96 protein-coding genes and 1 pseudogene (1 of these 97 running past the window's edge) are annotated in these 115,343 nt (G+C 65.6%); 39 read left to right on the plus strand and 58 right to left on the minus strand.

Annotation, left to right across the window (positions count from 1 at the left end; translation table 11 throughout):
- Window positions 1–152 precede the first annotated feature (152 nt).
- The 6 genes and pseudogenes from KF724_08010 to KF724_08035 all read right to left on the minus strand — a co-directional run bounded on the left by KF724_08010 (window position 153) and on the right by KF724_08035 (window position 6,650).
- Entirely contained in the window at window positions 153–1,376 is a 1,224-nt protein-coding gene (locus KF724_08010) for a hypothetical protein (GenBank protein MBX3355627.1), read from the minus strand.
- Between the two features lie 497 nt (window positions 1,377–1,873).
- Window positions 1,874–3,112 carry a hypothetical protein gene (locus tag KF724_08015; protein MBX3355628.1) on the minus strand — a complete coding sequence of 413 codons (1,239 nt, stop codon included), beginning with the start codon at window positions 3,110–3,112 and terminating at the stop codon, window positions 1,874–1,876.
- 25 nt (window positions 3,113–3,137) lie between these two features.
- Window positions 3,138–4,339: pseudogene (locus KF724_08020) on the minus strand (IS3 family transposase).
- Entirely contained in the window at window positions 4,291–5,508 is a 1,218-nt protein-coding gene (locus KF724_08025; protein ID MBX3355629.1) for a hypothetical protein, read from the minus strand. The pseudogene KF724_08020 and the gene KF724_08025 overlap by 49 nt, the downstream one beginning before the upstream one ends.
- 187 nt (window positions 5,509–5,695) lie before the next feature.
- Window positions 5,696–5,860, minus strand: a complete 165-nt coding sequence (locus tag KF724_08030) for a hypothetical protein (GenBank protein ID MBX3355630.1) — start codon at window positions 5,858–5,860, stop codon at window positions 5,696–5,698.
- Window positions 5,861–5,897: 37 nt separating this feature from the next.
- The gene (locus KF724_08035) at window positions 5,898–6,650 is read right to left on the minus strand and encodes an N-acetylmuramoyl-L-alanine amidase (GenBank protein MBX3355631.1); all 753 of its coding nucleotides are present in this window, start codon (window positions 6,648–6,650) and stop codon (window positions 5,898–5,900) included.
- Between the two features lie 222 nt (window positions 6,651–6,872).
- Between KF724_08035 and KF724_08040 the strand changes: the two genes are divergently transcribed.
- Window positions 6,873–9,509, plus strand: coding sequence for a DNA gyrase subunit B (locus KF724_08040; GenBank protein MBX3355632.1), 2,637 nt, complete (start codon window positions 6,873–6,875; stop codon window positions 9,507–9,509).
- A 58-nt stretch (window positions 9,510–9,567) separates the two neighbouring features.
- Here KF724_08040 and KF724_08045 read toward each other — a convergent pair whose 3' ends face one another.
- The 4 genes from KF724_08045 to queC all read right to left on the minus strand — a co-directional run bounded on the left by KF724_08045 (window position 9,568) and on the right by queC (window position 15,170).
- Window positions 9,568–11,013 carry a hypothetical protein gene (locus KF724_08045; protein MBX3355633.1) on the minus strand — a complete coding sequence of 482 codons (1,446 nt, stop codon included), beginning with the start codon at window positions 11,011–11,013 and terminating at the stop codon, window positions 9,568–9,570.
- 122 nt (window positions 11,014–11,135) lie between these two features.
- Entirely contained in the window at window positions 11,136–12,602 is a 1,467-nt protein-coding gene (locus KF724_08050; GenBank protein MBX3355634.1) for a phosphoribosylglycinamide formyltransferase 2, read from the minus strand.
- 138 nt (window positions 12,603–12,740) lie between these two features.
- Window positions 12,741–14,375, minus strand: coding sequence for a hypothetical protein (locus KF724_08055; protein MBX3355635.1), 1,635 nt, complete (start codon window positions 14,373–14,375; stop codon window positions 12,741–12,743).
- Between the two features lie 87 nt (window positions 14,376–14,462).
- Entirely contained in the window at window positions 14,463–15,170 is a 708-nt protein-coding gene (queC, locus tag KF724_08060; protein ID MBX3355636.1) for a 7-cyano-7-deazaguanine synthase QueC, read from the minus strand.
- A 60-nt stretch (window positions 15,171–15,230) separates the two neighbouring features.
- On the opposite strand from queC, the gene KF724_08065 reads away from it, so the two are divergent.
- From KF724_08065 to KF724_08075, 3 genes are all read left to right on the plus strand, one after another.
- Window positions 15,231–15,671, plus strand: a complete 441-nt coding sequence (locus KF724_08065) for a hypothetical protein (protein MBX3355637.1) — start codon at window positions 15,231–15,233, stop codon at window positions 15,669–15,671.
- A 152-nt stretch (window positions 15,672–15,823) separates the two neighbouring features.
- Window positions 15,824–16,300 (plus strand): heavy-metal-associated domain-containing protein, encoded by a 477-nt coding sequence (locus KF724_08070; protein MBX3355638.1) that lies wholly within the window; start codon window positions 15,824–15,826, stop codon window positions 16,298–16,300.
- A gap of 3 nt (window positions 16,301–16,303) precedes the next feature.
- Entirely contained in the window at window positions 16,304–17,179 is an 876-nt protein-coding gene (locus tag KF724_08075) for a transporter (protein MBX3355639.1), read from the plus strand.
- Between the two features lie 62 nt (window positions 17,180–17,241).
- Here the strand turns inward: KF724_08075 and KF724_08080 are convergent, their stop codons facing one another.
- A complete protein-coding gene (locus KF724_08080) occupies window positions 17,242–18,168 on the minus strand; it encodes an AAA family ATPase (protein ID MBX3355640.1) in 927 nt (308 codons plus the stop codon).
- A gap of 137 nt (window positions 18,169–18,305) precedes the next feature.
- Between KF724_08080 and KF724_08085 the strand changes: the two genes are divergently transcribed.
- The 9 genes from KF724_08085 (at window position 18,306) to KF724_08125 (ending at window position 29,781) form a co-directional block, all read left to right on the plus strand.
- Window positions 18,306–19,217: a hypothetical protein gene (locus tag KF724_08085; protein MBX3355641.1), complete on the plus strand. Its 912-nt coding sequence runs from the start codon at window positions 18,306–18,308 to the stop codon at window positions 19,215–19,217.
- 319 nt (window positions 19,218–19,536) lie between these two features.
- Entirely contained in the window at window positions 19,537–21,225 is a 1,689-nt protein-coding gene (gene groL / locus KF724_08090; GenBank protein MBX3355642.1) for a chaperonin GroEL, read from the plus strand.
- Window positions 21,226–21,353: 128 nt separating this feature from the next.
- Entirely contained in the window at window positions 21,354–21,647 is a 294-nt protein-coding gene (locus tag KF724_08095; GenBank protein ID MBX3355643.1) for a co-chaperone GroES, read from the plus strand.
- A gap of 102 nt (window positions 21,648–21,749) precedes the next feature.
- Entirely contained in the window at window positions 21,750–23,363 is a 1,614-nt protein-coding gene (gene groL / locus KF724_08100; GenBank protein MBX3355644.1) for a chaperonin GroEL, read from the plus strand.
- 118 nt (window positions 23,364–23,481) lie between these two features.
- Window positions 23,482–24,633 (plus strand): molecular chaperone DnaJ, encoded by a 1,152-nt coding sequence (gene dnaJ, locus KF724_08105; GenBank protein MBX3355645.1) that lies wholly within the window; start codon window positions 23,482–23,484, stop codon window positions 24,631–24,633.
- Between the two features lie 74 nt (window positions 24,634–24,707).
- Window positions 24,708–25,310, plus strand: coding sequence for a nucleotide exchange factor GrpE (grpE, locus tag KF724_08110; protein ID MBX3355646.1), 603 nt, complete (start codon window positions 24,708–24,710; stop codon window positions 25,308–25,310).
- An 86-nt stretch (window positions 25,311–25,396) separates the two neighbouring features.
- On the plus strand, window positions 25,397–26,140 hold the full coding sequence (locus KF724_08115) for a zinc ribbon domain-containing protein (protein MBX3355647.1): 744 nt from the start codon (window positions 25,397–25,399) through the stop codon (window positions 26,138–26,140).
- Between the two features lie 361 nt (window positions 26,141–26,501).
- On the plus strand, window positions 26,502–26,621 hold the full coding sequence (locus KF724_08120; GenBank protein ID MBX3355648.1) for a hypothetical protein: 120 nt from the start codon (window positions 26,502–26,504) through the stop codon (window positions 26,619–26,621).
- A 382-nt stretch (window positions 26,622–27,003) separates the two neighbouring features.
- The gene (locus KF724_08125; GenBank protein MBX3355649.1) at window positions 27,004–29,781 is read left to right on the plus strand and encodes a VacB/RNase II family 3'-5' exoribonuclease; all 2,778 of its coding nucleotides are present in this window, start codon (window positions 27,004–27,006) and stop codon (window positions 29,779–29,781) included.
- Window positions 29,782–29,786: 5 nt separating this feature from the next.
- Here the strand turns inward: KF724_08125 and KF724_08130 are convergent, their stop codons facing one another.
- Entirely contained in the window at window positions 29,787–30,308 is a 522-nt protein-coding gene (locus tag KF724_08130; protein MBX3355650.1) for an O-acetyl-ADP-ribose deacetylase, read from the minus strand.
- 100 nt (window positions 30,309–30,408) lie between these two features.
- Window positions 30,409–31,170 carry a dienelactone hydrolase family protein gene (locus tag KF724_08135; protein ID MBX3355651.1) on the minus strand — a complete coding sequence of 254 codons (762 nt, stop codon included), beginning with the start codon at window positions 31,168–31,170 and terminating at the stop codon, window positions 30,409–30,411.
- 397 nt (window positions 31,171–31,567) lie between these two features.
- Between KF724_08135 and KF724_08140 the strand changes: the two genes are divergently transcribed.
- Both KF724_08140 and KF724_08145 read left to right on the plus strand, forming a co-directional pair.
- The gene (locus KF724_08140) at window positions 31,568–32,968 is read left to right on the plus strand and encodes a hypothetical protein (GenBank protein MBX3355652.1); all 1,401 of its coding nucleotides are present in this window, start codon (window positions 31,568–31,570) and stop codon (window positions 32,966–32,968) included.
- Between the two features lie 1,297 nt (window positions 32,969–34,265).
- On the plus strand, window positions 34,266–34,817 hold the full coding sequence (locus KF724_08145) for a hypothetical protein (GenBank protein MBX3355653.1): 552 nt from the start codon (window positions 34,266–34,268) through the stop codon (window positions 34,815–34,817).
- A gap of 301 nt (window positions 34,818–35,118) precedes the next feature.
- On the opposite strand, the gene KF724_08150 is transcribed toward KF724_08145, so the two are convergent.
- The 4 genes from KF724_08150 to KF724_08165 all read right to left on the minus strand — a co-directional run bounded on the left by KF724_08150 (window position 35,119) and on the right by KF724_08165 (window position 38,233).
- Window positions 35,119–36,510: a Gfo/Idh/MocA family oxidoreductase gene (locus KF724_08150; GenBank protein ID MBX3355654.1), complete on the minus strand. Its 1,392-nt coding sequence runs from the start codon at window positions 36,508–36,510 to the stop codon at window positions 35,119–35,121.
- 329 nt (window positions 36,511–36,839) lie between these two features.
- A complete protein-coding gene (locus tag KF724_08155; protein ID MBX3355655.1) occupies window positions 36,840–37,328 on the minus strand; it encodes a hypothetical protein in 489 nt (162 codons plus the stop codon).
- A 55-nt stretch (window positions 37,329–37,383) separates the two neighbouring features.
- Window positions 37,384–37,788 carry an acyl carrier protein gene (locus KF724_08160; GenBank protein MBX3355656.1) on the minus strand — a complete coding sequence of 135 codons (405 nt, stop codon included), beginning with the start codon at window positions 37,786–37,788 and terminating at the stop codon, window positions 37,384–37,386.
- Between the two features lie 49 nt (window positions 37,789–37,837).
- On the minus strand, window positions 37,838–38,233 hold the full coding sequence (locus tag KF724_08165) for a polyketide synthase dehydratase domain-containing protein (GenBank protein MBX3355657.1): 396 nt from the start codon (window positions 38,231–38,233) through the stop codon (window positions 37,838–37,840).
- A 99-nt stretch (window positions 38,234–38,332) separates the two neighbouring features.
- Between KF724_08165 and KF724_08170 the strand changes: the two genes are divergently transcribed.
- Window positions 38,333–41,395 carry a DNA translocase FtsK 4TM domain-containing protein gene (locus tag KF724_08170; GenBank protein ID MBX3355658.1) on the plus strand — a complete coding sequence of 1,021 codons (3,063 nt, stop codon included), beginning with the start codon at window positions 38,333–38,335 and terminating at the stop codon, window positions 41,393–41,395.
- Window positions 41,396–41,444: 49 nt separating this feature from the next.
- Here the strand turns inward: KF724_08170 and KF724_08175 are convergent, their stop codons facing one another.
- Entirely contained in the window at window positions 41,445–43,052 is a 1,608-nt protein-coding gene (locus KF724_08175; GenBank protein MBX3355659.1) for a multicopper oxidase family protein, read from the minus strand.
- Between the two features lie 266 nt (window positions 43,053–43,318).
- On the opposite strand from KF724_08175, the gene KF724_08180 reads away from it, so the two are divergent.
- Window positions 43,319–44,647, plus strand: a complete 1,329-nt coding sequence (locus tag KF724_08180; GenBank protein ID MBX3355660.1) for a threonine/serine exporter family protein — start codon at window positions 43,319–43,321, stop codon at window positions 44,645–44,647.
- Between the two features lie 71 nt (window positions 44,648–44,718).
- On the opposite strand, the gene KF724_08185 is transcribed toward KF724_08180, so the two are convergent.
- From KF724_08185 to KF724_08195, 3 genes are all read right to left on the minus strand, one after another.
- Window positions 44,719–45,921 (minus strand): M20/M25/M40 family metallo-hydrolase, encoded by a 1,203-nt coding sequence (locus tag KF724_08185; protein ID MBX3355661.1) that lies wholly within the window; start codon window positions 45,919–45,921, stop codon window positions 44,719–44,721.
- Between the two features lie 138 nt (window positions 45,922–46,059).
- Complete coding sequence (locus KF724_08190; protein MBX3355662.1) at window positions 46,060–47,622, minus strand: AbgT family transporter; 1,563 nt, start codon at window positions 47,620–47,622, stop codon at window positions 46,060–46,062.
- Window positions 47,619–49,496 (minus strand): SLC13 family permease, encoded by a 1,878-nt coding sequence (locus tag KF724_08195; GenBank protein ID MBX3355663.1) that lies wholly within the window; start codon window positions 49,494–49,496, stop codon window positions 47,619–47,621. Before KF724_08195 ends, KF724_08190 begins: the two co-directional genes overlap by 4 nt.
- A 218-nt stretch (window positions 49,497–49,714) precedes the next feature.
- Here KF724_08195 and glsA point away from each other — a divergent pair, with 218 nt between their 5' ends.
- The 3 genes from glsA (at window position 49,715) to KF724_08210 (ending at window position 53,884) form a co-directional block, all read left to right on the plus strand.
- Window positions 49,715–50,725 (plus strand): glutaminase A, encoded by a 1,011-nt coding sequence (gene glsA, locus KF724_08200; GenBank protein MBX3355664.1) that lies wholly within the window; start codon window positions 49,715–49,717, stop codon window positions 50,723–50,725.
- A 64-nt stretch (window positions 50,726–50,789) separates the two neighbouring features.
- Window positions 50,790–52,442: an MFS transporter gene (locus KF724_08205; GenBank protein ID MBX3355665.1), complete on the plus strand. Its 1,653-nt coding sequence runs from the start codon at window positions 50,790–50,792 to the stop codon at window positions 52,440–52,442.
- A 53-nt stretch (window positions 52,443–52,495) separates the two neighbouring features.
- Entirely contained in the window at window positions 52,496–53,884 is a 1,389-nt protein-coding gene (locus KF724_08210; GenBank protein ID MBX3355666.1) for a carbohydrate porin, read from the plus strand.
- A gap of 115 nt (window positions 53,885–53,999) precedes the next feature.
- On the opposite strand, the gene KF724_08215 is transcribed toward KF724_08210, so the two are convergent.
- Both KF724_08215 and KF724_08220 read right to left on the minus strand, forming a co-directional pair.
- Window positions 54,000–54,539, minus strand: coding sequence for a hypothetical protein (locus tag KF724_08215; GenBank protein MBX3355667.1), 540 nt, complete (start codon window positions 54,537–54,539; stop codon window positions 54,000–54,002).
- An 842-nt stretch (window positions 54,540–55,381) separates the two neighbouring features.
- The gene (locus KF724_08220) at window positions 55,382–55,915 is read right to left on the minus strand and encodes an SRPBCC family protein (GenBank protein ID MBX3355668.1); all 534 of its coding nucleotides are present in this window, start codon (window positions 55,913–55,915) and stop codon (window positions 55,382–55,384) included.
- Window positions 55,916–56,085: 170 nt separating this feature from the next.
- Here KF724_08220 and KF724_08225 point away from each other — a divergent pair, with 170 nt between their 5' ends.
- Window positions 56,086–57,207 (plus strand): PA0069 family radical SAM protein, encoded by a 1,122-nt coding sequence (locus KF724_08225; GenBank protein MBX3355669.1) that lies wholly within the window; start codon window positions 56,086–56,088, stop codon window positions 57,205–57,207.
- Window positions 57,208–57,487: 280 nt separating this feature from the next.
- A complete protein-coding gene (locus KF724_08230; GenBank protein ID MBX3355670.1) occupies window positions 57,488–58,564 on the plus strand; it encodes a hypothetical protein in 1,077 nt (358 codons plus the stop codon).
- Here KF724_08230 and KF724_08235 read toward each other — a convergent pair.
- The 5 genes from KF724_08235 to tnpB all read right to left on the minus strand — a co-directional run bounded on the left by KF724_08235 (window position 58,519) and on the right by tnpB (window position 62,547).
- Complete coding sequence (locus KF724_08235; protein ID MBX3355671.1) at window positions 58,519–58,716, minus strand: hypothetical protein; 198 nt, start codon at window positions 58,714–58,716, stop codon at window positions 58,519–58,521. The two genes, KF724_08230 and KF724_08235, sit on opposite strands and share 46 nt — an antisense overlap.
- A gap of 35 nt (window positions 58,717–58,751) precedes the next feature.
- Window positions 58,752–59,420 (minus strand): hypothetical protein, encoded by a 669-nt coding sequence (locus KF724_08240; protein ID MBX3355672.1) that lies wholly within the window; start codon window positions 59,418–59,420, stop codon window positions 58,752–58,754.
- Between the two features lie 348 nt (window positions 59,421–59,768).
- Complete coding sequence (locus KF724_08245; protein ID MBX3355673.1) at window positions 59,769–60,137, minus strand: hypothetical protein; 369 nt, start codon at window positions 60,135–60,137, stop codon at window positions 59,769–59,771.
- 202 nt (window positions 60,138–60,339) lie between these two features.
- Window positions 60,340–61,938, minus strand: a complete 1,599-nt coding sequence (locus KF724_08250) for an IS66 family transposase (protein MBX3355674.1) — start codon at window positions 61,936–61,938, stop codon at window positions 60,340–60,342.
- A 45-nt stretch (window positions 61,939–61,983) separates the two neighbouring features.
- Window positions 61,984–62,547, minus strand: a complete 564-nt coding sequence (gene tnpB, locus KF724_08255) for an IS66 family insertion sequence element accessory protein TnpB (GenBank protein ID MBX3355675.1) — start codon at window positions 62,545–62,547, stop codon at window positions 61,984–61,986.
- Here tnpB and KF724_08260 point away from each other — a divergent pair.
- From KF724_08260 to KF724_08270, 3 genes are all read left to right on the plus strand, one after another.
- Window positions 62,536–62,757: a transposase gene (locus tag KF724_08260; protein ID MBX3355676.1), complete on the plus strand. Its 222-nt coding sequence runs from the start codon at window positions 62,536–62,538 to the stop codon at window positions 62,755–62,757. The genes tnpB and KF724_08260 overlap by 12 nt on opposite strands.
- A gap of 120 nt (window positions 62,758–62,877) precedes the next feature.
- A complete protein-coding gene (locus KF724_08265) occupies window positions 62,878–63,231 on the plus strand; it encodes a transposase (protein ID MBX3355677.1) in 354 nt (117 codons plus the stop codon).
- Window positions 63,232–63,365: 134 nt separating this feature from the next.
- Window positions 63,366–63,695, plus strand: a complete 330-nt coding sequence (locus KF724_08270; GenBank protein MBX3355678.1) for a transposase — start codon at window positions 63,366–63,368, stop codon at window positions 63,693–63,695.
- A gap of 121 nt (window positions 63,696–63,816) precedes the next feature.
- Here the strand turns inward: KF724_08270 and KF724_08275 are convergent, their stop codons facing one another.
- From KF724_08275 to KF724_08355, 17 genes are all read right to left on the minus strand, one after another.
- A complete protein-coding gene (locus KF724_08275; GenBank protein MBX3355679.1) occupies window positions 63,817–64,146 on the minus strand; it encodes a transposase in 330 nt (109 codons plus the stop codon).
- 27 nt (window positions 64,147–64,173) lie between these two features.
- Window positions 64,174–64,440: a nucleoside deaminase gene (locus KF724_08280; protein ID MBX3355680.1), complete on the minus strand. Its 267-nt coding sequence runs from the start codon at window positions 64,438–64,440 to the stop codon at window positions 64,174–64,176.
- A 116-nt stretch (window positions 64,441–64,556) separates the two neighbouring features.
- A complete protein-coding gene (locus KF724_08285; protein MBX3355681.1) occupies window positions 64,557–65,357 on the minus strand; it encodes a hypothetical protein in 801 nt (266 codons plus the stop codon).
- Window positions 65,357–67,228, minus strand: a complete 1,872-nt coding sequence (locus KF724_08290; protein ID MBX3355682.1) for a hypothetical protein — start codon at window positions 67,226–67,228, stop codon at window positions 65,357–65,359. Before KF724_08290 ends, KF724_08285 begins: the two co-directional genes overlap by 1 nt.
- A gap of 361 nt (window positions 67,229–67,589) precedes the next feature.
- Window positions 67,590–68,030 (minus strand): nucleoside deaminase, encoded by a 441-nt coding sequence (locus KF724_08295; GenBank protein ID MBX3355683.1) that lies wholly within the window; start codon window positions 68,028–68,030, stop codon window positions 67,590–67,592.
- 116 nt (window positions 68,031–68,146) lie between these two features.
- Entirely contained in the window at window positions 68,147–68,809 is a 663-nt protein-coding gene (locus KF724_08300; GenBank protein ID MBX3355684.1) for a hypothetical protein, read from the minus strand.
- On the minus strand, window positions 68,809–69,327 hold the full coding sequence (locus KF724_08305) for a hypothetical protein (GenBank protein ID MBX3355685.1): 519 nt from the start codon (window positions 69,325–69,327) through the stop codon (window positions 68,809–68,811). Before KF724_08305 ends, KF724_08300 begins: the two co-directional genes overlap by 1 nt.
- Window positions 69,328–71,001: 1,674 nt before the next feature.
- Window positions 71,002–71,358 carry a nucleoside deaminase gene (locus tag KF724_08310; protein ID MBX3355686.1) on the minus strand — a complete coding sequence of 119 codons (357 nt, stop codon included), beginning with the start codon at window positions 71,356–71,358 and terminating at the stop codon, window positions 71,002–71,004.
- A gap of 147 nt (window positions 71,359–71,505) precedes the next feature.
- Entirely contained in the window at window positions 71,506–72,564 is a 1,059-nt protein-coding gene (locus tag KF724_08315) for an NAD-dependent epimerase/dehydratase family protein (GenBank protein ID MBX3355687.1), read from the minus strand.
- Window positions 72,521–73,528 carry a fatty acid desaturase gene (locus KF724_08320; protein ID MBX3355688.1) on the minus strand — a complete coding sequence of 336 codons (1,008 nt, stop codon included), beginning with the start codon at window positions 73,526–73,528 and terminating at the stop codon, window positions 72,521–72,523. Before KF724_08320 ends, KF724_08315 begins: the two co-directional genes overlap by 44 nt.
- Window positions 73,525–75,075: a F0F1 ATP synthase subunit alpha gene (gene atpA, locus KF724_08325; protein ID MBX3355689.1), complete on the minus strand. Its 1,551-nt coding sequence runs from the start codon at window positions 75,073–75,075 to the stop codon at window positions 73,525–73,527. Before atpA ends, KF724_08320 begins: the two co-directional genes overlap by 4 nt.
- A 48-nt stretch (window positions 75,076–75,123) precedes the next feature.
- Window positions 75,124–75,726 (minus strand): ATP synthase F1 subunit delta, encoded by a 603-nt coding sequence (gene atpH, locus KF724_08330; protein ID MBX3355690.1) that lies wholly within the window; start codon window positions 75,724–75,726, stop codon window positions 75,124–75,126.
- A 36-nt stretch (window positions 75,727–75,762) separates the two neighbouring features.
- On the minus strand, window positions 75,763–76,290 hold the full coding sequence (gene atpF / locus KF724_08335; GenBank protein MBX3355691.1) for a F0F1 ATP synthase subunit B: 528 nt from the start codon (window positions 76,288–76,290) through the stop codon (window positions 75,763–75,765).
- Between the two features lie 111 nt (window positions 76,291–76,401).
- Complete coding sequence (atpE, locus tag KF724_08340; GenBank protein MBX3355692.1) at window positions 76,402–76,623, minus strand: ATP synthase F0 subunit C; 222 nt, start codon at window positions 76,621–76,623, stop codon at window positions 76,402–76,404.
- 223 nt (window positions 76,624–76,846) lie between these two features.
- Window positions 76,847–77,809 carry a F0F1 ATP synthase subunit A gene (gene atpB / locus KF724_08345; GenBank protein MBX3355693.1) on the minus strand — a complete coding sequence of 321 codons (963 nt, stop codon included), beginning with the start codon at window positions 77,807–77,809 and terminating at the stop codon, window positions 76,847–76,849.
- 14 nt (window positions 77,810–77,823) lie between these two features.
- A complete protein-coding gene (locus KF724_08350) occupies window positions 77,824–78,405 on the minus strand; it encodes a hypothetical protein (GenBank protein MBX3355694.1) in 582 nt (193 codons plus the stop codon).
- Window positions 78,398–78,667, minus strand: coding sequence for an AtpZ/AtpI family protein (locus KF724_08355; protein ID MBX3355695.1), 270 nt, complete (start codon window positions 78,665–78,667; stop codon window positions 78,398–78,400). The genes KF724_08350 and KF724_08355 overlap by 8 nt, the downstream gene beginning before the upstream one ends.
- 76 nt (window positions 78,668–78,743) lie before the next feature.
- Between KF724_08355 and KF724_08360 the strand changes: the two genes are divergently transcribed.
- The gene (locus KF724_08360; protein ID MBX3355696.1) at window positions 78,744–79,301 is read left to right on the plus strand and encodes an NADH-quinone oxidoreductase subunit I; all 558 of its coding nucleotides are present in this window, start codon (window positions 78,744–78,746) and stop codon (window positions 79,299–79,301) included.
- A 63-nt stretch (window positions 79,302–79,364) separates the two neighbouring features.
- Here the strand turns inward: KF724_08360 and KF724_08365 are convergent, their stop codons facing one another.
- From KF724_08365 to KF724_08375, 3 genes are all read right to left on the minus strand, one after another.
- The gene (locus KF724_08365) at window positions 79,365–80,561 is read right to left on the minus strand and encodes a hypothetical protein (GenBank protein ID MBX3355697.1); all 1,197 of its coding nucleotides are present in this window, start codon (window positions 80,559–80,561) and stop codon (window positions 79,365–79,367) included.
- 9 nt (window positions 80,562–80,570) lie between these two features.
- A complete protein-coding gene (locus KF724_08370) occupies window positions 80,571–81,968 on the minus strand; it encodes a hypothetical protein (GenBank protein MBX3355698.1) in 1,398 nt (465 codons plus the stop codon).
- Between the two features lie 251 nt (window positions 81,969–82,219).
- On the minus strand, window positions 82,220–84,976 hold the full coding sequence (locus tag KF724_08375; protein MBX3355699.1) for a hypothetical protein: 2,757 nt from the start codon (window positions 84,974–84,976) through the stop codon (window positions 82,220–82,222).
- Between the two features lie 241 nt (window positions 84,977–85,217).
- Between KF724_08375 and KF724_08380 the strand changes: the two genes are divergently transcribed.
- From KF724_08380 to KF724_08400, 5 genes are all read left to right on the plus strand, one after another.
- On the plus strand, window positions 85,218–86,507 hold the full coding sequence (locus KF724_08380; GenBank protein ID MBX3355700.1) for an NAD(P)-binding protein: 1,290 nt from the start codon (window positions 85,218–85,220) through the stop codon (window positions 86,505–86,507).
- 5 nt (window positions 86,508–86,512) lie between these two features.
- Complete coding sequence (locus KF724_08385) at window positions 86,513–86,908, plus strand: alkyl hydroperoxide reductase (GenBank protein ID MBX3355701.1); 396 nt, start codon at window positions 86,513–86,515, stop codon at window positions 86,906–86,908.
- A complete protein-coding gene (locus KF724_08390; GenBank protein MBX3355702.1) occupies window positions 86,901–87,338 on the plus strand; it encodes a hypothetical protein in 438 nt (145 codons plus the stop codon). Before KF724_08385 ends, KF724_08390 begins: the two co-directional genes overlap by 8 nt.
- Before the next feature lie 36 nt (window positions 87,339–87,374).
- Window positions 87,375–89,174 (plus strand): hypothetical protein, encoded by a 1,800-nt coding sequence (locus KF724_08395; protein MBX3355703.1) that lies wholly within the window; start codon window positions 87,375–87,377, stop codon window positions 89,172–89,174.
- Window positions 89,175–89,402: 228 nt separating this feature from the next.
- Complete coding sequence (locus tag KF724_08400; protein ID MBX3355704.1) at window positions 89,403–90,317, plus strand: fatty acid desaturase; 915 nt, start codon at window positions 89,403–89,405, stop codon at window positions 90,315–90,317.
- Window positions 90,318–90,371: 54 nt separating this feature from the next.
- Here the strand turns inward: KF724_08400 and KF724_08405 are convergent, their stop codons facing one another.
- Both KF724_08405 and KF724_08410 read right to left on the minus strand, forming a co-directional pair.
- Complete coding sequence (locus KF724_08405; protein ID MBX3355705.1) at window positions 90,372–94,796, minus strand: hypothetical protein; 4,425 nt, start codon at window positions 94,794–94,796, stop codon at window positions 90,372–90,374.
- A 197-nt stretch (window positions 94,797–94,993) separates the two neighbouring features.
- Window positions 94,994–96,268, minus strand: a complete 1,275-nt coding sequence (locus KF724_08410) for a quinolinate synthase NadA (protein MBX3355706.1) — start codon at window positions 96,266–96,268, stop codon at window positions 94,994–94,996.
- 133 nt (window positions 96,269–96,401) lie between these two features.
- On the opposite strand from KF724_08410, the gene ispE reads away from it, so the two are divergent.
- The 5 genes from ispE (at window position 96,402) to KF724_08435 (ending at window position 102,686) form a co-directional block, all read left to right on the plus strand.
- The gene (gene ispE, locus KF724_08415) at window positions 96,402–97,361 is read left to right on the plus strand and encodes a 4-(cytidine 5'-diphospho)-2-C-methyl-D-erythritol kinase (GenBank protein ID MBX3355707.1); all 960 of its coding nucleotides are present in this window, start codon (window positions 96,402–96,404) and stop codon (window positions 97,359–97,361) included.
- Window positions 97,362–97,413: 52 nt separating this feature from the next.
- Window positions 97,414–99,177, plus strand: a complete 1,764-nt coding sequence (locus KF724_08420; GenBank protein ID MBX3355708.1) for a M3 family oligoendopeptidase — start codon at window positions 97,414–97,416, stop codon at window positions 99,175–99,177.
- The gene (locus tag KF724_08425) at window positions 99,174–100,250 is read left to right on the plus strand and encodes a saccharopine dehydrogenase NADP-binding domain-containing protein (GenBank protein ID MBX3355709.1); all 1,077 of its coding nucleotides are present in this window, start codon (window positions 99,174–99,176) and stop codon (window positions 100,248–100,250) included. The genes KF724_08420 and KF724_08425 overlap by 4 nt, the downstream gene beginning before the upstream one ends.
- A gap of 102 nt (window positions 100,251–100,352) precedes the next feature.
- Window positions 100,353–101,933 (plus strand): aspartate aminotransferase family protein, encoded by a 1,581-nt coding sequence (locus tag KF724_08430; protein ID MBX3355710.1) that lies wholly within the window; start codon window positions 100,353–100,355, stop codon window positions 101,931–101,933.
- Between the two features lie 60 nt (window positions 101,934–101,993).
- A complete protein-coding gene (locus KF724_08435; GenBank protein MBX3355711.1) occupies window positions 101,994–102,686 on the plus strand; it encodes a nitroreductase family protein in 693 nt (230 codons plus the stop codon).
- Here the strand turns inward: KF724_08435 and KF724_08440 are convergent.
- Window positions 102,670–103,620 (minus strand): metallophosphoesterase, encoded by a 951-nt coding sequence (locus KF724_08440; protein MBX3355712.1) that lies wholly within the window; start codon window positions 103,618–103,620, stop codon window positions 102,670–102,672. The two genes, KF724_08435 and KF724_08440, sit on opposite strands and share 17 nt — an antisense overlap.
- Window positions 103,621–103,643: 23 nt before the next feature.
- Complete coding sequence (locus KF724_08445) at window positions 103,644–104,672, minus strand: hypothetical protein (protein ID MBX3355713.1); 1,029 nt, start codon at window positions 104,670–104,672, stop codon at window positions 103,644–103,646.
- Between the two features lie 24 nt (window positions 104,673–104,696).
- Between KF724_08445 and arfB the strand changes: the two genes are divergently transcribed.
- Complete coding sequence (arfB, locus tag KF724_08450; protein MBX3355714.1) at window positions 104,697–105,188, plus strand: aminoacyl-tRNA hydrolase; 492 nt, start codon at window positions 104,697–104,699, stop codon at window positions 105,186–105,188.
- Window positions 105,189–105,203: 15 nt separating this feature from the next.
- Here arfB and purM read toward each other — a convergent pair whose 3' ends face one another.
- Entirely contained in the window at window positions 105,204–106,343 is a 1,140-nt protein-coding gene (gene purM, locus KF724_08455; GenBank protein MBX3355715.1) for a phosphoribosylformylglycinamidine cyclo-ligase, read from the minus strand.
- 39 nt (window positions 106,344–106,382) lie between these two features.
- Between purM and sucD the strand changes: the two genes are divergently transcribed.
- Together sucD and KF724_08465 are read left to right on the plus strand one after the other, a co-directional pair.
- Window positions 106,383–107,363: a succinate--CoA ligase subunit alpha gene (gene sucD, locus KF724_08460; protein MBX3355716.1), complete on the plus strand. Its 981-nt coding sequence runs from the start codon at window positions 106,383–106,385 to the stop codon at window positions 107,361–107,363.
- A gap of 177 nt (window positions 107,364–107,540) precedes the next feature.
- Entirely contained in the window at window positions 107,541–108,767 is a 1,227-nt protein-coding gene (locus KF724_08465; GenBank protein MBX3355717.1) for a hypothetical protein, read from the plus strand.
- 70 nt (window positions 108,768–108,837) lie between these two features.
- On the opposite strand, the gene KF724_08470 is transcribed toward KF724_08465, so the two are convergent.
- The 5 genes from KF724_08470 to KF724_08490 form a co-directional block, all read right to left on the minus strand.
- Window positions 108,838–110,841, minus strand: coding sequence for a hypothetical protein (locus tag KF724_08470; protein ID MBX3355718.1), 2,004 nt, complete (start codon window positions 110,839–110,841; stop codon window positions 108,838–108,840).
- Window positions 110,842–110,933: 92 nt separating this feature from the next.
- Window positions 110,934–111,713, minus strand: coding sequence for an aquaporin family protein (locus KF724_08475; GenBank protein MBX3355719.1), 780 nt, complete (start codon window positions 111,711–111,713; stop codon window positions 110,934–110,936).
- A 9-nt stretch (window positions 111,714–111,722) separates the two neighbouring features.
- On the minus strand, window positions 111,723–113,378 hold the full coding sequence (locus KF724_08480) for a glycerol-3-phosphate dehydrogenase/oxidase (protein ID MBX3355720.1): 1,656 nt from the start codon (window positions 113,376–113,378) through the stop codon (window positions 111,723–111,725).
- Window positions 113,375–114,883 (minus strand): glycerol kinase GlpK, encoded by a 1,509-nt coding sequence (glpK, locus tag KF724_08485; protein MBX3355721.1) that lies wholly within the window; start codon window positions 114,881–114,883, stop codon window positions 113,375–113,377. The genes KF724_08480 and glpK overlap by 4 nt, the downstream gene beginning before the upstream one ends.
- An 89-nt stretch (window positions 114,884–114,972) precedes the next feature.
- Window positions 114,973–115,343, minus strand: partial view of a hypothetical protein gene (locus KF724_08490; GenBank protein MBX3355722.1) — the 3' portion only. 2,164 nt of this gene lie beyond the right edge of the window; 371 of the gene's 2,535 nt are visible here — the last part of the coding sequence; the start codon falls outside the window, past its right edge; it ends in the stop codon at window positions 114,973–114,975.

The raw sequence follows: 115,343 nt of genomic DNA on the forward strand, positions 1-115,343 counted from the left end.
GCCTACCCAGAACACGGGTGCTGCGAACACAATCGCAGGTTGCGACTCGGTGCTTTGGAGACAGCTGCCCCCAACCTTCAGTGCCGTGAAGCGATCGTCGTCGACATGCGAATGCAGGCAGCCGAGTCCTCGGCCTCGCTGTGGCACGGCCTCTATGGGCCCGCTGCTTCGGACGCGCGTGTTACTCCGATACTGTACCTGCTCAGCAAGTCCTTTCCGACGAGTTCCTCGCAGCGTCGTAAAGCGTCGCGTGAGATCCTCCTTCGCTCCGCCAGGAGCGGCTTGAGAGCATGTGGGAGGCCTTGTGGGGTGACTGCAGTGCTTCCGCCTTCCAGTTCGTCCTCCCACGCGTCACAGAAGAGCTCGAGCTTTGCACATTCCTTGGCGTACTCATGCTCGAGAACACTAATCACGCCATGAACGCTCTCCCGACGATCGGCGGGCAGCCCCTCGTCGCTGGCAACGGCCGTAAGAACTGCAATGGAAGCGTCTGGATCAGGGTATAATTCGGGATAGAGGGCCTCGCGAACTCTCTTCTTGAGTTCGGCTGTCTCGGTGGGGGGAAGCGCGTTCACGAGCGCGTCCCATGTCCGAAGATGCAGCGCACGAATACTCTTGACCGCCGACAGACGCGCGGCCCAAACGCGGTGTGGCTCGCCGTCCTCGCGTCCCTCTGCAATCCTCGATGAGAACTGCCGCGAAAGCTGTGGCGCACCGTCGAGCCAGACCTTTGACCACCGTGCTAGCAGTTTCGTGCGTTCCTGGTCATACGACTCCAGCAGTTCGTCGACTGCATCACACTGACGCCCGTCATTGAATGCCAATCGCGTCTGCTCAACAATCGGGCACAGGTCGATCGTCAGCCACCGACTGTACGCAGGAACGGCAAACGACTTCCTCCGAGACGCGGCCGCCCGCAGACGCGTGATCCACTTCTGCTGCTCCGGACTGAGCACTACTGCGCAAGCATCGATGAAGCGAAGCTCTAACCGCTCCGCCTCATTCATGATGACTCGAAGCTGGCGATACGACTCGCCTTCTGCCGCAGCGAACTCGCTTGATCCGTAGCCGTACTGTTGCATGGCCGCCGACAGGCTTGCTCCTGCCGCAAGAAACGGTGGCACGAGCCGATCCATCCTTTTGTCGTGCTCGAGCACGAACTCGTCGAAACGAGCCTCGATGAATTTGGCTTGGTCCGTCGTAGCACCGAAGCGCGACTGCCACTTCTCCAGCTCGACCCGAGTCAACGTCCGCTCGACGGGTATGGCGACGACGCTCACGGACGCGGTGCCCGGTGTGGCATAGCTTCGCAGCGTCTTTGGGTTGTCGCAGTTTGCAAACGCCGTTGCGATAGTGCAGATGATGAGGGCGATCATGGCGCTGGCTCATCCTCCGCATGGGTCGCCTATCGGCCCAGTCTGCACGATGTATACAGTTTGAATCACCGCCGTCATCACACAGCCGTGTGGAGGCGAGCACGCTGCGAGTTGCATTCGGCATGTGGATGCGGACTCATCGAGCGGCTCCCAGTCAGATAGGCCGCTGTTTGCCGGTACATGTCTTCTGTGCTGCTCATTTATCACGATTCTGTGCGGGCAGGAGTACGAACCGCAGTTCACGCCGGGCCCCCCATCCACAACTAAGCACGCCGCAGTGATCTCCTGGTCCCAGCAACAACAGGGAGTCACCTGCGCCGCGGTATCGCGCTCGATGGAGGCTCCGGCGAGAATGCACAAGATCGGAACGCACGACCGAAGTGCGCCCCTTGCATGGCGGTTGGAATAGCGGTTACCGCCACGACGAGGCGCGCTACTCATTACAGCGGGCTCCGTGCTCACCTGTTCAAATGAATCCATGATGTTCTACCCCGCAACTATGGCCCACGGTCGAACAGTTGCGTCGCTTCCCCACGGCGCGGCCCGGCGATCAAACCGGGATGCTTGGAAGATAACCCGACCGGCCTTGGTGTCAAGAGGAAATCCGCGCCGATTCTGGGCTGCCCAACAACAACGCCCGGCGAACCTTGCGGCTCAGCCGGGCGCTTCCGGGGGCGGGAGATGCTGCTCCAAGATTGTGGTTGGCGCGGCATGGTCAAGGCCCGACAGCGTTCCGGGGCTCGGGGCAGCACTTCGTCGGTCGGCCAGTGGGCCGCGCCGCTCGCATTCCCGGGGGCACTTTCGGGGGCCACCACCCTCGCGGGCACCTGGCCCACGGCAGGCGGCGCTTGATGGCCAGCACCGTTCGGCATCGTGAACATCCACAACTCTCCGAGTTCAGCGGGCATCGGCAGCTTCACGATGGGACCGACGAGCGTGCCTGTCGGAAGCCTGCGAAGGGAGACACTTCCGCCAGGCACCGACTCGGCGACCTGGTCCTGGAGATCGCTCGAGAGTTCGAACGAGTTCACGCAGGGGATCGTGGTGCCGCCTGCGGCGAAGAGGTCCACTGCGGCGTTCTGATGTCGCCTGACGATGTAGCCCAAAAATCCGAGCGTCGCTTCGTCTTCGGCCTCGGTGACGGCCACGATCTGCCCGCTTGCGACGATTCCCGGTGGTGCGCCGATGCCGAGAGCGACGAGGGCCTTCTTCGTGCCCGTTCCGCTCTCGCGCCAGAGGATCGAGGCCGGCCCGGCGACGGCGCTCGTGAGGTACGGTTCGCCGTTGGCCAGTCGCCCGGTCGTGTGTTCGTCGTCGGTGACGACGACGATCGCCTGGGTCACGCCGGAGAGGCAGACGCGCCCGAACTTGCCGGGCATGATCGGAGTGGTCGCGATCCCGGTCCAGACTGCTGGATCGTCGGTGTCTGACGGCTGCACATCGACGGCAAGGCGTGCGCCCGCCGACGGCGCGACGGCCAGCGAGCGCGCGATGGCGCAGGAGCGCGAGACGAAGCCGACGGCCAAGGCAACGCCCACGGCGGCCACCAGAGCCACCACGGGGGCGACGGCGGCCCCTGTTGCGAAGGGCAAGGCCAGCACCAAGCCGAAGGCCACGAAGGCCAAGTCCGCCACTGTCGCCAAACCCGCCAAGCCTGCCAAGGCGGCGAAGTCGAAGCGCCTGAGCGCGCTTGACGCGGCGGCGCAGGTTTGTAGCGGCCCTGGTGTCTTGGACAAGAGGATTGGGGTATTGGGTTGAGGATCAGGCGGCCTGAGCAAGCGGCAGGAGCTTGGCGCGGACCTGCGATGGCGTGAGGTAGTCGTGGCGCTGCAAGATCCATCGCTCGTTGAAGTTGCGGCGGAAGTCGTGGAGGGCTCGGACGAGTTGCTCGACCGAGTCGAAGCGTCTCAGCCAGAGCAGTTGCTCCTTGAGCGTGCGGATGAATCGTTCGGCGCAGCCGTTGCCCTCGGGGCTTCGCACGAAGGCGGGGCTCGATCTGATGCCGAGGAAGGTGATCTCCTCTTGGAATGCATTCAAGACGAACTGGCTGCCGTGATCGTGGCGGAGCTTGAGTCCGGCCGGTGCGGCGATGTCCTGCGCGAATGCTCCGAAGGAAGTGCGGACCGCCTGGCGGACGACCTCGAGGGCTTCGAAGCGCGTGCCGCGTCGCGCCGCGTGGATGCCCAGGCACTCGCCGGTGCAGTGATCGACGAGGATGAAGATGGTGGCCTGCCCTTCGAGCGTGAGTGTGCCGGTGGCGTCGATGCCCCACATCGAGTCGGGACGATCGGTGATGATCGAGCCGTCGTGAGTGCGCGGGCCGGGCGGCGCTCCTCGGCGCGACGGCGCGAGCAGATCGTGCTCGCGCATGATCCGGAGCACGCGCTCGCGTCGAGTGCGGATGCCTGCGTGGCGGAGATAGGCCCAGACCTTGCGGTGGCCTTCGCCGACCCAGAGCGAATCCTGAAGCGCGGTGCGGATGCCGGCGAGGATCTGTTCGTCGGTGAGCGCGCTGCGTGGCCCGCGGCGAGCTGGCGCGATGGGCGGCGTCTGTTGACTCTGCCGTCGGCGAATGAGCTGCGCGGTCGAGCGCGGGAGCTTCCAGACTCGGCAGACGCGAGCGAGGCCGTAGGGACGATTCGCGGAGGGAGAGCTGGCCTCGCTCATGACGAGAGCCTCCGCGGCGGAGGGCGGAGACCGTCCTCCAGGTGCTCGATCTTGCGCTCCAGGAGCTCGATCGTCATGGTCTGGTCGCCAAGCTTGGCCTTGAGATCGTGGATGAGCGTGTCGCGCTCGTCCGACTCTCGGCTCTGGAGACCGGACTGTCCGGCGGCGAGGAAGTCATCGCGCCATTGGGAGAGCCGTGCGGTCGAGACGCCGACTTCGCGTGAGAGCGTGTCGAGCGCTTCGCCCTTCAGCAGGCGCAGGACGAGCTCGGCCTTTCGACGCGAGCTCCATCGGCCCTTGTCGGCGCGCTCGCCTGACGCTGCGGTCGGGCTGCGCCCTCGCTTCGCGTCCGGTGAGGATCTGCGGTGGTGTCGTGGCATCGGGGCATTCTCCTTCGAAGCCCCAATCGTGTGTCCAAGGAGATCGAGCACCTACCCAGCTTCAGCTTCTTATCCATCGGATTGCTCGAGGAGTGATGCTGCACGATCATCCATGGCTGCCCGGGGGTGCGCTTGAAGACGAAGGTGAAGCGGGCGTGCTTGACCGTTGGAAGCCCGAACACCAGGTTGCCGCATCCATCGCCGAAGAAGAGGAAGGTGTAGAGGCCGTTGGCCGAGGCCATGTTGAAGTCGTTGCTGAAGGTGAAATGGACCGCACCCAGGTTCAGTGGCATCATGAGCGGTCGGCTCGGCAGAAACGCATGCCTGAAGTAGTTCCTGATGATCGGTGCATTGCGATTGGCCGGGTTGTAGGGAAGGTTTCGATAGAGCGCGTAGGTTCCGACCGTGGGAAGCAATGAGGCGTCTGGGGCGTAGAAGCCGGCCATCACATTGAAGTCGTTCAACGGAAGCGAGAAGCCCCACTCGTGAATCCGGTCGACGATGCCCCAGGCGGCGCCGAACGGAATGGCCGCGGCAATGGCCTGGAGCATCTCGCCGATCCTTGCCCCGTTGAGCGCCTTGATGATTCCGTCAGGTCCCATCGTCGCGACATGCATTGCGCCGCCAGCCGCGAAGAAGTCCGCCTTCACGAACTGAACGCCACCCGGAGCATTGAACTGCACGGTGAAGGTGTCACCTACGACGACGCCGGACCCGAACTTGACGGTGAATCCAGCCCCCGGGCCCTGGAGCACCGCCGTGGCGCCTGGAACGCTGCTGGACTCGGGGACGATTCCGAAGGGTCCCGAAGGTGATGCCGAGAGGGTGACGCGAATCTCATCAAAGAGCGCCAGATTCCGGTCGCCCGGAAACGGCTCGGGGCGATCGTCCTCCACATAGGTCCACCCGCTGTAGGTGTTCTGTGCGACGGCCGATTCGACATGAAGCGCGAGCGGCAGTGCCGCCGTGACGGCCATAAGCCAAGCCGCGCCACCGCGAGGCAGCGTGGCGAGTGCCCTGGCGACAAGGCATGAACAGAGTCCCTTGACCGACGGTTGAACGAGCCATGCAGGAAGACGAGTCATCACGAGCCTCCGTTGGGCTGAGGATTGGCAAGCGGCTTCGACCGCTGAGCACGGCGGATGAATCCCCACGCAGGGACCCCGCACCCACAGTAGCGGAGCGCCCCCGAGTTCCTGACAGGTCGTCTTCAGTCTTTGGCGATGGCCCTTCGGGGATCGCGTCACGCCCCCTGCCGATGCGTGAAGCCCCTCACGAATCCCGCGAGGTGCGCTCCCGCGCCGCCTTTGCCCGGCGGTCGTCGGCCTTGAATCGGCGTTGCAAGACCGTGTCACCCTCTTCCTGGCGGCGGAGAGCGCGCCACACCAGAATTCCCACCGCCACCATGCTGATCGCGATGAGGGTGGAAATGAACATCGAAGCGTCGGCGTGCTGACGCGCCCTCAGGCGAGGCTCACGCCAGGCGCGAGCCCTTTCGCATCGTCACCATCTGGGCCTGGAGCGTCCGACCTGGGCATGCCGTCTTCGCGCCAGCCCACTCCTGGTGGGTCATGACACGCGCCTTCGGCACGCCGTACATCTGCATGAGCACCTTGAGCTGGCGTTCAAGGGCGGCAAGCTGCGCAGGGCTCGGCGACTGCTGCTCGAAGTTCCCGAGGCAGCAGATGCCGAGGTTGCCTTCGTTCCAGTTCTTCACATGCGCGCCCTGCCAGTTGATGGCCCGACCCTCCCAGACGCGCCCTTCCCTGTCGATCACAAAGTGGTATCCGATGTCGCCCCACCCATTGCCGCGATGACCATTGCGGATCATCTCGATGCGGGCCTTGGTCGACGCGGGGTCCGTGGAGGTGAAGGGTGTGAGCCCATCATGATGCACAGTGATGTGCCTGACGGGCCGCATGGGATTCATGAGCGAGCAGATCGGTTCAGCGCGAGCCCACTGGCTTCGCGGAAGGACTCCGTTCGGCAAGGTCTGCACTGTTGGCGTGGGCGCGGGCTGGGCCAATGGCGGAGGCGGCGGCACATCGCACACCGTGTCGAGGTCGGGCCAGATGGGTCCCGGAAGATCGCCGGTCCGGCTGGTTGCACAGCCACTCAGCGCCAGCGCGCCCAAGCCTCCAAGGCCGAGGACTCCGCGCAGAAGCAGCGCGCGTCGCGTGAGTGGAACAGCAGGTTCGTTGGGCTGCGGTCGAGGGGGCTGATCCATGCAATTTCCCTGAAAACGAGACTATCGACCCCTCGGCGGGAGCCGCTCCAAGAATACGCCGTTCCTCTCGCTGAGTGTCACCTTCGGCTAGAATCCACGATCCGTTGACACACTGTCGCAGTTCGCTCGTGGTGATGCGTTTCGGGCCCTTGGCGGGGCCCGACAATACCCCCACGCCATGGACCATCGGCACCTCGAATGAACGCTTCCCGTCGCTCCCCCATGGCCGAAGCCGCCGCCCCCAAGCCTGACGCGAATCGGCCGGACACCTCGCCTCGCGATGCCACCTCGGCAGCGAGCGGAGAGGTCTATGACGCCGGGTCCATTCAGGTCCTCGAAGGCCTTGAGGCGATCCGCAAGCGACCCGGCATGTATGTCGGCGGCACGGGGATGGAGGGTCTCCACCACCTCGTCTACGAGTGCGTCGACAACGCGATCGACGAGGTGATGGCGGGCCATGCCTCGATGGTCACCGTCACGCTCGGTGTCGACGGCAGCTGCACGGTGATCGACGACGGCCGAGGCATGCCCGTCGATCCGATGAAGCACGAGAACCCGGCGATCGACGGCCGCCCCGCCGTCGAGGTGATCCTGACCGAGGTGCATGCGGGCGGCAAGTTCGGCGGCAGCGCGTACAAGGTCTCGGGCGGTCTCCACGGCGTCGGCGTCAAGTGCGTCAACGCCCTCTCCGAGTGGACCGAGGTCGAAGTCGTCAAGGAAGGTCGCACCTGGCGCATCGCGTTCCAGCGCGGCGCGGTGACCGAGCCGCTTCATGTCGTTGCCGAAAAGTCGGCGGCGACCCGCAACGGCACGAAGATCTCGTTCCGTCCCGACCCGGAGATCTTTCCGGATACGACGCTTCGCTTCGAGGTGCTTCAGCATCGCCTGCGCGAGCTGGCGTTCCTGAACCCGGGAGCACGCATTCGCCTGCTGGATGAGCGCGTCGACGCGCATGGTCATCAGCGCGAAGAAGTGTTCCACGCCGACGACGGGCTCGCCGGCTATGTCCGCTTCCTGAATGCATCGAAGTCGACCACCAGCCCCGTCATCGCCGTGCGCCGCGAGGACCCCGAGAGCGGAGTCCGCTGCGAGATCGCGCTGCAATACACGGACTCGATGGCGGAGACGCTCCTCCCCTTCGGCAACAACATCTACAACCGCGATGGCGGCACGCATGTCACAGGATTCCGCCGGGCGCTGACCGCGGCCATCAACGGCTACGCCAAGCGAGCCAATCTCTTCAAGGAGAAGGATCTCGTTCCGACCGGCGACGATCTTCGCGAGGGGCTGACCACGGTCATCAGCGTGAAGCTGCCGAACCCGACCTTCAACAACCAGACGAAGGAGAAGCTCCTCAACCCCGAGGTCGAAGGCTTCGTCGTCACGGTCGTGTCGGAGCAGCTCGGCGCGTGGCTCGAGGAGAACCCCTCGGAGGCCAAGGGCATCGTCAATCGCGCGAAGCTGGCTGCCGAGGCTCGCGAAGCAGCGCGGAAGGCGCGGGAGCTCATCAAGCGCAAGGGCGCCCTCGACTCCGGCGGCATGCCGCACAAGCTCGCCGACTGCTCATCAAACGAGGTCGACAAGACCGAGCTCTTCATCGTCGAGGGCGATTCCGCAGGCGGCAGCGCCAAGGGCGGCCGCGATCATGTGCATCAGGCCATCCTTCCCCTTCGCGGCAAGCTGCTCAATGTGGAGCGGGCGCGCCTCGACAAGGTGCTCGCCTTCGAGGAGATCCGAACGCTGATCCAGGCGCTGCAGTGCGGCATCGGCGAGGACTTCGACATTTCGAAGCTCCGCTACGGTCGGATCATCATCATGACCGACGCCGATGTCGATGGCAGCCACATCCGCACGCTGCTCCTGACCTTCTTCTTCCGGCAGATGCCCGAGCTGGTGCGACAGGGGCGGATCTACATCGCGCAGCCGCCGCTCTACCAGGTGGCCCGTGGCAAGAGCGTCGAATATGTGCTGAACGACGAGCGCTTCAACGAGGTGCTCATCGATCTGGCGCTCAAGAGCGCCGTCCTCGTCATGCGCGACGATCGAGGCGAAGTCGTCGACCGCGTCGAAGGCGAGGAGGTGCGCCGCGTGGTCCGGGTGCTCAAGCGACTGGAGGAGCTGGCGCATGTGGCGCAGCTTCGCGGGATTCCGTTTGCCCGGCTGCTTGACTCGCGCGAGAAGGACCCGACGGGCCAGCGCCGTCTTCCCACGCACCAGGTGGTCTGGCACGAGGGCGATGCTCTCTGCTTCAGTGAGGACCAGGCGCGCGAAATTCTTCAGGAGAAGGGCCTGCTTCTTGATGAGCTCGGCGGTGCGGCAGATGCTGCGGACGCATCGGGCGCGCCCTCCGCTGCGGGCTCGGATTCACATGCCGTCAACGGCGTGGCCCCCGCCGCACGCTCCGCCCAGATTCGCACGCTGCATGAGAACCGCGAGCTCGAGCGGCTCATGACGGAGCTCTCGAAGTCGGGTGTCTCCATTGACGACTACACCCTGGTGCAGGAGGAGGCCGTCACCGGCGAGAAGCTCCCCACGCGCTACGGGTGGATCGTGGAAGGCGAAAAGGGCAAGCCGTCGGAGCTCGTCGAGGCGGCGAATGTGCCCGGCATTCTGAAGACGCTCCTCGAAGTGGGGCGCCGCGGCATCGAGGTCAAGCGCTTCAAGGGCCTCGGTGAAATGGAGGCCGTGCAGCTCTGGGAGACCACGATGGACCCCGCGCGGCGCACGCTGCTCCGCGTGAACTGGGGGGCCGCGAGCCAGGCGGACTCGCTCTTTTCGATCCTGATGGGCGAGAATGTCGAGCAGCGCCGCAGCTACATCGAGCGCCATGCGCTCGATGTCAAGAACCTCGATGTCTGATCGATGATCGTCGGGCGTGCGCCGTCCACGGCGCCCCCCGCGACCCGTTCTTCCCCGGTCACCACGGGATCTCGATCTCCCGTCCATCGGCGAAGCCCGTCAGGCGTGACAGGCGGCGATCGGGCTCGAGCTTCAGCAAGGTCGGCTGTCCCGGGAATGCAGGCAAGGTCAGCGCCGCGTCGAGCTGAGCCTCGCCATCGGCGCAGGCGCGCTCGATGTCCTCGCGCCGCGGGTGATCGCCAAGCGCATGTCGCACGAACCCGATGAGATCGCGCGAAATCATGATCCTCTGAGACGCCAGGCGCGAGATGGTTCGAAGGTAGTTTGAGTATCCATCACCGGCCCCGTGCATGAGAGTGAAGTCCTCGACCTGCACCACATAGGCTTCCGCCATTCGGCGCGAGACAACGCCTCGCCGCGCCGCGGCATCCACGGCCATCGCCGTGAGCGGCACCTCCCACTCCGGCCCCGCCAGCACCTTGACGCGCTCGATGATCGTGGAGAGGTCCGTCGGGTCGGGATAGGCGGGCGGAAAGGCGACTCGCTCGAACTCGGCCATGAGCCGCGCACCCTCATCGCTGCCCAGAAGTTCCCCGATCTCGCGAACGGTGGCCATGTTGAGCGCATGAAGGCGGGCGTTGACCGAGTGCGACGCCAGTCCCGACTGTCTGATGGCGCTGGACCGTTCGGGCGATCCCGGGGGGTGCTCCGCGATGGCTTGCGCGTGTCGGAGGTTTCCAACCAGGTGCGCCTGCTCCCGCTCAGCCAGGATCGTCTTCGCGCGCCGGCGGTATTCAGCGAGGCGCTCCTCCGCGACAGCGCGGTGATCGCCCTTCAGTGACTCCAGCGATCGCTGCACGAACGCGTCGGCGTTGAAACTGGAGAGGTAGACGAAGTAGTCCGGGTAATCGGCCTGATCACCGGCTTCAAGCGCAAATCGGACGCGATCGACCGTCCACTGTTGTTCCCGCGATTCCGCATGCGCTTCCAGCGCCTTCACAAGGTGCTGCTCTCGAGATTGCCGGAACTTCCGGTTGATCGCGAACCCACTCGGCACCAACTCTTGCGCCTGAAGGACCTCCGCGAGCTCCCCGTCGGCGACTCCCGGTGCGAGCGGTCCCACCCGGGCCGTGAGCGGCATGAGATCCTGTTCGACGATGCGCTTGTACGCGGCGAGGTACGCGAGGTACGCCTCCGTCAATTTCGCTCGGTGCTCCGTGGCGATACCCATCGACCGAATGAGGTTGTCCCAGGCTTCCGGGGTGAGGACGCCGGGTTGGAACGCTCCGCACGGGAGCATTGAAGGCGCCCCGTGGGCCAGGGGCTCGCTGCCGATCCACCGCATGAGGTCCGTCCACGCCCGCACCTCGACAGGGTCGAGCTGCGCATACGACGCGAGCAGATGACCCTGCTCGGGGCCGGTCTCGACCGCTTCGCTCATCTGCTGAACCGCCAGTGCCACCACCGAGGCCAGCGCCGTTGACAGCATGATAAAGCCTCGCATGTTCACCCCTCAGGGGACGATCGGAGATGGTTGAACATCGAGGAACGCATCGTAGTTGGGGGGGGCGTGTCAACGGGTCTGGCGGCCATTCACCACCGCCTGCCGGCGAAGTTGACCCGCGCTCAGGATCCCTTCACTCGGATCATGCCCGCAGCGCGAGTGGCCAGGCGGCGCGCCGCCTCTGCCGTGCGCCCACGCGCCAGCACCACACCCATGCGTCGAAATCGCCGCGCGATGGGCTTGCCAAAGAGTCGCACTTCCACCCCTGGCAGCGCCAGGGCCTTCTCAACCCCGTGATAGCGCGGCGTGGCGCTCGACTCTGTCGCTGAGCCCGCGCGACGCCCTCGGAGGGAACGGCGCGACAGCTTTGCACCGTCGGCGGAAGCACCCGGAACCGAATCGAGCGTCGCAAGAATGACCGCGCTCGCGGTCGGCGGGCCGTACGCGATGCGCGGGATGGGCAGGCCGAGAATCGCGCGAAGGTGCAGATCGAACTCGCTCAGGTCCTGCGACGCGAGCGTAACCATGCCGGTGTCATGTGGTCGAGGCGAGAGTTCGCTGAAGATCACGCGATCGCCGGCGACGAAGAACTCCACGCCGAAGAGTCCCGCGCCTTGCGGGCCGGCAATGCGGTCGGTGATGCGCTTCGCCATGCGCTCGGCCGCTCGCACAAGTCGCGGAGGCATGGGACAGGGCATCCAGCTTTCCTGATAGTCGCCGCGCTCCTGTCGATGCCCGATCGGCCGAACGAAGAGCGTGCGCCCGCGCCGCTGCTTGATCGTGAGCAGCGTGATCTCGTAGTCGAAGTCAATGAACTCTTCCGCGATCACGACCGCCTTGTCACCGCGCATGCCCTCGATGGCGTACCGCCATGCCGCGTCGATCTCGCTTGCTCGTCGCACGACTGACTGCCCCTTGCCGGAACTCGACATGACCGGCTTGATCACGCATGGAAGGCCGATTGGACCGTGCCCCCGCGCTGTACGCCGAGTCTGGCCCGGCGGCACTCGTGCCGAAGCCACGGCGCCGGCAGCGCGTCGCGCCCGGCCCGGCATTCGCCCATCGCCGGGGCCGTCAGAGCCAAGAATGATCGACTCAAGTTCCTCTGCGCTCGTCGCATAGCCATATCGCGCCGTGGGGAGTCGAAGCTCGCGCGCCGCGACCTCGCGAATCGCATCTCGATTCATGGTCAGGTGCGCGGCCATGGCACTCGGGACAACCGCGACTCCGCGGCGCTCGAGGTCGAGGAGCGCCTCGGTTCGAATGGCCTCGATCTCGGGAACCACGAAGTCCGGCGCATGGGTCGCCACCACCCGCCGAATCTCGGCGCCGTCGAGCATGTCGACCACTTCGGATGCATCCGCCACCTGCATGGCCGGTGCTCCGGCATAGCGATCGACGGCGATCACCCGACACCCGAGGCGCTTCGCGCTGATGGCGAACTCCTTGCCGAGCTCGCCCGAGCCCAGCAGCAGCAGCGTGCGCGGCAGGGCGCTGGTGGTGGTCGAGGGATGTGCCGCCCGGCCCCTCACGCGGTCCCCGCGACTCGCGCCCCCCGATCGCCTTGATGTGGCCCGTTTGCCCTTCATGGACACTCCTCAAGTGATTGAAGCGCGATGCCGTTCTCCGCGGAACCGACATCCCCGCTTCCGCGCTCCTGGATACCGCGCGTTCGATGCACGCCCGACACCCTCACGCCGCGCGGGCGGGCTCCGCGTCGGACGCCATCAAGTCTTCGTGTTCGAGAGATGTCGACCACAGTAGCCGACGACCACTTGTCGCGTCTCCGGGTCGCGGAACCAGTGAATCGAGATGCAGGTGTTGGGGTTCCGCGATCCCAGCGTCCAGTGAAGCTCGAAGAGCCGCTTCTCACCCGCATAGTCGAACATGTACTCGCTTCCATAGCGGATCGCGGCGGTCTGTGAGATCGGCTTCTCGCCATAGCCCTTCTCCTCAAGCAGCGAGGCGAAGGAGCGCCCAAGCAAGCCGTTGGCGTCGCGCCATCGCTTGGCCGCGTCAGCCAGCGCCGAGAGCAGTTCGAACGCCTCATCGGGCCGTTTGAAGGGCGAGTCGGCCGCCGACTCATGGGCTGAATCGAGGAAGAGAAGAGGCGCATCGCCGCCACCCGCAAAGAGACGATCCGCCTCGGCCACCGCATCGGCCACACTTTCGAAGCGGCTTGCTTTGGGGGGCGATGAGTCATCGCCATCATCATCGACCTCGGACTCGGGGAGCAGTGCCACTCCCTCGCGCTCTCGCCGCAGCGAGTCACGAAAGCGTTGAAGCCGTCGTTGCAGTTTCGACGCGCCGGCCGCCGAGACAACATCGTCGATCCGCATCCATTGATCGATGCGAATGGCGAGTTGGTCGAGCGCGACCAACTCTCGTAGCGCCGCGTGAGCCCGATCCTGGAGTGAGCAACATCCAATAGTGCGCGGTCCCGTGGCCAAGGGTCCGAGCAGGATTGCCGAGACGGCGCACCTGACCATGCATTGTGCTTCCGCGACGAGCTTGACCGCCTCGGCCAGCCGTTCGCGGGCCTGGCCCTTCACCTTGACGAGCGAGTCAACCGAACGCGGCAGCGACTTCAGTTCGTCGGCAACGATCTCCATGCTCAGCCTGAGGGCCGCATAGGCTCGCTCGGTGTTGACGAGCAGCCCGGTGGGAGGTTCGTTGCGAATGTCCAGAGGCCAGAGGGAGGCCGATTCGCCGCGCAGCCGCTCGATGGCGCGCGCCACCCGGCGCCCCAGGGTCGGATCGGCCGTCTCGAGCGCACTCAGGAGTGCGGAGTCGCTGAAGACGCACACCGTTCCTTTCTGGAGACCCGCGCGACGGACCCCCTGGATCAGGACCTCCATGCTCCGGATTGCCCGCGCCGAGTTCGACCACTCAGCCGCCAGATGCGCGATCTTCGACTCCTTCGGCGCGCTGGTGACCGACGCCTTCGGAGCCGAACGGGTTGGAAGATTGTCTTGGATCGACAACATCGCACGGATCGCCTCCTGATCGAGAGACTCGATGCGGACCGCGTCCGGCTTGGGTGTGACAGTGAGTGCGGGCGCGGCCTGAGCGTCCGGCATGGGCGTGAGAGCGAGCGCGGGCCCGGCGTGAGCGTGCGGCTTGTGCGCAGCCGCGCGTGGGGACGCGGCATCAGCACCGTCGGCGCCAGCGCGTCCATTCTCACTGCCCGGCTTGATCGCGACCATCACCTCCTGCGAATCACTCGCCTCGATCGCGTCGAGCCGCGACTCGAGTTCGGAGAGCAGGTGGTCGATCAACTGGGGCTGCTGCTCCAGGATCGCCGCAGCCCTTCGAAGCATGGTCGCCACGCGCGTCGAAAGAGTCTCCCACTCCACTGGCATGCGTGAAGAGTAGGTCAGGGGTCGACTCGCGCGGGGCGGGATTCACCGCCGTTTCGAGGCATCAATTCGGCATGCGACTTCGCCCGATCACGCAAAACCGGGGTCGATCTTGCGCGCCTCAGCAAAGCCGCGTGCCCGCAGGAGACATGCATCACAGTGCCCGCAGGCGACGACTCCGAGCCGAGCGCCAGGAGTCGGCTTCGGGTCATAGCAACTGAAGGTGAGGCCGAAGTCGACCCCAAGCTCCAACCCGCGTCGAACGACATCGCCCTTGGTCATTGCAAGGAGTGGCGCGTGAATGCGAAGCCACGGCTCGCCGCGCGCGGCGGCGTCGACTCCCTCGCGGGTGGCCAGATTCGCCAGTGTCCGGAAGGCCTCGATGAACTCCGGTCGGCAATCGGGATACCCCGAGTAGTCAATCGCATTGACGCCGATTCCGAGATTCCGCGCTCCGCACACCTCGGCCAGCGCGAGGGCATGGGCGAGGAAGATGGTGTTTCGCGCCGGCACATAGGTGATGGGAACCTCCTCGGCTGAACCGAGACGGTCCTTTGGAACCGGAATGTCCGATGTCAGCGCAGAACCACCAAAGGCGCGGAGGTCAATGCACGCGATCCGATGCTCCTCGGCGCCGAGCGCCTCCGCGACCAGCCGGGCCGCGTGAAGCTCCGCACGATGTCGCTGCCCATAATCGAAGGAGAGCGCCACGCATCCGAAGCCGCGATGCCGCATCTCCGCCAGCACCACTGCGGAGTCCATGCCGCCAGAGAGAAGCACCACCGCCCGCTCGGCCATGACGGTCAAGTTACAGGCGAGCCATCGAACCCGGCGAGCCGGTGACTACACTTGGGGGTCGTGACGGGCATTCTCCGTGCAACCCTTCTCCAGAGCCTGCTTCTCGCGGCGGCGATGGTGTTGGTCCTGCCGGTCTCGCACCTTGTCGACACGGGACGCAGCTCAATCGCGACAGAGTGTGCGAAGAGCGGCGATCGCGACCACTCCTTGATCGACGATGAACCCACCTGCTGCGGCGAGGGGTGCACTTGCGCTCCGGGCTCCTGCCTCTGCGCTGTCCGTGCACCGCAGCGAGGCAGTGAGGATCCCGCCCCGCCCACACCGGCGGCTCCGCGCGGTTCACGACTTGACCTGCCGGCACCGGCGACCACTTCGGTGTCGTCGATCGCGGCCATTGCGACCGCGCCTCTCCTCGCATGCGGCGCTTGTTGGAACGACGCCGTGGCGCGAGCTGGCGGCGGCCGAGCCATTCTTCTTCAGAGCGGCATCCTGAGAACCTAGCGGTGCACCCCGCGCCATCGGTGCGCGCCCGCTGCGCCCGATGACGACCTCGCGACCCGGCGGTCGTGAGGGGGCCGTCTCCTTTCCACACCCGGTTCCCCCGCCGCGGTGCCACTTCGCAGGCACCAAGGCACTGCTCGAAAGTTCAGTTCATGCTCACTCATCGCTTCACGCGCCGCGCTGGCGTTCCTGTCTGCTGCCGCGCGGTCACTGCGTTCCTGATCGCCGCATCCAGTCTTGCCATTGTCGGCTGCGCAAGTCCGCAAGCATCTTCGGGCGCCTCAGCAGAGCAGGCGTCCGGTTCCGCACTCGCGTACGCGTCTCACGAGCCCGTCGCAGAGTCACACGCGGCCATTGCCGTCGCCGGACTCGCATGTCCCAAGTGCGCCTCGAATGTCGATGTTCAACTCCAGCGCATTCCCGGTGTTCATGTGGAGAACATCGACATGAGGCATGGTCGCGTAATGGTGCGCTTCGACCGCACGCCGCACCCCTCGCCCGCGCAACTCGGACGCGCCGTTGAAGCAGCGGGACTCACCTTCCTTGGCGTGGGACCAGCCGCCGCTCTTCCGCCGAACATGCCAGTCATCGAGCCGCTTCCGATGACCCCCTCGCCGCGAGGAGCGTGACCCATGACTCGAACGCCATTCATCGGAGTGGCCGTCGTGGCCGCCGCGCTTGTGCACCAGGCCGACGCGCAGGAGGCCATCAACGCCCCTGCCGCGACGCTTCCATCGCCCGGCGCGCTCGTCACACGATTCCAATTCCGCGCGTATGACTTCAAGCGCAACGAGTCACCCCCCGGCCAGGCGGGATGGCTGCTCGAGTATCGCTTCATGGCGGCGTACGGCATTCTCCCGGAACTCGCGGTCGAGGCGACCCTGCCCTTCTTCCAACGCGAGATGAATTCCGACGAGCGCGTCGGCGCCGATTCGTTGGCGGACTCGATCCGTCCTTCATATGACGACCACGCGATCGGACTCGGCGATCTCGACCTCGGCCTCAAGCTGCGCGTCTGGCGCGCGGACCTCGGGCCGGTCGACACGATGCGCCTGGCGCTCCTCGTCGGTCTTGAGATTCCCACTGGAACCAATGGCTTTGGCAGCAGCTCCGTCGATCCCTATGTCGGCGCAGCGTTCACCGGGATCTTCGGTCGTCACGGGCTCGGCGCTGCCGTGAAGTGGACCTTCAATACCGGCGAAGCCTTCGATCCCCTGCTCGCCGGAGAGACGCGCGCCGATCTGCTTGAACTCGATCTCTCCTATCTCTTCCGGGTCTATCCCGAGGAGTACGGCGAACTTCACGAGGCCGCGTGGTATGCCGTGGGCGAGATCAACACCACCTACGAGACCAATGCCGACTGGCAGATCTTCCTGAGTCCGGGCCTGCTCATCGAGGCGCCGCGATGGGCCTTCGAACTCGGCGTTCAGATTCCCGTCTATCAGCGGGTCAGCGATCGCCCTGAGATGCGGATCGGCATCGTCGCGGGACTGCGGTTGCTCTTCTAACGCGCCCGACTCTCCTGACGCTTCTGCACCGTCGTCGCCGACCTCGAGCCGGGCTCGCGAGGTCACGCGGGGCTCGTCACGGTCTCGAGGACCTGCTGCATGATGCGCCGCGTGGTCATCGTGTCACCGGAGTGCATGTAGGTCTTGCTGATGACGCGATGGGCGCACACCGGCAGGACGCAGGAGACGACATCCTCGGGGATGCAGTGACGACGGCCCGCCAGCAACGCCGTTGCCTTGGCCGCCTGCGCCAGGGCGAGCGAGCCGCGAGGCGAAATGCCGACCTGAAGCTCTTCATGTTCGCGCGTCGCCGAGGCGAGCGCAATCACATAGTCGCCAAGCGACTGATCGAAGCGCACCGCGTCAACTTCCTCCTGAAGCGCCAGGACTTCGTCGGCGCTCATCACAGGTGCAAGTTCACGCAGCACCGTGCGGCCCGGCTGCGTTCGGAGGATGCGCGATTCATCATCGGGCGACGGATACCCGAGCGACACGCGCATCAGGAAGCGGTCGAGCTGATTCTCCGGCAGGAAATAGGTGCCCTCGAACTCATAGGGATTCTGCGTTGCAATCACCATGAAGGGACGCGGGAGCTCATACACCGCGCCATCCGCGCTCACGGTGGCTTCACTCATGGCTTCAAGGAGCGCACTCTGGGTTCGCGGCGTCGTGCGATTGATCTCGTCGGCCAGCACGAAGTTCGCGAAGATCGGGCCGCTTCGGAACTCGAAAATCCCCGTCTGACGATTGAACACGCTCGTTCCGGTGATGTCCGCGGGCAGGAGGTCGGGCGTGCACTGGATCCGGTTGAAGGAGCAGCGCACGCTGCGGGCCAGGGCATTGGCCAGCACGGTCTTGCCCACGCCCGGGACATCCTCGATGAGCACATGCCCCCGGGCCAGCAGGCAGACCAGCAGACGATCCACGGCCTGGGCGTTGCCCATGAAGACGCTCGTCACGTTCTGTCGGAGGCGCGCGAGCTGCTCCATGGAAGGGAGCCGAGTATACGCTGCTCGCGCAGATCCGCTCGCCGCCGGAGTCGGCATCGAGAGGTCAGCGCCGCGTCAGCGATTCGTCTGGCGTTGCCGAGGCGCATCGCGCCCCCGTCGTTCATGGTGTTCGCCTCGTGACTTCCACCGACTTTCCCATCACCCAGGATCTCTCCTGTCGTCGATGCGGCTATCAACTGCGCGGACTTTCCGTGCTTGGTCGCTGCCCCGAGTGCGGCGCGGCGGCGATGGCATCGGTTGTGATGGCAGCCGATCCCGGTCTTCGGGAGATGGTGCGGCTGTCGCGGCCCGGTCGTTGCGCATTGGCACTCATGGTCACCATGATGGCGATCTCTGCGGCGGTTCTCGTGCAGTTCATCGGTCCAGCGATCGCGTTGGTGCAGGAGCTTCGAGACCAACCGGGCCCACTCGGAGCGCTCTGGCTCGCGCGAGGGTGGTGGATGGCCGCAGCGCTTCTGCTGATTGCGCTTGGCGCGTCACTCGCCATTGCGCCTCGCCGCGAAGCGCTGCTCCGTGCCGAGTGGGGTCGCCGCCGGGTGGCGCTCCAGGTGGGACTTCTTCTCTGGGCGATCACGGTGCTCGTCATTCCGCCAGCCTTCGGGTGGCGCGCCCCCGATCAGTTCCCCGACCCTTTCGTTCTCATCATCACGACGGCGTGGCAACTGCTCTGCGCGATGGCACCGCTCGGAGGGCTGCGATCACTCTTCTCAATCCTCGGCCAGCGCTCGCGCAAGTGGCGCGAAGGGCGACAGGGGCGCCAGGGTGTTGACGCACTTGTCGGCGCCGCGGGCGGCGTGCTCGTCTTCTCAACGGCCGTTCCGATGATGGCTTCGCTTCGTATTGAGATGCTGCACACGCTGGCGGTCTTCCTGACGGTGGCGAGCGCCGCAGTGCTCGGGCTCGGGCTGCTCTACCTGGTCATGAACGCGTGGTGGATCGCCCGAAGCCTCATGTCGCCTGCCGTCACCATTGAATCCATGGTGGAGGGCGAGGCACCGCGTTCGACCGTCCACGACCCGCGGCCTTGAAGGGCCATGGTCAGCAGGACCACGCGGGGCAACGCGGCGTCTGCCATCATGGCAGGAGCGAGCGGGCGCGTCACCGCAGGCCCCATGCTTCCGCCGCTCGAACCGCCCTCCGAGCGCGCCAGCCACGCCCCACGATCGGGGATCACCGGCTCCACTTTGGCAAGCCGTTTGCTTCTTCTTTGATTCGCTGGCGATGCCCTCATCTCCGGCGACGCCTCCCCCCGCCCCATGCGGTCCCGGAAGCGAGTCGATTTGTTCCCCCCTGCCGACTGATCCAGATTCGGTTCAACCCCAAGCGACCCCTCGGAGAGTCACGCTCATGGCCGTCAAGGAACTCGCATTCGATGTCGATGCCCGCAAGTCCCTGCTCGCGGGAGTCGAGAAGCTGTCCGCCGCCGTCAAGAGCACGCTCGGCCCCCGCGGCCGCAACGCCGTGCTCGACAAGAGCTGGGGCGGACCCACCGTCACGAAGGACGGAGTCTCGGTGGCCGAGGAGATCGAGCTCCGCAACAAGGTTGAGAACATGGGCGCGAAGCTCGTGAAGGAGGCCGCCAGCAAGACCTCCGACGACGCGGGCGACGGCACCACCACCGCAACGGTGCTCGCCGAAGCTCTCTTCCGAACGGGCCTGAAGCAGGTCGCTGCGGGTGTCGATGCGATGACGCTGGTGCGCGGCATGCGCAAGGCAGTTGACGCGGTGGTCGAGAGCATCAAGGCCTCGTCGAAGCCCGTCGCGAATGTCAACGGCGGCATCGAGAGCGTCGCGACCATTTCAGCCAACAATGACACCGCCGTCGGCAAGATCATGGCCGACGCATTCGAGCGAGTCGGCAAGGATGGCGTCATCACGGTCGAGGAGGGCAAGGGCCTCGACACCTTCGTGGATGTCGTCGAAGGCATGCAGTTCGATCGCGGCTACCTGTCGCCGAACTTCGTGACTGACCCCGAGAAGATGCTTGTTGAGCTCGAGAAGGCTCTCGTGCTCGTCTACGAGGACAAGATCGACTCGATCACCAAGCTGGTGCCCTTCCTCGAGAAGGTCATGGATGCGAAGAAGCCGCTCCTGATCATCGCCGAGGATGTCACGGGCGAGGCGCTTTCGACGCTCGTCATCAACAAGCTCCGCGGCGTGCTCAATGTCTGCGCGGTGAAGGCGCCGGGCTATGGCGACCGCCGCAAGGCGATGCTCGAGGACATTGCGATCCTGACGGGGGCGACTGCGATCATGAAGGACCTCGGCATCGAGCTCGACAAGATCGAGATCAAGCAGCTCGGCCAGGCGAAGAAGCTCGTGATCGACGCGGACAACACCACCATCGTTGAAGGTGCGGGCGCCACCAGCGCCATCAAGGGCCGCTGCGAGCAGATCCGTCGTGAGATGGAGAAGACCGACTCCGACTATGACCGCGAGAAGCTCCAGGAGCGACTTGCGAAGCTCGCCGGCGGCGTGGCGCAGATCAAGGTCGGCGCCAGCTCCGAGGCGGAGCTGAAGGAGAAGAAGGCACGCGTTGAAGACGCCCTGCACGCCACCCGCGCAGCCGTTGCCGAGGGCGTCGTCGCCGGCGGCGGCGTGAGCTTCGTTCGCGCCCTCAAGAGCCTCGAGAAGGCCCGCGAGAAGTGTGTCGGTGACGAGGAGTTCGGCGTCGATGTCGTTGCCGAGGCGCTCGAGATCCCGCTCCGCACCATCGCCGAGAACGCGGGCGAGAAGGGCTCCGTGGTGGTGGCCAAGGTGAAGGAAGGCAGCGGCCACTTCGGCTTCAACGCCCTCACTCGAACTTACGAGGACCTCATGAAGGCCGGCGTCATCACGCCCGCCAAGGTCGATCGCGCCGCGCTTCAGAACGCGATGAGCGTGGCCGGCCTGCTGCTCACCACCGACTGCATCATCACCGAGGCGCCCAAGGCCAAGGATGATGCCCCCGCCCACGGCCACGATCATGGCATGGGTGGAATGGGCGGCATGGGCGGGATGGGTGGCATGGGAGGCATGGGCGGGATGGGCTTCTGATGCCCGCGGCTCGCCGCGCCCACGATTCACTCGCCACTCCGCCGGTCACCCGATCACCAGCGCACCTCGCACACCACGCACCCAACGCCTCACGGCATTTGCAAGCACACTTCACTGGAGCATTCGCCATGTCCACTGTTCGACCCCTCGAAGATCGCATTCTCGTCAAGCCCGTTGAGCCCGAGTCGAAGACCTCGTCGGGCCTCTACCTGCCGGAGTCCGCCAAGGAGAAGCCGATGCAGGGCAAGGTCCTGGCCGTGGGGCCGGGCAAGCTGCTTGAGAACGGCGAGCGTCAGAAGATGCTCGTCAAGAAGGGCGACACGGTGCTCTTCGGCAAGTACGCCGGCACCGAGATCGAAATCAAGAATGCCCAGCACATGATCATCCGCGAGAGCGAACTCCTCGGCGTGATCGAGAGTTGAGCGCTCCGTTGCGGCTCCGCCGCACACTCGCTTCACGGTGTCTCGATCGACCAGAATGATTCACGCGCTCGACACGCACGACTTACCTCACCAGCCACACCCATGACTACCAAGCAACTCAACTTCCGCGCCAATGCCCAGCAGAAGCTCAAGCGCGGTGTCGACCAGATCGCCCAGGCCGTCGCCGTCACCATGGGCCCCACGGGCCGCAATGTCGTGGTGCAGAAGAGCTACGGCGGGCCCAGCGTCACCAAGGACGGCGTGAGCGTCGCCAAGGAAGTGGAGCTCCCCTGCCCCTTCGAGAACATGGGCGCCAAGATGGTGCACCAGGTCGCGAAGAAGACGGCCGATGTGGCCGGAGACGGGACCACCGCCGCGACCGTGCTCGCCGCCGCCATCTTCAATGGCGGGCTGAAGTTCGTCGCAAGCGGCGCGAATCCCGTGGCGCTCCAGCGCGGCATCAACGCGGCCGCGAACTCCGCAGCCGATGCGATCATCGAGTCGGCGCAGAAGTGCAAGGGTCGCGCGGACCTCGAGAAGATCGCCACAGTCAGCGCCAACCACGACACCGAGCTGGGCGCGCTCATCGCCGAGGCGATCGACAAGGTCGGTCACAGCGGCGTCGTCGAGGTCGAAGAGGGCAAGACCGCTGACACGACCCTCGAGTATGTCGAGGGCATGGCCTTCGACAAGGGCTACCTCTCCCCCTACTTCATGACCGATCCGAAGAAGGCGGAGTGCGTGCTCGAGAACGCGCTCATCCTCATTCACGAGAAGAAGATCTCGAACCTGGCCGACCTGCTCCCGCTGCTGAACAAGGTGGCCCTCTCCCAGAAGCCGCTGCTCATCATCGCCGAGGAGGTGGAGAATGAGGCCCTCGCGGCGCTGGTGGTCAACCGGCTTCGCGGCGTCCTGAAGGTCTGCGCGGTGAAGGCGCCGGGCTTCGGCGATCGTCGCAAGGCCATGCTCGGTGACATCGCCGTGCTGACCGGAGGCACCTTCTTCGCCGAGGATCTCGGCCGCAATTTGAGCGATGTTGAGCTCAACGAGCTCGGCACCGCGAAGAAGCTCATCGTCACCAAGGATGACACCGTCATCGTGCAGGGCGCCGGCAAGAAGAAGGACATCGAGGCCCGAGCGGCCCAGATTCAGACGCTGCACGACAAGTCGACCAGCGAGTACGACCGCGAGAAGTTCATGGAGCGGCTCGCCAAGCTGACCGGCGGCGTCGCCGTCATCAATGTCGGCGCAGCCACCGAGACGGCGATGAAGGAGAAGAAGGATCGCGTCGACGATGCGATTCACGCCACGCGAGCCGCTGCGAAGGAGGGCTATGTGCCCGGCGGCGGCGTGGCCTTCATCCGCGCCATCGAGGCGCTTGAGTCCGGACGACGCAGCGCGAAGGGCGACGAGAAGTTCGGCTTCGACATCGTGGCCGAGGCGCTCACCCGTCCCACCTGGCAGATTGCGTCGAACTCCGGCATCGACGGTGATCTCGTCGTCGAGCGCGTGCGCGAGGGCAAGGGCGCCTTCGGCTTCAACGCATCGACCGGCGAGTATCAGGACCTGGTGAAGGCGGGCATCATCGACCCGGCTCTCGTCGAGAAGACGGCGCTGCTGAACGCCGCAAGCGTGGCCGGGCTCATGCTGACGACCGATGTGCTGATCACGGAGCTGAAGGACGACGCGGAGCCGGTCACGGGAAGCGTGAGCTAGTTTGAGCGCTCCGTAGCGGCTTCGCCGCACACTCGCTTCACGGAGAGTCGCCATTTGATCGTTCCTCGGCGGCTTCGCCGCTCGGTCACCTCGCGACTCGGGCGCGTCTCAGAGGGTCATGCCTACCACACGCTGCTACTACGAGATTCTCGGCGTCGAGCGCACCTCGAGCGCCGAGGATCTCAAGCGCGCCTATCGCCGACTGGCGATGAAGTACCACCCGGATCGCAATCCGGGTGATGCCAAGGCAGAGGAGGAGTTCAAGGCGTGCGCCGAGGCATACGAAGTGCTTTCCGACGAGGAGAAGCGCGCCCGGTACGACAAGTTCGGCCACGCGGGCTTACGGCAGACGCCGGGTCACGACTTCCGCTCCATGCATGTGCAGGACATCTTCTCGATGTTCGAGGAGATCTTTGGCGGAGGCATGGGCGGGCGCGGTGGAGCTCGCGCGCGGCGCGGGCAGGTGCGCGGTTACGACCTTGAGACCGAGGTCGAGGTCGAACTGCAGGAGGTCCTGACGGGCTGCGAGCGCGAGGTCGACTACAAGCGGCTGGAAGTCTGCGGGACCTGCACGGGAAGCGGTGCCAAGCCCGGCACCGAGCCGGTGACTTGTCCGACATGCAGCGGCCATGGCCAGGTGCAGCAGGTCGGCTTTGGCGGCATGTTCCGCATGGTGAACACCTGTCCCAACTGCCGCGGTCGATGCAAGGTGGTCACCGCGCACTGCACGGAGTGCCGGGGAAGCGGCCGCACCTCGGTGCGGCGGCGCGTCACCGTGAAGATTCCCGCAGGCGTTGCGGATGGCACCATCTTCCGCATCCAGGGTGAAGGCGAGCCGCCTGCGCCGGAGGCCGGCACCAACGGCGCAGGCCAGCGCGGCGACCTGCATGTCGTGGTTCGAGTCCGCGATCATCACGACTTCGAGCGCGATGGAGACGACCTGGTCACGGTTCTGCCGATCGGTCTTGCGCAGGCGGCGCTCGGCGCCACCATGACGCTCGATGGGCTTGATGGTCCGGTGCAGGTCGAGGTTCCCAAGGCCACGCAGCATGGCGATGTGATTCGCGTGGCAGGCCGAGGCTTGCCGAACTTCCGCAGCGGCCGCCCCGGAGCGCTCGTGTGCATGGCCCATCTGGTGGTGCCGAAGCGACTGAACGAGAAGCAGCGGGCTTTGCTTGAGGAGTTGGCGGCGACCGAGTCGGTGACGGTCAAGAAGAAGCCCGAGCCCGGCTTCTGGCAGAAGATCAAGGACACTTTCGCAGGCAGTTGAGTGATGGCGCGGCATGCACAAGTGCACGCCGCCAGCATGTCGGACTCCACGAACACGCACTGAAGACACGACCCATGAGCGCAGCACGGCCCAAGCCTGATTCCCGCACCGACGACCACAACGACTCAATCGAGGAGCGCGACCCCACTGGCGGGTGCGGTCCCGATTGCGGCTGCTCGCACGGCGATGCGTCGCCCGAGAGCGAGGGTGCCGCCGTGGACTCGATCGAAGCTCGATTCGAGCGACTGGAGCGCGATCTCGCCGATGCGCAGCAGCAGCGGCTCCGCCTGATCGCCGAGTACCAGACCTCGCAGCGACGAGCGCTCGAGAGCGAGGCGAGAGCCCGCACATCCGGCGCCGCCGAGACCGCCAGGCAGTTCATCCCCGTGATCGATCACCTCGATCTGGCGCTTGGACAGAAGGAGTCGATGAGCGCGGAGAAGGCGGTCGAGGGGTTGACGATGCTCCGAGCGGAACTGGTCAAGGCGCTTGGCAAGTCCGGCATCGAGGCGATCCAGCCGAAGCCGGGCGATGAGTTCGACCCGCATCAGCACGAAGCGGTCATGCGTCAACCCGCGAAGGGTGTCAAGAGCGACCGAATCAGCGTGGTGTTTCAGCCCGGCTATCGGCTTGGCGACACCGTTCTCCGCGCGGCGAAGGTGGCGCTGGCGCCGTGAGCCGGAGCGCCGCGAAGCGGACCACCGTGAACTCGGCCCCCTTCGTCACTCACGCTCAACATCACCATCCACCGAGAGATTGATCCATGCCTACATATGAGTATCGCTGCGGCAAGTGCGGCCACACATTCGAAGAGTTTCAGGCGATGTCGGCGCCTGTGCTCAAGAAGTGCCCGGAGTGCGGCAAGCAGGCGCTTGAGCGATTGATCAGTGGCGGCATGGGAATCATCGTGGCGGGTTCATCGAGCGACTCGGCTTCGGGCGGCGGCGTTCCGTGCGGCAGCGGATGTGCATGTCACCCTGCGGGTGGCGGCTCAGGCGGCGACGCGCGGGCGAAGCCCGGGTTGGGGGCTTTGACTCGAAGCGCTGGCGGAGAGGGCGGCCAGGTCGGGCCGGGTGGAGTCGGCGCAGAGAGTGGCACCGGAGCACGCGCGGGCCAGGGCGCCGCCGCGGCAGCAGGTGCCGGTGAAACCGGTGGCTCCGGGGCGCGTGGTTCGGAGTCTCATGGTTCGTCGGGCACAGGAGCAGCCGGTGCGTCAAGCGCGGGAGAGTCAGGCGGTGGCGGCGGCGGCTCCGCAGGGTCGGCGGCTTCCAGCGCGGGCAGCGACTCGAAGTCGGCGGCCGATCCCGACCGCGCGGCGTGGAAGTCGAAGGCGACCCATCACTCGCGCGAGGGCCGCGGCCTCGGCAACCTCGGTTCGATCCTGAAGGGATCAGGCACGAAGGGACCTGGATCGCATGGGTCGCGCGGTCCGAGTCACGGCAAGGGCGCTTCTGCGCCTCGGGGCAACTCCTCGAAGCGCACGAGCGCCACGCGACGCGGTCGCTAGCGGGCCGCTGAGGAGGTGCCTGATTCCAGGGAGAAACTACGATCGCTGACGACGCTGGTGCGAACTCTCTCGCATCATGCGAGGCACAGCCAATCCCTAGCCGTCGATGTGGTGCGCGATTGACGGCGGTGCGCTGAACAGGTCCAGGTCTTGTGAGAGACTTTCGCGGCCCGAAGGGCCGAGAGGAGTCTGTCATGAAGGGACCAGGACACCATGACGCAGGAAGCGGCATGGGCCCGGGGAGATCGTGGCGACGCTGCGTTGGGCTTACACCGACTTGGTGGACGGGTTGATTGTGCGGCTTGACGGGTTGTCGCGTGACCGGCCTGAAGATCTCGAAGATCGCCGTAGCCCTCTTGGGGTGTCCAAGCGCACGGTGGAGGGCAACTGGACATTCGCGAGAGCGTGGCTGCGTCGGCGGCTTGCAAGTGACTCGGAAGGCGGAGACGGCCCTGCGGCGGGTTCATCCGAGCGCGAGTAGTCCGCCTGCTGTATCGCAGGCGCGGCCTCGCAACTGAGCTAGTTCCGCAAAGGTCTGGCCGATGGTGCTTGATTGATCAGCCGCGGTGATGGAAGTTGCGGCTGCGGGGTAGTGGGCCCCGTGTGGGCACCATGACACTCCAGCCGCCAGAACCTCCGAAGCCGGGCGATCCTCTCGGGTCCGATCGGTGGCTGCGCATCCGGCGACTGTTCGCGGCCTTGCGGGACTCATCTCCGCAGGAGCGCAAGCGGAGACTCGACGCCCCCGACGGCAGTGCTGGCCGCCAAGAATCTCGCTCGCAGTCGTGACGAAGAAGTGCTCGCCAGGCACCCAGCCTCTCCGCGGCATACAGCCGGTGGCCCGTACCGCGTACCCTCCAGCAATGCCGCTGCGGTACCGAGCGCGAATCCTCGATCATCTCTCGCATGACGACTATCGCCCCGCCGACACCGACGACCTCGCTCGCCTGCTGCGCGTGCCCGTCGAGGATCGGCCCGCCTTCGACGAGGCGATCGACGCCCTTGCCTCCGAGGGCTCCATCGAGATCGGCGATGACGAGCGCGTGCGACTCCCCCGCTACGGCGATGTGATCGAAGGCAAGATCAAGGTCAACCCGCGCGGCTTCGCGTTCGTGATTCCCGACACGCCGACGCGCGAGGGCGATCTCTTCATTCCCGCGGGGCAGACCGGCGACGCAATCAGCGGCGATCGCGTGCGCTGCCGCGTGGTGCGTCGCAGCGGAAGCTGGAGCGAGCGAGATCGTCGCGGCACCGGCGTGCGCGGCGGCGCTGGTGATCGCGACGGAGGCGGTCGCGGCGGCCGCGACTTCGGTCGATCCAGCGGTCGCGGCGGCCACGGCGGCGGATCGCGCGGCGGCTTCGGTGCGGGTGGCAGCAGCAGCGCAGGCGGCCGCGGCTCTGCTGACGCCGCAGGTTCGCGCCCGGTCGGCCGCGTCATCGAGGTCATCGAACGCGCAAGCCGCACCTTTGCGGGCACGCTCTCGCGCGAAGGGCGCCAGTGGATGGTGCAACCCGATGGCCGCCGTCTGCGCGATCCCATCATCGTGCGTGACGCGCAGGCCAAGGGCGCGAAGGAAGGCGACAAGGTCGTTGTCGACATCATCTCATTTCCCACGGAAACGAAGTACGCGGAAGGCGTTGTGACCGAGGTGCTCGGCGAATCGGGCCGGCCCGATGTCGAGACGCAGGCGGTCATCGCCGCGTTCGAGCTCCCAGGCCCCTTTCCTGAGGAAGTCGTCGAGGAAGCACGCAGCGCCTCGCGCGGCTTTGCCGCAAAGTCCGATGGGCCATGGCCAGACCGGCTCGACCTGACCGGCGAGCTGACCTTCACCATCGATCCTCCCGATGCCCGCGACTTCGACGATGCGATCACCATTCACTACGACGAGTCGCGCGACGAGTGGACGCTGGGCGTGCACATCGCCGATGTTTCGTCGTTTGTGCCGCCGGGTGGCGCTCTCGATCGCGAAGCGCAGGCGCGCGGCAACAGCGTCTATCTTCCCCGCGTCGTCATTCCGATGCTGCCCGAGGTGCTTTCGAATGGCGTGTGCAGCCTTCAGGAAGGTGTCACACGCTTCACGAAGAGCGCCATCATCACGCTCGATGGCAAGGGACGCCCGGGGCATGTGCGCGTAGCCAACTCGGCGATTCGATCGGCCAAGCGCCTCACCTACCTCGAAGCGCAGGCCCTGATCGATGGCCGCACCGCCGACGCCGCGACTCACGCGCGCACCGAGACCGAGCCGAGCGATGACCTCGTGCATGCGCTTCGCCTCTGCGATCGCCTCGCGAAGATCATCGAGAAGCGGCGACGAGCTCAGGGCATGATCACGCTCGCGCTGCCCGAGGTCGAACTCGTGCACGACGATGCCGGGCATGTCATCGACGCCGTCCCCGAGGATGATGCCTTTACGCATCGACTCATTGAGATGTTCATGGTTGAAGCGAACGAAGCGGTCACGCGCATCTTCGCGGACCTCGAGGTTCCACTTCTGCGGCGCATCCATCCCGAGCCGAGCTTCGGAGACCTTGAGGAACTCAGGCAGTTTGCGCGCACCGCCAAGTTTCGCGTGCCGGAGGAGCCAACGCGCCATGATCTCCAGGCGCTGCTTGAGGCCACGCGCGATCGCGAGGATGCGCGAGCGATTCACTTTGCTGTTCTGCGAACCCTCTCGAAGGCGAGCTACTCCCCGGCGCTGATTGGTCACTATGCGCTTGCGAGCGATCACTACGCGCACTTCACGAGCCCGATTCGGCGCTATCCCGATTTGACGGTCCATCGGGCGCTCGATGCGTATCTCGAGCTCACAGAAAATGGCGCGGCGGTTCCCGGCGGCCGTCGGCGTCGCTCACTGGCACAGGGCATGCACGATGACCCGCGCGTGTTCGACGAACTGGAACTGGCCGAGGTCGGGCGGCACTGCTCGGAGACCGAGGTTCGCGCCGAGGAGGCGGAGCGAGACCTTCGCAGCTTCCTGGTGCTTCAGCTTCTGCGCGAGAAGCACATGGGCGATGAGTTCGATGCGATCGTGACGGGCGTGCTCGGTTCGGGGGCCGTCTTTGCGAGCCTCGAGAAGTACCTTGTCGACGGAGTCGTTCGGCTCGAGGCCGCGATTCGCCGCGGCGACGGAGAATCCACTCGAATCCGCAAGCCCGAGCGGTGGACGGTGAACGAGCGCGACGGGCGCCTGGTGAATGTGCGAAGCGGCGCAAGCATCGGCTTGGGTGATCACATTCGTGTCGGCATTCTTTCGATCGATCTGCCGAGTCGGACCATGGAGTTGGCGCTGGCGGGGCCGCTCAGATCAAGGCGCGCGGCCGAGCCCGAGGATGCCGGGACCGCGGCCGATGGAGCGAACGCGGCCCGTGCGGCTGGCGCGGATGATCCAGATGACGCCACTCCTGACAGCGCTCGATCGATGCGCGGAAAGCGAGCGGCACGCAGCGATGAAGACAGCGCTCCCAACGAGTCTGACAGCGGTCCGGAAGGCTCGTCACCACAGCGCCGTGCGTCGCGCGGCATCGGACTCGGCCACGAGCGCGATCCGCGCCGCGATCTCCTGAGTCGCGAGCAGCGCGTGGAGCACAAGGGGCATCGCCGCGGCTTCAAGCAGGGTCGCCGCGGACGACGGGGGCGGTAGGCGCATCATGCGCGAGCCGCGAGCAGTCGCTCGTACAGGTCCAGTTCTTCGACGCTGAAACAACAGAAGAGGACTTGCGCGATTTCGCGATGGCGCCGCAGCGTTGCGCGAACCTGCCTGATGGCCGTCGGCGCCGCGAGCTCGACTGGGAATCCGTAGACCCCGGTGCTGATCCCCGGAAAGGCCACCGAGCTCGCGCCATGCTCGAGTGCCACTTCGAGCGATCGCCGGTAGCACGACGCGAGCACCTCCACTTCGCGCTCCGTGCCGCCGCGCCAGATCGGGCCGACGGTGTGAACCACGATCCGCGCCGGAAGCCGGAATCCCTCCGTCGCCTTCGCATCCCCCGGCTCGCAGCCTCCGAGCCGCAGACACGCCCTCCGCAACTCCGGCCCCGCCGCGCGGTGGATCGCACCATCCACGCCGCCGCCGCCAAGCAGCGAGGAGTTGGCCGCGTTCACGATCGCGTCGATCTCGAGCGTCGTGATGTCAGCGTGGATGGCATCGAGCCTGCGTGCCGCACCCATCTGGGGATCTTCTCACAACCAGAGCGAAACTCAGTGCCATCTCACCCGGCGTCCATCTCCCACAAGCCTCGATGATGCTCCGACGGCCCGCAGAGAGCTATCACTTCCACGGCCTGGGCACGACGCCCATGTCCACCTGCCGATCGGCGAAGCACTCCTTGAGAAAGTGATCCATCGCCGCAAGCGTGCGCCCCTCGGCGCGTTCGCAGTAGCGCATGCCGCCCTGAGGGTTGTTCACTTCCGGGTGCGTGAACGCATGGCCGCGATGGCCGAACATCATCATGGTCCAGTCGGCGCCAGCGTCGGTCATTTCGCGGGCGAACGCATCGACCGCATCCGGCTGCACCATCGGATCGTTGTAGCCGTGGCAGGCGAGCACACGCGTACGCATGGGACGCGGCCCGGGCTTCACGGAAGTGGGACCGAGCAACCCGTGGATGCTCACCACGCCGACCACGCCATCAAGGCCAGCGCGGGCGAGATCAAGCACGCACATGCCGCCGAAGCAGAAGCCAATGGCAGCAATACGATGACGGTCAGCACGGTCGTAGTTCTTCACCGTGTGCACGGCGGATGCAATGCGTCGCAGCAGGAGCGCGCGATCCTTCACGAAGGGCTCCATGAGCTTGGCGTTCTCTTCGGGGCTCGAACCGCGAACTCCCTTGCCGTACATGTCGAGTGCGAACCCGAGATAGCCATGCTCAGCGAAGCGTTCGGCGAATCGCCGCGAGAAGTCATCCTGTCCGCCCCAGGCATGCGAGACGATGACGACCGGTCGTGGACCCGACTTGGTCGGGTCGTAGGCAAGAAACCCTTCGAGCGTCGCTTCTCCGTCGGAGTAGTCAATGAATTCCGTATGCATGCCCCCATGCTAGGGCCTTGGTGCGAGGCCCGCGCGGGGCCTTGCGCGAGCGAGAGTTGCGGCGACGCGGGGCGCGGTCGATCGGCGCCGATGAGTGTGGCGACCGGCCCGGAGCGATTCATCGGAAGAAGTGGCGCGCGACGCAAAGGCCTTCGGGGTGGGCGATAGATTGACCACGGGTCGAGCCGATGGTCGGCTCAACGGCATTCACGAGAGTCTTCTTGCAGCCGGGGTTGCTGCGCCGACTCCTCGAGCCCTTCCGGGGTGGCTCGCGGCGGCGTAAGCACCGGGGGAGGTGGTCATGCCACATGGTGACGGTGCATCTGCTGCACGGCGAGGTCGGAGCGCGATGGTCGGGGGCGGCCGGGGGCATGAAGCGCGACTTGGCGCGGGCGCCATGCGACTCCCATCGCCACTCGCCTTGGTGGTCGCGGTCGGAGCAGTAGGGACAGCCACTCTTGCCTCAGCGCGAGCACAGTCGCAAGCGCCGAACCAGTGGCAACTCGAGGCTCAACTCGAGCCCGATGTCGGACCACCTCCCTCACTCCTGGGACCGGCGGTGGCGATCAATCCCAAGCGCGCCGCGGTCGGCAATCGGCGGAACCACGACACGGGAAGCGACAGCGGTGTCGTGCACTGCTTCGACCTCGTGCGCCGCGCCTGGCGGCAGTCGCAACTGGTGCATGAGCCGAGCGGGTGCATTACCTGTGATTTCGGAGCGGCGCTCGACATGGACGCCGATCGCATGATCGTGGGCGCCCCGCGTGATGGGGCTCTCGGCTTCGAGGCGGGGCGCGCGCACATCTACCTCAGGCGCGGCACGAGGTGGGTGCTTGAGACGACGATCGCTCGCTCCAAGCCTTCACCCGGCGATCTCTTCGGAAGCGATGTGTCGATTGCTGGCCGTGTGGCGGTCGTCGGCATGCCCTATGCGGATCTGGGTCCGCCCGGACCCGGCCAAGGGGCCACGCCCGATTGCGGCGGGGTTGAGGTCTTTGAGTTCGTCGGCCAGCGCTGGGAGCATGTCGCGACGCTTCTTCCACCCACACCTGCAACGAGCGGCTGGTTTGGCGCTGCGGTCGCGGTTGAGGGAGATCTGATCGCCGTGGGAGAGCATGGTCACCCCGATGGACTCGCCGCGGCAGGCGCAGTTCATCTCTATCGACGGAAGCTTGAAGGCTGGGTCCACGAGCAGACGATTGCCTCTCCCTGGCCGGGCGCGGCGTGGTTCGGCTTTGCACTCTCGATCGATGGTGGTCGCCTGCTCGTCGGGGCACCGAGAGCCAAGGCTCCGGGAGCGAGCGCGGCGACCGGTGCAGCGTTCCTCTACGAGCGCTCGGGATCCTCTCTCACACTCTCGGCAGCGCTCGGTGCACCGTGGCTCCAGTCTGGAGATGGCTTCGGTATCTCCGTAGCGCTCGATCGAGAGACGGCCGTGGTTGGCGCGTCGGGCGATGACGAATCAGGGTTCGACGCAGGCGCCATCTACTTCTTCACTCGCTCAGGCAAGTCGTTCCGACCTGCGGACAAGGTGCTCATCCCGGGAGTCGGTGAAGGGGACCGAGCGGGAGCTCGGATGGGCGCCACGCGCGGTCGAGTGATTGTCGGCCGCGGCGGCGACCCGGAACTCGATCCCGCTCCGGGCGACGGCGCCGCGTGGATCTTCACCTCGCCGACGGTGTCGCCGCCACCACGGACGACTTCGGTGAACCCTCCTGCTCGCGCGCCTGCGGGTCGTCGCTCCCAAACCAGAGGTCGATCACTTCGCGCCACTGCTCGGGAGTTTCGCAGCGGATGAACGCCGCCTTCACCTCGGACTCCCGCGGATGGTGCCGCGCGAATCGAATCCCGAACTTCCGCATTCTCTGACCTGCACTGCGCTCCCCATGAATCACCCGGGCAAGGTCGAAGTGAGCCAGCAGCGCCTCGCGCTGTTCCGCAAGCGACGGCGGGCGTGCTGGTCGTCCGGCCATCAGCTCCCGAGCCTGGCGGAAGATCCACGGATTGCCGATGCACCCACGCGCCACACTCACGGCGTGCACACGGCAGAGCTCGAGCATGGCGAAGATGTCCTCCACTTCCCAGACATCTCCCGATCCGAAGATGAGGCGATCGGGATGTCTGCGCGTGAGGTCACTCAGGAACACCCAGCGCCCGGGACCTTCATAGCGCTGCACCACGGTGCGACAGTGGACGGTCGTCCAGAGGTAGCCAAGGTCATACGCGGCATCAAAGACTCGCTCGAACGCGCGGACCATCTCGGGTGTGTCGTCATAGGAGCGACGCAGTTTGACCGTGCAGGGCACCTGTTCGGGAACGGCGCGGCGCACCGCGTCGAGCACCCGGATGGCATCGTCGGGATGCGCGAGGAAGTGGCCGCCTCGGTTGGCCCGGCGGATCTTCTTGACCGGACATGCAAGGTTCACATCGAGAACCTCATAGCCCATCTTGAGAAGGATGAGGGCGCCATCCGCCATCTCCGCTGGTTCAGTGCCAATGATCTGGCCTGCGATCGGGTGGTCATCGAGGCCCGCCGCCCGATTGTCCTCCAAGTCACCAGTGCCACACTCGCAGGCGATGAGATCGGGATCCTCCTTCCGCCGCCCCTTGCCCCCGTTGATGAGCGTGCGGTCGAGAAGTGCCTCCGTCACACAGAATGGCGCTCCATGGCGCCGGGCGATCAGTCGCATCGCCCCATCGGAGTAGCCGGCGAGCCCCGCCTGAAAGAAGGGTGCATCAAAGCCCGCGATCCGCCCGCTCACGCGCGGATCGACGCTCGCGGCGGCGGCAATCTCCGCGACCGGCCGTGGCAAGGCGCGGGCGGGGTTCATCCGCTGCGAGGGCGAAGGGGTCACGGGCACGCTCATGACAGTGAGGGTAGTCATGTGGCCATCGCATGGGCTCACTGGCCTGCGGTCCGCCCGACCGACGCTCGCGGTACATTGTCTTTGCTCATGCCGCGGGACCACGAAGGACACGACTCCCCCAGACACGCCGATGGGTCCATCACCAGCGGACAGGGCACCACCACGCAGTGTCCCTCCGACGCCATTGGGCACCCGGCGGCCGCAGCGCGGTCCTTGATGGACGGTCCGATGCCGCGTGCCATTGGCCGCAACTGCTCTCGCGGGGCCTCGAGCGCCGCCGTCACCCGCTTACGCCGCGCGTCGGTGGTCGGCACGATTTCCCTCATCGCGATGTTCGGAGGCGCAATCGTCGGCACGGGATGCAGCCCCGTCAATGTCGATCCATCGCGAGCGACGCGGCACTACCCGCGCGAACTCGTGCAGGGCGAGGTGGTTCAGGTTCAAGTCATCCCCGGCCCCACCTGGGTCGAGGTCGTCAACGCGACGGCACGGAGCTACCGGGACTTCGACCTCTGGCTCAACCAGCGATACATGGTCCATATCGACGCGCTCGAGTCGGGCCAGACGCTCAAGATCCCCCTCTCCGACTTCTGGGATTGGCGCGGCGAGGGCCCCTTCGAGGGCGGCATCTTCCGCTACTACGCACCGACTCCGATCGCGCTGATGCAGGCACAGCTCTCGCCGACCGACCCGCTCATCGGCTTCGTCTGCGTGCTGCCCGAGGGCGCCCGTGACTTCTATGAGAATCCGCCGGCTCTGCCGGTCCAGCCGCGCCGCTGAACCAGCCTCGCCGCGCTGACTCTGCTTCGCGCCGCTGAGCCAGCCTCGCCGCGCTGACTCTGCTTCGCGCCGCCGAGCCAGCCTCGCCGCGCTGACTCTGCTTCGCGCCGCTAGGCCAGCCTCTTCACCAAGAGGCCGCGTTTCAGATCCCCCGCGTCACCGAGACCGAGCGAGGACGACCGGCACAATGAGAGCAAGCGAGGCGGGCTTCAGGGAAGCCGCCGAGCGAGGCTCGACGCAGTGCTGCGAAGCCGGAGCCGGTCGAAGGTAGCGCGGGGTCTGAAACACTCTCCAAGGCTGATCAGAGGTTCGGCACTTCCCATCCTGCCCGATAGGGTCGCCGCACCCACGAGTTCGCCTCGGTGTTGTTTGTGATCGTCCCAAGCTGATCGTTGAACTCAAGCGTCTGCTCGTTGAAGCGGCTCGCAATCGCTCCCAGCGAGAGCATTTCGCACAGCGGCCCTGCCAACTCGAAGGGTGCGCGAGGCCGACCCTTGCCCAGGCAGGCGTCAACCCAGTCATGCCAGTGATTCGTGGTCGCGGCCTCGGGCAGCGACACCTCCACCTGACGACCGTCTCGGAACACCATCGGCGCCGCGCTGTCGCACGGCTGCACGAGGATCCCATCCTCGCCGACGACAATGGCTGCACCGTCGTTGTTCGGCAGCTTGAGATCCGTCGGCAATCCGATCTCGGCAAGGTCCGGCCTTCGACCGCCGTCGAACCAGTAGAAGGGCAGCGGCCCCGCCGTGCGCGGCGTCGCCGCGAAAGTCATGCGAATGGACTCCTGCGAGGGGAACTGATCCTCGGTTGCATTCGGCGCGGAGCAGGTGATGGTCAGCGGTCCGGTCAACTCAAGCGCCATGAACGGCACATCCATGATGTGACAGCCCATGTCGCCGATCGCGCCGGTCCCAAAATCGTAGTAGCCGCGCCACTTGAAAGGCGTGTACGCATCCTTCACGAAGGGGCGCAGCGGCGCGACGCCGAGGAAGAGGTTCCAGCCCAGCCACTCGGGCACCGGGTCGTCACCAGCGGGACGATTCTCGCCGCACGGCCACCAACCTGCCGGGCGATCAGTCCAGCCGTAGAGCGCCTTCGCACGCCCGACCACACCCTGCTGAAGCAGCGCCAACCCCTGGCGTCGCTCCGCACGGGCGAAGCGCTGCGTTCCCATCTGCGTCATCACGCGCGGCTTCGTCGCCGCCACGCGGGCAAGCTGCCGATTCTCATAGGCCAGTCGCGCCAACGGCTTCTGGCAGTAGATGTGCTTGTCGTGGTTGAGCGCCGTCATGGCGACCGGCGCATGCATGTGATCGGGCGTTGAGCAGACGATTGCATCGACTCGATCGCCGAGCGATGGAATGATTTCGCGCCAATCCTGGATCATCACCGCGCTACTGAACTTCTCCGCGGCCTTCTCCATGGCACGGAGGTTCATGTCGCAGAGCGCGACGACCTCGACTCCGGGATGCGAAGAAACCTGTCCAAGGTCGCTGCCCCCCATGCCGCCGACCCCGACGAACGCCACGGCCAGTCGCTCATTCGCTCCAACACGCCCGGGAATGGCTGGCGCCAACTGCGGCCCGGCTCCGGCTCGCTTCGAGAACCCGGTCATGGCGGCCGCCATCGGCCCCGCACTCAGGGCCGCAAGGGCTCCCTGCTTGATGAACTCTCGACGCGTCTTGCTCATGCGATGACTCCTTGGGCGAATGGTGACCCTCGCAGCTTACGGATCGTCGGGCGAAATCGCGACATGCAAACTCACCGACGGAATCGGACTGCGGCCGCTCGGAGTGCGCCATATCACGGCGTCACGCCTCGACGCGTGAACATCACTCGGAGCGCTCTCCGTTCCGAGCCATCTCACTCGGGGGAAGACCTGCGAACGACACCTCACGACACCACGGACCAGGCACCGAGCAGGAGTGCGAGATCGGTGCTATCAACAACTCCATCGCCAATGGGGTCGCTGAGCCCACCCACGCCCCGAGGAGAGAGCCATTTGCGACCTGGCGCAACTCACTTGAGGAAGCGATCGAGCCCGGATGCCCGAAGGATCGCCCGGAAGTTCTCACCGAAGACGAAGTTCTCCTCGGGGAAGACGATGCCCGAGCGATTTTGATCGAGGTGACTGAAGATCATCTCGACGCGACCGATCGGCTCCCACACCCCGCTCCGATGGTCAAAGCGCTCGATGGTCCCCTTGGTGCTCGCCCCCATCGAGTCCATGCGCTCGATCGTGGCGTCATAGCGCACGCACTGCCCCGGCACGACATCACGCTCCACCGTCGCCACGGCGATCTTCGCGAGGATCACCTTCTCCTCGAAGCCTCTCGATGCGCCAACAAGAATGCCGGCGGTCTGCGCGAAGCCCTCAATCATGAGCGATGCCGGCATGACGGGCGAGCCAGGCAAGTGATCGTGGAGATGTTCCTCCGCCAGTGAGACATTCTTGACGGCCACCATCCGGCGACCGAGCTCGAATGAAACCACTGTGTCAATCCACATCCAGCGCATGCAATCGCCTTGGTGAAGGCACCCCGCCGTCGTGCCCGAGGGACCGTCAGGTACCGAGCTTCCGCTCGACGAAATCGACCAGGCTCTTCACCGTGAAGGTGTCCTGAAGCGTGGCGACCGCCCGATCATGCTCGAAGGTGGTGAAGTCCACATGGGGCATCCGCTCCTTGAGCATGGCCATGCCCTTGTCCGTCACTCGCCCCGCTTCAACGAGCGTCGGGTCGGAGAGCATGTTCTCGGGGAAGAGCTCGCCCTGCGGGATCTTGAAGGGCCGTTCGGGCGTTGAGAACTTCTTCTCCAGCCGGAACATGATGTCCAGATAGTCGATGCTCTCGGCGCCCAGGTCCGCCTTGATTCGCGCCGTCGGCGTGACCTCGTCGGCATCCACACCCAATGCGTCACAGAGCACCTCGCGGACGCCGGTTTCGATCTCGCTTCGATTGAACGCCAAGTGCAAATCTCCTGACTTCTTCCGTGAAGCAGGCGGGGACGATTCCGCCCTACTCCCGTCTCAAGGGCCTCATTGTAAAGCGTCCGGAGACGGCGGTCTCTGCCGCCGCTCCCTGCCGGATCACGGTGGCCGATCCCCGAAATCCCGCCGCCGTCTCCCCGGGTTCGCCATCCAGAGTGACCTCAACCCGAAGGCTCTCCCCCGGACGGACCAGGCTGCCGTAGCGCATCGCCTTGACCTCTCCAAGGACCCAGGACGGGCACCCCCGGCTTTCGAGCAGCTTGCGGGCGGCCTGCACCATCGCCTCGACCATGAACACTCCGGGGAGCACCGGGAAACCGGGGAAGTGGTCTCCAAGGTACTCCTCGGCAAGAGTGACATTCTTGAGTGCCACCAGGCGATCCGGAGTTGCCTCGAGCACCGTGTCGATGAGCGCGAAGTGCATGCCGTTCGGGGCGGATGGTAGCAATGAACGGGGAAGATTGCCGTCGAAGCAACCGACGGCGATTCATCGGCGGAGGCCGCGGTTTCCGATATTGGAGGCATGGCCAGCAAGACCTCTCGGGCTGTCACGCGCCCCGCCGGTGATCGACTCTCAACCTCCTTCCTGAAGGCCCCCGGGTGGGGACGCCGAGTCGGATGGTTGGTACTGGCGGGCGCTTGGACGCTGCTCTTCCTGGCGCTCGCGACCTTCTCGAGCGCCGACTGGCCCTCGCGGTCGGTGGCCATGCACAACGATCCGCCCGCGAACCTCCTTGGCGCAACCGGCGCCCTCGTGGCGCATTGGGTCTACATCGCCGCAGGTCCCGGCATCTGGGTCGCGATGGCGGCGTTCGCGTGGATGCTCGGATTGATCGCGTCGGGTCGAGTGGTCACGCATCCTCTGGTGCGCCTGCTCGGTGTCTCGCTCCTCACCCTCTGTGTGAGTGCGCTTCTCGGGTGGTGGCTTCCGGTGCTCTCCCCCGTGGTCGGCGCCGAAGGTGGCGTGCTTCCCGCCTATGTCTTTGACGAACTCTCCGTCCGGTTCCCGCCGCTTGCGGTCGCGGGCCTGCTGCTGCTTGGGTTGCTGGTCGGTGCGATCGTCTCGATGGATGAACTTGTCTTCGCATTTCCCTCGATGGTGCGTCGCGCGTTCACCCTCTCGGAGCCCCTCACGCGACTCGACTGGAAGCGCCTCGGTGAACACCTTCCGCGCGGTCGTCAGCCGGTTCTTCGGAGCGCTGGCGCCGTCCTTGATGGCGGCGACATGGAGGGCGCGGTCGTGGTGTCGCCGGTCCTCTCAGGAAGCAAGGTTGCCCGTCGCAAGGTGAACGATCGCGATCTTGAAGTGGCCGACATGCTCGCGCGATCGGCGCGCGGCGGCGCGACGCTCGCGGATCACGACGAGGAAGAGACGCTCGACACTCCTTCGCGCTCGGCGCGCGGTGGGCGCGCTGGCGCCGTGGCCGATCATGAGGATGACGCCGAGGCCATCGATGAGCGCGGCGATGACCATGATGGCGAAGACGGCGAGTTCGACAGCGAGTTCGATGCCGAGGCGCGCAACCTCACGGCGGCTGAAGACTCCGAAGAGGATGATGACGCTGATGAGTCGCCCGCCGACGAGACCGACTCGGCGGAGGACGAGGGCGACGACGGGGTCGCGGACCACACCGCTGGCACCGAGACCAGCGCGGCGGCGAAGGAGACGCCCAAGCAGCTCAGCGCCGAAGAGCTTCGCGCACGCATCTCGAAGCTGCCCGTGCGCATGGCGAACCGCCGCGTCGAACAGGCGCGCGAAGAGGACATTCCGCGCGCAGTCGATTACAGCGGCTATCAGTTCCCGCCGCTTGAGATGCTCGAAGACCCCGAGGGGAACTTCTCCGAGACGATGGAAGCCTTCGTACGCGATCAGGCGCAGGTCCTGACCGAGGCGCTGCGCACCTATCAGATCGACGGCGAGGTCGTGGGCATCGAGAGCGGTCCGGTGGTGACGCTCTACTCCGTGGAGCTCGCACCAGGCACGCGCGTGATGCGCCTCGAGACGATCTCCAAGGACATCGCGCGATCGCTCCAGGCGCCCAACATCCGCATCATTCCCAACATGGTCGGTCGCACGGCCGTGGGCATCGAGGTTCCCAACCGGCAGAAGGAGCGCGTCCGGCTGAAGGAGCTCATGTCGGGCGGCCAGGCGCAGAGCATGGTGCTTCCCATGTTCCTCGGCAAGGACTCCGCCGGCGAGCCGATGGTGGTCGACCTGACGCGCATGCCACACATGCTCATTGCCGGCACCACCGGCAGCGGCAAGAGCGTCTGCATGAACACCATCATCATGGGATGGCTCTACACCAAGCGTCCCGACGAACTGAAGATGGTCCTCGTCGATCCGAAGATGGTCGAGATGAGCCAGTTCTCCGACATTCCGCACCTCATGTGCCCGGTCGTCACCGACATGAGCAAGGCGGCGGGCATCCTCGAGTGGGCCGTCGAGAAGATGGAGGAGCGCTACGAGCTCCTCAAGGATGCCGGCGTGCGCGACATTCGCTCCTACAACGACCTTGGCGAGGAGGAGCTGATTGTTCGTTTCAATCCGCAGAATGATCTCGAACGGGCGAAGATCCCCAAGAAGCTACCCTACCTCGTCTTCGTGATCGACGAGCTCGCCGATCTGATGATGACCAACAAGGAGGTCGAGCACTCGATCGTCCGCATCGCGCAGAAGGCGCGGGCGGTCGGAATCCACCTGATCGTGGCGACGCAGCGCCCCCAGGCGAATGTCGTGACCGGCCTCATCAAGAGCAACATGCCCTGCCGCATCAGCTTCAAGGTGGCCAGCGGCATGGATTCGCGCATCGTGCTCGACCAGAAGGGCGCGGAGCTGCTGCTCGGGCAGGGCGACATGCTCGTCCTCACGCCGAGCTCGAGCGAGCTGCGCCGCGCTCAGGGCACGCTCGTGACCGATGGCGAAACGCGAAGCGTCGCGCGTTTCCTGAAGCAGGTCGCGGCACCATCCTTCGAGCGGCAGCTCATCGCGATTCGAGGCCCCGGCGCTCGCGGCGGCGAAGTGAGCGAGGGCGATGGCGGCGACCCCGGCATGATGGAGCGCGATCCGCTCTTCGACAAGGCCGTCGAAGTCATGATCGAGAGCGGCCGCGGCAGCGTGAGCCTGCTCCAGCGGCGGCTCGCCATCGGCTATGGCCGTGCCAGCCGGCTCGTCGACCAGATGGGCATGGCGGGCATCCTCAGCGATCACAAGGGTTCGGTGGCGCGCGAAGTGCTCATCACCCTTGAGGACTGGCAGCGCATGAAGGCCATGGAGGCCGAGGATCTCGCCGAGGCGGAGGAGGTCGATCCGATTCCGCCGAGCCAGCGCGAAGCTCGTGCCGCAGCCGACGCAGGCCGGGGCTCGCCTGCGACCTCGACCGCGCGCAGCGCGCATGGCAACGAAGCCGATGAGGATGACGAGTCCGATGAGCCCGACGACTCGGACGACACCGACGAGCGTCATGTTCGCACAGGCGGCGCTGACGCCAAGTCACTCGCCACGGGTGATCTTGAGTATGTCGAGGGCGAAGAGGATGACCACTCCGGCGTCCCCGATGAGTTCGACGGCGAGTTCCGCCAGTAGTCCGGTCAGTCTCGGCGCGTGGACCTCGCAGCGAGCGTCGGGCCGGGGCTCATCGGCGGGGCAGTGAGCTTGGCAGCGAGAAGGTGTCCTCGGAGAGATACCACTCCGGCTTCGGTACGCCCTCGTACTCGATGACGGCGAGCATGCCCGCTGCCTCGTGCCAAGTGATGTGACAGTGCATCATCCAGAGGCCGGGATTGTCGGCATCGAACTGCACCTTCACAGTGGTGCCCGGCATGACGAGGATGGTGTCGCGCATGGCGCCATCAATCTTCCGACCATCGATCTCGACGACCTGGAAGACATGCCCGTGCAGATGCATCGGGTGGGACATCATCGTCCGGTTGGTGAACACCATCTCCACACGCTCACCCTCCTTCACGGAGAAGCGGGGCCCGTCCGGCCATCGGCCTCCGCTGAGATTCCACTCGTATCCCGCCATGCGACCGTCGAGCGTCACATCAAGCGTTCGGTCGACTTCGCGGGGCGACAGTCGACGCAGCGGTCGAAGCAATCGCTCCTGCCGGTAGCCGACACCGATGGCTCCGGAGGGCTTCGTTGCCTGCGGCGGGAGTTGCGGGATCGCCGCCCCCGGCGTGGCCAGGACGATGGCCGCAACAAGCGTGGATCCTTCTCCCTGCGCCAGGACCGGCACGGCGGCTTCCCGCTCGGGCATTCGCAGCAGAACATCCATGCGCTGCGCAATCGCCAGCTCCGCCGATTCAATCGGCAGCGGCTCGATCGGCTCACCGTCGACCGCCACGAGCGTGCCGGTCAGACCTCCGAAGCAAGCGGTGAAGTTCGTTGAAGAGGAGGCATTGATGAGTCTGAGTCGCACCAGATAGCCCGGCGCGGCGCGCACGACTTCCGCGTTCGAGATGGGCCGACCATTGGCGAGCACCGCGTCGTAGTCCACATCGTTGAGATCGGGGGCGGGCTTCGACGCTTCGCCCGAAGCGCCGTGCTCCATGCCCTTCATCTCCTTCATGTCCTTCATGTCATCGCCCGGCGCCGCAGGTTCCTTCGCCCCAGGCAACGGCGCGACCCCGCTCATCGACTTGGCTCGCAACTCGGCGAAGACCTCGGGTGGGCTGCGTAAGAGGAGATCCGTGAGCATCATCACCACATCCTGCGCTGCCTCGATCGCCTCGACGACGCTATCCCCCTTGCCCTCACCCTCTGATTCATGCCCATCCGCGCTCGCCGGCGACCGAGCGATCCGGGCCGACCGCGGCTCGATCACGATCGGCACCGCCAGTTGATCCTGCAACTGCCAGCCGTAATGGGAATGGAAGAAGTAGGAGCCGCTCTGCACGGGCACGAAGTCGTAGATGAGGGTGCCGCCCGGAGGAACAGGGAGCTGCGTGACGAACGGCACTCCATCCTGCGCGTTTGGCAGGATCAGCCCATGCGGATGCATGCTCGTGGGCAGGCTCGACTCATTCACCAGCTCGATGCGAAGCCGATCTCCCTCGCGGGCGCGAATCACCCGTTCGCCAGCGTCGAGTATCACCTTGAAGACGGGCGTCGTTCGGCCGTTGATCTCAAGCTCGCCCTCACGGATCACCATGCGCTGGGTCGACTCCGCTCGCGTGTTGTTCGGCGGGTCGGGGAGAGTCGCGGACAGCGCGGATGCCGAGGGCGCCGCGAGAGTCATGAGAACTCCGAGTGCCGTGGCCGACACGAGCGCTGCCGGAGATGGAGAAGAAGCGCTCCCCGCGAACACGCTCCGCAGGCAAGCATCATGATCAGGGCCGAACGCACGCTTGAGTGATCGGTGCATCGGTGCAGCGTAAACCCTCGGGCCGTCGAGCGAGGGCGCCCGGCCGCTCTACCGCCTATGACTCGGCGGCGAGTGGCAGGCATGGAGCAACGCCCGGCTCCGCCACGATGTCGGCCCCTGGTTGCTAGCATCGTCGGCCGGTGAGCGCCGACGCGACCAGCCCGAATGCTCCCGCCGCACCTCCGAGCGAGCCGTCAATCAACGCGCCTGAACTGCTCGAGTTCATGGTTCGACTGGCGCAGGCCTATCTCGCCTGCGGTGAGCAGACGGCCCAGGTTGAACTCTCGCTGCGGCGCGTCGCCTCGGCGATGGGAGTGCGACGATCGCGCGTGGTCGCCTTCCCGACCGCCATCTTCATCTCGCTGCACGCCCCTGATCGCGAGCATGTCACGATCGCCGAAGGGCCGATCCAGATGCTGCGCCTTGATCAGATCGGACAGGTGTACAGCCTCGGGACCGAGGCGCAGCGCGCCGGCGCGCTGACGCCTACTGAAGGCTTTCGTCGGCTCAACGAGGTCCTGCGGCAGACTCCCCGCTTCGGCGCCGTCGGCTCCGTCGCGGGTCACACGGTCCTCGCCGCGGGACTTGCGATTGTCCTGGGCTCATCGATCGAGAACCTGATTGCCGCGAGCGGTCTCGGGCTCATCATCGGCCTGCTCAAGGTGGCCAATCGCAATCGACCGATTCTCGCCGCGCCGCTGCCGGTCGTAGCCGCCGCGATCGTCTCGGCGATCGTCTACTTCGCGATGGGTCGCGGTTACGACATCGACCCGCTGCATGCGCTCATTCCACCGCTCATCACCTTCCTCCCCGGAGCCATGCTCACCTTCGGAATGATCGAGCTGGCCTATGGCGACATGGTGAGCGGATCGAGCCGTCTGTTGACAGGCGCGGTTCAACTTGTGCTGCTCGCATTCGGGTTGGCCGCGGGCGCCATTCTTGTCGGAGTTACCGCCGAGCAGATGCTGCTTGACACGCAGGAGTGGATCGCTCCGGCGTGGCTGCCATGGCTGGGAGTGGCGGTCTTCATCGTCGGCGTCTGTATTCACTTCTCAGCGCCTGCCCGGGCGCTGCCTTGGATGCTGCTCGTCGCGCTCCTGACCTTCGCGACGCAGCGGCTCGCGGCCACCACCATCTCCCCAGTCACGAGCGGCTTCTTCGGCATGCTGGTCGCAACGCCTGTCGGCTACCTGATCCAGCAACGCTTCCGCGGGCCGCCGTCGATGGTGACCTTCCTGCCGAGCTTCTGGCTCCTGGTGCCGGGGTCGCTAAGCCTGATGAGCGTCACGCGACTGCTCAGCGATCGCCCCGCCGGATTCGATGGACTCGCCGACGCGACCTTCGCCATCGTCTCGATTGCGCTAGGCACGCTTGTTGGCGCATCGCTCTACAAGTGGCTGACCGACCAGTTCGGCTGGTGGCAGCTCCGGGTCGGGCGCGTTGGCCGACTGTTCGGGCGCGGACAATGAGCGAATCGCATCGGCGCGCTGGTCGCCGTGCGTCGGTTCTGACGAGTGCGTGAACTGCCAGCGAGCGTCGCTCACTCGTCCAGCGTCGCGATCGTGACGGCCAACTCGCAGCCACGGATGAACTCGGGGATGTCCACCCACTCCTTGACGGTGTGGATCTCATGCTGACCCGCGCCGAAGGTGACGGTGGAAAGCCCGTGACGGACAAACCAGTTGGCATCGAGACCGCCATTGGAGAAGAGCAGCTTCGGTGTCGCTCCAGTCGCCTTCACGGCTCGCATCGCTTGCTGGACGGCGGCGTCACTCTTGGGGAGTTCGAACGGCGGATACTCCGCCTTGCCCTTGAAGACCACCTTGGCTCGGCCACCGCTCGAATCCTTCACCGTCCGACCAGCCAGCTCGAAGGCCTTCTTGTACGCCGCAGTAATCTCGGCGGCGAACTTGGCATCGCGGCTTCGCGTCTCCCCGCGCACGAAGACATAGTCGGTGACGACATTGGTCGCATCACCTGCAGCCTTGCGATCGTGTCCGGCAAAGATGCCGGCGTTGCTCGTTCCCGCGCGACGACCCTTGACCACCTTGCCCCACCAGCCCCCGCGGTGCGCTTCGGCGAGGGCGATCGAGGCCACAAGCATCGATGAGATGCCCTTCTCCGGGGCCACGCCCGCGTGCGCTGCCTTGCCGTGAATCTCGACCTCCCAGCTCTGGGCTCCGACCGCGCCGGTGATCAGCTCGTGGGCGTACTTGGCATCGACATTGAAGCACTTCTTGGCGCCGCCGAGCTTCTTCGGATCCATGTACTTCGCGCCCTGCAGACCGCTCTCCTCGCGCACGGTGAAGAGCAGCGTGATCGGCGGGTGAGTCAGCTTCTTGCGAATCAGCGTCTCCGCCAGCGCGACGAGCACCGCGCAGCCGGTTCGATTGTCACCACCGAGCCCCGTCTTCCCCGCGGGCACGATGCGCTGTCCGCTCTTCTTCGGCTTCGCGCCGCGCACGATCGGAACGACATCCATGTGGGTCGCGAACACGAGGCGCTCGCCATGTCGGGTGCCGGGGAGGTTCACGAAGAGATTGCCCGTCTGGGTGGGCAACGGGATGCGGCGGTGGGCATCATCGAAGCTGATGGCGGACGCGGGCACGCCGATCGCGCGCAGCCGCTTGATGATGGTGTCCCCGATGAGCTTCTCCTCACCGCTCTGCCCTTCCACGGCAAGGAGCGCCATGAGATGGGCTTCAGCGGCACGAGCATCGACGAGGGTCTTTGACTTGGGCATGTCTTTCTCCGGGCGTGAGTGAACAAGTTGGGCGCTGTGGTCAGTGCGAAGGTTCGAACGCGGCTCAGATCGGGTTGCAGTGAGAATCCACCGCCGAGGTGGCCATGCAGCGCCGTGGATCAGGACGCTCGCGAGTGATCAGGAGATCCCCCATGGCAGTCCCAGCAGGTGCCAGAGGACGAAGAGGGCTGTCCAGACGATGAACATCCAGGCGACAAACGGCAGCATCAGCGCCACCACGGTGCCGACTCCCGCCTTCCGGTCATACTTCTGTGCGAAGGTCACAATGAGCGCGAAGTACGCATTGAGCGGTGTGATCACATTGACCGGCGAGTCGGCGAGGCGATAGGCGCTCAGCACGGCAGCCGGGTCAACATCGAGCTTCATGAGGAGCGGCACGAAGATGGGCGCAAAGAGCGCCCACTTGGCGATTGCGCCGGTGATCAGCAGATCGAGGAGTGCGACCACCACGATGAAGCCGAGCAACAGCACCAGCGGCGGCAGCCCCGCATCCTTGAGCAGATTCGAGAGCCCCACCGCCAGCAGCGACGCCATGTTGCTGTAGTTGAAGTAGGCGATGAACTGGCTCAGCACGAAGAGCAGCAGGAGCAGGCTTCCGAGGGCACCGACCGCTTTCTCCATGGCCTTGATGACCTCGGTCGCAGACTTCATGGTGCCGGCTCCCACGCCGTAACACGCGCCGACGACCAGGAAGACCACCATGATGAACGCGATCAGACCATTCATGAAGGGCGAGTTGCCGATCAGGGATCCGGTCTCTGGGTCCCGCAGTGGTGCGCCCGGCCACGCAGAGAGCGCCACGAAGAAGGCGATCGACGCCAGCAGCCCCACGAAGGCAAATCGCAGGCCGCGAGGCTCATTCCCGGCGTCACCGGGCTTGCCCGTCTCGGCGCCGCCGGGAACTTCCGGATCGGCGTCCTCGGGCTTGTACTTCCCAAGCCGAGGCTCGATGACGCGCTGCGTGATGAAGGTGATCAGCAGCGTGAGCACGATCACCGACGCGATCGAGAACCAGAGCGTGGCGGCGAGACCGATCTCCTTCGATGGATCGACCACCCGGATGGCGTCGTTCGTGAACTCGGTGAGGATCGCATCGAGCGGCTTGATGAGCATGTTGACGGTGAATGCACCCGCTACGGCCGCGAAGCCCGCCGCAAGACCGGCAATCGGATGTCGACCGACGCTCAGGAAGGCGGTTCCCGCCAGCGGCACCAGCACGAGGTAGCCCGCATCGGCGGCGATGCTCGAGAGGATGCCGACGAACACGAGGATGTAGGCAAGCGCCGACGCGGGCGACACCGCCACGAGCTTCCGAATGAGCGCACGGATCAGGCCCGACTCCTCCGCCACACCCACGCCGATCATGGCCACGATGATCAGGCCGACGGCGGTGAATCCCATGAAGTTGGGAATCATGGCCGCGTACATGAAGCGAATGCCGTCGCTCGAAAGCAGACTCTGCGCGGTGACCGTGGTCGTGCGAATCTCGTTCGTCTCCTTGTCGATGAACTCCTGGGTCACCGAGACACCGAACAAGGTGAGCAGCGCCGACACGACAACGACCGCGACCGTCAATCCCACGAAAAGAAGCACCGGATGGGGCACCTTGTTGCCAACGCGCTCAACGACATCCAGGAAGCGCTGCATGACACCACGGGGCGCCGAGGCGGATTGACTCATGGTGATGGATCCTCAATGAGGATGGATGGGGGCGCCTGAAGGTCCGGCGGCAGAAGCCATGGAACCATCAGGACGGTCACAAGAAGAACGATGATGCTGAATGGCACTCCGATCCTGACGAAGTCACCAAATCGGTAGTTGCCCGGGCCGACGACGAGCGTGTTGACCGGCGACGAGACCGGCGTCATGAATGCGGTGGATGCGGCCAACGCGACGGTCATGCCGAAGGGATAGGGCGACATGCCGAGGTCCTTGGCAATGGCGATCGCCACCGGTGCCATCAGGACCGCCGTCGCCGTGTTCGAAATGAAGAGACCGAGGGTCGCCGTCACCACGAAGATCGCCGCGAGGGTTCCATGCACACCAAGATTGCTCGTGACGGCGTTCAGGGCGCCGGCCCCTAGATCGACTCCGCCGGTCTTCTGAAGCGCGATCGAGAAGGGCAGCATGCCGACGATCAGGACGATCGTCTTCCAGTCGATCGCGCGATAGGAACTGGTCATCGTCACGCACTTGAAGGCGCCCATCATCAGGCAGCCGATGAGCGCCGCGATCACATTCGGAGTCCACCCGGTGATCATCAGGACAAGCACCACGGCGAGACTGATGACGGCCAGCGGCGCCCGTCCCGGCGCGGCAAGCTGGTCCTTCACCTCGACGGGAAGCCGCATGAGTTGAAGGCCGTTGTCATCGGCGTTCAATCGTTCGAGCCTCTTCCACGGTCCGACCATGAGCAGCGTGTCGCCCTCCCGAAGTCGCTGATCCAGCAGACTTGCACTGCACGCCTTCGTGCCGCGCCGCATGCCGATGACCGTCGCGCCGACGCGACTGCGCAAGCCAGCCTCGACCACCGTCTTCTCGACGAGGTCGGAGCCGTAGGGCACGATGACCTCGGCCAAGCCGATCTCCTGCGCGCGATCGCTGAAGTAGTCGCTTGCGAGCGGGAGCGGCGTCAATGAGAAGCGCTCGACGACGGCGGCCATGTCGACCGAGGCGCCGAGGACATCCAGCAGAAGGACATCGCCCGCTCGAAGTTCGAGGGCCGGCCTGGGCTGGATCAACTGATTGGACAAGCGACCGCGTCGTTCGACCGCGATGATGTTCACGCCGGACGACGCGCGCAGATCGAGTTCGCCGAGCGAGCGCCCCACGAGGGACGAGGCTTCGCTCACCCGCAAGCGATGCTCGCGCGCGGCCAGGTCGTACTCCTTGATCCACTCCGTGAGTGTCTGCCGAGGCGCGGCCGAAGGACCCGCGGAGCCGTCGCCCGCGGGGAGCCAGCGTCGGGCAATCAGCATGTAGCCGATACCGAGAATGAGCACCGGCACACCGAACGGCGTGAAGCTGAAGAAGCGGAAACCATCGAGACCGCTGCGCTGAAGCTCGGAGTTGACGACGAGGTTGGGTGCCGTCGCGACCAGCGTCATCATGCCGCTGATGAGCGCCGCGAAGCTGAGCGGCATCATCAGGCGACCGGGAGAGGTTCCCGTCGTCTGAGCGATTCGAAGCGCCACGGGAATGAAGATCGCGGTGACGGCGGTTGAGCTCATCATCGAGCCGAGACCACAAACCACCACCATGAGCAGCGCCGTCAGCTTGACTTCGTTCGAACCCGCCTTGATGGAGAGCCAGTCGCCGAGCCACCGTGCGACTCCGGTGCGAACAAGCCCATCTCCAATGACGAAGAGCGCCGCGATGAGCACGATGTTCGGATCGGCGAATCCTGCCAGAGCGTCACGCACCGGGATGATGCCGAGGAGCGGCATCAGCGTGAGCATGATCAGCGCCACGGCATCCATGCGCGGACGGTTGATCGCGAACATCACGATCGCCGCCACGAGAAGGCCCAGCACGATGATGAGTTCAGTGGTCAACGCACATCCGTAGTCGCCGAGGACTCAAGTCGGGGGAAAGCGTACCGAGCAGAGCAAGAGCTGTCTCTCGGCGAACCCCGTTGGGCTTCATCAGGAGCACATTGAATGCTTCTTGATTTTTCTGGGCTCCGGGTGAATCCAGACACCCTTATCTACATCTTCATACTCCCCCTACGCGCCTGCCATTGGCCATCGAGGAAGTGACTACGCTCCGACTCATGAGGACGACTGTACCAAGTGACGAACGGGCTGCGGTCGACGCCGTGTCGACAGGTCATCTGCCTGCGCCGGAGATCGTGGCCCGATTGGTGCAGGAGTCGTATGAGCGCTTTCGTCAGGTCGACGAGGGAACGGTGGCCGACTACATCCCAGCGCTCGCCAAGGTGCGCCGCGACCTCTTCGGCATCTGCGTGGTCGGGGTGAACGGCGGTGTCCACCACGCCGGGGATGCCGAACATGAGTTCTCCATCCAGAGCGTCTCCAAGCCCTTCGTCTTCGCACTCATCTGTCAGGCGATCGGGTTGGAAGACGCCCGCGCCAAGCTTGGCGTGAACGCGACCGGGCTGCCATTCAACTCGGTGATGGCCGTGGAGCTCAACTCCGCGCGCACCATGAACCCTATGGTGAATGCGGGCGCAATCGCCTCCACGAGCCTTGCTCCCGGGTCGACAGCCGAGGCCAAGTGGGCGTTCATCGTCGATGGACTCTCACGCTTCGCGGGCCGCCAGCTCGAACTCGATCGGGAGATCTACGAGTCGGAGGCGGCCACCAATCTCCGAAATCGCGGTATCGCCAAGCTGCTCGAGGGCTACGAGCGCATGTACTTTGACGCCCTCGCAGCCGTCGACATCTACACGAAGCAGTGTTCACTTCGAGTGAGCGCCAAGGACCTCGCGGTCATGGGCGCGACCTTGGCCGACGGTGGCGTGAATCCGATCACCCGTGAGCGCGTGGTCGATGCGGCCGTGTGCAAGCGCGTCCTGGCGGTTCTGGCCACCGCAGGCCTCTATGAGACCTCCGGCGACTGGCTCTTCGACATCGGCCTGCCGGGGAAGAGCGGCGTGGGTGGCGGCATTGTGACCATCGCCCCAGGTAAGGGCGGGCTGGGCACCTTCGCGCCCGCGCTCGACGAAGCGGGCAACAGTGTGAAGGGACAGTGCGTCGCGCGCTTCCTCTCCGAACGGCTTGGCCTCAATCTCTTCGCTTCGAAGCCCGAGACGACCGGCTGAACCGAAGACTCATCTCTTCGCTCGATCCAATCCCGTATCGCCTGCACCTCCCGGAGGACTCATGATGACTCGCGCATCAACGCTCGACACTCCTGCGATCTCGGCGGATGAGCCTCGAGATCCGTGGCTCCCCATGGTCGTCATCGCCATGGGCCAGATGCTCATGTCCTTTAATGTCGCCGCGCTGCCAGTCTCGATGCGCGGCATGGTGGAGAGCTTCAACACCCCGCCGACCACCGTCGGGACGGCCATCATCATGTATTCGCTCGGCGTCTCGGGCTTCGTGATGCTCGGAGCCAAGCTCGGCCAGCGACTGGGCGTGAAGCGCTTCTTCCAGATCGCCGTGAGCATGTTCCTTGCGGCCATGGTCATGATGGTCGCAAGCCCCACGGCCACCATCATGCTGGCGGCCCAGGGCATCGCGGGACTGGCCGGTGCCGCGCTCGTTCCCACGCTCGTGGCGCTGATCGCCAACCACTACAAGGGCAAGCAGCAGGCGAAGGCCGTGGGCTGGCTCGGCTCCGCACGGGCCATCGCGGGCGTGCTCGCGTTCGTGATTGTCGGATTCGTGGCGGCCATCAATTGGCGCTATGCGTTCGCCCTGTTGATCCTGCACAGCGCGGCCATTCTTCTCCTCTCCTTCAAGCTCAAGCCCTCGGAGGCCAAGCCGGAGGTCCGCATCGATTTCGGTGGAGTCTTCCTGGCGGCGCTCGGCATCATTCTCATCACTTTCGGATTCAACAACATCCGCGGCTGGGGTGTGCTGCTGGCCCGGCCCAACGCCCCCTTCGATCTCGCCGGCATCTCACCTGCCCCGGTGATGATCGCCATCGGCGCCGCCATCCTCATGAGCTTCTTCGTCTGGTCGCAGCGCACGGCACGGCGTGGGGGAACTCCGCTGATGGCGATGGAGGTGATCGGAAGCGGCCGCGAGTGGGCGGCGGTCATCGCGCTCTTCCTGATCGTCGGAACCGAGGCCGCCATCAACTTCAGCGTTCCGCTCTACATTCAGATCATCCAGGGGCGCTCCAGCATGGCGACTTCGATCGCCATGATGCCGTTCATGCTCACGGTCTTCTTCGTGGCGATTCTCGTCGTGCGCTTCTACGACACCTTCACGCCGCGGCAGTTGGCTCGGGGCGCATTCACCCTCGTCATCGCCGGAACCACATGGCTCGCCTTCGTGGCCAGCAATGACTGGAGCGTGCTGCCCGTGATTGTCGGCCTGGTCACGGTAGGCATCGGACAGGGAGTGCTGGTCACGCTGCTCTTCAATGTGCTGGTCACGGCGGCTCCGCGGGAGTTGGCCGGCGATGTCGGCTCTCTCCGAGGAGTGACCCAGAACATGGCTGCCGCCGTCGGCACCGCCGTGATGGGCGCTCTCGTGGTGGCCGTGCTTACCGCGGGCATCATGCGAGAAGTTCAGAACAACCCGCTCATCGCCCAGGAGATCACCGCCGAGATCGACCTTGACAGCGTCAACTTCCTCAGCAACGAGGCGCTCAGGGCGCGCTTTGAGGGCTCGGCAGCGCGACCCGAGCAGATCGAGGAGGCCATCCGCATCAACAGCGAAACCCGCCTCCAGGCGCTTCGGACCGGCTTCCTCTTCCTGGCGGGACTTTCGCTGCTGGCGCTGGTGCCGTGCAGTTGGCTGCCGAACTACCGACCGGGCCAGATCCCCACGAACGCCACTCCTCCATCGCCGGGGAGATCGTGACCGATGACGAGCTGCGACCCATGGCTCGACGAACTCGAAACGCAGGAGATCCCATGAGCGACCAGTTTCCTCGTGTCCCTCGACTGCTGACGCTGGGCTGCGCCGTCGCCACACTTCAAGCCGCGATGGCAGCTCAGGACGCGCCTGCGGTGAGTCCCCCGCCATCGGAGGAAGCGGCGCTCTCCACTCAGTCGACCGCTCCGGCAACGGACCTTCCACCCGTGCCCGCCGCCGATCTCCCGAATCCCGACATCGTCATCTTCCCGGTTCGATCTCCGGGCGATGACGGCTACACACCCGGCGAAGGTCCGACGAGTCCGATCAAGGAGCTCGATGAGATCTTCGCACCGCGCCGTGGCATCATTCGTATTCCCGGGTATGACGACGCGCTCGATGCACTCTTCGACTTCTTCGCGAAGATCGACGAGGACATCGGACTGCGCACGGGCTTCGCGTATACGAGTGTCTTTGCCATCGCCAGTGGTGGGCCCGGCAATCGCAATGGCTTCTCCGGCGATGTCGATCTCATGTTCGCGTGGACCCTGCTCGGCCGTGGCACCGCCGACACCGGCACGCTGGTCTTCACGATCGAGGATCGCTTTCGCCAGTCGACTCAGACTGCCAATGCGCTGGGCCGGGTGCTGGAGGTGCTCACCACGCCGGTCAATGCATTCAATGATCGCGGCTTCGTCATTCGCGATCTGCATTGGCGCCAGCGCCTCTTCGACGATCGCCTGCGCCTGCTGGTGGGTCGGGCCGATCCGTCGGATTATCTCGGCACCATGATGATGGCGAATGCGAACAACGCCTACCTCAACCGATCGCTGGCCACCAATCCATCGGTGGCGTGGCCCGGACACACACCAACGCTCGGCGCGACGCTGCTTCCGACCGATTGGTTCTACGCCACCTTCGGCGTGGCCAACGCCTACGGAACGACCACAACGACTGGACTCGACACCATCGGCGACCTCGACCTCTTCTGGGGCGCCGAGTTCGGTGTGACGCCGACCTGGGAGGGGCTCGGTACGGGGCGTTATCGCATCTTCCTGTGGCAGACCGATGCGCGCCCGAATGACAATCTCCCGCTCGATCGAGGCCTCTCAGTCGTCCTCGAGCAGAATGTCGGTGACAGTGTGTTTCTATGGGCGCGCTACAACTACGCCGATGCCACGGTCACCAACATTCGGCAAATGGCGCAAGGCGGCTTCGGTCTGCGAGGTCTCCTCGGCAGCCCCGACGATCTGACCGGCTTCGGCTTCTCCTACGGGCAACCGCGGGTCGGTCTCAGGGATGAGAAGGTGCTCGAAGTCTTCCACCGCTTCCAACTCACGCCGAGGACGCAACTCACTTTCGATGCCCAGCTCATCGTGGACCCCTCCTACAACCCCACTCAGGATGTGCTCGGCGTCTTCGCCGTTCGATTGCGCATCGAGTTCTAAGGGCGGCGCCACCGCGCCTTGCGAGTGGCCGCGGTGAGCTCAGGATGAGGGCGTCGAGTCAACTCTCAGTCAGCCGATGGCTGATTGAAGCGAACCGGGGTTTTGCAACACTTCCTCACCCCGGCAGGCGCTGGAGCACCACGCTGAAGCGGTCGGCGCTCACGATGAGTTGATCTCCCGCGAGCGAGAAGCGGGCGTTGATGAGATGGTCCGAACGATTGATGATCAGCGTGTCGTTGACCACTCGATAGCCCTCATCCGCGGTTCGAATGAGGCCATCCTTGGCTGTGATCGTCGTGAGGAGTCGGCCGTTGGGCCGGAACTCAACGAGCATCGAGGCGAACGAACCGAACGCATCCCGCGGATTCACGCTGACCACCGCCCATCGAGTCTCTCCCAGCGGGCCGACTTCCGTGTTGGTGAAGCGCGCCTCGCCGGCGGCACTGATTGACGGCGCTGGTGCCGATCCACCGCGCTGTTGCGCAGCTTGCTGTCGCTGCTGCGCCTCAAGCGAGGCAATGCGAGCCTCCTGCTGGCGCGAGAGCTCTGCCGCTCGCGACTTGTCGACTTCGTTCCCGATCAGGTAGCCGACACCCGCGCCGACACCGGTCCCGATGAGCGTCGCGGTGGTGTCTCGGCCGATGGCCTGTCCCATGAGCGCGCCCAATCCGGCCCCAGCCACCACCCCCGTTTGACCCGCGGTCTGGCAAGCCGTTGAAACCAAGCCCACAGCCATGCACCCGGCGAGGATCACAAGGATCGACCGCCACCTGGGCTGACCAACCGACGGTTGCAGAGAGTGGGCGTGACGCATGGACTGGATCTCCTTCGGGGCAGGCGACTCGACACGGACAAGCGGAATCGATGCGTGTCGGATCGCGGCGGATGCTACCCGGCCCTCGACCGATCACTGGGAGAATCCCCCTCTCAGGCCATTGCATCACCCGGGAACGGTGCTACTGTTTTCCTGTCTCAACGAAGCGACCGACCCTCCGCGCAAAATGCGGCGCGGCATTCGGAAGCAAGGTGGGACCGACCGGATCCGCTCCTGGTCTGACGACTCGGGACGCCGAGCCGCACGACCAGAGGTCGCCCGGGCGATGAGCTCCGCGGGACGCTGCGGAGAAGAGAGCTTGGCGGCGAGTGCTCACCTCGCGACGGCTGAGCGTGGCGCTTTCAAGAAGGAGGTGGTCCAGTGCAGAGTGAAACCATGAAGGGCTTGCACCGCTAACCCCGTGCACCCGACGGGGTCCGCACGGTTCGGTGCGGCCCTCTACGACATGCCCCGCCGATCGGCTCGTCCGGTCGGCGGGGCTTCTTTTTCCGGGCTCGAAACGGCGGGTGAACTGGACTCCATTGGCCGAAGGGACTGTCGTTGAGTTCCGCGCCGAACTTCACCCAAATGGTCGTGAACCCGGCGCCTGTCGAAGATTGCATCTCGACGACCAGAGCGAGACCCTTGACGGTGCGATGTGGTGCCCCCGTCGATCATGTGCCCTAAGGCATCCCCATGCTCTGAAGTCGAGGAGATGCTGGCGTCACGCCACGCTCCCCGGCCGGGGCGAAGATCTTCGCAATCGCCGTCAATCGGTAATCGAAGATCGTCTCGACCGCCCGACGCACGACGAGAGGCGTGGCCACGACATCGAACGCGGCTCGATACTCGACTCGATCGCGCATCAGCGTCCCCTCCGGATGCGGCTCAAGCGTGTGCTCATGCCACCACCAGCGATAGGGCCCTCGAATCTGACGGTCGACGAAGCGGAGCGGCGGCTCCCACGCTTCGATCCTGGTGCGCCAGCGAATCGGAATCCCCCAGAGGCGCAGGCGGTAGTCGATGATCGCCCCTTCCCGCATGTCGATCGGACGCGGCGTGATGATGCGAAAGCGCAGCCACGGCGGCGTGATCGCCTCGAGATTCCAGGCGTCGGCGAAGAACTCGAAACTCTCTTCCAGCGAGCGCGGGATGATCTGTTCGCGGCGCAGCTCGTGAAGGTGACCCGTCGGGCGCCGATCGGAAACGAAGTTCATGAGACGATCGGCACTTCGAACCGGAGCCGTCGCGGTTTCGTTCACCTTCGGTCGCGCGTGAACTGGCCTGAGGTGTCGAAGTCGAGAAGGTCGGGGAGACGGTGCGGCTTGGTTGACCGTCGGTCGTGCGTGGGTTGACAGCCTCCATGGCGTTCGTACTCTGTTCGGTCGTGGACCAGCGCTCAAATGAGTTTCAGGATGCGCTCGTGAAGGGGCCCGCCCATCGCCGCGGCGCCGGGCTGAACCCGGGCAATCGGTTCGAGAGCGTGCGCCTGCATGTGCTGGGCGAAGAGATCGATCGCCAGTTCGTCGAGCACGAGCGCACCGACGGCACGCTCGCTCGAATGGAACGGCAGGTCTTCACCGATCGCACGAAGTCGATCATCAACCGGGTCGCACGCACCAGCGATGTGCCCTTCGACTGGACACTCAACCCCTATCGCGGCTGCGAGCATGGCTGCGTCTACTGCTACGCACGGCAGTACCACGAGTACATCGGTCTGAGCTGCGGACTGGACTTCGAGACGAAGCTCGTCGCCAAGCCCGATGCGCCGGAGCTGCTTCGAAAGGAGCTTGCGGCGGCGGGGTGGCGGGCCGAGCCGATCGTGATGTCGGCGAGCACGGACATCTACCAGCCGATCGAGCACGAGATGAGGATCGCGCGGCAATGCCTCGAGGTTCTGACCGAGTGCGGACAGCCCGTGAGCGGCATGACCAAGAGCTCGATGGTCCTGCGCGACATTGATCTCTGGTCGCGCCTGGCGGCCCAGGGCGCGGGGCGCGTCACCATCACGCTGGTCACACTCGATGCGGAGCTCGCGCGATCGCTCGAGCCACGAGCCTCGGCGCCGTCGGCGCGCCTTCGCGCGATCCGCGAGCTCACGAACGCCGGCGTGCCGGTCACGGTCAATGTGGCACCGGTGATTCCGGGGCTTACGGAGTCGGAGGTGCCCGCGATCCTCGAAGCGGTCGCCGATGCCGGCGCCCTCTCCGCAAGCTGGATCATGCTGCGGCTGCCGTATCAGTTGAAGGCGCTCTTCCTCGACTGGCTCGAACGAGCCGTGCATCCCGATCGTGCACGCAAGGTGGAGTCGCTCATCCGCCAGATGCGCGACGGCAAGCTCTACGAGGCTCGGGTGGCGCGAGGCCGCGGCCGCGGGCCGTTCGCCGAGCAGGTGGCGCAGACCTTCAAGGTCTTCCAGCGCCGATTTGGTCTCGACCGAGAGCTGCCGCCACTCTCAAGCGCGGCGTTTCGACGGCCGCAGAGTGGCGGTCAGTTGGCGCTCTACTGAACGCCACAGCGCTCCGGCGCGGGCGCCGGAACGCACTGCGTCGCCTGATGCGGTCGCCGTGGACCACGCTTCGAGCCCTGGCGCGACGCCCACCGATCGCAGCGAGTGCTAGGCTCAATGCGTGGGCCGATCAACGAGCGCATCCGAAGCAGCGCTCGCGAGTCTGGACGCGGCGCCTTGCTGCCTGCGCTGCGGGTATCCGATCGCGACGACCTCCGAATCGCCGGCATGTTCCGAGTGCGGTGAGAGCACGGAGCGATCGCGTAAGGCATGGCGCGAAATGTGGATTCCGGGCGGCCGACGCGAGCGGCTGGCTCGCTCGCTCGTCCTGATCGCGACCTGCTCCGGAGCTCTCGCCGCCAGTTGGTCGCTGCAGACGCTGCTTCGACTCGAGGTGCTCGGGCCCAGTTCGGTGACGCCGGGGCCGTTCGGCTTGATCGCGCCGGTCGGTGCGGTGCTCAGGACGGGCCTCGTGATCACACTCATCCCACTCAACATCGTCGCGGCATGCATCTGGTGGCGCATCGGGAGTCGGCCGCCGCTGCGGAGACGCGCCGCGAAGGGCTCTCTGCTCATCGTCGCCATGCTCGTCTGGGGATTCTGCACGCTGCTTCTGATCACACTGCTCGTCGGGGGGACCGTTGAGTCGCTTGATCGGCAGATGCAGACCATTCCCGAGTCGCTCGTGCTCGCGGCCACGCTGGCCGCACAGTTCGCGATCTACCCGTGGCCGATGGCGCTCGCGGCGCGGGGGCTTCGAGCCGATCGCGACATCCCGTTCTGGCGCCGAGTCACCGCTCCGTGCGGAGTCGCAGGCCATGCGCTGCTCATCATCTGCGCCTGGTGCTTCGTGTCCGACGCAATCCTCCTGTTCGAGATGGAACGGGTCTTCGGCGCGATACTCATCCCGCCCTGGCTTCACTGGCTGATCCTGAAGACCTCGACGCTGCTCTGGAACGGCGGCGTGCCGCTCGCGCTCGCCTTCGTCGCGGGGGCGTCACTCGTGTCCCTCGCTCAAAGTGCGCAGGCGTTCGGCATCATGCCGTTGCTGAGGCGAACCTCGAGGACTCGCACCATCGTCGCGGCCATGCTCGTGACGATCTCCCTGCTCTCGATCGTGTGGTTCGGCTGCCTTGTAACCTGCATCCGGTTTGCCGGATTCACCGCGACGGGCGAACCGCAGGCGGATCGGGCTCGCGCCTTCATCGAGTCGCTGCTCGCCGACCCATTCTCACTGGCGCAGTTGGTCCTGCTTCCCCTGGTCATTCCCGCGGCGTGGATCGCGTGCTCGTGGTGGGCGCGGCGGCTTGCCTATTCGCCGATGTCCTCCGCCCAGAGGTCGGGCTTCTCGCGCTGAAGGCGCTCCATCAGTGCCACGCAGCGCTCGTCGTTCAGCAGGCGCAGCTCGACGCCCTCGCGCCTCATCCACTCCTCCGCGCCGAGATAGGTTCGATGCTCGCCGATCACCACGCGCGGGATCCTGAAGAGGATCGCGGTCCCCGAACACATGGGACACGGTGAAAGGTGTCCGTCCCGCGAACCTTTCAATTACCCACATCTTTGGCCAGACAGTAACCGAGGTGGATGTCGGTCAATCTCGCCATGCCGCGCCATAGGACCATGTTTCCCGGCGGCGCATCGCGGGCCCGGTTCAGATAGCCACCGAGTCGAGCGAGCCTCGTCAGGAAGTTGCCTACCGTCTTCTTTCTTGAGCCGTCGTTGACCGGGACGAGGCGCTCGAGCAGGTTGATCTCTCTGGAGGTTCGCAGCACCAGCTTCACCGGGAGGTTCGGAGCGCGGTTCATCATCGTCAGCCACAGCACACGCCATGCCAGAATGCACATGATCGCACTGGCTGACCAGTCGCTCGGCAGTCCGCAGCCCGAGTCCTCGGCCCGACATCCTGACTTGAGCACCTTTGTGGAATGTCTCGATCTTCCAGCGTAAAAGCGCGTACCACCGAGCTTTTCGATCGCATCGGCCTTCTTCGATCGGATCGAAAGATTGGTCACGAGCTTCCAGTCGTTCGTCGCGCGGCCCTTAAGCACGCCCCGTTCCTTCGCGTGGATCACACTCAGCACCATGGTTCCAAAGGCTTCTCCTTCCTGATGGGCGGGCACATTCTCGATCTGGTGGTACTTCAGCTCCAGCACTGCAAGCCTGACGGCGGCCCTTGTCGTCCTGACCTCGAGGCGATAAAGACAGCCCCTCACGCGCCGTTCGTCCATCGCGTTGGCCACGGCGCCTGCCGTCCTCCACGCGACGATCGACGCAAGTGCGGAACACAAACTTCTTCGTCCCCAGCGACGCGCATTCGCTGAACAACTCATATAGATGTCGCCTCCCGGTCGCCGATGTGGATGCAGCGAGCGGCGTCACCGATGTTCGCGGTCGATTGACGCACATTTTCGCCAGCGGATGCTCTCCTTCAGCTCAATCGGGATGCGAGTGGTGTTGACCGAATGCGTACCCGCGTCGAGACCTCTGCCCTTGGCCGCGTTGGTGCCTTGAAACCCCTTGCGCTGTCCAGAGCTTGATCGCCGAGACCGAGGGGCACGCCGTCAGTGGTGACGATGAGACTCGAGTGCATGAGGATGCCGCAGACAGTGTGCATTCGCTGGCGACCCTCTCTCATCCTTGTGACTCATGGCCACCCTGTTATGACACCAATCGCGAAAGTGCTCGCTCACGGTGAATGAGAACTCGGTCGTGTCGTGCAGTGCAAGGACCCGACCATCGACAAGCTGCCGACACGCCCGCGTGGCCTGCATGTGCCCGGCCAGGATCTCTGCCTCGCTCACACGCTTGTTGTCAAGAAAGCGATACGCGGCCTTGGTGCTGGCCCAATCACCGCACGCCAGCGGCAGTGACTGGCCGCTTCCTTGAGAGCTGCTCCATGAGTAGACCGAACCGCCCAGCCAGTCGGGCATCGGCAAAGCGGCAGCCAGAAGCAAGCTCCTGATTGATCCACGGTCCCATGGCCGCGACTCCATCCGTTAAAAGCGATGCCATCCATGGCACGTTACTCCCCAGTGATCGGCATGACCAGTCCGTGCCGCAATAACCCAACCCTGTTCAGCGAACCAACAGACAAAGATGTGGGTAATTGAAAGCCCGCGAACCGCGATGGGGTCACTCTGAATCGGCCTGACGGCGTTGCCACTCATCGGGCAGCCAGTGATCAAGCTCTTCAGCCGGGGTCTTGGGCAGGTTCACAAGCAACTGCGTGAGGTAGACCTGTGGGTCGACGCCGTGGCGCCGACACGAGCTCGTGAGGCTCGAGAGGATCGCCGCCGTCTCGCCGCCGCACGGACTGCCGACGATGAGCGAGTTCTTGCGGTTGAGCGCTTGACGCTTCATCTCGCGTTCGCTCGCGTTGTTGTCGATCGGGACTTCGGAGTCGTTCAGGAACACCGTCAGCTCGCTCCACTGGTTGAGCGCGTACTGCACCGCGCCCGCCATCGGGTGCTTGGGCAGCAGCACACCCTTCCAGTGCTCGAGCCGCCCCCGGATCATCTCCACGATCGGCCCGGACCTGTCCCGCCGGACTTCGGCGCGCGCGTCCGGGGTCGCCTCGCGGATCGATCGCTCGACCGCGAAGAGCGCATCCATGAGCGTCACCGCTTCGCGTGCGATTCCCGGCTCGCTCTTCTCGAGGTCGACGAACTTCCGCCGCGCATGCGCCCAGCATCCGGCGCGCGTGATCCCGTTGCCGGCCACGATCCCGTCGTAGCCGCCGTAAGCATCCGCCACGAGAGTCCCGCAGAAGTCCTTGAGGAACTTCGTCGGACCGTCTCTCGCCCGGCTCGGCGTGAAGTCGAACACCGTGTACGGATGCGAGTCGTCACCGAGGTAGACCCACATTCGCGCTTGACGCGTCTTCTCCTTCTCCAGGAGCGGCATCACCGTGTCATCGGTCCCGATCACGCGCGACGAGCGCACGCGATCGGCCATGCGCCGGTAGATCGGCATGGCGATCTCGGCGACATCGCGGCACCAGGTGGAGAGCGTCGATCGTGAGAGATCCAGGCCGTTGCGGCTGAAGATGTTTTCAAGTCTGTACAGCGGCAGGTAATCCGCGAACTTGCTCGTGACCACGAAGGCGAGCAGTCCGGGGCCGGCCATGCCCTTGTCGATCGCGGACGCGTCCTTCCGGGGCGCGGTCTCGACCTGGCCGCCGAGTCCCTCGCGATCGCAGTCGCGGCAGGCGTAGGTGTGGCGGCGATGGTGCCAGCGCTCGAAGTGGCCGGGGATGAACTCGACCTGCCAGCTTTCCTCGCATCCGATGCGGGTGCGCATCTGGCCGCAGCACTTGCAGGGCTTCTCGGCGTCGGGGAGATCATGCTCGACGGTGCGGACGGGCAGGTGCTCGAGGTCGGCGATGCGGCGGCGGCCGTGAGCCCCGGAACGCTTCGCGTCGAGGCGACGCGCGTCGGCGCGGTCATCATCGGCAGCGCTCACCTCCGTCGGGAGCTCGAGCGGCCGCGCCTCGAGCTGCGTGGCGAACTCCAGCAGCAACTGGCCGAGCTCGACCACGGTCGACAGCCGATCCGCGCGCGGTCCGTAGAGACGCTTGCACAGCTTCAGAAGTTGCGCTTCGAGCCAGGCGATCTTTGCGTCGCGATGCGCGAGCGACGCATCCTTCTCCGCGACATGAGACATCAGCATCGCGCAGAGCGCCTTCAGGGCATCGACATCTTCGGGAAGCTCGATCGCGGCCGCGTCGTCCATGACGACATCCTCTCCGCGCCAGGCCCCGGCGCGGATGCAGGGAAATCACGAACTTCGTGCGAATCGCTTCACGCGCTTCAGGCTCCGCAGGTCGACGCCGTCGAGCAGCATCGCCAGCTCGCTCGCGCGCAGCTCGATCGATGCACCTTCGTCGGCGCGAGGCAGACGGAAGGTGCCCGCCTCGAGCCGCTTGTACCAGAGCGCGTAGCCGTCGCGATCCCAGTAGAGAATCTTGAGGCGATCGCCTCCGCGCGAACGGAAGACGAAGAGGTGGCCGCTGCGAGGGTCCTGGCCGATCACTGACTGCGCCATCTCCGCGAGCCGATCGAAGCCGCGGCGCATGTCGGCGGGCGTCGTCGCCAGCCAGATGCGTGGCGCGCCTCGATCGAGCTGCGCGAGCGACGGTAGCGAGATCGGTAAGGTTCGGAAGATTGCGCAGATTTGAAAAAGCAGCTCCCGCGCTGGAAGGTGTTGGTGTGTTGGAACAACCCCTTTCCAGAGGAGAGCTGCATGGACAGCGTAGCGAGCGGATCGACGGAAGTCGCGGAGTGCGCGACGGAGTCGTTGAAAGCGGCGGTGACGGTGGACGCGGAGAAGGTGCGAAGCCATCTGGACGAGATGGTGCGTTCGACGGTCGAGCAGACTCTGAACGCGATGCTGGAGGTGGAGGCGGACCAGGCGTGCGGGGCTGGTCGTTACGAGTGTTCGCCGGATCGTCTGACACTCGAGCGGGAGCTACGAGCGACGCTGGAGACGAAGGCGGGCTCGGTGAAGCCTGCTGTCCCGCGGCTTCGAGAAAGCTGCCGCTCGAGTCGATGATCATCGAGCGGTATCGTCGTCGGGAGATTTTTCGGTGGAGGAGCGCTGGCGGAGATAAAATTCTGGCGGGCGTGAGCAGTGTCGGGTGGAGGACATCACGGAGCGCTGTGGGGATCGCGGGTGAGCCGCGAGCACGGTGAGCGGTCTGCCGCAGAAGGTACGGCCAGATCGAGTCGTAGCGCAGCCGTCGGACCGAGGGGCGAACACGCGCACGTACCTGGACGGATCTGGGCTGAAGCGGAGCTGGGGCGGGGAGGTGAAGAGCGTGGCGGTGCTGGTGGCGATCGGGGTGAATCAGGAGGGCTTCCGCGAGATCCTTGGAGGGCGGAGGGGACGAAGGAGGACACGGAGAGCTGGCGCTCGTTCCTTCGGCATTTGAAGGAGCGCGGCCTGAGGGGTGTTCGGCTGGTGGTGAGCGACAAGTGCCTCGGGGGCTGGTCGAGGGCGTTGGGAGTTCTTCCCCGAGTAGCGTAATGGCAGCGATGCGTGGTGCACTTCTATCGCAATGATGACAGTGGTGCCAAAGGGTCGGGTGCAGGAGGCCGTGGCGATGCTGAAGACGATCCACGCCCAGGAGGACGCGCGGAGCGCGGAGGAGAAGTCGAAGGATCGCGCAGAAGCTCGAGCTGCTTCGGCTGGACGAAGGCAGCGGAGCTCGTACGTCGGCGTGCTGGAGACGCTGTCGTGGCCATGTCGTTCCCGGGAGCACTGGGCGCAGTCTTCGGACGAACAACCCGCTCGAGCGTCTGAATCGCGAGATCCGCCGTCGGACTCGGGTGGTGGGATTTTCCCGGACGGGTCAGTCGGGCGCGATGCTGGTGGCGGCCCGGCTTCGTCACATGTCGGCGACGAAGTGGGGCTTGAGGCGGTACATGGACATGAGTCGATTGCGGGAGCTCGATGCGTCCCGCGCGGAGTCATCGGCCGCAGCGGCGTAGCTGCGGCCCCACGCTGGCAAGGCTGCGCCCCTCTTGATGGGGGCTCCGCCTTGCCAGCGATCACCTTCCCACGGAGGCTGCTTGATCAATTGTGCGCAACTTGACGGACGCTACCGCGAGATCATGACGCGGCCTCGGCGTCGAGACGCTCGAGCCGAACGACGAACCGTGCGACCCACGCCTCGTCGGCGCCGGATGCGATCTCGATCCGTCGTCCACCGGCAATCGTGATCACAACGCCGGGACCCGAGATCGAAGGTGGCGCCGCGAGCTCGACGAAGGACGGGTGATCATCGCGTCGATGCGACGCCGAGCCATCGCCTGCGAGCATGCGTCGCCATCGATGGAACGAGCTCGGCGACACCCCGTGCACCCTGCAGAACTCGACGATGCTCAGTCCGCTCCGACGCTGCTCGCGCAGCAGCCGGCGCCAATGCGCGTGATCATGCATCCACGAAGTGTCGACGCCGGCGGCCCGTCATGGAAGACGGGTTTCGCGGGACGGACGCGGTGAAAGCGTGCTCACCAGTGTGAGCGACCGCCAGTCGCGCCGGCGCCCGGCGCGGCGGATGCAGTCAACCTCCGCATGCGCCGTGGGGTCGCCGCTCTGCACGCGCTGGTTGTGGCCTGCCGCCACGACGCGCCCGCTCGGGCCGAGCAGCGCCGAGCCGATGGGAATGCCGCCCTCGCGCCAGCTCTTCTCCGCCTGCTCGATCGCCGCGAGCTCAGTGCGAGCCGTGGTGATCGGTGATCCCGACCTGACTTGTTGCTCGACTTTCACATCGCATCGTGGCGCTCCGTCAGGATGGCCGTTTCAGCGTCCTGCGAGCATCACGGTTGAGCGAGTCCCTTACCGCGCGGTCACCCCCGCCTCCGGCCGCGAGTGCGCAGTGCGACCAGCGCCAGGAGCAAGGCGGCGCTGGGCGCGGGAACTGCCTGCGCCCGAAGAAGGAATACACCGTTACCTCCTAGTGCTGGGAATGAGTTGAGGCTCTGAATGACACCCGGAAACTGCGCATTCCAGGTCCCGCTTGGTGCGGTAGAAAACCACGAGCGATCAAGCGTCGGAACGCTGGTATCAATCGGCGCTGCAAATCCATTACTAACTGTTACGCTTACGCCCACAACAATATTGGCGAATGCGCTCACATCTGTCGGCGCCACGGTAACCGATTGAAACACATTCGACTTGATCGCGCCGGGATCGATCAGGGCACTCCAACTCCCCAGATGGGTCATGCCGTTTGCGGGATCACCATCATTGTCGCCCCACAGATGGACATTGAAGGGAGCGCCGGCGCTGACACCCGCCGAGGAGGTACTGCCCGCGAGGCCAAATGTGACCTGGATACTGGTGATGAGCGAGCCGCTCAGATTGACCGCGAAGACATTCATCCACGCAGCATCTGCAGTGTAACCACTGAAGCCTCCTGCGGTGTTCGCCACGCCGTCATCCCACTGATAGGCGAAGTCGGCCGAAGCCGTCGCCGACAGAAGAGCAAGGCCGATCGATGCGATCGACGCCGCTACGATGTGCCCGGTCGCCACATCAGACACGCACCGTTCTCGCGCGGCCTTTGCATTCATGGTGTCCGACTTAGGCTTGTGATCGCTGGCGGCTCGCCCCTGCCATGTTGTTGGCGCCTGGATCTGTGTCATCATCACTCACCTTCCTGTTGCTGGCTCATTACAAGCAGCGCGAGTGCCACCGCGGCCTCGAGCTGCGCCTTGCTCTTTCCCGCCGACCATTGGACGAACTGCTCGTCCGTTTCGAATCCAAGAGCGGCGAGGAACGAGTCCAGGCGATCCTGGGCGCTCCCGATGCTCTCCACTCCTGTACGCAGGAATTCCGACGACTCACAGCAGATCGGATCGATTGTGAGCAGATCGTCACCGCTGCTCCAGTTCCCGATCAGGACCGCCAGGTCGTAGCCGTCGATCTTGACCTCTCCCTCAGGCGGTGTCGGGCCCAGGTCGAATGGACAGGCCTCGCTGCCTACTGAGCCCCAATGTCCAAGGAGCGCCGCCAGATCGGAACCGTCGATCCGATCATTCCCGTCGAAGTCCATCAGGTGGGCGAGCTTGTAGAGCGTGGTTCCTGCGATCACGAGCACCATGCCGCGATCGTTGACGGACGCCGCGAATGGGAGCTCGCCCTCGATCGTGCAGGCTCTGGTCACGGTGGCAAGATCAACGGCGCACCAGTCCGTTTCGAGGTCCTCCCCGCCCGGGTGCTCCCAGATGACGGCATGCGGACCGCCGCCAGCAGACTCCGACTCCTCTTCCTCCTCGACAAGTGGAACGGGTGAACGGAAGCCGGTGACTCGGATCAAGCCGTCGGCGCCGATCGAGATCGACTCCGCGCCGCTGGCATCGTTCGGCTCTTCGAGGAATGTTCCCAGATTGAGGTAAGGAAGGTCGTCGCTTCCAAGCGACCAGATCCACGCGTTGCGAACGCAGTCTTGGAAGGCAGGCGGAGCCTGCTGGCCAACGCCGACGGCCAGGCATCGCCCTTCTTCGCCAAGCGCAATTGCACGAGCGATGTTCTCGAAGTACAGCCAGTCGGACTCGCCGTCGGGCTGGTGCGGGTATGGCAGCAGACCGCCGCTGGGAGTCGAACCCATTGACCAGCCGTACGAATCCCGGGTTCGGCGGTCGGACGGGCAGTCGGCAAGGCTGAACTCCGCAGTGCACGGCCCAGGTTGCGGCGTCCTCTGCACGAACCCGACGGCCGCGGTGCCGGTCCCGGTGATCGCATACGGTCGGGCCATCGTGGGCAGCTCCCAATCTGATGGAAGCTCCTCTCCAAAATCACTGGACGACCCAGTCCATTGAATGGCAAAGGGAAGGGATCCCCCTTCGCTATCCGAGCAGAACGAGAATGTCCCCACCACGATCGGCTCGAACCCGTCGGAGAGCGCCCACGCCAACCCGGTCCGAGGATCCGGCTCGCTTGCCGGCGATGATTGAGGATGCGGCGGCAAGTAGGGCGAAAGGTCGAAGACATCGTGCCCTGTTGAACTGCTGCTCTCGCGCCACCAGATGCACGGCAGCGCGTTGCTCAATGCGGCGGTGGCGCCGGGATCGGGCAGCACGCCACCGACGACACTCCCGACATCGTTGATGCCCAGGGCCACTGACGCATCGGCGCCGCTTGGATGAAGCGAATGCAGCCCGGCGGAGAGCCCGTAGAGATCACGCGGAAGCCAGAGAAATGCCTCGGTCGTCTGACTCGAGCCTTCACCAACGACCCTCGATCCGGCGACGGCGCCATCGTCATTCGAGACAACGCGCGTGGTGATCGAATGGCGCCCCGAAATGAGCACGCTCGTCCCACTGCGAATCGAAGTCACAATGGGCACTGCCCGGTAGCGCTCGCAAGTCTGCGGCATTCCTCGCGCCCCAGCGACCGCCAGCAGGTGAATCGCTGCGAGCGCGGTCAGAGTCGGCGCGAGCCGACGGACGACGGACGACGGACGACGGACGACGGACGACGGACGACGGACGACGGACGACGGACTCAAGTTGTTCATCGACTCCTCCGCAGGTGAACCCGAGGTGGACCACTCGGAGAGAACCGGGTGGCCTGGATTTGCGGAAACCGGACTTGTTGGACTTTACCGCCGTTCCGGAGCAGGTCAAGGCGCTGCGAGCAGATCTCGATGGAGCAGAATGGCATTTCCTGAGTGTTGAGGGGGCGGACGGTGGTCAAATGGGCCGTTGCAACGAGATCGCCGAGTTCCTTCGTTCCCAACACCCCAGCGTTCACCACGGCGTCGGCTCCCTGCTCACTCCCCTGCTCTCGGATCCCCCATCACTGGCGCAGTTGGTCCTGCTTCCCCTGGTCATTCCCGCGGCGTGGATCGCGTGCTCGTGGTGGGCGCGGCGGCTTGCCTACTCGCCGATGTCCTCGGCCCAGAGGTCGGGCTTCTCGCGCTGAAGGCGCTCCATCAGTGCCACACAGCGCTCGTCGTTCAACAGGCGCAGCTCAATGCCCTCGCGCCTCATCCACTCCTCCGCGCCGAGATAGGTGCGGTGCTCGCCGATCACCACGCGCGGGATCCTGAAGAGGATCGCGGTCCCCGAACACATGGGACACGGCGAGAGCGTGCTCACCAGCGTGAGCGACCGCCAGTCGCGCCGGCGCCCGGCGCGGCGGATGCAGTCAACCTCCGCATGCGCCGTGGGGTCGCCGCTCTGCACGCGCTGGTTGTGGCCTGCCGCCACGACGCGCCCGCTCGGGTCAAGCAGCGCCGAGCCGATGGGAATGCCGCCCTCGCGCCAGCTCTTCTCCGCCTGCTCGATCGCCGCGAGCCCAGTGCGAGCCGTGGTGATCGGTGATCCCGACCTGACTTGTTGCTCGACTTTCACATCGCATCGTGGCGCTCCGTCAGGATGGCCGTTTCAGCGTCCTGCGAGCATCACGGTTGAGCGAAGCCCTTACCGGGCGGTCACCCCCGCCTTCGGCCGCGAGTGCGCAGTGCGACCAGCGCCAGGAGCAAGGCGGCGCTGGGCGCGGGAACCGCGAAGCTCATGTACTCGATCATGCCGGCTACGGCGACTGTAAAGCCTTGAGGCGGCGGGGGCGGAATCAGTCGCACCCGGTCAAACGGCGTGACCGACTGGAAGCCTACGAACACCGCCACTGCGTCATTGGGCGGCATTCCAAAGGGGATGTTGCTTGCAAAGATATCCCCGACGAGCGTATCGCCGAGGTAGAACTCAACATGAACACCCATGTAGTTCAACGGCCGGGTGCCCCAGAACTTCAAGGGGGCTGCGAACTCCATGTTGATTTCGTAGATGCCTGGCGGCACGGGGTTCCATATGTCCTTACCCCCAATTGCCGGCTTCAGAGCCTGCGGATAGCCTGGATTCCACGCGTAGGCCGACCAGTCGTCCCCGTCGGTGAAACTCACGCCCTGCGGGGCCCATTGATTTGTTATAAGTGTGTTGGCCGGAACATCACCGAAATTGACCTGCGTGATGTTCGAGGCACCGCCAGCCGCCGACACCCACGCTGCTTTGTCAATGGTGTAGGACACGCCCGCCACGGCGTGCCCGGTCGTGACAGCGAACACGCACAGTACCGCCGCTCTCTGATCCTGTTTCATCACTCACCTTCCTGTTGCTGGCTCATTACAAGCAGCGCGAGTGCCACCGCGGCCTCGAGCTGCGCCTTGCTTTTTCCCGCCGACCATTGGACGAACTGCTCGTCCGTTTCGAATCCAAGAGCGGCGAGGAACGAGTCCAGGCGATCCTGGGCGCTCCCGATGCTCTCCACTCCTGTACGCAGGAATTCCGACGACTCACAGCAGATCGGATCGATTGTGAGCAGATCGTCACCGCTGCTCCAGTTCCCGATCAGGACCGCCAGGTCGTAGCCGTCGATCTTGACCTCTCCCTCGGGCGGTGTCGGGCCCAGGTCGAATGGACAGGCCTCGCTGCCTTCTGCACCCCACACTCCTAGCAACATTGCCAGATCTGACCCGTCAACCCGATCATTCCCGTCGAAGTCCATCAGGTGGGCGAGCTTGTAGAGCGTGGTTCCTGCGATCACGAGCACCATGCCGCGATCGTTGACGGACGCCGCGAATGGGAGCTCGCCCTCGATCGTGCAGGCTCTGGTCACGGTGGCAAGATCAACGGCGCACCAGTCCGTTTCGAGGTCCTCCCCGCCCGGGTGCTCCCAGATGACGGCATGCGGACCGCCGCCAGCAGACTCCGACTCCTCTTCCTCCTCGACAAGTGGAACGGGTGAACGGAAGCCGGCGACTCGGACGCTGTCGGGCGCCGATCGAGATCACCGATTCTTCCGCCGGCATCGCCCGATTTTTCGAGGAATGTACCCAGATTGAGGTAAGGCCGTCGCTTCCAAGCGACCAGATCCACGCGTTGCGAACGCAGTCTTGGAAGGCAGGCGGAGCCTGCTGGCCAACGCCGACGGCCAGGCATCGCCCTTCTTCGCCAAGCGCAATTGCACGAGCGATGTTCTCGAAGTACAGCCAGTCGGACTCGCCGTCGGGCTGGTGCGGGTATGGCAGCAGACCGCCGCTGGGAGTCGAACCCATTGACCAGCCGTACGAATCCCGGGTTCGGAGGAGTGTGGGGCAGTTGGGTTGTCCTAGCTCGGTCGAACACGGCCCAGGTTGCGGCGTCCTCTGCACGAACCCGACGGCCGCGGTGCCGGTCCCGGTGATCGCATACGGTCGGGCCATCGTGGGCAGCTCCCAATCTGATGGAAGCTCCTCTCCAAAATCACTGGACGACCCAGTCCATTGAATGGCAAAGGGAAGGGATCCCCCTTCGCTATCCGAGCAGAACGAGAATGTCCCCACCACGATCGGCTCGAACCCGTCGGAGAGCGCCCACGCCAACCCGGTCCGAGGATCCGGCTCGCTTGCCGGCGATGATTGAGGATGCGGCGGCAAGTAGGGCGAAAGGTCGAAGAACTCGTGCCCTGTTGAACTGCTGCTCTCGCGCCACCAGATGCACGGCAGCGCGTTGCTCAATGCGGCGGTGGCGCCGGGATCGGGCAGCACGCCACCGACGACACTCCCGACATCGTTGATGCCCAGGGCCACTGACGCATCGGCGCCGCTTGGATGAAGCGAATGCAGCCCGGCGGAGAGCCCGTAGAGATCACGCGGAAGCCAGAGAAATGCCTCGGTCGTCTGACTCGAGCCTTCACCAACGACCCTCGATCCGGCGACGGCGCCATCGTCATTCGAGACAACGCGCGTGGTGATCGAATGGCGCCCCGAAATGAGCACGCTCGTCCCACTGCGAATCGAAGTCACAATGGGCACTGCCCGGTAGCGCTCGCAAGTCTGCGGCATTCCTCGCGCCCCAGCGACCGCCAGCAGGTGAATCGCTGCGAGCGCGGTCAGAGTCGGCGCGAGCCGACGGACGACGGACGACGGACGACGGAATCAAGTTGTTCATCGACTCCTCCGCAGGTGAACCCGAGGTGGACCACTCGGAGAGAACCGGGTGGCCTGGATTTGCGGAAACCGGACTTGTTGGACTTTACCGCCGTTCCGGAGCAGGTCAAGGCGCTGCGAGCAGATCTCGATGGAGCAGAATGGCATTTCCTGAGTGTTGAGGGGGCGGACGGTGGTCAAATGGGCCGTTGCAACGAGATCGCCGAGTTCCTTCGTTCCCAACACCCCAGCGTTCACCACGGCGTCGGCTCCCTGCTCACTCCCCTGCTCTCGGATCCCCCATCACTGGCGCAGTTGGTCCTGCTTCCCCTGGTCATTCCCGCGGCGTGGATCGCGTGCTCGTGGTGGACGCGGCGGCTTGCCTACTCGCCGATGTCCTCGGCCCAGAGGTCGGGCTTCTCGCGCTGAAGGCGCTCCATCAGTGCCACACAGCGCTCGTCGTTCAACAGGCGCAGCTCAATGCCCTCGCGCCTCATCCACTCCTCCGCGCCGAGATAGGTGCGGTGCTCGCCGATCACCACGCGCGGGATCCTGAAGAGGATCGCGGTCCCCGAACACATGGGACACGGCGAGAGCGTGCTCACCAGCGTGAGCGACCGCCAGTCGCGCCGGCGCCCGGCGCGGCGGATGCAGTCAACCTCCGCATGCGCCGTGGGGTCGCCGCTCTGCACGCGCTGGTTGTGGCCTGCCGCCACGACGCGCCCGCTCGGGCCGGGCAAGCCGCCGAGCCGATGGGAATGCCGCCTTCGAGCCAGCTCGTCTCCGCCTGCTCGATCGCCGCGTCGAGACCGGCGCGGATGGCGGCATCGGGAGGCCAGGCGGAGACGCTCACGCGCAATCCTTCCAGCGGGTTGCAGCCATGGGTGTCAAGATCCGCGGCGCGACGATCCGCTCGTGGCCGACCCTGCGGCAGCCCCCGCACCCGGGGCTTGATCAGCACTGGCGGCAATGGTGCGGCTCAGTCCATCCTCGAACGAGACGATCGGGCTGTAGTTGATGAGCGCCTTGGCCGCGCGGATGTCCGCCTCGCTGTCGCGCACATCGCCGCGCCGCATGGGATGAAAGACCCGTTCGGCCTTCGTGCCGACGCCACGCTCGATCGCCTCCAGCAGCTCAAGCAGCGAGAAGCGCCCGCCACAGCCGATGTTGACCACCTGGCCTTCAAGCGCCGATGCAGTCGTCGCCGCGCAGAGGTTCGCGTGCACCGCGTTCGCCACGAAGGTGAAGTCTCGCGTCTGCCTTCCATCGCCATAGATCTCGACCGGGGCACCTTCGCGCACGGCCTTGATCCAGCGCGGCACGACCGCCGCGTATGCCGAGTCATGCCGCTGCCGGGGACCGAAGATGTTGAAGTAGCGCAGCGAGACGGTCTCCAAGCCGTAGCAGATGGCCCATGCTCGGAGTGAGTGCTCGCCCGCCAGCTTCGTCATTGCGTAGGGTGACCGCGGATCGGGCCGCATGGTTTCGACCTTCGGCAGCGTTGGCGTATCGCCATAGGCGCTCGAACTCGCGGAGTAGACGACGCGCTTCACTCCATGCCGCCGCGCCGCCTGAAGCACGGCCACCGTGCCGTCGGCGTTGGCCGCCTGGAAGCGATCGGGGTTCTCCACGCTCGCCGGCACGCTGCCCAGCGCCGCAAGGTGAAAGACAACCTTCGCCCCGCCCATCGCTTCGTCGAGCGCCGAGAGGTCAAGAATGCTCGAGGCGAAGACGCGCACCCGGCTGGCCACCCGGGAGAGATTGACCTCGCGTCCGTTGGAGAAATCGTCGATCACGCTCACATCGGCGCCAAGCTCGACGAGCGCGTCGACCACATGCGATCCGATGAAGCCCGCGCCACCGGTCACGCAGACGCGCATGCCCGAGAGCGCCTTGCCGGAGTCATGAAGCAGGGAGGACCGGGTCGTGCTCGGCGGCGTGGTCATGGTCATCGGAGCGTACCGGCCCCGACACCGACCGTCGATCGATCGGCGACCCTCGACGCCTGGCGCTGACTCGATCGTGCGAGGGAAGCCGAATGTCCTTGGCCAACCCCACGCTGCTCAACAGGCGAATGAGCCACCAGCTCGCATCCAGCTCCCACCATCGAAGTCCGTGACGCGCGCTTGATGGAAAGGCGTGATGATTGTTGTGCCACCCCTCGCCCATGGCGAGCACGCCCACGATGAAGTTGTTCCGGCTCTCATCGCCGCTCTCATACGGCCGTGATCCCCAGAGGTGACAGATCGAGTTGACGCTCCAGGTGACATGATGCACCGCCATGACACGAATGAGGCCACCCCAGAGGAATCCCGTGATGGCCCCGTACCAGGAGAGTGTGATCACTCCGCCAATGACCGCCGGCGCAATCAAGCCGATCAACACCCACAATCGAAACTGCCGATCAACGGCCACCAGGACCGGATCGCGCTCAAGATCCCGGGAGTAGCGCCCCAGGCCGCCCTGGTGCGGCGCGAAGAGCCAGCCGAGATGCGCGTGAAACGCCCCGCGCAGCGTGGCCCACCAGCCCTCGCCCCACGACCCATGGTCGCCCATGTGCGGAGAGTGCGGATCGCCCTCGGTGTCCGAGTGCACATGATGGCGCCGATGCTCGGCGCACCAGGTGATGACCGGCCCCTGCACGGCCATGGAACCCGCCGCCGCCAGCATGTAGCGCACCGGCGCCGGCGTGGTGAATGCCCGATGCGTGCAGAGTCGATGAAAGCCGACGGTGATGCCCAACGCCGTCATCACCGAGAAGCCCAGGAAGAGCGAAAGCGAGACCGCGTCGATGGCGGTCCCCCAGAGCAGAGCGATCGCCACGGCCAGCCCGCCCGGCGGCAGGAGCACGGCAAAGAGGTTGATCAGTCGTCGCTTGGAATCTGCCGGAGTCAGTTCTCGGCGGCTCAAGAGGGCCGCCAGTTCGCCTTGAAGGTCTTCAAGGCGCTCATGAACTGATCCTCAAGACCCTTGAAGCTCTTCTTCTCCGCAAGCTGATCCCGCAGGGGCTTGCCCGGACCCTGGAAGTACTCCAGGAGATCCGCTTCGCACCGGGACACCTTGTTGAGCGCGACATCGTCCATGAAGCCCTTGCTTGCCGCGAAGATCGAGATGACCTGGTCAATCGCGTCGTAGGGGGCGTACTGACCCTGCTTGAGCAGCTCCACCATGCGGGCACCGCGATCGAGCTGGCGCTGCGAGGTCGGATCAAGCTCGGTTCCGAGCTGGGCGAAGGCTTCAAGCTCGCGATAGGCCGCAAGATCGAGTCGCAGCGAGCCCGCGACCTCCTTCATCGCCTTGATCTGCGCGTTGCCTCCGACGCGGCTCACCGAGATGCCCGCGTTGATGGCAGGCCGGATGCCGGCGGCAAAGAGCTCGGGCTGAAGGTAGATCTGCCCGTCGGTGATCGAGATGACATTGGTGGGGATGTAGGCCGAGACATCGCCTTCCTGCGTCTCGATGATCGGCAGCGCGGTGAGCGAACCGCCGCCATTCTCACTTGAGAGCTTGGTCGCGCGCTCGAGCAGGCGCGAGTGCAGGTAGAAGACATCGCCCGGGTACGCCTCGCGGCCCGGCGGTCGTCGCAGCAGAAGCGAAAGCTCGCGATAGGCGACGGCCTGCTTCGAGAGGTCGTCGTAGACGCAGAGCACATGCTTCGGGGTCTTCCCCTCCTTGCCCTGCCACATGAAGTACTCGCCGATCGCGCAACCCGCGTAGGGCGCGATGTACTGAAGCGGTGCCGACATGCCTGCGGTCGCAGCGACCACGATCGTGTAGTCCATCGCGCCGTACTTCTTCAGCGTCTCGACGACACCGGCGACGGTCGAGTCCTTCTGACCGACGGCGACATAGATGCAGACGACCGCGTCGGGCGTGCCCCAGAACGCCTTCTGGTTGATGATGCAGTCGAGGCAGACCGCGGTCTTGCCTGTCTTGCGGTCGCCGATGACCAGCTCGCGCTGACCACGGCCCACGGGAATCATGCTGTCGACGGCCTTGATGCCGAACTGGAGCGGCTCCTTCACCGGCTGGCGCTCCTTGATGCCGGGCGCCACGATGTCCACCTTCATCGATGCGCTCGCCTTGATGGGCGGGCCGCCGTCAAGCGGATTGCCGAGTGGATCGATGACGCGACCGAGGAGCTCCGGACCAGCCGGCACTTCGAGCAGGCGGCCGGTCGATCGAACGACATCGCCCTCGCGGACGGTGGTCGCCTCGCCGAAGAGCACGGCGCCGACGGTGTCGGTTTCCAGGTTCATCACCTGGCCCATGATGGTGCCGCCCTCGGTCTCGAACTCGATGAGCTCGCCCGCCATGACCTTGCTGAGGCCGTAGACGCGGGCGATACCGTCACCCACTTCAATGACCTGTCCGACCTCGCTGATCTCCAGTTGGCTTGAGAACTGCTCGATCTCACGCTTGATGACGGAGGTGATCTCGTCGGTCTTGATCTTCACGGGAAGCCTCGTGTTCTGTTCGAAAGTGGCGGAACGGGTTCAGTTGGGTCAGGTGAGAAAACTGCTGAGGTCGCGGCCCAGTCCGGATTGACCGCGCTCGTGCAGGTTGCTGGCCAGTCGGCGGAGGCGCGTGGCCACGGAGCCGTCGATGAGCTGATCGCCCACGCGCAGCTTGACGCCCCCGATCATCGCGGGGTCGGCGTAGCTGTGAAGCACGGGCTCCTTGCCGAACGCCGCCTTCACGCGCTGCACGATCGCGCTCTCGACGGCGGGTTCAAGTCGCCCACCGGTGGTGGTGAAGACATCGACCTCGATTCGGCCGAAGCGCTCCTGCACCATCATGTCGTAGGCGTCGGCGATCGACTGGAGGTGACCGCTGCGATCATGCTCGTTGACGACCAGCAGGAAGCGCAGCGTCAGTTCGCTCACGCGACCTTCAAAGATCTTCCGAAGGGCGGTGCCGCGGGCGTCACGCTCGACGATGGGCGAAGCGAGGAACTCCCGCAGCTTCGCGTCACCGCGGACGAGCTCGGCAATCGCTTCGAGCTCCGACGCCGACTCCGCGATCTTCGCCTCGCCGCCGGACTTGTCGGCCAGCTCGAAGAGGCTTCTCGCGTAGACCTTGGCGATCTCGTCGACTTGGGTGGGCATCGGGAGGGGCGGTGAAAGGGAACGCCTTCAGCGGATTCAGTTCCGACTGCCGGCAAGGTTCTGGAGGGACTCTTCGACCAGGCGCTTCTGATCGTCGGGGCTGGCGGCGATCTCCCGCTTCAGGATCTGACCCGCGATCTGCGTCGCGAGGGAGACCGCGCGATCGTGGACTTCCATGATCGCCTGGCGCTTGGCACCCTCGATCTCGGCGGTGGCTCGCTGCAAGCGCTCCTGAGTTTCCTGCTCCATGCGGGCCCGAAGGGTCTCCGCCTGGCGCTGCGCCTCGGAGCGAGCCTGCGCGATGAGCCGGGTCGCCTCTTCGCGGGCTTCGCCGAGCTTCTTCTCGAACTCCGCCTGCGCGGCCTTGGCCTGCTTGCGGGCATCCTCGGCGGCCTTGATCTCGCCGAGAATCTTGTTGTTCCGCTCATCGAGACCCTTCACGATCACCGGCCACACCTTCAGGTAGAGGAACCCGAAGGCGACCAGGAACACCACGATGGCCGTGGCCGAGATGAGCGTCTCGATCTGCGTCAGATCGGCGGCAAGCAGGAGTGGCTGAGGCACGAGAGAACTCCTTGATCCGGTGCGGCGCTCGCGTCAGCGCGGCGCGAAACAACGAACGCCTTGGAGCGATCGGCGCTATGCAACGCGCCGATCGCCCCACGGCGACATCACTCAAAGGCTGGTGAACGCGAGCAGACCCACGACCACGCCGAAGAGCGCGACGCCTTCGACGAGAGCGGCCGTAATGATCATGTTGAGGAAGATCTTGCCGCTCGCTTCCGGCTGGCGGGCGATCGACTCGACCGCGGCGCTGCCGATGCGACCGACGCCCCAACCTGCGCCAAGCACGGCGAGGCCGGCGGTGAGCCCCGCGCCAAGACCGGTGAGGTTCATTGCTCCACTGGCGGTGCTGGGTTCCGCAGCAGCGGCGGTCCCACTGGCGGCGAGGGCGGCGAGGGCGGGAAGGACGAGCATGGTGAGCTTCTTCATGACGCGTATGGCTCCTGGTGCCTTGGCTGAATCGAAATCGATCGTTGGTGCGAGAGTTTCGGACGATCGGCCTTCAGGCCGACATGCCCCGAAGGGGCGAACATGGTAGTGGAAATCGGGCGTTGGTTCAGTGGGCGTGGACCGCGGCGGGCTGAGCGTGTCCATGCTCCTCGTGGCCATGGTCCTCATGGCCATGCTCCTCGTCGTGGTGGCTCATAGTGCTGATGAAGACCGCCGTCAGGAACATGAAAATGAAGGCCTGGAGGACCGCCACGAAGACCTCGAGGAAGGTGATCAGCACGGCAAAGATGCCGGAGACGACGGTGATTCCGCCGACCCCGAGCAGGCCCATGCCGCCCTGAAGGGCCATGGCCCCGAACATGAGCAGCGTCGCCAGCAGGGTGTGGCCGCCCACCATGTTCGCAAAGAGACGAATCGCGAGCGCCGCGGGCTTGATGAAGAGGCCCATGAACTCGACGACGAAGATGATGGGCACCACGAGCCAGAGGCCCTTGGGCCCAACCAGCAGGTCGCGGCCGCCGCAGAGATGCTCGAGCCATCCCTTCACGCCAAGCTCCCGGAAGGCGTGCATCTGGATCGCAATGAAGGAGAAGATCGCCAAGCCCGCCGTCACCGAGAGGCTGGCCGTGGCAGTGCCGCCGAAGAAGACCCAGTCCGCTCCTTCGGGCGTCTGCACACCGACGAGGTTCTTGAAGAGGGTCTGCACATCGATCAGCGGGATCAGACCGAGCAGATTCAGCGTGAGAATCAGGAAGAACTGCGTCATCAGGAACGGCAGGTAGCGCCGCGCGGTGGCCGCACCAAGCACCGGGGTGAGCATCTCGTCGCGGAGATAGACCACCAGCGTCTCGATGAGTTGCGCCAGCCGTCCCTTGGTGATGTAGCGCTCGTTGCCGAGACTCTCCGGCCCCGTGGCGATGCGCTTCGCGGCGTGGGAGAGGGCCCAGATGGTCAGCGCTCCTCCGACGATCAGCATCACCATGCTGATCGAGATGAACTGCGACCCAAAAACCTTCTTGTCCACCACATGGTGGAGGGGATCAAGTCCGGCGAGGAAGAGGGCGTTCATGGTGACGGTCTGAATCAGGAAGCGGGCGGTTGGCGGGCGTTCGCATCGGCCGCCGCAAGCGATCGGGCGATGCTCCTGGCCGCGATCGCGACTTCCGCCGCGAGACACGCCAAGTAGGTCCCCGCCAGCGACAGAAGGAAAACATCCGTTCTGCCGGGGATCGCGGAGTATACAGCGAGCCCCGCAATCGGCGTGAGCAGCAGACGCCCCACGGTGCTGCCGAGCCAGATCGCAGCCCAGGTTCCCGCCGCCCGCACGCGCCACGGCTGAATGGCCGCCAGAATCGGGACCGCTGCCAAGATGGCTGCCAGCGAGCCCGCGAGACTTGCGGTCACCGGATCGATGGCGGCCGTCGCGTCCCCTGTCCCCGTGGCCGCGGGCGAGCCGACGATCCGATGGGTGATCAGCGCCGCGAAGGTTGCCGCGCCGACACCCGCCAGCAGCACCGCCAGCACAATGGCCCCCGAAGCTAGCCTGATCCGCGGCTCGCGTGGGTCGGCGGCGAGTGAACCGATCATGCCCGACCCGCCGCGCGGCGAAGGCGCTGGCGCGTCTCGGTCCGATGGGTGATCGGCGCGGTCGTCTTGCTCACTCACCGCGGCGCCTCCTCTTCTCGATCTCGTCGAGTTCCTTCATGGTCTTGATCCCCTGCCGAATGAGTGTTCCCATAGCCACGACCACGCCGAGAATGCCACCGATCATCATGCCGGTGTTGCCACCCCCCCGAAGCTTGTCCACCAGCCAGCCGATGCCAAGCCCGGCGGCGACTTCGGCGGTGCTCTGGAAGGCGATGCCCATGAGCCGGTAGCCCAGTCGCATTTCCGCTGCGTTGGCCCTGCGATCCGCCTTCGAGGTCACGCCGCGGAGCCTAGGGCGAAGAACGCCGATCCGCACAGATCGCGTGGATGAATCGCGGGGTATCCTTGCTGCTCCAATGGCCATCCGCGACGAGGACATCATCGATGTGACCCCGACCAGGCTCAACCGCACGGAGAGCCTCTTCGTGGTGAATGTCTTCAAGGGCCTCGGCACCACGCTGAAGCATGCGCTCAAGAATGTCGGCCGCGACGGCTCGAACAAGGACACCCTCTGGGTGCTCCAGTATCCCGAGCAGAAGCGCGACGATCGGCCGGTCGAGGAAGGCGGCCAGTACCGCCCCTACTTCCGCGGCGTGCATCGCCTCAACAAGGATGAAGATGGCCGCGTGCGCTGCGTGGCGTGCTTCATGTGCGCGACCGCCTGCCCGGCCAACTGCATTCACATCGTGGCCGATGAGAGCCCCTGGCCCGATCGCGAGAAGTACCCGAAGCAGTTCGACATCGACGAGCTGCGCTGCATCTACTGCGGCATGTGCGAGGAGGCCTGCCCCTGCGATGCGATCGAACTCACGCCGCACTACGAAGTGACGGGGCTCTCTCGCCAGGAGCTCATCTTCGACAAGGCGAAGCTGCTCCAGGTCTATGACGAGACCGTCGGCGAGAAGCCGATGTGACCCCCGCGCGGTCGCGGGTGGCTTCGATCGCGCGGTCGTGGTTTGCAACTGTCGTGCGCGGGGCTACTGACCCGCGGTCACCTGGTCTCGGCCAAGGATGCCGCCGCGCGTGAAGACATGCACGCTCGTGTTCGTGCCATCCACGGATGCCGAGCTGTAGTAGCCACCGTACACCTGCCACGGTCCGCTGCCGACCGGGGTCATCCAGAGCGACGCTCCGCCGCCCGCAACCACGGCGGCGTTCTCATCGAGCACCTTGCGGATGGGGAGCGGTCCCGTGTGACCGTCAAAGAAGAGCGTCATGGGCACGCTGTCGGCGCCCATATTGAAGTGAAGCATGCTCCCAGGGACGAAGGCGGGGTTCGTCAGGAACGGCGCATTCTGGAGCCAGCCATGCTCGATCAGTCGGCTCTTCAGTTCGGGATGAGCGCATTGCGACACCGTCGGTGACTTGAACGATGCATCGAAGTTGAAGGGGCCGACGAACGGCCCGCCCACTCCCTGATCGCTTCCGCCAAAGACCTTCGGGTGGTACATGGCGGCCGGGCTCATGATGTACGAACTGAAGCACATCCACTTGCCGTCCGCGACGAGCGTGAACGGGTGAGGGCTTTCGAGACCGGGACCCACGGCCGACATGCGTGTCCGGTCCGCCGGCGCGTAGAAGACGCGATCCATGAAGCGACCATTCACATAGGAATTGATCACCGGCGTGTTGACGAGCATGAAGGTGCCGTGGCCCACGGCCGTGCCGGCGAAACTGAACGGGTGATACATGTTGAGATTCGATTGGGACCCCGAGGTTGGGTTGTCGCAGGGCGGAAGCCAGTAGCCCCAGGTCGCCAGCGCCCCCGCAGGTGGATAGGTGCCGCCGAAGCCGAGAATGAGTGGCGGCAGGCAACCGAAGAGCGCAATCGCCTGCGGATAGCTGTTGCCGGAGAGCGCGAACTCGTCGTGGATGAAGGTCGGCTGCCGATCACTCCAGCTTGCGGCATAGGCCGCGTGCGCAGTCGCTTGCACGCGAAGATTCGCAAGTGACGCATGTTCCATGCTGCGGGAGCGCGCTGCGCCGACCAGAACGAGCACCACGGCGCACGACGCAAACGCCGTTGCCAGGGTCGCCACCAGCTCCGCGCTGGTGAACCCGCGATGGGCTCGCGCGCCGGAGGGCCGCAGTGAGCCTTGCACTGGAGGCGAGCGCTCCTGCTGCCGCGCAGAGAGGTTCGAACCTTCACGATTCACGGTGAGTTCATGGCCCATGTGCATGATTCAACTCCACTGCCCAAGAAGGAGGGCGAGGTCAGCGCCATCGACAACGCCATCACCATTGAGATCGGCAATGGTGCCCGGTGGCGCCGCTCCCCATGATCCAAGGAGGATTGCCAGGTCGGCACCGTTGACCACGCCATCACCGTTGAGGTCGCCCGCGATGAGTGTCGTCACGATGACGCATCCTTCGAAGCTCTCCTTGTCGTCGGAGGTGCCCGGCGCCCCGATGACCAGCGTTCCGCCCTTGAGCGCGAGCGCCGCGCCGAAGTCCGTATCGGCTGCACCAAGGCGCGTATCCACATGGTGCCACGCACCCCCGATGAACTCGAAGATGAAGACCGCCGCGGTCTCTCCCCCCCGCGCCTCGCCGAACTCGACGGCGCTGATGGCCACGCGGAGGCCGTCGATGGCGACCGCTCTCCCGAATCCTTCGCAGAAGATCTCATTTGGCGCCTCGAGTTCGGCTTCAAGCGACCAGAGGTCCCCAACCCGACGATAGATGAACGCCACCCCGCGGCGGGGCTGCGCCTGCATCTCAGTTGCGGGTGACCCGACGATGATGCGCTCCTCATCCATGGCGAGCGAGAGCCCATGCCAGTTGCTGAGTTGCGGATATGGAGCTTGCAGCGTGGTGAAGGGCGCCCACAGCGATTCCCCCGTGCGTTTGAAGATGCGCACAGCCGCATGCAGCCCGAGTTGCGCACTGAGGTCAACGGCGCCTGCGGCGGCCCAGCCAGAGTTGATCGCGACCACATCGCCGAGGCTCGTGGCGCTTCCAGCCGCAGCGGGGAAGGCCTGCATCGCGCTCACCACCCCATCATCGATCCGCAGGAACTGGACGGCGGCGCTCTTTGAACCGGGCCGCCCGGCCACGATCCACCCGTGCGACATCGCCACGGAAGAGCCGTAACGATCGAAGTTCGGCGTGACGGATTGAGTGAAGAGCGAAACATGCGTGTCATCGGCGTTGAGGCGGAAGACCTGGACCCTGCCGCGCATGTTCCCAAACGGCGCCTGTTGCGGGATCACAAAGCCAGGCGACCCGATGACCACGATGTCGCCATCAACGGCGATCCCCGCTCCGAACTCGGAGCCGTGCACAACGCTCTCCTGAATGGTGCTCTGCACCTGAGTCCACACTCCGTCGGGGGAGCGACGAAAGAGCACCACCAAACCCTTCAGACCCGGCTCGCGCCGAGTCACCGGCACTGCCAGCACCGAGTGGCCCAGCGCCAGATGCGATCCAAAGAAGTCCCGCGGCTGAGCGCCGGGTGCGCGAAGCACCTGATCAGCGCCTGCGACGGCTGTCGCGGCGCCGAGCGTCGTGACGGCCAGAGCGCCCAGGAGTCCCAACGGGGTGCGTTGATCCGGCCGGCGGACCTCGCCGACTCGACTCATGACGCCCGCCAACGAAGCAGGGTGTCCTGCATGCATGGGGCAACCTCGCAATCCAAAGTGCGGACGCCGACGCCAAGGCATCGGCCTTCGTGAGGAGGAACTCCTCGGTCAGTACAGTCAACGAATCACGAAACGCTGCGTCGCGGGCGAAAGAGATGAAGGGGCGCCGCGAACTCCGAACCGCGTGCAGGGTATCGCTTCAAGTCTGCATGTCAAGACATCAAATCAAGAAAGGCCGGGAGTAACGCGGTTCAATCCCTCGGAAGGCCGTTGCCAAGCAACGGCACCTGTTCGAGCGTGGCCTTTGAGAGCACGGCCCGCAACTCGATCTGCGCCCGATCATCCGCCTCATCCTGCAGAAAGCGCCAACGCTCAACCTCGGGCGCGTGGTGATGCCAGCGAATGGGCAATCCCTGATCGCGTCGCGCATGGTCACCCTCGATCTCCTCAAGCGCTCGCATGGTCACGCGAATCATCTCGTCGGTGACCGATTGCCGAGCGCGCTGCCACTCGGCGCTGATGCGATCGATCGCCTCGCGCTCTTCGGGCTCGACTCCCTCCAAGGCCCGCAACTGTGCAATGATCCATGGAGTGGGCGAGTGGTTCCGCACCACATCGGGATACGCCAGTCGAATCCAGATCTCCTCGAACTCGCGACGCGCCTCGCCTTCGAGAGCCCCCCGAACCTCCTCCACGATCTCGCGGGACAGTCGGTCGATCGCGCGGGTGTGCCGGGTCCACTCGCGTGTGGCCGAGTCGAACTCCGCATGGGCCACCTGCCACTCCGGCGTTTGTTCGAGCCAGAGATTCCCCGGACCAGAAAGGATGAACCACTCGTCCCGAACATGCTGCGAGTGCTCCATGTCGAGGGCCGCCTCCGCCCGCGTCAGCAGGCGCTCGCGCAGTGCATCGCTTCGCTTTGCAACCGCTGCCGCCAGTGCGTGACGCGCTTCCACGCCGAGGAGCGGCCCCATGGCGAGGAGCGCAAGATTGACCTCCGCGGGCTCGCCCACCACGACGAAGCTCGCCATGCCGGAGCGAGGTCCGGTCACGATGGAGAGTCGCGCGAGCTCCGCAACCGCGATCCATGGTCGGCGCGCTGGCGCACCGACTCTCGATTCGAGCGCGGCGAAGAGGCGGCGGTCGATCGCAACCACCTCGGCAAGGAACTCGAGGTTCGCCTCGAACTGGGTCTGCGCCGCCTGTATCGCCGGCCACTGTCGCCACGCCTCGAGTGACACCGCTTCATCACGAAGGCGGTCGTCGCCCATGCCTTCGTGCTCGTCGATGGAAGGGAGATCACTCAACAGCGGATTGGGCAGCGCCGATCGATCAAGAGTCGAATGGGTCATACGCCGCGAGCCGAGATCGCTCCGTTCGATGCGTCGGCTCCATTGCTGGCGCGCCTCATCGAGCAGGGTCGTCAACGCACGACGCTCGACCTCATCGAGCTCGATCGCCTGCGCAAGGAGCTCGAGGAACGACTCCTCGATGGGCCGAGGATTCCACCCGCCCCCGTGTTCCTGGCCAACAAGGACGGAGTGTTCATCCTCGGCGCTGAGACGAGCGTCGACGGCCGGAACCTCGGAGGGGGAGAGCCACGAGATCTCGTGAGCCCGCTCGCTCATGGGGCGGCGGTCCGCTTCGTCGCCCGGGCGCCCCGGGAGTCGAAAGCCCATGGCCCGCCACTGCGGCTCGTCCAACTGCTCCATGAGCGTGGCTACGGTCCTTTGCGCCCGATCTTCGCGGGACTGCACCAGCGTGCTGATCTCCACCGAACGACGGGCGAACTCCGCCTCGAGAGTCTCGACTCGGGCCTCCGGAGTCGCGCGATTGAGGCGCGCGTCCTCCCGGCGAGCCTCGGCCTGCCGGCAGATCGGGATGAGCTGAAGGATTGCCAGAACGGTCGCGTCATCTTCACGCCTCCACTGTTCGAGGGCACGCAGGAGCTCCGCCTGGCGCGCAGGGTCCAGATCTTGCATCGCGCGAAGCTGCGCCTCGGCTCGAAGAAGACCACGCTCAAGGCGGGGTCCCGAGGAGGATCCCCACAGTGGTCCGATGATCTCTCGCCGCAGCGCACGCCTGGCCTCCTCGGTCACGACAGCCTCGAGGACCTGATTCCAGAGGCGCTCCTCAAACTCCCGACCAGAGAGAGCCGCGCGACGGAACTGGCGATACGGGTCCGCTGACACAACGGCCCTGCTCACTGCGGTGCGGCGCGCCTGCTGCTGCTCGGGCGAGAGTGCGTCGGGGTCCGCGACGATGGGAAACCCGGCGAGCGCTTGCTCGACGACAACCAGGTAGCGACGAGCGGCCTCTCGTGCGCTTCGAAAGATGCGCTGGGCGTGTTCATGGAGCTGCGGAGCATTCGCATCGATCACCGCCATGGCAGCGCGACGCTCCGATGGCGGGAGCTTGGCCGCCCTGATCTTCGCTTCGAACTCACCCGTCGCATCGACGAGACCGCGACGGTACGGCCGGAAGGTCGTCAGTCGCGACACGGAGACCGCTCGTCGAGCGAAGCGCTCCCGTGCGGCCTCCGGAAGCATGGCCTCGACTTCTCGCAAGAACGCCTGTTCGTAGAGCCGAAGCCGGGCTTCCAAGCCATCGACAGCAATCTCGCGACGACGCAGTTGGCGAATGCGACCGAGATCGAGCCCGAAACCGGTTTCGAGGATCAATCTCGGAGCCGCCTCATCACGGGCTTGCAGCGCTCGAGCAAGGTAGGCGTCGTGCAGCGGCAGCAGCGATTGAACGAGCCGATGGTCGTCGCCGTCGATCGCGTCGGGGCTTCCATCATGGCGCGTCTCGACCAACACTTCGAGGACCGACGCCTCGACCCAACGAACCCGGATCGGTTCAAGCACGCCATACGACTCAAGGCCCTGACCAGCGGCCGGGCGAAGTGGAAGCACCGCGAGGAGACCCAGAACAATGGCGACCGTGCCGCAGCGCACCCGATCGAGTGTTCGACACCGCACCGCATGCACTCCCGCGCGCACTCTCATGGGGCGATGCAGCGTGAGGGTCGAATCGCGGTGACCGCTGGCATCCCGCGGGCCGTGCAAGGTTCGACAGTGGTCATGCGAGGTTTCATGGCTCCCGCCTGCGCTCACGCCAAGAATGGTAGCCCATGGCTGCGGCTGCCCTTCGATGTGAAGGGCGTCTGAGGCCCGTCGACCGACCTCGGCATGCGACCAGGCGGGCTGCCGACGCATCCGGTCGGCAGACCCATCGAACCGCCTTGAGATGTATCCCCTCTCACCAGGAGCAGGAGGACCAATCGCCGTCATCGGCGCCGGCCTTTCTGGTGCCGCAGCCGCTGAGGCGCTCGTGCGCTTCGGCTTCGCGGTCACATTGCTCGACCTTGGTCGCAGCGCCGGGGGGAGACTCGCCTCGCGACGCCTTGCCACCCCCGACGGCACCGAGTGGCGCTTCGACCACGGCGCGCCGTTCTTCACGGCCATGACCGATGAGTTCAGGTTGATCGTCGGCGACTGGAGCAGCGCCGGTATCGTCGCGCCGTGGCTCGGGCGTTTCATGTTCCTCGACGAGATCGGCCTCGCCTTCGAGCGCGCCATCACGCGATGGGTCGGCGTGCCCTCGATGAGCGCACTCCCGCGACGGCTCATTGAATCTGCGGGCGACCGGATCGCCGTTCGGAACTCCTTCCGCGCGGAGCGATTGGAGTTGACCTGCGACGGGCGCTTCGACCCCTCGCGGCGCTCGGGCGCGGTGATCTCGCGTGAGTCGGCACGCCCGCTGTGGCGCATTCACGGCACCAACTCGCGCGGCGCGGCGGAGGCGCTCGGTCCATTTTCAGGCGTGATTCTCGCGATGCCCGCTCCGCAGGCGTCAAGAGTCATTGCCGCATCGCGCGACCACTCATCCGTCGAGATGTTGCAGCCGCTGTCAGGAGAGCTTGGTCGGCTCTCATGCCGATCCGCATGGGTGACGATGCTCGCCTTTGAGTCGCGTGTGCCGATCGACGCCGATGTCATCTCGGTGCGAACGCCCGGGGTGATCGCCCGCGCGGTCAGGGAGAGCGGAAAGCCGGGCCGACGCGACTCTGGTGATGGCAGCGTTGCGACGGAGCCTGACCGTTGGGTCGTCACTTCGACCGATGAGTGGGCCGCCACTCGGCTCGATGAACCGCGCGAACGCATCGCAGTCGAACTCGAACGCGCCTTCCGCCAGCTCGTTCGAAGCCTTGCTCGCTCGAACGGTGCGCCGGCGCCAGATGCGCCGCGGACCATGCTCGCTGAAGCGCACCGCTGGAGTCTGGCCATGCCGCGGCGAACGCCCGCTCCTCGTCGAGAGCTTGAAGACGAGACGAACGACCCCCGCGCGGCGATGACACCGACCCTTCCCACCGCGCACGATGGCCGCGTGATCGCCTGCGGAGACTGGAGCGCCGGCGAGGGAGTCGAGGCAGCGTTCCTCGCTGGCCGCGCCGCCGCCCGGCGGCTGTCGGCCCACCTCGAGGCAAGCTACTTCGAAGAACCTTTCGTGCCAGGCGTCTTCGAGCGCCGAGAGTGAAGACCATGCGAAGCGCACGCCCGTGGCTGATCGCCGCCGGGCTCTACAACCTCACATGGGGCGCCTTCGTCGTGCTCTCGCCCCAGTCTTTCTTCACATGGACGGGCATGGAGCCCCTCAATCATCCCTCGATCTGGCAGTGTCTCGGCATGATCGTGGGCGTCTACGGCATCGGCTATCTCATCGCAGCATCGGATCATCGGCGCCACTGGCCGATTGTCCTCGTCGGCCTGCTCGGCAAGGTCTTCGGGCCCATCGGATTCGTCATGACCTGGTGGCGCGGCGAGATTCCGCTCGCCTTCGGAGCGACAATTCTCACCAACGACCTGATCTGGTGGGTCCCATTCACGCTCATGCTGTTTGATGCGCGCCGCGCCGCGAGGGCCACGCCCCATGCATGAGTGGATCACCCCGCTCAGCTTCATTCATGCGGCGTGCACATGGTTCATGGCGGGCCTGATCTGGTTCGTGCAGGTGGTCCACTATCCGCTCATGGCGCGCGTCGGCGCGAATGAGTGGGTGGACTACGAACGAGCGCATGTCCGCCGGACCACGCTGGTGGTGGCGCCGGTCATGCTGATCGAGGCTGCATCGGCCATTCTCCTCGTCATGATCGGCACCGCGCGTCCGCTCGCGTGGTCGGGAGCGCTGCTCCTCGCGCTCATCTGGATGGTGACCTTCGTGGTCCTTGTTCCGGCCCATGCGCGACTCGAACAGGAACCTGACCAAGCGGCGCTTCGTCGGCTTGTTCGATGGAATTGGCCGAGAACCGCAGGGTGGACCCTGCGCGCGGCGGTCGCGTCGGTCATACTGTTCACCGTCGGGGGTTGACCGAGGAGTCGTGGAGTCCCGATGAGCATGACAGAATTGAGTGTGTGTCGCGGCTTGCTCTGCGCCGCGGTGGTGTGCGGGTTGGGGCACGCGGTGGCTGCGAGAGAAGTCGCCACCTCGATCACGAAGCCCGCCCCCGAGCCGGGCATTCCGATGCAGGTCTGGGTCGATGCGGCGCCGACGATTCCCGGCATTCAGCGCTGCGTGGTCGATGCCCTGCCCAAGGACCAGATCATCGCACCGGCGGGCATTGGCCCGATGCTCTGCGACCTCGCGGTGGATGTTCGACTGCTCAACCCAGTCATGCTGAACCCTGCGGCGCGCCTCTTCGCGGTGTCGTTCACGGTGCACTTCGATCCTTCGATCGTCGAAGCGGCACCGGGCTTCATCGACGCGCCGGCCTTCAATGGTGTGATGGCGAACCCCGTCTGGTTCGTGCCGCCCGGGGCACCGCCGGGCCAGATTCGCGTGGAGCTTTCCATTCCCTCTTGCGTGGTGGGGCTTCCCGGCGGCTTTCTCGTCTTTCCGGGCATGAACATTCTGCTCGCGCGCCTCGGTTTCAACGCGCTCGACGACGGCCAGAGTGGATTCGACCTGACCGACATTGAGTTCCGCACGACGCCGAACTCGTCGTGCCTTCCCATCACGGTGGCAGCGGGCACGGAGAACTTCGCTCGCTCGAAGGTGGTCATCGATCACGCGGGGCGCAATCTCGGGTGCTTCTCGGTGAATCGCTCCTTCGACGCGCCGGATTTCTCCCCCGGCGATGGCATCGCCGACTCGAATGCCACGCCGGGCATCATCGATGCGACCCTTTCCGCGTGCATTGCCGAAGCGAATCTGCGCAGCGGCCCTGACACCATCGCCTTCGCGTTTACGCCGATCGGGGCGCCGATCTCGCTGACCGCACCACTGCCGCCGCTCTCCGATCCGACCGGAGGCACGATCATCGATGGCACTTCACAGCCGCTCGTACATCTGCGTGGCCAGGGCGCGGTGCATGGCGTGACGATGACAAGCGGCGGCCATGTCCTGCGTGGAGTCGCCCTCACCGGTTTTTCGGGCGCCGCGGTCGTGATCACTGAAGCCGCCCAAGGAAACCATGTTGTCGGCTGCCGCCTGGGAAGCGATTGGTCCGGCGCTGGCGTGCCCAACGGAATCGGCGTGCTGCTCGATGCGGGCGCGCGGGGCAATCGCATCGGCGGAAGCGGTCCCGGTGACGGCAACCTGATTCGCGGGAGCCTCAACGCTGGCGTGGTCGACCTCGCAGGGAACCTGATCTCGCGCAACTCGATCGTGGCCAATGGAGGCAAGGGGATCCAGGTGAAGTCCCCCACGGCGGTGGTGACGGTGCTCGGCGCCATGGTCGAACGAGGCGTCGTGGTGATCGAGGGCATCGTGAGCGGTGTGCCCGATCACGCGTACGACATCGAAGTGTTCGGCAACAACGCCTGCGCGCCGAGCGGCTTTGGCGAGGGCCAGACCTTCATCGATGCATTCGAAGTCACCACCGAAGCGTCGGGCGATGCGTTCTTCCTTCGTGCGATCACGCTTGCGAATGGAAGCGCGACGCCATGGCGCCTGACGATGACAGCGACTTCGTCTGCGAGTGAGACTTCAGAGTTCTCCAACTGCGTCATCGTCCTCGGCGCATTGAACCCATGCCCCTCTGACCTTGACGGGAACGGTGTGGTCAATGGTGCCGATCTTGCGCTGGTTCTCGGCTCCTGGGGTGACGCGAGCCACTCGTTGCCGATCGGAGACATCAACGGCGATGGTGTGGTCAACGGCCTTGATCTTGCATTGGTGCTCGGAAGCTGGGGCAAGTGTCCGTAACGATCACGGAGCTTTGTGCGGGCTTCATCGAGATTCAGTCGCGAAACGGGCGTGCGTTGGCGATCGGGCGCTCAGGGAGCCGCGCCGAACACGCGCGCACTCCGCGGCCTCCGAGTACATTCCCACCTCTCCGTTGCCCCCCACATCACAGGCCACGCGCGGCTGAGCTCCTCATCGAGCCTTGACGGACCCGCCCGACTGACCGATCCAGCGCCACCTCTCTCACTCATGCATGCCCACACTCCGGCGCCGATCTGGCACCGCATCGTCACACTCATCGGCGTTGTTGTTCCGACACTCGCCCTCATCGCAGGCATCTGGCTGGCATGGGGAGGATGGTGCTCGACCACCGACCTCGTCATGCTCGGAGTCGGCTATGTGCTGACGGCACTCGGTGTCACCATCGGCTACCACCGTCTGTTCACCCACCGCGCCTTCGAAGCCTCACCGGTCGTCGCGTGGTTCTTCGGCATCCTCGGCTCGATGTCCGTGCAGGGCCCGCTGCTCTGGTGGGCGGCCACGCATCGTCAACATCACCAGCACTCTGATGACGAGCACGATCCACACTCACCCCATGCCGGGCATGCGCAGGGTCTGCTCGGTGCGATCCGGGGCTTCTGGCATGCTCATGTCGGATGGCTCTGCACGCGCGACCTTCGCTCGCAGACCGAGCGCTATGTGCCCGACCTCATGGCCGATCCCATCGCGCGTCGCATCGATCGCCTCTTCCCATTATGGGTGGCGCTCGGCCTCGTGATTCCCGCCCTGATCGGCGGCGTCATCGCCGGCACATGGACGGGCGCTGCGCTGGGCCTGCTCTGGGGCGGATTGGTGCGGATCTTCCTCATGCACCACGCCACTTGGAGCATCAACTCCGTCTGTCACCTCTGGGGCTGGCGCGACTTCGAATCCGGCGATGAGAGCCGGAACAACCCGATCATGGGCATCGTTTCCATGGGCGAAGGTTGGCACAACAACCATCACGCCTTCCCCGCCAGCGCGCGTCATGGATTCGGCCTGCAACTCGATGTCAGCTGGATCATCATTCGCGCGCTGTCGTGGGTCGGCTTGACAAGGCGCTTGCGACTGCCGGACCCCGCGCGCATGGAGCAGAAGCGCCTGCGCTCCGCGGCGACGGCGTGAGATGAGCGCGACTCGGTTGATTCTCGATCGCTTGTTGCTTGACGCGCAGGCTCGCTACCGATTCCTGCGCTTGAAGATGTCGTCGAAGATGCCGCGAATCGGATCGCTGGGCTTGTCCGCGGGCGGTGTGCCACCCCCTTGCCCGCCACTGCCCTGTGGCGCATCGTTGCGACCCGGGATCCGCAGGATGCCGCGATCGCCGAAGAGACCATCGAGGACCTGATCGACGGGATTCGACCCGGGTGGCATGACGATGACCGGCTCGAACGCCATCTCGAGGTGACGGCCCTCCTCAATCGGACCACTGAAAGTCGCTCGAACCCGGATGGCGTTCACATCGACGAGCGGAAGGTTGCCGAGCACCTGATTCACTCGGCCGAAGAAGGCGTCGAAGCGCGTCGCCCCCGAGGCCAGACGGCCAACACCCACAATCGGATAGTCGACATTGATGGCGTTGGCGAACATCGGCGTCGACCCGATGTCAACATCGCCCGAGAGGAAGATCTGCTGGTTCCAGGTCTGGCCGATCTTGCCCATCGAGAGGATGAAGTTCTCGTAGCTCAGATTGCCCTTGTTCACGGTGACATCGAGTGGCGAGATGTTGCCGGGAATGATGCCGTCATCATCCTCTCGGACGAGTTGCAGCAAGTTGAGGATGGAGCCGCCCCGCTGAAGTTCAACATCGCCGACCACGAGGGAGAACCGGCTGTCGAACTCCCGCAGGTCGAACGAGGTCGGGAGATCGAGGCGACTGATGGTGAAGACGAGAGGCTTCCCCTCCTGCGGCCGAATGTCGGCCAGCACCGGGTTGATCGGGCGCAGGATCCGCTCGCGCAGCGTGGGGTTTGGAATCAGCGCGGCGGTAAAGGGGTTGCTCTGTGCGATCTGGAAGGCGTTGTCCTGGATGGCCACGCGACCAAGGTCAGCAACGAGGAACTCGCTCTTGAGGTTGCCCGTCAAGACAGAGCCCGGGTTCCCCGACGGGCTGACCGCGCGCACATCGACATCGAGCTGCGGGCCGATCGCTTCGACGAGGCTGCCGTCGCCATCCATGAAGACATCGAGAAGGGCCACGGGGAATCCCTGCATCTGCACATTGCCCTGCAAGGCGAGGCGCACCCAGTCGAAGGCGCCCTTGGTGTCGGTGAAGTCCGTCATCGTCGCGGCGACTGAGAGCGGATGGGCCCCGGTCTGCGGCGTGGTGAGCGTTGACTTGATCGCGGTGACCAATGACCGGCCATTACCGGCGAGCGTGACCTTGCCATCGACGGCGCCGAGTCGGGTGGTGCCGAGGCCGGCGATATCGAGGTCGAGATTGCCTGTAGTCAGGGTCACCGTCGACTTGGCCTTGGCCCATGGGCGGGTTCCATCACTGAGCGGCGCGGGAACGACAGTGTCACGAAGCGAAAGCGTGATGGGCACGGCGCTCGCGCGCGTGATCATGGTCCGACCGCGCGGATCCTTCTCCTGACTGAAGAACTCGGTGCTCTTGGCGGCATCCATCGTGATCGAGAGATCAGCGGTAGGGAGCGCGATGGACCCGTCGGCGGCGAGTGATGCCTTGCCCGCGCCGCGCATCGCGCCGACCGCCGTGTCGAACTGAAGGCCAAGCGCGCCCGCCGGCTCGGTCCCGGTCGCCAAGGCGAGCGTGCCTCGATCTCCCGGCGCCACGCCCGGCACGGTGGCCGGGTCAACTCCCGCCACACGAAGCAGGCGCGAAGCCTCAAGATCCTTCGAGTTCACCGTGGCATTCCACTTCCGGCCCGGCGTGGCCAGTGCACTCCCATCGAAACCAAAGTCCACATTGGCAATGGGTCCACTCGCCTGCGGCGCTGCGCCCGCCTGGCCTCCGGCGGCAGCCGACTCCTTGAGCGCCGTGGTTCCGGAGACCTTGGCGCCGACATCGTTGCCAAGATCAAGCGCCACCTTCGAGTCAAGCGACAAGAGCGACACGGGCTGCTCGACACCTGGCGCCTTGACGAGCGCAATGTTCGTCGACTTCAGAGTCAGATGGACTTCAGGCAAGGTCACCTGACCCGCTTCAAGCGCCGCGCGCGGCACTTCCATCGGATCGACCGCGATGACGACCGGCGCGGGCGTCGCCACGCGGAAGTCCTTCAGCCCGATTCCGTCAAGGAGCGCGTCAGTCAGAGTGGCGTTGACTGTCGTCTGATCGACTCGCACGCGCTCCGCATTCCAGTCAACGCGGCTCGTGACACCCTGCGCGCCGTCGGCCAAGCGAATCTGCGCTGCACCGAGTTTCATGCTTCCGTCGAATCCGACGCCGAGGGTCGACTGGGCAAGACCGAGCCCGAGCGAGCGAATCTGCTCGGAGACGGCGTGAAGCACGGCTGGCGCGCGGCTCCAGTCGATGGGGCCCACGGCGAGCGTGCCCTTCGCGCTCACGCTTGCGGCATCGAACTTGGAGCCGCCGATGCCAGCCAAGCCGCCGAGTTCGGCATCCACGCGCGACATCACGCCATCGACTGCGGCCGAGGCGGCGATCGTCGCGCCGCGGGCGAGCCCTGCGCTCTTGATCGTGGTTGCGATCTGCGAGAGGCCGATCGTTGTCTCATCACCAGCCGGGAGCGTGATCGCTCCCTTCACGGCGATCGACGCATCGATGACCGCATCGTTCAACTGCCACTGTTCGTCGCGCCTCGGCAACCCGAGCGAAGTGATCGAGATCGTGGCAGGAACGGGCGCAGTGGCACGCACGCCCAGCGGGGCGAGCAGCTCAGGTGCCGCAGTCACTTCCACCGTTCCACGGCCATCTCGCAGCGAGCCGCTCGCCGGATCGACGACCACGGAAAGGTCAGCCTTCACGCGCTCGGTGCTCAAGTTGACCTCGATCGGCGCATCAGAACCACCCTTGGCGCTCGCAGTGAGATTGACCACGGGTCCGATGTCGCGCACGGGATCGATCACAACCGGACCGGTCTCCGTGAGGAAGGGGCGAAGGCTGGCGCTCGGGATTCCGCGCGCCTGCACCTCGGCGGTCATCGAGCGCGGATCGGTGGAGATGCCGGTCGCAGACGCGGGGTCGCGCGCCAGTTGGGCACGGACCATCAGCGAAGTCGGGCTGTCCGGTGTGTCCGCGGCGCCTCCGGGAGTGCTGACTCGACCGGAGAGATCCACCGCAAGGGAGAGCGGCGCATCGGCGCGCGGTGCATCGAGCACCACGCGCGAGGTGTCCACGGTCAGCATCAAGGGCCCCACCGGTGTGACCGCTCGCTCCACGCTCAGTCGCGCGGAACCTACAGCTTTCCCGAGCGTCATCGCCAGATCATCATTGAAGAGGTTCTCGAGCGAACCTTCACCCGACACCGATCCGCGCCCACTTCCCATCGTGGTCTCGGCGGCCACTGCGAAGGTCGCGCGACCGCCGGTGCCGATCGCAAAGTTCGCAACGATCCCCTCCGCAGAGAAGGGTTCATCGCCGCCCTTGATCGCGACTCGGCCACGCTCGATCGCGGCGGCCACCTGGCTCGCCGAAATGCCCATCGGACCCGAGGGATCTCGACCAAGCGTCAGTCGGCCGGCGAGTTCTCCCACCTCGATCTGCTCCCGTGTGGCCCCATCCACGGCGAAAGCCACGGCAACCGCGCCGCTCGCATCACGCGCGTCAAGCGAAAGATCGAACGATCGCAGCGAACTCGTCTGCCCGTCGTACCGAAGTGCAGTCTCCTTCATCGACACCGAGGCGGTCCCCTTCATCGCGCCGACCGTGGGTGCACCGCTTGAGTCGAGAACGCCCTTGAGGTCTGCCTTGATCGCCATCGGTCCGGCAGGTCCGAGCGCCGCCGCACCACCGGTCGGGCTCGCTCCCGGCTTCAACGAGCCAAGGCGGCCATTCAGATCCGCCTGCACCGAACCATCCGCCGCAGCAAAGCGCACGCTCCCGCGGAAGTCGGAGAGGGCAATCGAACCTTCACTGCCCTGATCAATGATGAAGCTCGATGGATCGATCGTCAGTCGGACCACAAGACCCGAAGGCAGCGCCGGCGCTGGAGTGGTTCCTGAAGGAGTCGCTGGCGGCACGGGCTTCGGCGGCGTCGATGGCGTTGTGGCCGATGGTGGCGGGGTCTTGACGAGGCTTGCGAGACCGAGCGTGCCATCAGGTGCCTGCGAAGTCGTCACGGCCACGAGGGCCTCGACATCAAGTTCGCCCATCGGGTCGGTCATGAGCGAGAGGAGCGATCGGTTCACCGCCACCACGGCGAAGATCTCGTTGCCGTTGGCGCGGTCACTGATTGTGAGCCCATCGATCTTCTGCGGGGCCGTCCAGCCGAATCGCACGCGTGTCACCGAGACATCACCGTTGACCTGATCGCGCACAAGACCGGTGACGATGCGGCGACCGATGGTCATGCTGATCAGGGTCGGTGCGAGCGCGACGAGGATGACCAGCACCACCGCCACACCGACGACCCACCGAAGCCAGCGCCTTCCGCTCCGAGCCTGCGTTGAATTCTTCATGGCATCCTCAGGTTACCCCGGCCATGACGCGCGCAAGCGGCCGAGGGCGAAGTCCCTGACCGGCCTGCGGCAATCAGATTCCCGCGCCCATGCATCGGCGTGACCGGCCCCGTCCCGAAGTCGCGAGCGGCAGCCGCGGTGCCCTCGGTTGGCCGGATTCCGGCGCTCGTCGTCACCGGGTCGCACACCGAGCTCGATCAATCAACCAGCGCCGGCTCCTTCGCCGTGGGCGGCGGCGCGGCGTTGGCCAGCATCCGGTCGACCGCGAGCCTTGCGAGCCGCTTGGCGTCGGGGTGCACACGGATCTCGTTGACGACGCGCCCTTCTGCGAGGTGATCGAGCACCCACAGGAGATGCGCCTGATCGATTCGGTACATGGTGGTGCAGAGGCACTGGCAGTCGCTCAGGATGCGCACGCGCACACCGCGCTCCGCCGCCTGCCGGGCGAGGCGATTCACGAGGTGCACCTCGGTGCCCACCGCCCATGATGACCCGGGCGGCGCCGATTCGATCTCGCGGATGATGAACTCGGTGCTTCCCACCTTGTCCGCGATCTCGACCACCTCCTGACAGCACTCCGGGTGAACAAGCACCGTCTCCACACCCGACTCCTGCCGCGCCTGCGCCACATGCTCGGGTCGGAAGAGTTTGTGCACCGAGCAGTGACCCGCCCACAGCAGGATGGTGGCGTGGCGAATCGTCTCGGGCGAGAGGCCGCCGAGCTCCTTCTTCGGATCCCACACGGCCATGTCAGCACGCTTGGCCGAGCGTGAGGCGGCGGTCTTCTTCGATGCGCCCGGTTCGCTCGGGCTCCTGGAGCCCTGCGCCTTGGCGCGCTCCGCGTCGATCTCGCTGATGAATCCCGCTCGTCGAGCCGTGTTGCGCCCGAGGTGTTGATCGGGCATGAAGAGAAGCTTGATGCGCTCGCCCCGCCGCTTCGGAGTCTCGCCGCCACGGAGCGCCCAGTCGAAGACCTGCGCCGCATTGCTGCTGGTGCAGCAGGCGCCGCCGCGCTCTCCGACGAAGGCCTTCACCGCGGCGCTTGAGTTGACATAGGTGATCGGAATGATGCGGACCGAGTCGTCGTCGATGGTGGCGTGGAGCTCCTCCCAAGCGGTGATGGCGTCCTCATAGTCGGCCATGTCCGCCATGCTGCACCCGGCGGAGAGGTCGGGCAGGATGACGCGGACCCGATCCTCGGTCAGGATGTCCGCCGTCTCCGCCATGAAGTGGACTCCACAGAAGACGATCCACTCCGTGCCGCGCTTCGGCACCTCGGCGGCGGCCAGTTGGCTCAACTTCAGACTGTCGCCGGTGAGATCGGCATGGCGGACGACATCATCCTGCTGGTAGTGATGCCCAAGAATGAGGAGTCGACCTCCCAATTCGCGGCGCCGCGCGGTGATGGCGCTGCTGAGGTCGTCATCGCTCATCATCCTGTACTTCTCGGGAATCGCGGGTTGCCAGAGCATGAAGCATCTCCGAGGGCGAAGATTGTAGCGCCCAGGCGCGCATGAAGTTCGCGCCATACGCTTCGCACGCCCCAAGGTGGGCTGCCGAATGCATCGCCCTCCCAGGTCGCCCCCCTCAATCCCGCTTCAGTTCATGACCGTTCGAAGAACCATCACGCTGGCCGCTCCTGCAAAAGTGAACCTTGCGCTCTCCGTGGGCGCGCCGTCCCCGGCTCACGGCGGTCTTCATCCCATCTCAAGCTGGATGGTCACCGTCGATCTCGTCGACGACCTGACACTCACGCGCCTGGAGGACGACGGACTCTCCATGTACGCCATCCTGTGGGCGGAGGATGCCAAGCGCCGGAGCGAGATCGACTGGTCCGTCACGCGCGACCTCGCCGTGCGCGCCCACCAGGCGGTCGAGGCGCATGTCGGACGCCAGTTGCCCATCAAGATGAAGCTTGAGAAGCGCATTCCCGTCGGCGGCGGTCTCGGCGGCGGCAGTTCGAACGCCGCGGCGATGCTGCGCGGAGTGAACGAGCTCTTCGACCTCGGCCTCGACCAATTGACGCTGACGCGACTCGGCGCCTCGCTCGGCTCCGATGTTCCCTTTCTTGTGCGCGGTGGAAGTGCGCTCGTCGAAGGCGTGGGCGAGGCGCTCGAGCATCATGCGCAGGTTCCCGAGCTGCACATGGTGCTGGTCCTTCCCGAGGCCGCGTGTCCGACGGGACCTGTCTACGGCGCCTTTGATCGACTGCGTCCGGGCGCCGATCTTGACGCAGCGCGGGTGCGGGCGCTCGCGCGCACGGCGCTCGAGGCCGCCATGCCCGGCGGGCATGAAGGAAGCGCCCGCGCCCCACTCGATGTGGCGCTCCCCTTCAATGACCTTGCGGCACCGGCCTTCGAGATAGCGCCCTCGCTCGCCGAGGATGCGGCGGAGATCGCCGAGATCGTGGAGCGGCCTGTGCATGTGAGTGGCAGCGGCTCGACGCTCTTCTTCCTGTGCAGTGGCCGACTCGAAGCGGAGCTTCTGGCCGAGGCGGTCGTCCAGAGGCTCCATCTCCCCGCTGTGGCGGTGAAATCGACGGCCACACCGGGATTCCGCGGCTGATCGAGTCACTCGCGGGGGAAGGCCGCGCCCTGCGGTAGTCTCTCTCCTCCCCATGACTGACTCCACGCACGGCCCGCACTCTTCTTCAAAGCCCTTCGTCCCCGCCGGTCTCGACGCCACCCACTGGGAGTCGCTCGAACCTCTCTATCGCTCACTTCTTGAGCGGCCGCTCAGGTGCGCCGGCTGCCTTGAGCAGCTCATCCTCGATCGAAGCGAGCTCGACGCCTTCGCCAGCGAAGCGGAGGCGAACGCCTACATTCGAATGACCTGCTTCACCGACGACGCCGAGGCCAAGGCGCGCTTCCTCCAGTTCATCGAGAAGGTCGATCCTCAGCTCAAGAAAGTTGGCTTTGAACTCGATCGGCGGATCGCCGAGAGCCCCTTCGCCAAGGACCTCAACCAGGCGCGCTACGGCGTGCTGCTGCGTGCGCTCCGACAGAGCGTCCGACTCTTCCGCGCCGAGAACATCCCGATCGAGACGGAGCTCACCAAGCTCGATCAGCAGTACAGCGAAATCAACGGCGCCATGACTGTGGAGTTTGAAGGTCGTGAGCAGACGATGCCCCAGATGGCGCGCTACCTCGAGGTGACCGACCGATCGGTGCGCGAGGGGAGTTGGCGAGCGACGGCCGAACGACGGCTTCGCGACGCCGATCGCATCAGCGTCATCTACGACCAGATGATCAAGCTCCGGTCGCAACTGGCACGCAACGCCGGATTCGACAACTTCCGTGACTACCAGCATCAACGGTTGCATCGCTTCGATTACACCCCCGCCGATTGCGAGACCTTCCACACCGCAGTCGAGCAGGTGTGGGTGCCCGTGCTGCGGCGACTGAATGCGGAGCGAACGCGAGTGCTGGGCCTTCCCGCCCTTCGGCCATGGGACTTGAAGGTCGACATCCACGGGCGTGCGCCGCTGCGTCCATTCGACGGCGCCGACGATCTCGTCGAGCGAACCTCGAAGGCGTTTCACCGAATGGATGGCGAGCTGGGGCGGATGTTCGACTCGATGCGGGGCGGCGGCTGCCTCGATCTCGACTCGCGCAAGGGCAAGGCCCCCGGCGGCTATCAGTATCAGCGTCAGTACTCGCGCTCGCCCTTCATCTTCATGAACGCGGCGGGTCTGCAGCGCGACCTTGAAACGATGGTGCACGAGGCGGGGCACGCTTTCCACTCCATCCTCTGCAAGGACGATCCGATCCTCGCGTATCGCGGCAGCCCCATGGAGTTTGCGGAGGTCGCCTCGATGAGCATGGAGCTGCTGACCTTCCCCGTGCTCGATGAGTTCTACAGCGAGGGTGATGCCAATCGAGCTCGCCGCGGCCTGCTTGAGAACCTCGCGACGATGGTGCCGTGGATTGCGCAGATCGACGCCTTCCAGCACTGGGTCTACATGAACCCCGGACACTCGCACGACGAGCGCGCCGCCGAGTGGCTCCGACTCAATCGCCGCTTCGGCCCGACGGTCGATTACAGCGGACTCGAAGAGGTGGAGCGCACGGCGTGGCAGCGGCAACTCCATCTCTTCGGCGTGCCCTTCTATTACATCGAGTACGGCATCGCGCAGCTTGGCGCTCTCCAGCTCTGGCTGCGCTCCCGACGCGATCCCGCTGCGGCGCTCGCCGGCTACAAGCGAGCCCTGGCGCTCGGCGGTTCGCAGCCGCTGCCCAAGCTCTTCGAGGCGGCAGGCATCCGCTTCGAGTTCGGCCCCGCCATCATGCGCGAGCTCCAGGATGAAGTCTCGCGCGAACTCGAGCGCACGGCGCCAGCGTCCGTCGCCGCCGCAACCCGCAACACTCCCCACCACTCATGAAGCCTGTCGTTGTGCTCGGGTCCGGCAAGATCGGCCGGACGGTGATTTCGTTCCTTCAAGGCAGCGGCGACTACGCCGTCACCGCGGTTGATCATGCGCCGGCGCTGCTGGAAGAGGCCGCTCGCCTTGCGCCCGGATGCCGGACCGCGACCGCCACATTCGATGACGCCGCGGCACTCGATCGCGTGCTCAAGGGTGCCTTCGCGGTGATCAGTTGCGCCCCTTTCTTCTGCAATGAGTTGATTGCCACGCGAGCCAAGGCCGCGGGCGTGCACTACCTCGATCTCACCGAGGATGTCAAGGTGACGAAGGCGGTGAAGGCGCTCGCCCAAGGCGCGGCGACAGCCTTCATTCCCCAGTGCGGCCTCGCGCCGGGGTTCATCACGATTGCCGCGACGCATGTCATCGAGGGCATCGATGAGCTGCACGAGGTTCGCATGCGCACCGGCGCGCTGCCCGAGCATCCGAACAACGCGCTCAAGTACAACCTGACCTGGTCGACCGACGGCTTGATCAACGAGTACATCCAGCCCTGCGAAACGGTCATCGATGGCAGCCTGACCCTGGTGCCGGCGCTCGAGGGGATGGAGCGCGTCATGATCGGCGGGATCGAGCTCGAAGCGTTCAATACGAGCGGTGGGCTCGGAACCTTCGCCGAGACGCTCGCGGGCAAGGTTCGTCACCTCAACTACAAGACAATGCGCTATCCCGGCCACAACGCCGTGATGAAGCTGCTTCTGCATGATCTTCGCTTCCGCGAGCACCCCGATGAGCTCAAGCAGGTGCTGGAGCGCTCCATTCCGAGCACGCATCAGGACATCGTGGCGATCTTCACCAGCGCGATCGGTCAGGCGGCGGGCCGGCTCGTTCAGCGCTCCTACGCGAAGATCATTCGTCACGCGGTCATCGGCGGCCACCACTGGACGGCCATCCAGATCACGACGGCGGCAGGCATCTGCGCCATGCTCGACCTTCTGCGCGAAGGGAAGGTTCCCCAGCGCGGCTTCGTTCGCAATGAAGATGCAAGCTACGCCGATTTCATCGCGAATCGCTTCGGCCAGCACTACGCCTGAATCGACGGGGCCCCTTGGTGAGAGTCGCCTGCGACCACAGACGCGCCAGGCACCCCGGCCCGGCCTCTCACCGATGACCATGGCGACAGCACGGACAAACCAGTGACCGCCAACGCTCCACGACGCCCGCACGAGCGCTCCTCCTTTCGCGAGGAGGCGCATGCGCTCGTCGATTGGATCGCCGACTACATGCAGCGGGTCGAGTCACTGCCGGTGCTCAGCCGCGCCGAACCGGGCGAGATTCGCGCCGCGTTGCCGGCAAAGCCGCCGGAGCATGGCGAGAGCTTTGATCGAGTGCTCGCCGACATCGATCGCGTGATCCTGCCGGGCGTCACCCACTGGCAGAGCCCGAACTTCTTCGGGTTCTTCCCCGCCAATGCGAGCGGGCCGGCGATTCTCGGCGAACTTCTCAGTGCAGGCCTCGGCGTGCAGGGCATGCTCTGGTCGACAAGTCCCGCGTGCACCGAACTCGAGCAGCTCGTGCTCGATTGGCTCGTTGACATGATGGGACTGCCCGCGCGGTTTCGCAATGATGGGGGCGAGCGCGCCGCCGATGTCGGGAGCGATGGCAGACACGGCCCAGATCGCGTGCGCGGCGGCGGCGTGATCCAGGACACCGCGTCAAGTGCACTGCTCTGCGCGATCATCGCGGCGCGAGAGCGAACGAGTGGTTTCGCCATCGATGCCGGTGGTGTCGGGGCGTGGCCCAAGCCGCTCGTCGCCTACGCGAGCAGCGAGACCCACAGTTCGTTCGTCAAGGATCTCCGCATTGCGGGCCTTGGGGCTTCAAGCCTCCGCGCCGTCGCTGTCGATGCGTCCCGGGCGATGAGCCCGCACGCGCTCGAAGCGGCGATTATCGAGGACAAGGCTGCGGGGCGAGAGCCCTTCTTCATCTGCGCGACCGTCGGCACCACCTCCACTCATGCGATGGACCCCGTTCCACGCCTTGCCGAAGTGGCGCAACGGCATGGCTGCTGGCTGCATGTCGACGCTGCGCACGCGGGCAGCGCCGCCATCTGTCCGGAGTTCCGCTGGATTGCCCACGGCGCCGAGCATGCGGACAGTTGGTCCTTCAACCCGCACAAGTGGATGGGCGTGAACTTCGATTGCTCGGTCCTGTGGGTCGCCGATCGCGCCACGCTCGTGCGTGCGCTCTCCGTGCTGCCGGAATACTTGCGCAATCGCGCGACCGAGAGCGGCAAGGTCGTCGACTACCGCGACTGGCAAGTTCCGCTCGGTCGGCGATTCCGCTCACTCAAGCTCTGGTTCGTGATCCGGCACTTCGGAGTCGAAGGCCTGCGAGCCATCATCCGCGAGCATGTGCGACTGGCCCAGCTTCTGCGCTCGTGGGTCGAGGCCGATCCGGAGTGGGAAGTGATGGCGCCGACTCCGCTCTCGCTCCTCTGCTTGCGCTACCGAGGCCGCGCGCCGGCAGTGAGCCGCGCCGGGGCAACGGGCGCTTCGACCGACTCCACCACGCCGCCCGCCACGCTCGATGCCATCAACGAGGCGATCATGCATCGCGTGAATGGAAGCGGGAAGGCCTTCCTGACTCACACCCGCGTTGATGGCGCTTTCGTCATGCGCGTCTCGATCGGGGCGCTCTCCGTGCAGGAGGCGCATGTCCGGGCGCTGTGGGCGCTCCTGCGGGAGTCGGCCTCAGCAGGCACCGCGACCGCGTGAATCCGCGTGTCAGATCGACGCCATGCGGCGGCGATGATGCCATGATGCAATGATGCGACGATGCCACCTTCATTCTCGCCGCTTCGTCGCTTCGACCCGGGCATGCCTGCCCCGGACGCGGCCCGACGCTTCCTACAGGTGATGGCGCTGCGCCGCTCGGTTCGAATGTTCAGCAACCGGCCTGTGTCGCGCGAGACGATCGAGTCGATCATCGCCGCGGCGGGAACCGCACCCAGCGGCGCGAACAAGCAACCCTGGCGCTTCGTCGCCGTTCAGGACCCCGCGATCAAGCGAGAGATCCGCGAAGCGGCCGAAGTCGAGGAGCGTGAGTTCTATGGGCGCCGCGCCAACGCCGAGTGGCTCTCCGACCTTCAACCCTTCGGCACCGATGAGCACAAGCCCTTTCTTGAAGCGGCGCCGTGGCTCATTGCCGTCTTCAAGCTCGTGCGTGACGATCACGCGGGCAGCGCATCGGATCAGGTCTACTACATCAACGAGTCAGTGGGAATCGCGGTGGGGCTTCTGCTGGCGGCGGCCCATCACGCCGGGCTTGTCACGCTCACGCACACACCCAGTCCGATGAAGTTCCTCGCCAGCATCCTGCGACGCCCCGATCATGAGCGCCCCTTCCTGTTGATTCCCGTCGGCTACCCCGCCGACGATTGCGTGGTGCCCGACATCACGCGCAAGCCGCTCAGTGAGATCATGGTGGTCGACCGCCCCGAAGCCGACGCGTCTAGCGCTTCACGGTGAGCAGGAGAATCTCAGCCGGGCAGTTGACGCGCGCCGGGAACCAAGACCCGGCGCCGACATTCACAAAGAGCCGACTGTCGCCCTGCGCGTAAAGCCCCTTTCGGAGCGAACGAAGTCGCTCGCGAGCGGGGACTGAGCGATGGGCCCCGGCTGGCTCGGGAAGCACCACCTCGGGAGTGCCGCGCGCACTCTCATCTCGCGGTCTCGGCGCCCGCACCGCGCGATCGGGCAACCCGACCTGACCTCCATGCGTGTGTCCGGCCAAGGTCAACGGAATGCCAAGCCGAACCGCGGCGGGAAACGCCTTGGGATTGTGGGCCAGGAGAAGATCGGGTCGCTCGCGCAGCGAGGCGACGCGCTCCTTGAGCTCGCGCTTCGTGCGCCCCCAGTCAATGCCGCCCACGCGCAGCGCATCCGAGCGCGCCTTCGTCTCCCGCGCCTCATCAACCTCATCCTGAAGCACTCGCAACCCACGCTTCCTCGCCGCACGAACGAGCGCATCGGGGTCATCGAGATGATCGTGATTACCAAGCACGAGATAGCGCCCCATCGGCGCCCGGAGTTCACCCATCGCCTTCAGGAGCGGCTCGGCGCCGCGCCACTCGAGGTCGACCACATCACCCGTGCAGGCGAGAAGGTCGGGCTTCGCGCGATCGACGCGCTCGATGATCTCGAGCGCCTTCGGCATCGGCATCAGTTCGCCCAGGTGAAAGTCGCTCACATGGGCAATGCGCAGTCCCTCGAAGCGCTCCGGCCAAGAAGGAACATGGAGCGTGATCTCCCGCAGCTCGATCGGGCGCAGGAGATGTCGCCGCTTGAGCGCCCCGCCCAGCAGGCGATCGGGCGCGACGGTGAAGAAGAAGTGACGCAGCTTCGCGCGCGCGAGCTTGGCACCCCCACCGCGACGCTGAGCAACCTTGGGCCGACGCGGCATGGGTGATGAAAGGCCCGCACGCCTCAGAAGTGAAGGACACCGCCGACAAAAAGGCCCGCCACGCTGGCGTCCAAGTCCTGATTGCGACCCTTCGCCTGTATGTTCTGAAGGCGATACCCGAAGGTGACGCCGAGATTGTCGATGGGATAGACGGTCAGTCCAGCGCGCACCTGGTAGTAGGAGCCCGTCCCCGGATACGCCGGTCCGAACGCGCCGTCGGCGTCGATGCTCATGCGCTCCAGCAGCGGGAAGACATCGCGCAACCAGATGTCGACCGACACCCGACCGCCGATGTAGACGGCGGTCCAGGTCTGATCGAGCGTGGTGGACTGATTCGTCCGAAGGCTCGTCACCTCGAGATCGGTATTGATCGCCCGCACGCCGACGAACGCGCCGAGTCGGAGATCGGAGCGATAGCCACCAGGGCCACCAAGGCCGCCATCGGCCACACGATTCTTCGTTCGATTCGCTTCGTTCACTCCACCGAAGGGAAAGGGCCGATCAGCAAACGGGCGATAGAGATCGACGCCGAACTCACCTCCGATGTTCCACATGCTGAATTGGCTGGCGAGTGGATCCCCCGCGACGATGTTCACTCCTCCGAAGTTGTTGTTGAAGGGCGCGATGGAACCACCATCGGTGCTGAAGGAGCTCCCACCGACGCGCACATTGAGGAAGCGCCAGCGCACCTCGAGGTCGCCGGCGAAGCTCGTCTCCATCGATGAGAGACCGAGATCGCTCTTCAAGTCATAGGTCAGCGAGTTGCCGACGGTGACATCGCCCGAAACGCGCGCGAACCACGCCCCGGCCGCAAGGTTCACCTGAAGGCGATCCCACGCGCGAAGCTCATCTTCGAGTTCCGGCGCCAATGGCGGCGGTGGTGCGTCATTGCTCCCGGACGCCGCAGGCTGGCGCGGGACCGCGAAGATCCCGGTGGTGGTCGTCGCAGAGACCGGCACCACTTCGTCGTCATCCATCGGTGCCCCCAATGCCGCGACTGCCGAGCCCAAGCCCATCAAGCACGCCAAGCCGATCGTGGTGACACCTCGCATGTCGGGAGCGTACCGTACGCATCGATGATTCCCGGAGGCTCACACTCCGATGAGGGCGAACCTCGACCGGCGCCGCGCCACGCCGTTCGCCCACCCAACGCCATCGACCTCGGTCGCGGGGCGTGGGTGGCACCGCAGCGATTGAAATGGTCCTTCAGCCGGGCTGGCGGGCCGGGCGGTCAACATGTCAACACCACCAGCACACGCGCTTCGCTTCGCGTGCATCTTGACGATATCGGCGGTCTCAACGCTGCCGCGCGGCAGCGCCTGATGACCCTCGCCTCCGCATGGCTTGCGCGTGGCGAGGAGCTCGTCCTCCATGCCGACGAGACGCGCTCGCAACTCGACAACCGCGAGGCGGCGCTCCGCCGGCTGGCCGAAGTGGTCACACGCGCTGCCACGCCGCCGAAGGTGCGCCGACCGACCAAGCCGACGCGCGGAAGCAAGGAGCGGCGACTGGCCTCGAAGAAGCGTGACGGTGAAAAGAAGTCGCGGCGCCAGTGGCGCGATGAGTAGCGCAGGCCGGGCGCATCAGGCGAAGCGCACTTCGCCTGTGCCCTTCTCGATACTTCCGCAGACAAAGGCCATTTCGCCATAACGGCGGAGCTTGGCCAGCACGCCCTCGGCGAAGCTCGGCCGGACCACCAGCATGTAGCCGACGCCCATGTTGAAGACGCGCCACATCTCATCCTCCGCCACGCCGCCATGGCGCTGCAGGAAACGGAAGATCGGAGGCACCGTCCACGCCGAGCGATCGATGACGGCATCGACCTTCTCCGTCAGAGCTCGACAGAGGTTCCCGGGAATGCCGCCGCCGGTGATGTGGGCCATGCCCGAGACGACCTTCTTGCGCCGATAGGAGTTGAGCAGCTTGACGATCGGCTTCGCGTAGATGCGCGTCGGCTCGAGCAGGATGTCGATGAGCCGCAATTGCGTGCTCCAGGAGAGCGGCGTTCCGTCGAGCTCTGGATAGACCGCGTCGAGATCGAGCCGCGCGTCGCGGACGATGCGACGCACCAGTGAGTAGCCATTGCTGTGAATGCCGCTCGAGGCGAGGCCGATCACGACATCGCCGCGCCGGACGCGCGTTGCATCCATCGCGCGGTCAAGTTCGACCACGCCGACCGCGAAGCCCGCGATGTCGAAGTCGCCTGGCTTGTAGATGTCGGGCATCTCCGCGCACTCGCCGCCGATCAGGGCACAGCCGGCCACCTCGCACCCCTTCGCCACGCCTTCGATGATTGAAGCCGTCTCCTTCGGCTTGATGCGACTCAGTCCGAGGTAGTCGAGGAAGAAGAGCGGTTCGGCTCCCTGCACGATGAGGTCGTTCACATTCATCGCCACACAGTCGATGCCGACCGTGTGATGCACACCGCGCTCCGCCGCGAGCAGCACCTTGGTTCCCACACCATCGGTGCAGGCGACAAGCACCGGGTCGCGGTAGTTGCGCTTGAAGAGCTTCTCGTTGAAGTCGAGGCGGAACATGCCCGCGAACGCGCCGTGGCGTCCGATCACGCGCGGACCATGGGTGCGCCGAAGAATCGGCTTGATGAGGTCGACCACCTCATCACCCGCATCGATGTCGACGCCTGATTGTGCATAGGTCAAGCCGCCCGATGGCGCACCGTCGCGGGTGGCCGAGGAAGCGTCGCCCTTGGGCGCTGGACTCATGTCCGAATGGTAACGGATGCTGCTATCCTTCCCGCCCCCATGTCGATCCTCGTTGATGGTGCAACCAAGGTCATCTGCCAGGGCATCACCGGCTCCACCGGTGCCCTGCACACCAGGGGTTGCTTTGAGTATGGAACGCAGCTTGTCGGCGGCACCTCCCCCGGCAAGGGCGGAAGCCGCGACGCCAACGGTCTGCCCGTCTTCGACACGGTCCGTCAGGCCGTGCGCGACACGGGCGCCACGGCGTCGATGATCTTCGTTCCGCCGCCGGGTGCTGCCGATGCGATTCTTGAAGCGGCCGACGCGGGCATCACCGTCATCTGCGCCATCACCGAAGGCGTGCCCGTGCAGGACATGGTGCGCACGCGCGCCGTGCTCGACCGCGTGCACCCTCAAGTGAAACTCATTGGTCCGAACTGCCCGGGCGTCATCACTCCCGGACGGCGCGTCGCAGGTTCCGGGGCCGAGCCATCGACCGCGCGCTTTGAAGGCGGCTGCAAGATCGGCATCATGCCCGGGTACATCCACACGCATCGCCACGATGCCACAAGCGGTCGCGCGGTGGGCATTGTGAGTCGATCAGGCACGCTGACCTACGAAGCGGTCTGGCAGACTTCATCACTCGGCATCGGCCAGAGCACCTGCGTCGGCATCGGCGGAGATCCGGTGCGCGGCCTCGGTTTCATCGAGGTGCTCGAGATGTTCAACGCCGATCAGGAGACGGACGGCGTGGTGATGATCGGCGAGATCGGCGGCAACGACGAGACCCTCGCAGGGCGCTGGGTTCAGACCCACATGCGAAAGCCCGTCGTTGCGTTCATCGCCGGTCGAACGGCCCCGAAGGGCAAGCGCATGGGCCATGCCGGCGCGATCATCGGCGGCGCCGATGACACGGCGCAGGCGAAGATCGAGGCTCTGCGCGGCTTCGGCGTGCAGGTCGCGGAGAGCCCCGCAGACATCGGCGTCGCAATGGCGAAGGCGCTGGGCGTGTCTGCGGTCCTCGCTTCAGCAGCGGTGTGATGGCGCGGTGGATTGAGTTGCGGGTGGCTCCGGCGCTTGCGATCCGGGATCAATGATCCTCGGCTCGTCTTCACCCGCGATGACGCCGGGACGATTGACCAAGCGGAACACAAAGGCCAGTTGACCGGCCCGCGGCCATCGCTTCCCCATGCCGTCGGCTTCTATCATTGCGGCATCATGGACCTGCGCCCTTCCGGCTTCGAGTTCGCCCGAGTGCTTCGCCTGAGTCTCCGCAGCGCCTGGTGCACAGCCGCGGCGCTCCTCCTCACGGTGCCCTGCTTGGCGGTCACGGCACCTGCGGCAAGTGATGACTCGCGCGGTGAGAGGTCGCCCCGCGCACTCGAGACTCAAACGACTGCATCTCCCGCGCCGGCCGCCGACCCTCAATCCACCGAGTCGCCGCAGCACACGCCATCGGCTTCACCCTCCGCGTCCCCCACTGCCACAGCGCCGGATCGCACCGACTCCCCCGCCCCTCGGCCGAACACACCCGAGGCCCAGAAGGCTCCGGGCTCTCACTATGAGCGAGTGGGATTGATCGGGGCGAGCGCCACCGCTGGCTTTGGCGTGCGCGTTGACGCCGTTGGCGAGGATGGCGTGTCGCGCGAGATTCACGCGGCCGATCTTGGCGATGTCTTCCTCGCGGCCAGCCAGCGACCCGTGACCATCAGTCGCTTCGCATCGCTCTGGTTCTTCAACGATCCGCTCTCCACGGGTCGCGGCGCCATCGATCGAATGCTGGCGTTCAAGCCCACCTGCGTCTTCGCCGTCGACTTCCTCTTCTGGTACGGGTACGGCTCAACCAACGCGCAAGGGAGGCGGCTTGAGAACGAAGAGCAGCGCCTTGGGCTGCTCGAGGTCGGGCTCTCCGAACTTGATCGCATCGTGAAGACCGGCATTCCCGTCGTGGTCGGCGACTTCCCCAACATGGAGGCCTCCGTGGGCCGAATGCTTCGCGCGGAGCAGTTGCCGAAGCGCGAGACGCTCGAGAGGCTGAATGCAAGATTGCACGAGTGGGCGAAGACGCGCCCGAATGTCCGCGTTCTTCCACTCTCGACGCTCGTCCCCTCGCTTGAGACGGGGCAGAGCGTCGATATCCGCGGCCGAGCGTGGAGCAAGGCGAATGACGGCGAACTCATTCAGCGCGACAGGCTCCATCCCACCTTTGCCGGCGCCATGGCCATGCTGGCGAAGGCGTGCGAGCTGATGGATCTCTGCGTCGCGTCCGATGGGGATGGCAACACCTCGTCGGCAACCGTGGAGACGACGGTGACGGTCTGCGACGAGACACTCTGCTTTGAACCGGTGAAGCTGCGCGAGCGCTTCATCCAACAGGTGCGTGAAGGTCGTCGCCGCTCGGCTCCGAACGACGCCGGTCCGCCGCAGCCATCCAACGCCGAGTGAGGCCACGCGGCTCGACATCCGCGCGGTTTGACATCCGCGCGCGGATCGTCACGCTCCCCTTCCACTCGGCTCAGTTGAACTCTGAGGCCGCCTCGCGCAGCGCACGCTGCGTGGCCGCATCCTGAGAGCGCTCCGCAGCTCGAAGCAGCATGCCACGGGCGAAGTCGCGGCTTCGAAGGCGAGCCACTGCCGGAGCAAGCCTCGTGAGATCAATATCCACGCGCATCGGTCGCGGGTTGTTCGCGAGAAGATCCACGAGGTCGACCGAGTCGATCGTCTGGAAGCGCGGGTTCACGAGCGCCCACAGCATGTCAAGCGCCTCGGTATCGGGGTCGGAGACGGCGCGGAGCGCATCGACGAAGCCGTCGAGGTCGCGATCTCGAAATAGTGGGCCGAGCGCCGCACGCGCAGCGCCTTCGCGTGCGCCCTTGGCGACCGCCACGCTCCAGAGCTTGATGGCGATGGCGTCATCGCCGAGCTTCGTGAGCTCGGTCAGGGCCGCCTTGAAGTTCTGAGGCGACGGCTGCTCCTGGCAGGCGCGCATGAGCGCCGTTGCCGTGGTGCGCAGCGACTCGAGCGTGCGACCTCCACCTGCGACCGTTGACGGCTCGACGGTGTCCGCTGGCAAGCGGCGGCGCACCGGCTGAATCGGTGGCCCCGCCAACATCAGCGGATCCCCGATGGTCGCGACGCGCCACGGCGCCGCAAATGGGCCTTCCCAGTGGCGCGACGCGATCAGGAACGGCACCATCGAGGCGATGCGCTCCATGACGACACTCGGCGGAATGAATGCAGGAAGGAAGGGCTCCTGCACCGAGCCGACATAGGCATAGACGCCCTGGTCGAGCCACCTCGCACCGATGGTGTTCGCGAAGCTCGGGAACTGGAGGGAGAAGCTGTGCACCTTGTAGAGCACGAGCGGCCGGGCAAGGAGCGGAATGTCGACGGCCGTCCCCTGGTTGTCCGGCGAGGTTCGGCCGGGTAGCCCCAGGTCGAAGGAGTGCGGCAGACCGCTCGAATTGAGGAAGAGCACATCCATGTCGAAGCCCCCCATCGAACGACGGTGCCAGGCGCGAAGTGTCGCCTCGGGGCCGGTCAGTGGCTGCGACTTGTATCCCCCGCGCTCGAACCGCTCCTGAATGGACATGACGCTGAAGGCCGCCATGTCACCGCCCTCGCCATAGGAGTTGATGAAGGTGAATCGCTCGCGCGACAGGAAGAGACTGCACATCGCCGCATAGGCGCTCCGCGCCGAGTCTCCCCAGATCACACCGCAGAAGGCATAGCGGCTTCCGTTGGGGTTGCGGCAGAGCACATCGGTGACGGCGAGGGGATCCTTCGGATCGGTCGGTGGAGCCCCCGGTGCACTGAAGCGCAGGCCGGGCGGAAGGTTCGGCGTGCACTTCGCGGCGATCGTGCGGCAGATCGTGCATGCGTCGAGCTGATCTCCCAGCGAGCCGAAGGAGAAGCGGCTCGCACGGAAGATGTCGGTGATCGCCGAGGCCATGCGGTCAAAGCGATCACCATCGAGCACATCGGACGGTTGGCCGAAGTTGCCGTCGAGGAATCCAAGCAACTGCCCACGGCCCGCCGCGAGGGCAACCGCCGCGGTCCACGCCGGATCTTCGGTCGAGGTGATGACGACACCCGCGGGAACAAGACCCACACGCGCGAATGCAGCAGCGGGCGTACTCTCGGCGCTCCCGCCCCAGGCGCGCGCCACCGCGCTCTCAAGCGCCTTGCGTCGCGAGGGAATGTCCTGCGGCAGCGGTGCCGCCCGATCGGTCCGCCGCTCAACCGACGCTGGTCGGAACGCACGAATGAAGAGCGGAGTCCAGCGATCATCCTCGATGAGCACCGGCCACTGCACGGTTGTTGACCAGCGGGCGATCTCGTCGAGATAGGTCGCCTCGTCGGGCACGAGTACGACGCGATCCATCACGGCGATCTTCTGTTCCACATCGGCCACGCGCAGACCGAGGCGCACAGGCCATGGAAGGTTGGCCATCGCCTGTCCACCATCGGCGGGCGGCGCCGCGGGGGCACCTCGACCCGGCGCCTGCGCAACGGCCATGGAGACCATCGCCACGAGCGCGCCCAGACACGCGGCGCCGATTCGGCCGTGAAGAGACAGACGGCCACGACGCCGTTCACATTCGCGTGAGATCACAATCCCACGACCTTTCCAACTCCCGCCGCCGCGAGACCCCCGATCGTGGGACCCACCAAGGGCACCCACGCATAGCCCCAGTCGCTGCTGCCCTTGCCGGGAATGGGCGCCAGTGCATGCACCAGTCGCGGTGCGAAGTCTCGAGCAGGGTTGATCGCGAAAGTGGTCGTTCCGCCAAGCCCGAGCGCCACCGCCCAGAAGAGCAGCGCCATCGGAATCGCTCCGATCGCGCCGAGCTCGATGTTCACCGCCGAGAGCGCCTGAATCGAACTCGGCGTCACGCCCGCCGCCGGGGTGATGGCAGCCTCGCGAAACGCAAGCAATCCGAAGACGAAGATGAAGGTCGCCAGCGCCTCGCTGAAGCAGTTCGAGAGCGGAGCGCGAATCGCGGGCGAGGTCGCGAACGCCCCGAGTTTGCGCGAGGGGTCATCCGTTCGTCCCCAGTGGGGCAGGAAGAGCAGCCACGCGAGAATCGCACCGATCGTGGCGCCCGCGAACTGCCCGCCGAGGTAGACCCCGAGGCTCGAGGTGGGCAATCGCCCCATCTGCCAGAACCCGAGCGTGACGGCGGGGTTCAGGTGCGCACCGCTTGCCGGGGCGGCGACGGCCGCTCCGACGAAGAGCGCCATCGCCCAGCCCGTGGTCAACGCGATCCAGTTTCCGCCGGCGCCTCCGCCCTCACCTCGCGTGCGCGAAAGGAGCAGATTCGCGGCGACGGCGCTCCCGATCAGGACGAAGAGCGCCGTGCCGACGAGTTCGCCCATGAATGGGGTCATGCGCGCAGTCTACTCCGCTGCTCCGGATGCTGAACGCGGCGCGCCGCGGCTTCGGTCGGAAGCCGCGAGGTAGCCGCGCGCCAGTTCAACGAACGCATTGACCTCATCGGCTACCCACGCGCGGCTGCGACCGAGTTCGCTCGCCATCACCTCGGCCACGCGCTCGGCGCACTCCATCGACGCCCGGGCATCGAGCAGGAGCGCCCGGGTGCGCCTGGCCAGCACATCCTCCACTCGAAGCGCCCACTCGTGACGCACCGCCCACACGGCGAGGCCGAGCGGATAGGGCAGCCGCGGCTCCATCAACCTTCCCCACTCCGGGCGCTCGGCAAGACACGCCTGAACCGCCGCCTGTTCGGCACCGTAGGCGAGCGCCCACTCCTCTCCCGGCTCGCGCTGCCGGCGCCTCTCGACCTCCTCCCGGGCCAGCCATCCATGCAACTGAAGGGCGCGCGTGGAACTCGGCGGCGCGGTCAGACCATGTTCGCGCACGGCGCGATCAACGGTCTCCTCGGCCATGCGCCGATAGGTGGTCCACTTGCCGCCGACGATGGTCACCATGCCGCCCGAGCCGACAAAGATCTCGTGATGCCGGCTGATCGACTTCGTGGACTGCGCCTCGCTGCCGGCGTGCGCCGCATGCACCAATGGACGCTGCCCGGCGAAGACGCTCAACACATCGCTTCGCCCGGGATCTCGCTCGAGATAGCGGGCGGCATTCCTGAGAATGAACTCGATCTCCTCGTCGAGGGCGCGTGGCTCGATGGCCGGCTCGCGCATCGGCGTGTCAGTTGTGCCGACGATGACACGACCGTGCCAGGGAATCACGAAGAGCACTCGACCATCGTCGGTGTGAGGGACCATGATGGCGCTCTCCCCGGGCTGAAAGTCGCGGGGCAGAACAAGGTGCACGCCCTGCGCCGGCTCGATGACCGGCGCGACCGATGGGTCCTCCATTCGGCGCACGGAGTCGGCAAAGATGCCCGTGGCATTGACGACCGCTCGTGCACGGACATGAAGCGTGCGGCCACCGGGTTCATCGTGAACCACAACGCCGGCCACTCGACTGTCCGGTCCCCGCCAGAGTGAAGCGACCCGGCATCGAGTGGCGATGAGAGCGCCGTGCGCCGCCGCTGTTCTCGCCAGTGTCACGGCCATGCGAGCGTCATCGAACTGCCCGTCGTGATAGGCGACACCGCCAAGCAGGCCATCGCGCTGCACATTGGGAATGGCGGCGATCGTCTCCTCGCGGGTGAGGATCCGACTGGGCCCAAGGCTCAGCGACCCCGCGAGCGCGTCGTACAACTTCAGCCCGGCGCCATAGAAGGGTGCCTCCCACCACGCATAGCGCGGCACCACGAAGCGCAGGTCGTGGACGAGGTGCGGCGCGTTCTGCGCCATCAGGCCGCGTTCATGGAGCGCCTCGCGCACCAGGCCGAGATCGAGCTGTTCAAGATAGCGCACCCCGCCGTGCACCAGCTTCGTGCTGCGACTGCTCGTCCCCTGCGCCAAGTCATGCGCTTCGACCAGTGCCGTCGAGAGACCTCGCGACGCGGCATCGACCGCCACACCGAGACCGGTCGCCCCGCCCCCGATGACCAGGAGATCGAAGTGCCGATCGCCAAGCGCATCGAGGACGGCTGTTCGTTGATCGAGCGCGGTCACTCGCTCTCCTGCGGGGCCCAGCCCTTCGCTCGCTCGATCGCGCGTCGCCAGACCGCCAGTCGAGCCTTCCGCGCCTCTCGTCCGATCGAGGGACTGAAACTCCGATCGACCCGACGATGCGACTCCATCGCGCGGTCTCCACGGAAGAGCCCGGCGCCGACCCCCGCGAGCAGCGCCGCTCCGCGCGCGGTCGTTTCGAGATCTTCGGGACGCGAGACGCGCACGCCAAGAAGATCCGCCTGAAACTGCATCAGGGCATCACTGGCGCTGGCCCCACCATCGACTCGAAGCTCCGCATCAGCTCGGCGGAGGTCGCGCACCATCGCCTCGTGCAGGTCGCTCACTTCGAAGGCAATCGCTTCCAGCGTCGCCCGCGCGAGGTGAGCGCGCGTGGTGCCGCGCGTGACACCGAGAATGGTGCCGCGCGCCCGGGAGTCCCACCATGGGGCGCCGAGGCCGGTGAAGGCGGGCACCACCACGACTCCGCCTGAATCGGGCACGCTCAGCGCGAGCGGGCCGACCTCGCTCGCGCGCTTGATGATGCCGAGACCATCGCGAAGCCACTGGATGGCGCTGCCTCCCACGAAGACGCTTCCCTCGAGCGCATACTCGATCGGCCCGCGATCAATGCGCCACGCAACGGTCGACAGCAGGCGCGCCCGGCTGCGCACCACGCGCTCTCCGGTGTGCACCAGCAGGAAGCACCCCGTGCCATAGGTGCACTTCGACATGCCGGGCCGAATGCAGCGCTGTCCAAAGAGTGCCGCCTGCTGATCCCCCGCAATGCCCGTAATCGGCACGGCCGCACCGAGCAGGGAGCGCTCGGAGAGCGCCAGTTCCCCTGCGCTGGGGATGATCTCGGGCAGCACGGCCCGTGGAATGCGAAAGGTCTCGAGCAGTGACCCATCCCACGCGCCGCGCCGAATGTCGCACAGAAGCGTGCGCGAGGCGTTCGAGAGATCGGTCGCATGCACACGACCCGCGGTGAGGTTCCAGAGAAGCCAGCAGTCGATGGTGCCGACTGCAAGTTCCCCCCGCTGCGCGCGGGCCCGCGCTCCGCGCACATGGTCAAGAAGCCAGGCGATCTTCGTCGCCGAGAAGTAGGGATCAAGAAGCAGGCCCGTGCGCGTCGAGATCTCCTTCTCCGCCCCCGTTGCCCGTAGACGCTCGACCTCGTAGGAGGTCCGCCGATCCTGCCAGACGATGGCGTGCGCGAGGGGCCGTCCGCTCGCGCGCTCCCACAGCACCACGGTCTCGCGCTGGTTGGTGATGCCGATGCCCGCAAGATCACGGGCGCGGACTCCTGCCTTCCTCAGTGCCGCTCGCGCCGTTCGGAGCTGGCTCGTCCAGATCTCCTCCGCATCGTGCTCCACCCACCCGGGCTGCGGAAAGTGCTGCCGAAATGCCCGCTGCGCGACCCCCTTGATGCGACCCGTCGCGTCATAGACGATCGCCCGCGAACTGCTCGTGCCCTGATCGAGTGCAAGGAGATGGGTCGCGGGCATGTCGAACGATCACGATACGGTCTCGGGCGCTCTGCCGCGCCCGAGGCACCACCGGCCGGGTGCGAAGCGAGTCGGCGACCTTCCGACACTCACCACGGCGACCGGCGTCCAGACTGGCCGGTTCGCGCCGGATCCGTCAGGTTGCGGAAGTGGGCGAGCTGCTCGGGGGTAAGCACGGCTCGAAGGCGAGCTGCGGCGCGAGCATTGACCTCGTTGCGCTCGAACTTCATCCGCTCGATTCCGCGCTCACGATTCTGCAAGGCCATCCAGTACTCCTGGTTGTTACCTCGTGACTCTGGCATGGGTGCCGCCGTTGCCGCGAGAATGCCATCGCAGGCGATCTCGTAGGCCTCCTCGTATTCAAAGAGCGCCTCGACCACGGCCACGCGCTGGGCGTCGGTGAGGTCGGGCAGCTTCTCAACCTTGGCGAAGGTGTCATGCAGTGCCGCGGAGTCGTTGA

The sequence above is a fragment of the Phycisphaeraceae bacterium genome (genome assembly GCA_019636735.1).
Taxonomy (GTDB): Bacteria; Planctomycetota; Phycisphaerae; order Phycisphaerales; family SM1A02; genus VGXK01.

What these genes read in the sequence shown, in the direction of transcription:
- KF724_08095 (MBX3355643.1), top strand. Translation starts at nt 21,354, where the DNA reads ATGTCCACTGTTCGACCCCTCGAAGATCGCATTCTCGTCAAGCCCGTT.
- KF724_08235 (MBX3355671.1), bottom strand. Translation starts at nt 58,716, where the DNA reads ATGTGTTCGGGGACCGCGATCCTCTTCAGGATCCCGCGCGTGGTGATC.
- KF724_08405 (MBX3355705.1), bottom strand. Translation starts at nt 94,796, where the DNA reads ATGAAGAATTCAACGCAGGCTCGGAGCGGAAGGCGCTGGCTTCGGTGG.
- atpB (MBX3355693.1), bottom strand. Translation starts at nt 77,809, where the DNA reads ATGAACGCCCTCTTCCTCGCCGGACTTGATCCCCTCCACCATGTGGTG.
- KF724_08025 (MBX3355629.1), bottom strand. Translation starts at nt 5,508, where the DNA reads ATGACTCGTCTTCCTGCATGGCTCGTTCAACCGTCGGTCAAGGGACTC.
- KF724_08250 (MBX3355674.1), bottom strand. Translation starts at nt 61,938, where the DNA reads ATGGACGACGCGGCCGCGATCGAGCTTCCCGAAGATGTCGATGCCCTG.
- KF724_08435 (MBX3355711.1), top strand. Translation starts at nt 101,994, where the DNA reads ATGCCACCTTCATTCTCGCCGCTTCGTCGCTTCGACCCGGGCATGCCT.
- KF724_08390 (MBX3355702.1), top strand. Translation starts at nt 86,901, where the DNA reads ATGCATGAGTGGATCACCCCGCTCAGCTTCATTCATGCGGCGTGCACA.
- arfB (MBX3355714.1), top strand. Translation starts at nt 104,697, where the DNA reads ATGATTCCCGGAGGCTCACACTCCGATGAGGGCGAACCTCGACCGGCG.
- KF724_08385 (MBX3355701.1), top strand. Translation starts at nt 86,513, where the DNA reads ATGCGAAGCGCACGCCCGTGGCTGATCGCCGCCGGGCTCTACAACCTC.
- atpH (MBX3355690.1), bottom strand. Translation starts at nt 75,726, where the DNA reads ATGCCCACCCAAGTCGACGAGATCGCCAAGGTCTACGCGAGAAGCCTC.
- KF724_08075 (MBX3355639.1), top strand. Translation starts at nt 16,304, where the DNA reads ATGACTCGAACGCCATTCATCGGAGTGGCCGTCGTGGCCGCCGCGCTT.
- KF724_08140 (MBX3355652.1), top strand. Translation starts at nt 31,568, where the DNA reads ATGCGACTCCCATCGCCACTCGCCTTGGTGGTCGCGGTCGGAGCAGTA.
- KF724_08245 (MBX3355673.1), bottom strand. Translation starts at nt 60,137, where the DNA reads ATGCCCGACTGGCTGGGCGGTTCGGTCTACTCATGGAGCAGCTCTCAA.
- KF724_08205 (MBX3355665.1), top strand. Translation starts at nt 50,790, where the DNA reads ATGACTCGCGCATCAACGCTCGACACTCCTGCGATCTCGGCGGATGAG.
- KF724_08215 (MBX3355667.1), bottom strand. Translation starts at nt 54,539, where the DNA reads ATGGGACAGGCCATCGGCCGAGACACCACCGCGACGCTCATCGGGACC.
- KF724_08190 (MBX3355662.1), bottom strand. Translation starts at nt 47,622, where the DNA reads ATGAGTCAATCCGCCTCGGCGCCCCGTGGTGTCATGCAGCGCTTCCTG.
- KF724_08080 (MBX3355640.1), bottom strand. Translation starts at nt 18,168, where the DNA reads ATGGAGCAGCTCGCGCGCCTCCGACAGAACGTGACGAGCGTCTTCATG.
- KF724_08045 (MBX3355633.1), bottom strand. Translation starts at nt 11,013, where the DNA reads ATGCGAGGCTTTATCATGCTGTCAACGGCGCTGGCCTCGGTGGTGGCA.
- sucD (MBX3355716.1), top strand. Translation starts at nt 106,383, where the DNA reads ATGTCGATCCTCGTTGATGGTGCAACCAAGGTCATCTGCCAGGGCATC.
- grpE (MBX3355646.1), top strand. Translation starts at nt 24,708, where the DNA reads ATGAGCGCAGCACGGCCCAAGCCTGATTCCCGCACCGACGACCACAAC.
- KF724_08400 (MBX3355704.1), top strand. Translation starts at nt 89,403, where the DNA reads ATGCATGCCCACACTCCGGCGCCGATCTGGCACCGCATCGTCACACTC.
- KF724_08145 (MBX3355653.1), top strand. Translation starts at nt 34,266, where the DNA reads ATGCCGCGTGCCATTGGCCGCAACTGCTCTCGCGGGGCCTCGAGCGCC.
- glsA (MBX3355664.1), top strand. Translation starts at nt 49,715, where the DNA reads ATGAGGACGACTGTACCAAGTGACGAACGGGCTGCGGTCGACGCCGTG.
- KF724_08440 (MBX3355712.1), bottom strand. Translation starts at nt 103,620, where the DNA reads ATGCCGCGTCGGCCCAAGGTTGCTCAGCGTCGCGGTGGGGGTGCCAAG.
- KF724_08425 (MBX3355709.1), top strand. Translation starts at nt 99,174, where the DNA reads ATGAAGCCTGTCGTTGTGCTCGGGTCCGGCAAGATCGGCCGGACGGTG.
- KF724_08055 (MBX3355635.1), bottom strand. Translation starts at nt 14,375, where the DNA reads ATGCCAGTGGAGTGGGAGACTCTTTCGACGCGCGTGGCGACCATGCTT.
- groL (MBX3355644.1), top strand. Translation starts at nt 21,750, where the DNA reads ATGACTACCAAGCAACTCAACTTCCGCGCCAATGCCCAGCAGAAGCTC.
- KF724_08360 (MBX3355696.1), top strand. Translation starts at nt 78,744, where the DNA reads ATGGCCATCCGCGACGAGGACATCATCGATGTGACCCCGACCAGGCTC.
- atpE (MBX3355692.1), bottom strand. Translation starts at nt 76,623, where the DNA reads ATGAACCTCACCGGTCTTGGCGCGGGGCTCACCGCCGGCCTCGCCGTG.
- KF724_08070 (MBX3355638.1), top strand. Translation starts at nt 15,824, where the DNA reads ATGCTCACTCATCGCTTCACGCGCCGCGCTGGCGTTCCTGTCTGCTGC.
- KF724_08275 (MBX3355679.1), bottom strand. Translation starts at nt 64,146, where the DNA reads ATGCATGATCACGCGCATTGGCGCCGGCTGCTGCGCGAGCAGCGTCGG.
- KF724_08370 (MBX3355698.1), bottom strand. Translation starts at nt 81,968, where the DNA reads ATGAGTCGAGTCGGCGAGGTCCGCCGGCCGGATCAACGCACCCCGTTG.
- KF724_08290 (MBX3355682.1), bottom strand. Translation starts at nt 67,228, where the DNA reads ATGAACAACTTGAGTCCGTCGTCCGTCGTCCGTCGTCCGTCGTCCGTC.
- KF724_08035 (MBX3355631.1), bottom strand. Translation starts at nt 6,650, where the DNA reads ATGGATCAGCCCCCTCGACCGCAGCCCAACGAACCTGCTGTTCCACTC.
- KF724_08170 (MBX3355658.1), top strand. Translation starts at nt 38,333, where the DNA reads ATGGCCAGCAAGACCTCTCGGGCTGTCACGCGCCCCGCCGGTGATCGA.
- KF724_08300 (MBX3355684.1), bottom strand. Translation starts at nt 68,809, where the DNA reads ATGAAACAGGATCAGAGAGCGGCGGTACTGTGCGTGTTCGCTGTCACG.
- KF724_08155 (MBX3355655.1), bottom strand. Translation starts at nt 37,328, where the DNA reads ATGTGGATTGACACAGTGGTTTCATTCGAGCTCGGTCGCCGGATGGTG.
- KF724_08115 (MBX3355647.1), top strand. Translation starts at nt 25,397, where the DNA reads ATGCCTACATATGAGTATCGCTGCGGCAAGTGCGGCCACACATTCGAA.
- KF724_08475 (MBX3355719.1), bottom strand. Translation starts at nt 111,713, where the DNA reads ATGACCCCATTCATGGGCGAACTCGTCGGCACGGCGCTCTTCGTCCTG.
- KF724_08010 (MBX3355627.1), bottom strand. Translation starts at nt 1,376, where the DNA reads ATGATCGCCCTCATCATCTGCACTATCGCAACGGCGTTTGCAAACTGC.
- glpK (MBX3355721.1), bottom strand. Translation starts at nt 114,883, where the DNA reads ATGCCCGCGACCCATCTCCTTGCACTCGATCAGGGCACGAGCAGTTCG.
- KF724_08420 (MBX3355708.1), top strand. Translation starts at nt 97,414, where the DNA reads ATGACTGACTCCACGCACGGCCCGCACTCTTCTTCAAAGCCCTTCGTC.
- KF724_08165 (MBX3355657.1), bottom strand. Translation starts at nt 38,233, where the DNA reads ATGCACTTCGCGCTCATCGACACGGTGCTCGAGGCAACTCCGGATCGC.
- purM (MBX3355715.1), bottom strand. Translation starts at nt 106,343, where the DNA reads ATGAGTCCAGCGCCCAAGGGCGACGCTTCCTCGGCCACCCGCGACGGT.
- KF724_08185 (MBX3355661.1), bottom strand. Translation starts at nt 45,921, where the DNA reads ATGCCCAAGTCAAAGACCCTCGTCGATGCTCGTGCCGCTGAAGCCCAT.
- KF724_08135 (MBX3355651.1), bottom strand. Translation starts at nt 31,170, where the DNA reads ATGCATACGGAATTCATTGACTACTCCGACGGAGAAGCGACGCTCGAA.
- KF724_08175 (MBX3355659.1), bottom strand. Translation starts at nt 43,052, where the DNA reads ATGACTCTCGCGGCGCCCTCGGCATCCGCGCTGTCCGCGACTCTCCCC.
- ispE (MBX3355707.1), top strand. Translation starts at nt 96,402, where the DNA reads ATGACCGTTCGAAGAACCATCACGCTGGCCGCTCCTGCAAAAGTGAAC.
- KF724_08125 (MBX3355649.1), top strand. Translation starts at nt 27,004, where the DNA reads ATGCCGCTGCGGTACCGAGCGCGAATCCTCGATCATCTCTCGCATGAC.
- KF724_08465 (MBX3355717.1), top strand. Translation starts at nt 107,541, where the DNA reads ATGGACCTGCGCCCTTCCGGCTTCGAGTTCGCCCGAGTGCTTCGCCTG.
- KF724_08150 (MBX3355654.1), bottom strand. Translation starts at nt 36,510, where the DNA reads ATGAGCAAGACGCGTCGAGAGTTCATCAAGCAGGGAGCCCTTGCGGCC.
- KF724_08445 (MBX3355713.1), bottom strand. Translation starts at nt 104,672, where the DNA reads ATGCGAGGTGTCACCACGATCGGCTTGGCGTGCTTGATGGGCTTGGGC.
- KF724_08220 (MBX3355668.1), bottom strand. Translation starts at nt 55,915, where the DNA reads ATGAACTTCGTTTCCGATCGGCGCCCGACGGGTCACCTTCACGAGCTG.
- KF724_08315 (MBX3355687.1), bottom strand. Translation starts at nt 72,564, where the DNA reads ATGACCACGCCGCCGAGCACGACCCGGTCCTCCCTGCTTCATGACTCC.
- KF724_08210 (MBX3355666.1), top strand. Translation starts at nt 52,496, where the DNA reads ATGAGCGACCAGTTTCCTCGTGTCCCTCGACTGCTGACGCTGGGCTGC.
- KF724_08050 (MBX3355634.1), bottom strand. Translation starts at nt 12,602, where the DNA reads ATGAAGGGCAAACGGGCCACATCAAGGCGATCGGGGGGCGCGAGTCGC.
- groL (MBX3355642.1), top strand. Translation starts at nt 19,537, where the DNA reads ATGGCCGTCAAGGAACTCGCATTCGATGTCGATGCCCGCAAGTCCCTG.
- KF724_08375 (MBX3355699.1), bottom strand. Translation starts at nt 84,976, where the DNA reads ATGAGAGTGCGCGCGGGAGTGCATGCGGTGCGGTGTCGAACACTCGAT.
- KF724_08030 (MBX3355630.1), bottom strand. Translation starts at nt 5,860, where the DNA reads ATGTTCATTTCCACCCTCATCGCGATCAGCATGGTGGCGGTGGGAATT.
- dnaJ (MBX3355645.1), top strand. Translation starts at nt 23,482, where the DNA reads ATGCCTACCACACGCTGCTACTACGAGATTCTCGGCGTCGAGCGCACC.
- queC (MBX3355636.1), bottom strand. Translation starts at nt 15,170, where the DNA reads ATGGCCGAGCGGGCGGTGGTGCTTCTCTCTGGCGGCATGGACTCCGCA.
- KF724_08285 (MBX3355681.1), bottom strand. Translation starts at nt 65,357, where the DNA reads ATGATGACACAGATCCAGGCGCCAACAACATGGCAGGGGCGAGCCGCC.
- KF724_08040 (MBX3355632.1), top strand. Translation starts at nt 6,873, where the DNA reads ATGGCCGAAGCCGCCGCCCCCAAGCCTGACGCGAATCGGCCGGACACC.
- KF724_08410 (MBX3355706.1), bottom strand. Translation starts at nt 96,268, where the DNA reads ATGCTCTGGCAACCCGCGATTCCCGAGAAGTACAGGATGATGAGCGAT.
- KF724_08230 (MBX3355670.1), top strand. Translation starts at nt 57,488, where the DNA reads ATGTGGATTCCGGGCGGCCGACGCGAGCGGCTGGCTCGCTCGCTCGTC.
- KF724_08470 (MBX3355718.1), bottom strand. Translation starts at nt 110,841, where the DNA reads ATGGCCGTTGCGCAGGCGCCGGGTCGAGGTGCCCCCGCGGCGCCGCCC.
- KF724_08365 (MBX3355697.1), bottom strand. Translation starts at nt 80,561, where the DNA reads ATGGGCCATGAACTCACCGTGAATCGTGAAGGTTCGAACCTCTCTGCG.
- KF724_08380 (MBX3355700.1), top strand. Translation starts at nt 85,218, where the DNA reads ATGTATCCCCTCTCACCAGGAGCAGGAGGACCAATCGCCGTCATCGGC.
- KF724_08130 (MBX3355650.1), bottom strand. Translation starts at nt 30,308, where the DNA reads ATGGGTGCGGCACGCAGGCTCGATGCCATCCACGCTGACATCACGACG.
- tnpB (MBX3355675.1), bottom strand. Translation starts at nt 62,547, where the DNA reads ATGGCTTCGCACCTTCTCCGCGTCCACCGTCACCGCCGCTTTCAACGA.